The sequence below is a fragment of the Citrobacter sp. W9 genome, from assembly GCF_026719375.1.
Classification (GTDB): domain Bacteria; phylum Pseudomonadota; class Gammaproteobacteria; order Enterobacterales; family Enterobacteriaceae; genus Citrobacter; species Citrobacter werkmanii.
In genome coordinates this window covers 1-115,343 of sequence record NZ_JAPPTE010000015.1, presented here as the reverse complement: position 1 = coordinate 115,343, position 115,343 = coordinate 1, and the positions used below count along the sequence as shown (strand labels likewise).

At 52.3% G+C, this 115,343-nt stretch carries 112 protein-coding genes and 1 other annotated feature (1 of these 113 running past the window's edge); of the genes, 43 read left to right on the top strand and 69 right to left on the bottom strand.

Features of this window, described 5'->3' with window-relative positions:
• Positions 1 to 1,287, bottom strand: the 5' portion of a protein-coding gene (gene misL, locus OOJ59_RS19630) for an intestinal colonization autotransporter adhesin MisL (protein ID WP_087857232.1). The gene continues 1,518 nt to the left of window position 1, outside the view; 1,287 of the gene's 2,805 nt are visible here — the first part of the coding sequence; it begins with the start codon at positions 1,285 to 1,287; its stop codon lies beyond the left edge, outside the window.
• 74 nt (positions 1,288 to 1,361) lie between these two features.
• Complete coding sequence (locus OOJ59_RS19625; protein ID WP_038635555.1) at positions 1,362 to 1,979, bottom strand: helix-turn-helix transcriptional regulator; 618 nt, start codon at positions 1,977 to 1,979, stop codon at positions 1,362 to 1,364.
• A 577-nt stretch (positions 1,980 to 2,556) separates the two neighbouring features.
• Here OOJ59_RS19625 and OOJ59_RS19620 point away from each other — a divergent pair.
• From OOJ59_RS19620 to OOJ59_RS19610, 3 genes are all read left to right on the top strand, one after another.
• On the top strand, positions 2,557 to 3,330 hold the full coding sequence (locus OOJ59_RS19620; RefSeq protein WP_085049165.1) for a winged helix-turn-helix domain-containing protein: 774 nt from the start codon (positions 2,557 to 2,559) through the stop codon (positions 3,328 to 3,330).
• On the top strand, positions 3,327 to 3,791 hold the full coding sequence (locus tag OOJ59_RS19615; protein WP_038635561.1) for a hypothetical protein: 465 nt from the start codon (positions 3,327 to 3,329) through the stop codon (positions 3,789 to 3,791). The genes OOJ59_RS19620 and OOJ59_RS19615 overlap by 4 nt, the downstream gene beginning before the upstream one ends.
• Before the next feature lie 341 nt (positions 3,792 to 4,132).
• Positions 4,133 to 5,629, top strand: coding sequence for a C69 family dipeptidase (locus OOJ59_RS19610; protein ID WP_069323827.1), 1,497 nt, complete (start codon positions 4,133 to 4,135; stop codon positions 5,627 to 5,629).
• Positions 5,630 to 5,665: 36 nt separating this feature from the next.
• Here the strand turns inward: OOJ59_RS19610 and OOJ59_RS19605 are convergent, their stop codons facing one another.
• Complete coding sequence (locus OOJ59_RS19605; protein WP_160955953.1) at positions 5,666 to 6,568, bottom strand: LysR family transcriptional regulator; 903 nt, start codon at positions 6,566 to 6,568, stop codon at positions 5,666 to 5,668.
• A 104-nt stretch (positions 6,569 to 6,672) separates the two neighbouring features.
• Here OOJ59_RS19605 and OOJ59_RS19600 point away from each other — a divergent pair, with 104 nt between their 5' ends.
• The 3 genes from OOJ59_RS19600 to OOJ59_RS19590 all read left to right on the top strand — a co-directional run bounded on the left by OOJ59_RS19600 (position 6,673) and on the right by OOJ59_RS19590 (position 9,168).
• Positions 6,673 to 7,680, top strand: a complete 1,008-nt coding sequence (locus OOJ59_RS19600) for a zinc-binding alcohol dehydrogenase family protein (RefSeq protein ID WP_087857235.1) — start codon at positions 6,673 to 6,675, stop codon at positions 7,678 to 7,680.
• A 1-nt stretch (position 7,681) separates the two neighbouring features.
• Complete coding sequence (locus OOJ59_RS19595; protein WP_042311525.1) at positions 7,682 to 7,987, top strand: putative quinol monooxygenase; 306 nt, start codon at positions 7,682 to 7,684, stop codon at positions 7,985 to 7,987.
• A gap of 500 nt (positions 7,988 to 8,487) precedes the next feature.
• A complete protein-coding gene (locus tag OOJ59_RS19590) occupies positions 8,488 to 9,168 on the top strand; it encodes a hydrolase (protein WP_038635572.1) in 681 nt (226 codons plus the stop codon).
• A gap of 70 nt (positions 9,169 to 9,238) precedes the next feature.
• Here OOJ59_RS19590 and OOJ59_RS19585 read toward each other — a convergent pair whose 3' ends face one another.
• Positions 9,239 to 10,015 (bottom strand): SDR family NAD(P)-dependent oxidoreductase, encoded by a 777-nt coding sequence (locus OOJ59_RS19585; protein WP_085049124.1) that lies wholly within the window; start codon positions 10,013 to 10,015, stop codon positions 9,239 to 9,241.
• Between the two features lie 147 nt (positions 10,016 to 10,162).
• Between OOJ59_RS19585 and OOJ59_RS19580 the strand changes: the two genes are divergently transcribed.
• Together OOJ59_RS19580 and OOJ59_RS19575 are read left to right on the top strand one after the other, a co-directional pair.
• On the top strand, positions 10,163 to 11,107 hold the full coding sequence (locus OOJ59_RS19580; protein ID WP_121530043.1) for a LysR substrate-binding domain-containing protein: 945 nt from the start codon (positions 10,163 to 10,165) through the stop codon (positions 11,105 to 11,107).
• 25 nt (positions 11,108 to 11,132) lie between these two features.
• Complete coding sequence (locus OOJ59_RS19575) at positions 11,133 to 12,035, top strand: carboxylate/amino acid/amine transporter (RefSeq protein ID WP_069323680.1); 903 nt, start codon at positions 11,133 to 11,135, stop codon at positions 12,033 to 12,035.
• Between the two features lie 26 nt (positions 12,036 to 12,061).
• Here OOJ59_RS19575 and nlpA read toward each other — a convergent pair whose 3' ends face one another.
• The 10 genes from nlpA to OOJ59_RS19525 all read right to left on the bottom strand — a co-directional run bounded on the left by nlpA (position 12,062) and on the right by OOJ59_RS19525 (position 21,943).
• Positions 12,062 to 12,880, bottom strand: coding sequence for a lipoprotein NlpA (gene nlpA, locus OOJ59_RS19570; RefSeq protein WP_069323679.1), 819 nt, complete (start codon positions 12,878 to 12,880; stop codon positions 12,062 to 12,064).
• 124 nt (positions 12,881 to 13,004) lie between these two features.
• Positions 13,005 to 13,907 (bottom strand): Rpn family recombination-promoting nuclease/putative transposase, encoded by a 903-nt coding sequence (locus OOJ59_RS19565; RefSeq protein WP_087857238.1) that lies wholly within the window; start codon positions 13,905 to 13,907, stop codon positions 13,005 to 13,007.
• A 211-nt stretch (positions 13,908 to 14,118) separates the two neighbouring features.
• Positions 14,119 to 14,862, bottom strand: a complete 744-nt coding sequence (gene dagF / locus OOJ59_RS19560) for a 2-dehydro-3-deoxy-phosphogluconate aldolase (protein WP_121529734.1) — start codon at positions 14,860 to 14,862, stop codon at positions 14,119 to 14,121.
• Positions 14,849 to 15,958, bottom strand: coding sequence for a D-glucosaminate-6-phosphate ammonia lyase (dgaE, locus tag OOJ59_RS19555; protein WP_160955952.1), 1,110 nt, complete (start codon positions 15,956 to 15,958; stop codon positions 14,849 to 14,851). The genes dagF and dgaE overlap by 14 nt, the downstream gene beginning before the upstream one ends.
• 3 nt (positions 15,959 to 15,961) lie before the next feature.
• A complete protein-coding gene (locus OOJ59_RS19550) occupies positions 15,962 to 16,822 on the bottom strand; it encodes a PTS system mannose/fructose/sorbose family transporter subunit IID (RefSeq protein ID WP_005121522.1) in 861 nt (286 codons plus the stop codon).
• Entirely contained in the window at positions 16,819 to 17,568 is a 750-nt protein-coding gene (locus tag OOJ59_RS19545) for a PTS mannose/fructose/sorbose/N-acetylgalactosamine transporter subunit IIC (protein WP_003023960.1), read from the bottom strand. Before OOJ59_RS19545 ends, OOJ59_RS19550 begins: the two co-directional genes overlap by 4 nt.
• 25 nt (positions 17,569 to 17,593) lie before the next feature.
• A complete protein-coding gene (locus OOJ59_RS19540; RefSeq protein WP_038635597.1) occupies positions 17,594 to 18,079 on the bottom strand; it encodes a PTS system mannose/fructose/N-acetylgalactosamine-transporter subunit IIB in 486 nt (161 codons plus the stop codon).
• 12 nt (positions 18,080 to 18,091) lie between these two features.
• On the bottom strand, positions 18,092 to 18,517 hold the full coding sequence (locus OOJ59_RS19535) for a PTS sugar transporter subunit IIA (protein WP_038635600.1): 426 nt from the start codon (positions 18,515 to 18,517) through the stop codon (positions 18,092 to 18,094).
• A 120-nt stretch (positions 18,518 to 18,637) separates the two neighbouring features.
• Positions 18,638 to 21,436: a transcriptional regulator DagR gene (gene dagR, locus OOJ59_RS19530; RefSeq protein ID WP_121529735.1), complete on the bottom strand. Its 2,799-nt coding sequence runs from the start codon at positions 21,434 to 21,436 to the stop codon at positions 18,638 to 18,640.
• Positions 21,437 to 21,526: 90 nt separating this feature from the next.
• Positions 21,527 to 21,943: a GNAT family N-acetyltransferase gene (locus OOJ59_RS19525; RefSeq protein WP_038635605.1), complete on the bottom strand. Its 417-nt coding sequence runs from the start codon at positions 21,941 to 21,943 to the stop codon at positions 21,527 to 21,529.
• Between the two features lie 129 nt (positions 21,944 to 22,072).
• Here OOJ59_RS19525 and OOJ59_RS19520 point away from each other — a divergent pair, with 129 nt between their 5' ends.
• Positions 22,073 to 22,366 (top strand): YicS family protein, encoded by a 294-nt coding sequence (locus OOJ59_RS19520; RefSeq protein ID WP_038635608.1) that lies wholly within the window; start codon positions 22,073 to 22,075, stop codon positions 22,364 to 22,366.
• Between the two features lie 94 nt (positions 22,367 to 22,460).
• Positions 22,461 to 23,843 carry a glycoside hydrolase family 1 protein gene (locus tag OOJ59_RS19515; protein ID WP_121529737.1) on the top strand — a complete coding sequence of 461 codons (1,383 nt, stop codon included), beginning with the start codon at positions 22,461 to 22,463 and terminating at the stop codon, positions 23,841 to 23,843.
• A 56-nt stretch (positions 23,844 to 23,899) separates the two neighbouring features.
• Here OOJ59_RS19515 and nepI read toward each other — a convergent pair whose 3' ends face one another.
• The gene (nepI, locus tag OOJ59_RS19510) at positions 23,900 to 25,084 is read right to left on the bottom strand and encodes a purine ribonucleoside efflux pump NepI (RefSeq protein WP_159122096.1); all 1,185 of its coding nucleotides are present in this window, start codon (positions 25,082 to 25,084) and stop codon (positions 23,900 to 23,902) included.
• A 211-nt stretch (positions 25,085 to 25,295) separates the two neighbouring features.
• Between nepI and OOJ59_RS19505 the strand changes: the two genes are divergently transcribed.
• Both OOJ59_RS19505 and OOJ59_RS19500 read left to right on the top strand, forming a co-directional pair.
• The gene (locus OOJ59_RS19505) at positions 25,296 to 25,610 is read left to right on the top strand and encodes a type II toxin-antitoxin system RelE/ParE family toxin (protein WP_160955951.1); all 315 of its coding nucleotides are present in this window, start codon (positions 25,296 to 25,298) and stop codon (positions 25,608 to 25,610) included.
• An 18-nt stretch (positions 25,611 to 25,628) separates the two neighbouring features.
• On the top strand, positions 25,629 to 25,952 hold the full coding sequence (locus OOJ59_RS19500; protein WP_087857246.1) for a helix-turn-helix domain-containing protein: 324 nt from the start codon (positions 25,629 to 25,631) through the stop codon (positions 25,950 to 25,952).
• Positions 25,953 to 25,985: 33 nt separating this feature from the next.
• Here OOJ59_RS19500 and OOJ59_RS19495 read toward each other — a convergent pair whose 3' ends face one another.
• Positions 25,986 to 26,438 (bottom strand): DUF1198 family protein, encoded by a 453-nt coding sequence (locus OOJ59_RS19495; protein ID WP_038635635.1) that lies wholly within the window; start codon positions 26,436 to 26,438, stop codon positions 25,986 to 25,988.
• 19 nt (positions 26,439 to 26,457) lie between these two features.
• Positions 26,458 to 27,213, bottom strand: a complete 756-nt coding sequence (locus OOJ59_RS19490) for an IclR family transcriptional regulator (protein WP_038635638.1) — start codon at positions 27,211 to 27,213, stop codon at positions 26,458 to 26,460.
• Between the two features lie 245 nt (positions 27,214 to 27,458).
• Between OOJ59_RS19490 and OOJ59_RS19485 the strand changes: the two genes are divergently transcribed.
• The 5 genes from OOJ59_RS19485 to OOJ59_RS19465 all read left to right on the top strand — a co-directional run bounded on the left by OOJ59_RS19485 (position 27,459) and on the right by OOJ59_RS19465 (position 32,834).
• Positions 27,459 to 28,358: a dihydrodipicolinate synthase family protein gene (locus OOJ59_RS19485; protein WP_038635641.1), complete on the top strand. Its 900-nt coding sequence runs from the start codon at positions 27,459 to 27,461 to the stop codon at positions 28,356 to 28,358.
• A 21-nt stretch (positions 28,359 to 28,379) separates the two neighbouring features.
• Entirely contained in the window at positions 28,380 to 29,897 is a 1,518-nt protein-coding gene (locus OOJ59_RS19480; RefSeq protein WP_193157151.1) for a UxaA family hydrolase, read from the top strand.
• Positions 29,898 to 29,960: 63 nt separating this feature from the next.
• Positions 29,961 to 31,271: an MFS transporter gene (locus OOJ59_RS19475; RefSeq protein ID WP_051594496.1), complete on the top strand. Its 1,311-nt coding sequence runs from the start codon at positions 29,961 to 29,963 to the stop codon at positions 31,269 to 31,271.
• A 53-nt stretch (positions 31,272 to 31,324) separates the two neighbouring features.
• Positions 31,325 to 32,221 carry a 2-dehydro-3-deoxygalactonokinase gene (locus OOJ59_RS19470; RefSeq protein WP_121529740.1) on the top strand — a complete coding sequence of 299 codons (897 nt, stop codon included), beginning with the start codon at positions 31,325 to 31,327 and terminating at the stop codon, positions 32,219 to 32,221.
• Positions 32,214 to 32,834 (top strand): 2-dehydro-3-deoxy-6-phosphogalactonate aldolase, encoded by a 621-nt coding sequence (locus OOJ59_RS19465; RefSeq protein WP_038635651.1) that lies wholly within the window; start codon positions 32,214 to 32,216, stop codon positions 32,832 to 32,834. Before OOJ59_RS19470 ends, OOJ59_RS19465 begins: the two co-directional genes overlap by 8 nt.
• A gap of 47 nt (positions 32,835 to 32,881) precedes the next feature.
• On the opposite strand, the gene uhpT is transcribed toward OOJ59_RS19465, so the two are convergent.
• From uhpT to rbsK (OOJ59_RS19430), 7 genes are all read right to left on the bottom strand, one after another.
• Complete coding sequence (uhpT, locus tag OOJ59_RS19460; protein WP_038635654.1) at positions 32,882 to 34,273, bottom strand: hexose-6-phosphate:phosphate antiporter; 1,392 nt, start codon at positions 34,271 to 34,273, stop codon at positions 32,882 to 32,884.
• A gap of 142 nt (positions 34,274 to 34,415) precedes the next feature.
• Positions 34,416 to 35,744: an MFS transporter gene (locus tag OOJ59_RS19455; protein WP_042311488.1), complete on the bottom strand. Its 1,329-nt coding sequence runs from the start codon at positions 35,742 to 35,744 to the stop codon at positions 34,416 to 34,418.
• Positions 35,745 to 35,753: 9 nt separating this feature from the next.
• Positions 35,754 to 37,256, bottom strand: a complete 1,503-nt coding sequence (gene uhpB / locus OOJ59_RS19450; protein ID WP_160955950.1) for a signal transduction histidine-protein kinase/phosphatase UhpB — start codon at positions 37,254 to 37,256, stop codon at positions 35,754 to 35,756.
• On the bottom strand, positions 37,253 to 37,846 hold the full coding sequence (gene uhpA / locus OOJ59_RS19445) for a transcriptional regulator UhpA (RefSeq protein WP_038635664.1): 594 nt from the start codon (positions 37,844 to 37,846) through the stop codon (positions 37,253 to 37,255). The genes uhpB and uhpA overlap by 4 nt, the downstream gene beginning before the upstream one ends.
• Positions 37,847 to 37,991: 145 nt before the next feature.
• On the bottom strand, positions 37,992 to 39,005 hold the full coding sequence (locus OOJ59_RS19440) for an aldose 1-epimerase family protein (protein WP_268063454.1): 1,014 nt from the start codon (positions 39,003 to 39,005) through the stop codon (positions 37,992 to 37,994).
• An 11-nt stretch (positions 39,006 to 39,016) separates the two neighbouring features.
• Complete coding sequence (gene fucP, locus OOJ59_RS19435) at positions 39,017 to 40,333, bottom strand: L-fucose:H+ symporter permease (RefSeq protein ID WP_038635670.1); 1,317 nt, start codon at positions 40,331 to 40,333, stop codon at positions 39,017 to 39,019.
• 27 nt (positions 40,334 to 40,360) lie between these two features.
• Complete coding sequence (rbsK, locus tag OOJ59_RS19430; RefSeq protein ID WP_160955949.1) at positions 40,361 to 41,281, bottom strand: ribokinase; 921 nt, start codon at positions 41,279 to 41,281, stop codon at positions 40,361 to 40,363.
• A gap of 324 nt (positions 41,282 to 41,605) precedes the next feature.
• Between rbsK (OOJ59_RS19430) and OOJ59_RS19425 the strand changes: the two genes are divergently transcribed.
• On the top strand, positions 41,606 to 42,391 hold the full coding sequence (locus tag OOJ59_RS19425; RefSeq protein ID WP_085049143.1) for a DeoR family transcriptional regulator: 786 nt from the start codon (positions 41,606 to 41,608) through the stop codon (positions 42,389 to 42,391).
• A 1-nt stretch (position 42,392) separates the two neighbouring features.
• Here the strand turns inward: OOJ59_RS19425 and ilvN are convergent, their stop codons facing one another.
• The 3 genes from ilvN to ivbL form a co-directional block, all read right to left on the bottom strand.
• On the bottom strand, positions 42,393 to 42,683 hold the full coding sequence (gene ilvN, locus OOJ59_RS19420; protein WP_038635677.1) for an acetolactate synthase small subunit: 291 nt from the start codon (positions 42,681 to 42,683) through the stop codon (positions 42,393 to 42,395).
• Between the two features lie 3 nt (positions 42,684 to 42,686).
• Positions 42,687 to 44,375: an acetolactate synthase large subunit gene (gene ilvB, locus OOJ59_RS19415; RefSeq protein WP_085049144.1), complete on the bottom strand. Its 1,689-nt coding sequence runs from the start codon at positions 44,373 to 44,375 to the stop codon at positions 42,687 to 42,689.
• A 107-nt stretch (positions 44,376 to 44,482) separates the two neighbouring features.
• Positions 44,483 to 44,581 (bottom strand): ilvB operon leader peptide IvbL, encoded by a 99-nt coding sequence (ivbL, locus tag OOJ59_RS19410; protein WP_003827118.1) that lies wholly within the window; start codon positions 44,579 to 44,581, stop codon positions 44,483 to 44,485.
• A gap of 522 nt (positions 44,582 to 45,103) precedes the next feature.
• On the opposite strand from ivbL, the gene tisB reads away from it, so the two are divergent.
• The 3 genes from tisB to emrD all read left to right on the top strand — a co-directional run bounded on the left by tisB (position 45,104) and on the right by emrD (position 47,528).
• On the top strand, positions 45,104 to 45,193 hold the full coding sequence (tisB, locus tag OOJ59_RS19405; protein WP_003023909.1) for a type I toxin-antitoxin system toxin TisB: 90 nt from the start codon (positions 45,104 to 45,106) through the stop codon (positions 45,191 to 45,193).
• Between the two features lie 123 nt (positions 45,194 to 45,316).
• Positions 45,317 to 46,150 (top strand): DMT family transporter, encoded by an 834-nt coding sequence (locus OOJ59_RS19400; protein WP_110496412.1) that lies wholly within the window; start codon positions 45,317 to 45,319, stop codon positions 46,148 to 46,150.
• 193 nt (positions 46,151 to 46,343) lie between these two features.
• On the top strand, positions 46,344 to 47,528 hold the full coding sequence (gene emrD / locus OOJ59_RS19395; protein WP_038635685.1) for a multidrug efflux MFS transporter EmrD: 1,185 nt from the start codon (positions 46,344 to 46,346) through the stop codon (positions 47,526 to 47,528).
• On the opposite strand, the gene OOJ59_RS19390 is transcribed toward emrD, so the two are convergent.
• Together OOJ59_RS19390 and dsdC are read right to left on the bottom strand one after the other, a co-directional pair.
• Positions 47,455 to 48,537, bottom strand: coding sequence for a cellulase family glycosylhydrolase (locus OOJ59_RS19390; RefSeq protein WP_137346724.1), 1,083 nt, complete (start codon positions 48,535 to 48,537; stop codon positions 47,455 to 47,457). The genes emrD and OOJ59_RS19390 overlap by 74 nt on opposite strands.
• A 78-nt stretch (positions 48,538 to 48,615) precedes the next feature.
• Complete coding sequence (gene dsdC, locus OOJ59_RS19385) at positions 48,616 to 49,542, bottom strand: DNA-binding transcriptional regulator DsdC (RefSeq protein WP_038642948.1); 927 nt, start codon at positions 49,540 to 49,542, stop codon at positions 48,616 to 48,618.
• Positions 49,543 to 49,770: 228 nt separating this feature from the next.
• Here dsdC and dsdX point away from each other — a divergent pair, with 228 nt between their 5' ends.
• Complete coding sequence (gene dsdX / locus OOJ59_RS19380; protein WP_085049147.1) at positions 49,771 to 51,108, top strand: D-serine transporter DsdX; 1,338 nt, start codon at positions 49,771 to 49,773, stop codon at positions 51,106 to 51,108.
• Positions 51,109 to 51,125: 17 nt separating this feature from the next.
• Positions 51,126 to 52,448, top strand: coding sequence for a D-serine ammonia-lyase (gene dsdA / locus OOJ59_RS19375; protein ID WP_160955375.1), 1,323 nt, complete (start codon positions 51,126 to 51,128; stop codon positions 52,446 to 52,448).
• Positions 52,449 to 52,459: 11 nt separating this feature from the next.
• Here dsdA and OOJ59_RS19370 read toward each other — a convergent pair whose 3' ends face one another.
• From OOJ59_RS19370 to ibpA, 6 genes are all read right to left on the bottom strand, one after another.
• Positions 52,460 to 52,972 (bottom strand): radical SAM protein, encoded by a 513-nt coding sequence (locus tag OOJ59_RS19370; protein ID WP_038635697.1) that lies wholly within the window; start codon positions 52,970 to 52,972, stop codon positions 52,460 to 52,462.
• Positions 52,973 to 52,986: 14 nt separating this feature from the next.
• Entirely contained in the window at positions 52,987 to 53,349 is a 363-nt protein-coding gene (locus OOJ59_RS19365; protein WP_085049149.1) for a DUF202 domain-containing protein, read from the bottom strand.
• Entirely contained in the window at positions 53,339 to 53,686 is a 348-nt protein-coding gene (locus OOJ59_RS19360) for a YidH family protein (RefSeq protein WP_038635701.1), read from the bottom strand. Before OOJ59_RS19360 ends, OOJ59_RS19365 begins: the two co-directional genes overlap by 11 nt.
• Positions 53,687 to 53,861: 175 nt before the next feature.
• The gene (locus OOJ59_RS19355; protein WP_160955374.1) at positions 53,862 to 55,523 is read right to left on the bottom strand and encodes a putative transporter; all 1,662 of its coding nucleotides are present in this window, start codon (positions 55,521 to 55,523) and stop codon (positions 53,862 to 53,864) included.
• Positions 55,524 to 55,647: 124 nt separating this feature from the next.
• A complete protein-coding gene (ibpB, locus tag OOJ59_RS19350) occupies positions 55,648 to 56,076 on the bottom strand; it encodes a small heat shock chaperone IbpB (protein ID WP_005121488.1) in 429 nt (142 codons plus the stop codon).
• Positions 56,077 to 56,168: 92 nt separating this feature from the next.
• Positions 56,169 to 56,582 (bottom strand): small heat shock chaperone IbpA, encoded by a 414-nt coding sequence (gene ibpA, locus OOJ59_RS19345; RefSeq protein WP_006687722.1) that lies wholly within the window; start codon positions 56,580 to 56,582, stop codon positions 56,169 to 56,171.
• Positions 56,576 to 56,648: a sequence feature (ROSE (Repression Of Heat Shock gene Expression) occurs in the 5'-region of heat shock genes and acts as an RNA thermometer to modulate expression.), on the bottom strand. Its footprint overlaps the gene before it by 7 nt.
• A 238-nt stretch (positions 56,649 to 56,886) precedes the next feature.
• On the opposite strand from ibpA, the gene OOJ59_RS19340 reads away from it, so the two are divergent.
• The gene (locus tag OOJ59_RS19340; protein WP_085049150.1) at positions 56,887 to 57,219 is read left to right on the top strand and encodes a YceK/YidQ family lipoprotein; all 333 of its coding nucleotides are present in this window, start codon (positions 56,887 to 56,889) and stop codon (positions 57,217 to 57,219) included.
• On the opposite strand, the gene OOJ59_RS19335 is transcribed toward OOJ59_RS19340, so the two are convergent.
• From OOJ59_RS19335 to dnaA, 9 genes are all read right to left on the bottom strand, one after another.
• Positions 57,220 to 58,446 (bottom strand): DUF3748 domain-containing protein, encoded by a 1,227-nt coding sequence (locus OOJ59_RS19335; RefSeq protein WP_085049151.1) that lies wholly within the window; start codon positions 58,444 to 58,446, stop codon positions 57,220 to 57,222. It abuts the gene before it with no gap.
• Positions 58,447 to 58,582: 136 nt separating this feature from the next.
• Complete coding sequence (locus tag OOJ59_RS19330; protein WP_160955379.1) at positions 58,583 to 59,704, bottom strand: DUF4056 domain-containing protein; 1,122 nt, start codon at positions 59,702 to 59,704, stop codon at positions 58,583 to 58,585.
• A 17-nt stretch (positions 59,705 to 59,721) separates the two neighbouring features.
• A complete protein-coding gene (locus tag OOJ59_RS19325; protein ID WP_233638683.1) occupies positions 59,722 to 60,807 on the bottom strand; it encodes a BamA/TamA family outer membrane protein in 1,086 nt (361 codons plus the stop codon).
• A 41-nt stretch (positions 60,808 to 60,848) separates the two neighbouring features.
• The gene (locus tag OOJ59_RS19320; RefSeq protein WP_051594498.1) at positions 60,849 to 61,859 is read right to left on the bottom strand and encodes a hypothetical protein; all 1,011 of its coding nucleotides are present in this window, start codon (positions 61,857 to 61,859) and stop codon (positions 60,849 to 60,851) included.
• Between the two features lie 173 nt (positions 61,860 to 62,032).
• Positions 62,033 to 62,845 (bottom strand): sugar-phosphatase, encoded by an 813-nt coding sequence (gene yidA, locus OOJ59_RS19315; RefSeq protein ID WP_038635719.1) that lies wholly within the window; start codon positions 62,843 to 62,845, stop codon positions 62,033 to 62,035.
• A gap of 209 nt (positions 62,846 to 63,054) precedes the next feature.
• Positions 63,055 to 65,469, bottom strand: coding sequence for a DNA topoisomerase (ATP-hydrolyzing) subunit B (gyrB, locus tag OOJ59_RS19310; RefSeq protein WP_069323652.1), 2,415 nt, complete (start codon positions 65,467 to 65,469; stop codon positions 63,055 to 63,057).
• A gap of 28 nt (positions 65,470 to 65,497) precedes the next feature.
• On the bottom strand, positions 65,498 to 66,571 hold the full coding sequence (gene recF, locus OOJ59_RS19305) for a DNA replication/repair protein RecF (protein ID WP_069323651.1): 1,074 nt from the start codon (positions 66,569 to 66,571) through the stop codon (positions 65,498 to 65,500).
• A 197-nt stretch (positions 66,572 to 66,768) separates the two neighbouring features.
• Positions 66,769 to 67,869 (bottom strand): DNA polymerase III subunit beta, encoded by a 1,101-nt coding sequence (dnaN, locus tag OOJ59_RS19300; protein WP_005121477.1) that lies wholly within the window; start codon positions 67,867 to 67,869, stop codon positions 66,769 to 66,771.
• Positions 67,870 to 67,873: 4 nt separating this feature from the next.
• A complete protein-coding gene (gene dnaA / locus OOJ59_RS19295) occupies positions 67,874 to 69,277 on the bottom strand; it encodes a chromosomal replication initiator protein DnaA (protein ID WP_003827078.1) in 1,404 nt (467 codons plus the stop codon).
• Between the two features lie 221 nt (positions 69,278 to 69,498).
• Between dnaA and OOJ59_RS28260 the strand changes: the two genes are divergently transcribed.
• The 10 genes from OOJ59_RS28260 to OOJ59_RS19250 all read left to right on the top strand — a co-directional run bounded on the left by OOJ59_RS28260 (position 69,499) and on the right by OOJ59_RS19250 (position 77,544).
• Positions 69,499 to 69,654 carry a hypothetical protein gene (locus OOJ59_RS28260; protein ID WP_419866962.1) on the top strand — a complete coding sequence of 52 codons (156 nt, stop codon included), beginning with the start codon at positions 69,499 to 69,501 and terminating at the stop codon, positions 69,652 to 69,654.
• Between the two features lie 228 nt (positions 69,655 to 69,882).
• The gene (rpmH, locus tag OOJ59_RS19290) at positions 69,883 to 70,023 is read left to right on the top strand and encodes a 50S ribosomal protein L34 (RefSeq protein ID WP_003023858.1); all 141 of its coding nucleotides are present in this window, start codon (positions 69,883 to 69,885) and stop codon (positions 70,021 to 70,023) included.
• Positions 70,024 to 70,040: 17 nt separating this feature from the next.
• Positions 70,041 to 70,400, top strand: a complete 360-nt coding sequence (gene rnpA, locus OOJ59_RS19285; protein ID WP_003844432.1) for a ribonuclease P protein component — start codon at positions 70,041 to 70,043, stop codon at positions 70,398 to 70,400.
• Positions 70,364 to 70,621, top strand: a complete 258-nt coding sequence (yidD, locus tag OOJ59_RS19280; protein WP_003023846.1) for a membrane protein insertion efficiency factor YidD — start codon at positions 70,364 to 70,366, stop codon at positions 70,619 to 70,621. The genes rnpA and yidD overlap by 37 nt, the downstream gene beginning before the upstream one ends.
• Before the next feature lie 2 nt (positions 70,622 to 70,623).
• Positions 70,624 to 72,270, top strand: a complete 1,647-nt coding sequence (gene yidC, locus OOJ59_RS19275) for a membrane protein insertase YidC (RefSeq protein ID WP_006687746.1) — start codon at positions 70,624 to 70,626, stop codon at positions 72,268 to 72,270.
• Positions 72,271 to 72,375: 105 nt separating this feature from the next.
• Positions 72,376 to 73,740 (top strand): tRNA uridine-5-carboxymethylaminomethyl(34) synthesis GTPase MnmE, encoded by a 1,365-nt coding sequence (gene mnmE / locus OOJ59_RS19270; RefSeq protein ID WP_032945460.1) that lies wholly within the window; start codon positions 72,376 to 72,378, stop codon positions 73,738 to 73,740.
• A 181-nt stretch (positions 73,741 to 73,921) separates the two neighbouring features.
• Complete coding sequence (locus OOJ59_RS19265; protein ID WP_159122105.1) at positions 73,922 to 75,103, top strand: MFS transporter; 1,182 nt, start codon at positions 73,922 to 73,924, stop codon at positions 75,101 to 75,103.
• Positions 75,072 to 76,031, top strand: a complete 960-nt coding sequence (gene yidZ / locus OOJ59_RS19260) for an HTH-type transcriptional regulator YidZ (RefSeq protein ID WP_038635741.1) — start codon at positions 75,072 to 75,074, stop codon at positions 76,029 to 76,031. Before OOJ59_RS19265 ends, yidZ begins: the two co-directional genes overlap by 32 nt.
• Before the next feature lie 166 nt (positions 76,032 to 76,197).
• Positions 76,198 to 76,947 (top strand): 4'-phosphopantetheinyl transferase family protein, encoded by a 750-nt coding sequence (locus OOJ59_RS19255; protein WP_069323648.1) that lies wholly within the window; start codon positions 76,198 to 76,200, stop codon positions 76,945 to 76,947.
• A 30-nt stretch (positions 76,948 to 76,977) separates the two neighbouring features.
• On the top strand, positions 76,978 to 77,544 hold the full coding sequence (locus OOJ59_RS19250) for an NADPH-dependent FMN reductase (RefSeq protein ID WP_003023832.1): 567 nt from the start codon (positions 76,978 to 76,980) through the stop codon (positions 77,542 to 77,544).
• Positions 77,545 to 77,600: 56 nt separating this feature from the next.
• Here OOJ59_RS19250 and adeP read toward each other — a convergent pair whose 3' ends face one another.
• Positions 77,601 to 78,938, bottom strand: a complete 1,338-nt coding sequence (gene adeP, locus OOJ59_RS19245) for an adenine permease AdeP (protein ID WP_006687753.1) — start codon at positions 78,936 to 78,938, stop codon at positions 77,601 to 77,603.
• 167 nt (positions 78,939 to 79,105) lie between these two features.
• Here adeP and yieH point away from each other — a divergent pair, with 167 nt between their 5' ends.
• On the top strand, positions 79,106 to 79,771 hold the full coding sequence (gene yieH, locus OOJ59_RS19240; RefSeq protein ID WP_038635752.1) for a 6-phosphogluconate phosphatase: 666 nt from the start codon (positions 79,106 to 79,108) through the stop codon (positions 79,769 to 79,771).
• Between the two features lie 52 nt (positions 79,772 to 79,823).
• Here yieH and phoU read toward each other — a convergent pair whose 3' ends face one another.
• The 20 genes from phoU to asnC all read right to left on the bottom strand — a co-directional run bounded on the left by phoU (position 79,824) and on the right by asnC (position 100,441).
• A complete protein-coding gene (phoU, locus tag OOJ59_RS19235; protein ID WP_038635754.1) occupies positions 79,824 to 80,549 on the bottom strand; it encodes a phosphate signaling complex protein PhoU in 726 nt (241 codons plus the stop codon).
• 14 nt (positions 80,550 to 80,563) lie between these two features.
• Positions 80,564 to 81,337 (bottom strand): phosphate ABC transporter ATP-binding protein PstB, encoded by a 774-nt coding sequence (gene pstB, locus OOJ59_RS19230; protein WP_003023821.1) that lies wholly within the window; start codon positions 81,335 to 81,337, stop codon positions 80,564 to 80,566.
• 46 nt (positions 81,338 to 81,383) lie between these two features.
• Positions 81,384 to 82,274, bottom strand: coding sequence for a phosphate ABC transporter permease PstA (pstA, locus tag OOJ59_RS19225; RefSeq protein ID WP_003827037.1), 891 nt, complete (start codon positions 82,272 to 82,274; stop codon positions 81,384 to 81,386).
• The gene (pstC, locus tag OOJ59_RS19220; protein ID WP_038635761.1) at positions 82,274 to 83,233 is read right to left on the bottom strand and encodes a phosphate ABC transporter permease PstC; all 960 of its coding nucleotides are present in this window, start codon (positions 83,231 to 83,233) and stop codon (positions 82,274 to 82,276) included. The genes pstA and pstC overlap by 1 nt, the downstream gene beginning before the upstream one ends.
• A 144-nt stretch (positions 83,234 to 83,377) precedes the next feature.
• Positions 83,378 to 84,418, bottom strand: a complete 1,041-nt coding sequence (gene pstS / locus OOJ59_RS19215) for a phosphate ABC transporter substrate-binding protein PstS (RefSeq protein ID WP_038635764.1) — start codon at positions 84,416 to 84,418, stop codon at positions 83,378 to 83,380.
• Positions 84,419 to 84,752: 334 nt separating this feature from the next.
• A complete protein-coding gene (gene glmS / locus OOJ59_RS19210; protein ID WP_038635767.1) occupies positions 84,753 to 86,582 on the bottom strand; it encodes a glutamine--fructose-6-phosphate transaminase (isomerizing) in 1,830 nt (609 codons plus the stop codon).
• A gap of 349 nt (positions 86,583 to 86,931) precedes the next feature.
• Positions 86,932 to 88,302, bottom strand: coding sequence for a bifunctional UDP-N-acetylglucosamine diphosphorylase/glucosamine-1-phosphate N-acetyltransferase GlmU (gene glmU, locus OOJ59_RS19205; RefSeq protein WP_042311407.1), 1,371 nt, complete (start codon positions 88,300 to 88,302; stop codon positions 86,932 to 86,934).
• Positions 88,303 to 88,957: 655 nt separating this feature from the next.
• The gene (locus tag OOJ59_RS19200; RefSeq protein ID WP_003023809.1) at positions 88,958 to 89,377 is read right to left on the bottom strand and encodes a F0F1 ATP synthase subunit epsilon; all 420 of its coding nucleotides are present in this window, start codon (positions 89,375 to 89,377) and stop codon (positions 88,958 to 88,960) included.
• 20 nt (positions 89,378 to 89,397) lie between these two features.
• On the bottom strand, positions 89,398 to 90,780 hold the full coding sequence (atpD, locus tag OOJ59_RS19195; RefSeq protein ID WP_006687764.1) for a F0F1 ATP synthase subunit beta: 1,383 nt from the start codon (positions 90,778 to 90,780) through the stop codon (positions 89,398 to 89,400).
• A gap of 26 nt (positions 90,781 to 90,806) precedes the next feature.
• Positions 90,807 to 91,670 carry a F0F1 ATP synthase subunit gamma gene (atpG, locus tag OOJ59_RS19190; RefSeq protein WP_006687765.1) on the bottom strand — a complete coding sequence of 288 codons (864 nt, stop codon included), beginning with the start codon at positions 91,668 to 91,670 and terminating at the stop codon, positions 90,807 to 90,809.
• 50 nt (positions 91,671 to 91,720) lie between these two features.
• Positions 91,721 to 93,262, bottom strand: coding sequence for a F0F1 ATP synthase subunit alpha (gene atpA / locus OOJ59_RS19185; protein ID WP_003023802.1), 1,542 nt, complete (start codon positions 93,260 to 93,262; stop codon positions 91,721 to 91,723).
• 12 nt (positions 93,263 to 93,274) lie between these two features.
• Positions 93,275 to 93,808: a F0F1 ATP synthase subunit delta gene (gene atpH / locus OOJ59_RS19180; RefSeq protein ID WP_006687767.1), complete on the bottom strand. Its 534-nt coding sequence runs from the start codon at positions 93,806 to 93,808 to the stop codon at positions 93,275 to 93,277.
• A 14-nt stretch (positions 93,809 to 93,822) separates the two neighbouring features.
• Positions 93,823 to 94,293, bottom strand: coding sequence for a F0F1 ATP synthase subunit B (gene atpF, locus OOJ59_RS19175; RefSeq protein ID WP_003023796.1), 471 nt, complete (start codon positions 94,291 to 94,293; stop codon positions 93,823 to 93,825).
• A gap of 59 nt (positions 94,294 to 94,352) precedes the next feature.
• Complete coding sequence (gene atpE / locus OOJ59_RS19170; RefSeq protein ID WP_003023794.1) at positions 94,353 to 94,592, bottom strand: F0F1 ATP synthase subunit C; 240 nt, start codon at positions 94,590 to 94,592, stop codon at positions 94,353 to 94,355.
• 46 nt (positions 94,593 to 94,638) lie between these two features.
• Positions 94,639 to 95,454, bottom strand: coding sequence for a F0F1 ATP synthase subunit A (gene atpB / locus OOJ59_RS19165; protein ID WP_006687768.1), 816 nt, complete (start codon positions 95,452 to 95,454; stop codon positions 94,639 to 94,641).
• A 7-nt stretch (positions 95,455 to 95,461) separates the two neighbouring features.
• Entirely contained in the window at positions 95,462 to 95,842 is a 381-nt protein-coding gene (gene atpI / locus OOJ59_RS19160) for a F0F1 ATP synthase subunit I (RefSeq protein WP_042311402.1), read from the bottom strand.
• Positions 95,843 to 96,456: 614 nt separating this feature from the next.
• Positions 96,457 to 97,080, bottom strand: a complete 624-nt coding sequence (rsmG, locus tag OOJ59_RS19155; protein WP_069323646.1) for a 16S rRNA (guanine(527)-N(7))-methyltransferase RsmG — start codon at positions 97,078 to 97,080, stop codon at positions 96,457 to 96,459.
• 102 nt (positions 97,081 to 97,182) lie between these two features.
• Positions 97,183 to 99,072 carry a tRNA uridine-5-carboxymethylaminomethyl(34) synthesis enzyme MnmG gene (gene mnmG / locus OOJ59_RS19150; protein WP_038635780.1) on the bottom strand — a complete coding sequence of 630 codons (1,890 nt, stop codon included), beginning with the start codon at positions 99,070 to 99,072 and terminating at the stop codon, positions 97,183 to 97,185.
• Between the two features lie 372 nt (positions 99,073 to 99,444).
• A complete protein-coding gene (gene mioC / locus OOJ59_RS19145; RefSeq protein WP_038635783.1) occupies positions 99,445 to 99,894 on the bottom strand; it encodes an FMN-binding protein MioC in 450 nt (149 codons plus the stop codon).
• Positions 99,895 to 99,982: 88 nt separating this feature from the next.
• On the bottom strand, positions 99,983 to 100,441 hold the full coding sequence (gene asnC / locus OOJ59_RS19140; RefSeq protein WP_003023780.1) for a transcriptional regulator AsnC: 459 nt from the start codon (positions 100,439 to 100,441) through the stop codon (positions 99,983 to 99,985).
• A gap of 151 nt (positions 100,442 to 100,592) precedes the next feature.
• Here asnC and asnA point away from each other — a divergent pair, with 151 nt between their 5' ends.
• Positions 100,593 to 101,585: an aspartate--ammonia ligase gene (gene asnA / locus OOJ59_RS19135; RefSeq protein WP_069323645.1), complete on the top strand. Its 993-nt coding sequence runs from the start codon at positions 100,593 to 100,595 to the stop codon at positions 101,583 to 101,585.
• Positions 101,586 to 101,588: 3 nt separating this feature from the next.
• Here the strand turns inward: asnA and viaA are convergent, their stop codons facing one another.
• Together viaA and ravA are read right to left on the bottom strand one after the other, a co-directional pair.
• Entirely contained in the window at positions 101,589 to 103,040 is a 1,452-nt protein-coding gene (gene viaA / locus OOJ59_RS19130; RefSeq protein ID WP_085049157.1) for an ATPase RavA stimulator ViaA, read from the bottom strand.
• A complete protein-coding gene (gene ravA / locus OOJ59_RS19125) occupies positions 103,034 to 104,530 on the bottom strand; it encodes an ATPase RavA (protein WP_159122107.1) in 1,497 nt (498 codons plus the stop codon). The genes viaA and ravA overlap by 7 nt, the downstream gene beginning before the upstream one ends.
• Before the next feature lie 329 nt (positions 104,531 to 104,859).
• On the opposite strand from ravA, the gene kup reads away from it, so the two are divergent.
• The 7 genes from kup to rbsR all read left to right on the top strand — a co-directional run bounded on the left by kup (position 104,860) and on the right by rbsR (position 112,805).
• Entirely contained in the window at positions 104,860 to 106,728 is a 1,869-nt protein-coding gene (gene kup, locus OOJ59_RS19120) for a low affinity potassium transporter Kup (protein ID WP_085049158.1), read from the top strand.
• A 192-nt stretch (positions 106,729 to 106,920) separates the two neighbouring features.
• Positions 106,921 to 107,340 carry a D-ribose pyranase gene (gene rbsD / locus OOJ59_RS19115; protein ID WP_038635798.1) on the top strand — a complete coding sequence of 140 codons (420 nt, stop codon included), beginning with the start codon at positions 106,921 to 106,923 and terminating at the stop codon, positions 107,338 to 107,340.
• Positions 107,341 to 107,347: 7 nt separating this feature from the next.
• Positions 107,348 to 108,853, top strand: coding sequence for a ribose ABC transporter ATP-binding protein RbsA (rbsA, locus tag OOJ59_RS19110; RefSeq protein WP_193157153.1), 1,506 nt, complete (start codon positions 107,348 to 107,350; stop codon positions 108,851 to 108,853).
• A 5-nt stretch (positions 108,854 to 108,858) separates the two neighbouring features.
• The gene (gene rbsC, locus OOJ59_RS19105; protein WP_003023762.1) at positions 108,859 to 109,824 is read left to right on the top strand and encodes a ribose ABC transporter permease; all 966 of its coding nucleotides are present in this window, start codon (positions 108,859 to 108,861) and stop codon (positions 109,822 to 109,824) included.
• 24 nt (positions 109,825 to 109,848) lie between these two features.
• Positions 109,849 to 110,739: a ribose ABC transporter substrate-binding protein RbsB gene (rbsB, locus tag OOJ59_RS19100; protein WP_006687780.1), complete on the top strand. Its 891-nt coding sequence runs from the start codon at positions 109,849 to 109,851 to the stop codon at positions 110,737 to 110,739.
• Between the two features lie 140 nt (positions 110,740 to 110,879).
• Positions 110,880 to 111,809: a ribokinase gene (gene rbsK / locus OOJ59_RS19095; RefSeq protein WP_038635803.1), complete on the top strand. Its 930-nt coding sequence runs from the start codon at positions 110,880 to 110,882 to the stop codon at positions 111,807 to 111,809.
• Between the two features lie 3 nt (positions 111,810 to 111,812).
• Positions 111,813 to 112,805: a ribose operon transcriptional repressor RbsR gene (gene rbsR / locus OOJ59_RS19090; protein ID WP_087857265.1), complete on the top strand. Its 993-nt coding sequence runs from the start codon at positions 111,813 to 111,815 to the stop codon at positions 112,803 to 112,805.
• Here the strand turns inward: rbsR and mdtD are convergent.
• Together mdtD and OOJ59_RS19080 are read right to left on the bottom strand one after the other, a co-directional pair.
• Entirely contained in the window at positions 112,771 to 114,198 is a 1,428-nt protein-coding gene (mdtD, locus tag OOJ59_RS19085) for a multidrug transporter subunit MdtD (RefSeq protein ID WP_038635809.1), read from the bottom strand. The genes rbsR and mdtD overlap by 35 nt on opposite strands.
• A gap of 1 nt (position 114,199) precedes the next feature.
• Positions 114,200 to 114,904 carry a FadR/GntR family transcriptional regulator gene (locus OOJ59_RS19080; protein WP_038635812.1) on the bottom strand — a complete coding sequence of 235 codons (705 nt, stop codon included), beginning with the start codon at positions 114,902 to 114,904 and terminating at the stop codon, positions 114,200 to 114,202.
• Positions 114,905 to 115,343: the final 439 nt, after the last annotated feature.

Genomic DNA, 115,343 nt, shown 5'->3' with positions numbered 1-115,343 from the left:
ATTCCAGGTCGCATCGCTCATTTGCAGCGAGATGACCCCCGTCCCGGCGGTCGCGCTGGTGATATAAGACGCCCCGCTCCATAGCGAGTTGTCGGTCATGTTGAGCTTAATTGTACTGTTTTGCTGGGGCAGGCTGCTGGTCGCGTTTGTTCCTCCGGCAGCATGAAGATCGCCGTCGATAAGGAAGCGTCCACCGGCGGATCCGTCTACGGTGCCGCCCGTTTCGGTGCTGATGGCATAGCTTTCAGTACTGTGGTCGCCCACCATAGTAATCGCGGCGCCGCCGGCCAGGTTTATCGCCCCGCGTGAAATCGCAAACAGGCCGCGTGGCGCTTTGCTGTATGAAGCCGCTTTTCCAGAACTGTTCACGCTAATGGTCGCGTTGTCGCCCAGGTTCACGGTCGCGTTGGTGGAATAGACCGCATGCGCACTCGCGCCGTTAACCGTAATAGTGGCGTTATTACCCAGTTCCGTTTTAGAAGATGTGGCGGCATAAATGCCCGTTGAGGAGGCGCCAGACGTCTCGATGGTAGCGTCATTGCCAAGCAGGATTGAGGAACCGCTCTGCCCGGAGCGAAGACCTTCAGAGCCGTCGCCGGTCGTCACAATATGCGCACGATCGCCAACGACAATCGTATTTTTGGCAAGCGTCGCATCTCGCATGGCATTGGCGGTGATACCACGCCCCTGGTTACCCGTCGTTTTGATGTACAGATCATCACCGACGTAGATATTAGCCGAGCCTATCCAGCCCTGGCCTATTGCGTTATAACCGGCGTTAATACCGTCACCATCCTGACCGTCTACATAAATACTGGTGCGATCCCCGGTGATGATAAAGACCGGGTTATCCGGCGTATTGGCCCCATGCGTGCGGATACCGTCAACATCTTTACCATTATTGGCGGCATTCTTTGACTGGGTGCGGATCGTCAGGTCGTCACCAAAAATAACGCCCGGACTACCCGTCGCGCTGTTCTGAATAACAGTAACAGAGTGCTCAAAAGCTTCAGCACCGGGTCCATTTAACGTTAATCCATTACCATAAACAGGAATGGTGCCCGCACTCCACTGATAAACATAATTTGGCATGGCGCTGGTTTTAGCGAAATTGGCATTGGCCTGCGCAGGGATTATTGCCTGCAATTCCGGGGGCAGACTGCTAACCAGACCGCTGGAAGGAAGACTATCAACATCAACCCAGGCTGCATGGGCTGAAAATACCATAGACGTTAATGCGGCTGAAACCGCGATGGCAATACGAGAGTAAGATTTGGGATTTGGCATATTAGCCTCCTGCTATCAGGCGTAGAGCGTCCACCACATCGCAAGGATGTGAAATAATAAAAATCAGAAATGCGTTATAAAATATTCGATAGTATTTGATGAATACTATGGCCCAACTTATCTTCAAGCCGGAGCTTATAGACGTATATTTTCTTAATATCAATATTATCTATTTGGGTAATTTGCTGAATACTTTTTCCTGAGACAAATCGCTTCAGTAATATCATTTCTGTATAGTTGAGTGTGCGCCCTCGTTTACTGTTAGCGAGATGACCCGTAAATAATCGTCTCATCTTCTGATGCTGTACGTCATCATCATCATCAGAATATATAATGCCTTGTATTTTATTGCTTTTCGACAGCCAGTAATTGGCTAACGGCGCCAGGTTCCGGTCCGCAATCAAAACAATATGCATACCGCTATACGCCAGACGGTCAACCCATTTCGGGTCAGCGAACAGGCGCAGGTTAGGGAAGGAGAAATCCACAAAAATAAACCCGCGGGATAAATGGTTTTGATTATTAAGCAAAAGTTTTTCAATAACGCCTCGTTGTAAAAAACCGTTTCCCTCAGGCCAGATCGCAAAAGCGGCACGGTGACAGTAGCTGGCGCGTACCGCAGTATCCGGAAATAATTGACAGGATAATTCACAGCTTATGCAACGAATACTCTGTGATGGGGATCTGTTCATAAAAAATGACTCCTGTTATTTTTCCATAAATATTTCATCGGTAAATAAATGTGTCAATCCGACACGTATGACATTCCTTGTCAGTTAATAACAGCAACCCTAAAAAAATGTAATAAACTCTTGATGCGCTAATATGTACGTACGGTAAGCAATGCCATACCGCTAAGTTTTTTTGTGTTTTATCTCAGAATAACAATCTGGGCATTAGGAATTTTATGCATAAATTAAAACCCTAGGATAAATCTTAAAAAAGCACTATTTGCTAAAAAATAACCGCTGTAAAGGTTACTCGTTAATTACACAATTCAGATAACTCAATCACCCTTGTTGCTCTGTGGATAAATATAATGATAACCCAGATAAAACTGTAATGAATTCTCATTATTTAACATTAGCTAATTCCCACCTAAGAAATTAAGTTAATAACATATTGTATTTGAAGGATTTTTACCCCCTAAGTGAAATTCTTATCTTAGATCATGTACAAAGATAGAGGCGTCTTATCGATTTGGATGTAAAATTTAAGGGGTGTGCAAGGACACGCTGTGATACGTTTTGGTTACTGAGGGCTGGGCAATTGTATCTTATCAATCAGTTGGTCGAATTTAATCCTGATAGCAAAAGTCTGGTCAATCGTCAGACCGGGCGCACAATACAACTCCAGCTCCCAGCTTCGCTCTGTTTTCTCTATTTAATTACTCACGCAAGTGACATTGTTTCCCAGAACACGTTGATGATAGTGGGTTGGGGAGAGAGAAATAATGTCACCAGCACCAACACGTTCTACCAGGCAATTCTGACGTTACGTAATGCGCTGGCGGAAGTGGGACTACCGCGTGATACGGTGAAAACTATTTCCCGGCGAGGGCTGAGATTGAATGAAAACACTCAGGTAGAAGTGATAACGGACCCTCAGAGTGACGTTTCCCAGTCACCGGTTATTGAGGAGCGCGCGCCTGCAAAGGTAATTCTTACCGCACCACAACAAACGACGCAGATCTCCTGGTGGAACATTTTATTTAGCGTTAGTGTTGTTATTGCTACTCTGGTTATCTGGCTGGTGTGGTATCAGACTCGCCCGGTTATGCCATTTAGTAAGTTTGTCTCTGTTTCCATGCAGATCCCTTCGCGGCAAAACTGCAAAATTTATTACTCTCCGAATGAGTACGACCAGCATGGCTATTTCAGTCTGATGCAACTTCATCCTTTTCTCTGTGAAAACAACAAACACGTGTTTCTATCCGGCTACCTCAAAGCAGAAAGGATGGTGGCATTTGTATGCGATAAGGATGCGCGGATTGATGCCCACGCATTTTGTACTACCCATTATTACTGGATGCGCGGGCAATGAAAAAAACACGCCACATAATCTTGCTCACTATTGGCCTGGCTACCTTGCTCGGTTCAGGCAGTTGGCTATGGTATTCGCGCTATGCCGAAAAGCCGCTGAATTGCGTTGGGAACGTTGAATGGAATATTGGCAGCAACCGCTTTGCCGGTACGGTTTCATTTCGGATGTACAACCAGGAAGGTTTATCAACAATTACCGGTAAACTGTATGGGCGTAATACTTCAGACATCAGCAGGAACATCTATTTCAGCTACACCCAACAGCGTGATGCGCGGGTGTTACAGGCCATGCAAGTCGTCAAAACCTTCGCCGACACGGCCGATGAAGCGGATATCAACAATACGTTGCCCGGGTTTTATCGTCAGACCGGACGCAGCCTGAGCCTGGTCATGGAGGAGTATAAGGGTGCATGGATTTTCGCCAGTTCCAATGTTCCCTCGCTGTATTGCCGCAAAAGGTAACGTCATATCCGGAAACAAAAAGCACGGTGCTGCCACGGGATTCACTTTTGTCATCATTAACTTACGCGACACAGGTCACTGAATCCACTAATAAGCCATTCTATTCTTCACCGCGAATCAGGAAACATCCTGAATATCAGGATATTCGTTGCGTAATAATTAAGCGAAATGGACGTTTTATTTTGTCCAGAAGACTTCAACCTACGCATGAATATTTGGAGAAGACGTGGGCAGGGGCGTTTATCTCTCTCGCGAGACATGTCTGAGCATTCAGACGTTATCGCATTTCAGGAAACGGTATGTTTCCGGTGTATTTTTGGCGTACATATGAGGGATACGTAATGTTTACTTTTAAAAAGTGCCTGATTGCACTTTCAATAAATTTGGCGGTTGTTTCATCAGGTTTTGCTTGTACGACCCTGCTGGTCGGCAATGAAGCATCCGCGGACGGCTCCATGTTGGTCGCCCGTAGCGCAGACAGCGATGCCCTGAAAGCACAGCATTTTGTCATTCATCCGGCAAAACAGAATCAGACCGGGGTATACAGCACCAAAGCACATAATGGCGCGAATGATTTTACCTGGCCACTGCCGAAAAACTCTCTGCGTTATACCACTGTCCCAAACTGGAAAACTCAACTGCACGGCGCGACCGGATTTAACGAACTGGGCGTCGGTGTGAGTGGAACAGAATCTATTTTTGCTTCACCAAAAGCGCTGGCCGCCGACCCGTACGTTGAGGATAAAGGGATCACTGAAGACGATATCCCGGATATTCTGCTGTCGCAGAGCAAAACCGCACGTGACGCCGTTGCGCTGCTGGGACATATTGTTGAAACCGTCGGTGCGGGCGAAGGCTTTGGCGTTGCCGTCGTCGACGATAACGAGATCTGGTACCTGGAAACCGGCAGCGGCCACCAGTGGATGGCGCAGCGCCTGCCTAATAACCAATATTTCGCCACCGGTAATCAGGGCCGCCTACAGGATTACGATCCTAAAAACCCGGATATGATGGCGTCAAAAAATCTGATTCAGTTCGCAACGGAAAAAGGTCTGTACGAACCGGCGAAAGATGGCAAATTCAACTTCTCTAAAGCCTATACCCGTGATGACGAGCGTGACCGTACGTATAACGATCCTCGCGTATGGACCATCCAGAAAACGTTCAATCCTTCCGCAAATCAGGATATGGCCAAAGGACGTGAATTCCCGGTCTTCATGAAGCCAGAGAAGAAAATGACGCTGGACGATGTAAAAGCCGTGCTGCGTAGCCACTATGAAGGCACCAGTCATGACCCGTACACCAACGGCCTGAACGGTAAAGAGCCGTGGCGTCCGGTCAGCGTCTTCCGCACCTATGAAGCGCACGTTATGCAGGTACGTCCGTGGTTGCCAAAAGAGATCGGTGAAACAACCTACATTGGTCTGGGTATGGCCGATCTCACCGCCTTTGTTCCGTACTACAGCGGCCTGAAAGCATATCCGGCCAACTATACAATGGGTACAGATAAGGCTGACGATCAATCCATCTACTGGAAATATCGTAAATTGCAGACGCTGACGATGACCGATTATCCGAAGCTCGCGCCAATCGTCAAAAAGGCCTACAAAGCGTGGGAAGATAAAGTGGCGAAGGAGCAAAAAGAGGTCGAAGCAGAATATCTGAAGATGGCGAAAACCAATAAACCTGCCGCAGATAAAATGCTGAATGACTTCAACCTGCGCATAATGGCTGATGCAGAGAAGTTAACGGAAGATCTCACTAATCAGTTGTTTACCATCCGCACCAAAGACATTCAGTCTGATATTTTCTTTGCTAACGCAGCGAAAAAAGACTAAGTCACACCACAGTAATGTACTGGCGCAAAGCGTATCTTAGCTCTGCGCCAGCATTTCACATCGCGCCTTCACGGCGTCATGCAGCAAGCGTACCGCCGTTGAAAGCTGCTTACGATGCGGGCAAATCATATTCAGCGGGACTTTCTCTCCCTGATAATCCGTCATCAGCAACTGCAATCGCCCTTCGCGTACATCCTCGCTAACATCCAGCCACGACTTGTAGGCAATCCCCTCACCCGCAATCGCCAGCCGTCGGATCACTTCGGCATCATCGCTCATAATCGTGCCGTTGACCTGCACGCTGCTGACCTCGCCGTCGTGCGTAAAGGTCCAGCGGTCGTGCAGGCGTCCACGTAAGACAAAGGTCATGGCGTTCAGTTGCGCTAAATCTTCCGGGGTTTTCGGCGCTCCGTTTTGTAAAACCCAATCCTGGGACGCCACCAGTACGCGTCGGTTAGCCGGCGCAACGGGCAGCGCAATGTATGACGCATCTTCGGTATTGCCATAACGAAATGCGACGTCGACAGGATCTTTAAAGACATCCGTCACCTGATCGGAGAAAAAGATCCGCAAACGCAGCGCAGGATAGCGGCGTCGAAAAGATTGAAAGACCGGCAGCAGCAAATTCCGCCCAAGATCGGAAGGAACGGCGATTTGCAGCGTGCCAGAAACTTCATCTTCCGGGGTCTGAATTTTTTGCAGCCCGGCATGCATCACGTCCAGCATCTGGCGGGCATAGGGCAACCAAATCTCGCCTTCCGGCGTCAGGCGCAGGCTGCGCGTGGAGCGAGCGAACAGGCGGATAGTCAACGTAGACTCCAGGCGCTTGATAGCAGAACTGACCTGAGCAGGCTGGACGCCGGCTTCGCGTGCCGCATCGCTAAAACTATTCAGCGCCGCGGCGCGGACAAACAACGTGAGATCTTCAAGCCGGAACATTTTCACTCCCCGAGTATAAGTCCTGTCGCCGTAGGGCTATTTTTCCCGTTCTGCCGCCGGTTTACCATCGAATTATTCAACTGATTCCTGTGACCGGAGAGACTATGAAAGCCATCGCCATTACCCGCGCCGCGACCGACGGCAATAACATTGAATTTTTACAAGAGATTGACCTGCCCATGCCAGTTGCCACAGGACATGACCTGCTGGTTGAAGTAAAGGCCATTTCCGTCAACCCCGTTGATACCAAGGTCCGCGAAGGTTTTAACGCTGATGTGCCGCGCGTGCTGGGCTGGGATGCCGTTGGTGTGGTGAAGTCCGTGGGCGAAGCCGTTACTTTGTTCTCGCCTGGCGATGAAGTCTGGTACGCCGGGGCCCTGGGACGTGCGGGCAGTAACAGCGAATTTCAGTTAGTTGATGAACGAATCACCGCGTTGAAACCGCGATCGCTGGATAACGCCTCTGCGGCAGCGCTACCGCTGACCGCAATCACCGCCTGGGAAATGCTTTTCGACCGCCTGGGCATTGAGGAAAACGGCAACGAAGGCGATGTGTTACTGATTGTCGGCGCGGCTGGCGGCGTGGGTTCTATTCTGACGCAACTGGCCAGTAAGCTGACCAAAATGACCGTCATTGGTACCGCATCACGTGCGGAAAGCCAGAAATGGGTACGTGAAGCGGGCGCTCATCATGTGATTGACCACAGCAAGCCGTTGACGGAAGAGCTGGCACGGATAGGTATTAAAGAGGTGACGCACGTTGCCAGCCTGAATAATACCGAACAGCACTACTCGCAAATTATTGCTGCCCTCGCTCCACAGGGGAAACTGGCGCTGATTGACGATCCGCAAACCCTTGATGCGCGTCCGCTGAAAGCCAAAAGCATTTCGCTGCACTGGGAGTTTATGTTTACCCGTTCGATGTTTACCACCCACGACATCATTGCCCAGCATCAGCTATTGACCCGCGTGGCCCAGTTGATCGACGACCACACCATCCATACCACGCTGGGTGAACATTTTGGCGCGATCACGGCGGCGAATCTGCAAAAAGCGCATGCGCAAATTGAAACGGGTCGCTCGGTCGGCAAGATTGTGCTGGAGGGGTTTTAACATGTCTGATGCAGAAGTGATTTCAATTATTGCCGTACTGAAAGCCAAACCAGGGAAAATCGATGCACTGAAACAGGCGCTACAAGCTCTCTTACTGCCCACGCGCCGGGAGGAGGGCAATATTGAGTATGCGTTGTTCCAGTTACGCGACACGCCAGATGTATTTTATGTGCGCGAATCCTGGCGCGGTCAGGCTGGCCTGGACGAACATATCGCCCTGCCGCATTTCCAGTCGTTTGTATTGCAAATGAACGATCTACTGGCCGAGCCGCTACGACTGGATTATCTGACGCCTATAGAGCCGTAATATTAATACCGTGCTTCTCTGCTGTTCGGGGGAGCACAATAAATATCAACTTGAGAATTTACTTAACTCAATAATAACTTAGAAAATAAAATAGACATGATCATTATCCTCTGGAAAACCGTGGCATTAGTCACAAAATTGATATTGAAGATATATCGTTAATATTCATTTTATTTCACAATAATAATAACCATATAAAAATAAATCAGTCAGAAACACCCGCCGAATCTCCATCCTCTTACTTCCAGTACACACCATAAAATAATGTGAATGCAGAAATATAATTTCATAATAACAAGTATTGTTATTTTAATGGGGCAGGAGGAAATTAATTCACTAAGGCAATTCTGATAAAGATAGCTTTAGCCTCCCCCTGAAATTAACCATGAAGATGTCAATAATGGTTAATGAACTGTAGAGCAAAAATGGATATCGCCCAGGCGATTTAGACTTTACTGCAGGTTAGATAGCCTGCAAAAAGCAACAACAAGGAATGGATCATGTCTACACCCGCTAATTTTAATGGCCAACGCCCAGTGATTGATGTCAATGACGCAGTTATGTTGCTTATCGATCATCAAAGCGGCCTGTTCCAGACCGTTGGCGATATGCCAATGACTGAACTGCGTGCAAGAGCTACGGCTCTGGCAAAAATCGCCACCTTATGCAAAATGCCGGTGATTACCACCGCCTCTGTGCCGCAGGGGCCAAACGGTCCGCTTATTCCGGAAATTCATGAGAACGCGCCTCACGCACATTATGTCGCACGCAAAGGTGAAATTAACGCCTGGGATAACAAAGAGTTTGTTGCGGCGGTAAAAGCGACAGGCCGTAAGACACTGATTATTGCTGGTACCATCACCAGTGTATGCATGGCATTCCCGGCCATCAGCGCGGTAGCAGAAGGCTATAAAGTCTTTGCCGTCATCGATGCTTCCGGTACCTACAGCAAAATGGCGCAGGAGATCACCATGGCCCGCGTCGTACAGGCTGGTGTCGTGCCGATGGATACTGCCGCGGTTGCGTCTGAACTGCAGAAAACCTGGAATCGGGAAGACGCAGCGGAATGGGCTGAAGTCTATACCAAAATCTTCCCGGCTTATCAGTTACTAATTGAAAGCTATACCAAAGCCCAGGATGTTGTGAAAAATAACGAGCTGCTGGACTCTCAGCGCGCTTAACTTTTCCGATCTTGCACAAACGCCTGTTTCGTATAAGCAGGCGTTTTGTAATGCGCAGCATCAGCCCCTGTCAGCTATTACGTCCAGCCATAACACCGCCATCGACATCCCAGACAGCGCCAGTCACCCAACCCGCCTTGTCTGACAGCAGGAACGCGACGGTTTCGGCAACGTCAAGCGGCTTACCGACCCGACCGATCGGGTGGAAACTGTCAAAGCTGTTCATCACACCTTGTACATCTTCTTTCGGGATAAACCCTTCATAGATGGGGGTATGCACGACCGCTGGCGAAACGGCGTTCACGCGAATCCCATGCGCACCCAGCTCAATAGCCAGATTTTTGGTTAAAGCATGCAGACCCGCTTTGGCCATCGAATAGGCCGATGAAGGTGTCGCGCCCACCGCTTGTTGCGCCCACATTGAACCAATATTCACGATGGCGCCGTTTATATTGTCTGCCAACATATTGCGTACCACATCGCGGGTGATGAAAAACGTCGCCCGATTGAGGCTCATATATAGCTCATAATCTTCAACTTCATGTTCAGTAAAAGGTTTCGGGAAAAACACGCCAGCCGCATTCACTAACAGGTTGATGTCTTTATGATCAGCATTCACCGTTGCCATCACCTGCCTAACCCCCGCTTCCGACATCAGATCTGCCACAATGACGGAGACGTCACCCAGCTCCGCCAACGCCTGACGGGCCCGTTCCGCTTTCTCGGCGCGGTTGCCTACCAGCACCACGCTACCGCCGCCCTGGAGGATCAGTTTCGCCGTTTCGAACCCCATCCCACTGGTCCCACCCACCACTAATAATTTCTTTCCGGCAAAGAATGCGCTCATCGTTAACCTCGTTTAAAGAATTCGTTGACGCGCTAAAGATGCCACTCGGCTCAGGAGTTGACGACTGAGAAGAAATAGCATCTCAAGAAAGAAAATCTATCTCGATGGCGTATACTGGAAACAGTTAATAAGAATGGAAAAAAGCAGATGCGTTCACTCAATCGGCTAAAATGGTTACACGCTTTTGAAGCCACCGCCCGCCATGGCAGCTTCACCGGCGCGGCGCAGGAACTGGGCGTGACGCCTGCAGCCGTTGGTCAACTGGTGCGTGCGCTGGAAGATTGGGTAGGCCATCCACTGTTACATCGCACCCGCACGGGCAAAGAACGTCTCACGCTGGTCAGCGAAGCACAGGACGCATTGCGCGACATCACTCTGGGACTGGATAACCTGGAATCCGGACTCAACAAACTGCGCGGCCGTCGGGCGCGCTCGGTGGTGATCATTACCGCGTCGCAGGTCCTGGTCATGAACTGGTTGATGAGTCGTCTCAATCGTTTCTCACAAACGCATGAAAACATCGAATTACGTTTGAATGTGACGGAAAAGCTGATGGATGTCGCCCACGGCGAAGCCGATCTGGGCGTACGCTGCGGCAAAGGTGACTGGCCCGGCGTCAATAAAACCTGGTTAATGGATGAAGAAGCCGTTCTGGTCTGCAGCCCACGAATGGTACCGGTAGATAAAATCGCCTGCGGGGAATGGCTGGCCGCGCAAAAGCTGATCCACGACGACACCCCCCACCCCGGCGCTCATTTTCCTGCGTGGGATGATGTCTTGCACGCTACCCATGCCCCGGCCGTCCGCGACAGTGGACTGCACATTAACTCCACCTCTGCGGTGATCCTGGCGGCAATCAGCGGTCAGGGGGTGGCTATCGTTCGTCGGGCACTGGTTCAGCAGTTACTTACCGACGGACAGCTGGTGCAACTTCACCCCGACACCCGTTGGCCGCTGACGTGGTCATACTACATCGTCACGCCGCAGCATGCGGTAATGCGTCCGGAAGTGAAAATCTTTAATGACTGGCTGATTGCGGATGTGCTGGCAGAAATCGCAGCTATCTCTGCTATGATGCCTGCACACAAATAAAACAAAACAACATGCCGAGGGAAAGATGGGTTCCACCAGAAGAGGGATGATGAACGTCCTGATTGCCGCCGTATTATGGGGAAGTTCGGGCGTTTGTGCACAGTACATCATGGAGCAAAGTCAGATGTCATCTCAGTTCCTGACCATGACGCGTCTGATTTTCGCCGGACTTATTCTGCTGATGCTCTCCTTCGTTCACGGCGACAAAGTATTCTCCATTATCAAAAACCGCAAAGACGCGGTTAGCCTGCTGATTTTCTCGGTGGTAGGCGCGCTTACCGTACAGTTGACCTTTCTGTTAACTATTGAAAAATCTAACGCCGCCACCGCGACGGTACTGCAATTTTTGTCACCAACCATCATCGTGGCGTGGTTTTCCGTAGTACGTAAAGCGCGACCAGGCATTTTGGTGCTAACCGCGATCCTGACCTCGCTCATTGGCACGTTCCTGTTGGTCACCCACGGTAACCCGACATCGCTGTCTATCTCACCTGCCGCGCTGTTCTGGGGAATTGCCTCCGCATTTGCCGCCGCGTTTTATACCACCTACCCTTCAACGCTTATCGCGCGCTACGGTACGCTGCCGGTTGTTGGCTGGAGTATGTTAATTGGCGGGATGATCCTGCTGCCGTTTTATGCAGGGCAGGGAACAAACTTTGTCGTTAATGGCAGTTTGATTCTGGCATTTTTCTATCTGGTGGTTATCGGTACGTCACTAACGTTTAGCCTGTACCTGAAAGGTGCGCAGATGATTGGCGGCCCGAAAGCGAGCATTTTGAGCTGCGCGGAACCGCTAAGCAGCGCGTTGTTGTCTCTGCTGCTGTTAGGCATTACGTTCACCCTGCCTGACTGGCTGGGCACGATGCTGATCCTCTCGTCGGTAGTGCTGATCTCAATGGACTCACGTCGCCGCGCCAGAGCGGTTTAACCCCAACCGGCGCGGCAACGGGTTAATTACCAGCCCGGAACCGCGCCGCCGTTGAAGATGGATTCCGCCGCTTTTGCCACTTCCGGTGATTGATAAGATTGCAGAAATTCTTTCACGTTTTCGGCATCTTTGTTGTCTTCTCGCGCCACCAGGATATTCACATACGGCGAGTTCTTGTCTTCGATAAATACGCTGTCATGCACCGGGGAAAGTCCGGTTTGTTGGATATAAGTGGTACTGATAATCGCCACATCCACTTTCCGATCGTCCAGTACGCGTGGTAGCTGCGCGCCTTCCAGCTCCATGATATTCAGATGCCGTGGATTATCAGTAATATCCAGTGCCGTAGGCAGCAGGCCTGTCCCCGCTTTCAGGGTGATTAACTTTTCTTTTTGCAGCAACAATAGCGCCCGCCCAAGGTTGGTCGGATCGTTAGGTATTGCAATCGTTGCGCCGTCTTTCAGTTCCGCTACCGTTTTGATTTTCTTCGAATAACCGGCCATTGGAAAAACAAAGGTATTTCCCACCGCCACCAGCTTATAGTTATGCGCTTTATTATCCTGTTCAAGGAACGGACGATGCTGGAAGACGTTGGCATCCAGTTCACCATGATTAGTGGCATCATTGGGTAATAATGAACCGCTGAAGCCCACCAGCTCGACGTCCAGGCCGTATTTCTCTTTGGCTACTTTCTTCGCGACCTCCGCCACGTCCTGCTCTGCGCCGTTAATCACGCCCACTTTAATATGTTTCGCATCGTTGCTCTGCTGATCGCACCCTGCCAGCAATAATCCCGCCAGTAATACCACCGTCCCGGCTGCAAAATGAGGTATTTTCAGTTTCACGTTTTTATCCTTTTGAAATAACCGCCTGATGAGTAATGAAATGACTATAGCGGGAAGGCCACTGCGGTTTAAAAAACGAAAAAGCATCAGCAAGAAGAAAAAAGCATAATGGAAAAAAGGATAATTAGTCAGAATGTGCCGTGAGCTCATCAATGGAAAGCCCGGTAATCATCAGCACCAGTTCACGATCGATGCCCTTCTCAAGCATGGCATGGGCGATCCGCAAAGCTTCATCCTTTTTGCCTTCCAGCAATCCTGTTCTTCGCCCCGACTCACGTAAGCATTCTGCAATCGTCATTAATCTCTCCTTATGCCTGGGAACACGCCTGGCAACCTCGCGAATAAACGCTTCAAAACGCGGTGCGCTGCCGGACTGTACCAGGTAATTAAATAGCGTTTCTACCTGACTGTCATTAGCGTGTCCCTTAATCAGCAGGGCAACCAGTTTATCGACCAGCACCATCAAATCGCGCTCACGTATATGCTTTTGGACAAGTTCCAGTAGCGCCATGCGCCGATGCTGCATAATCTCGTCATCAGACACCACTGTGATGTCTACCAGTGGGAAAGCCGCGCCATAAAGCTGCCGCGCAGTTTCTGAATCGTCAAACTCATCCAGCCAGCACAGTGAAAAAGGGTACGGGCTAGCAACGCCATGATAAAAAAGTATCGGCACCACTAGCGGCAGCGTTTTGTTTCCGGCATCGAGATGGCTCTGCATCGCGGCAATGGCATAACGCATCATCCGGAACGCCATATGCGCATCCGGCGAACTCTGGTGTTCAATCAACGCATAGATATAGCCTTTTCCAGTCCTTGTTTTTAGTGACCACAGTACATCGGAATAGCTGACACGCAGGTCTTCCTCAATAAAACTCCCGGATTCCAGCTTCAGTGTGTTCAGATCGCAAAGTTCACGCAATGACGCTGGGAGATAGGTATCAAGAAAATCCCTCGCCGTTTCTGGATGGTTTAAGAACTTTTTAAAAACTGCATCATGCGGGGTAGAAGTTGTAGGATTTTTCATGGCGATCCGTCACCAAAAGCACAAGATGACGGAACCTTACTCGCCAGCAGCGCAACCAACATCAGGGAAACTATTCATCTGCGAGGCGCTTTGGCGAATAAATACATACTTTTGCAATGTATTCATTTTCCGGGAATGGTGTTCGCAAAAATGCCCGGTGAAACCTAACGCTTACCAGGCATCTTTTATGCGCCATCCGGCGATAGCAACATCACACCATCTCTTTCACTATCTCCATTAACCTGGCGACATCTTCAGGGCGGGTATTACCCGTTTGTGGATCGATAATCGAGCTGTAAACATGCGGCATCACGCGGGGCACTCCCGCCTCCAGACAGGTTTTCAGGATAATGCCGAAGTTATCGAGATCGATCCCGCCCGTCGGTTCAATCAGCGTCATGCCGTTGCGCGCAGCGGTCGTCGCCAGCGCATACAACTCAGGCAACGACCGCTCTCCCCCCATGGGGAAAAACTTCGCCGCGTGCGCCCCTGAATCCAACATCATCCGTACCGCTGCATCGCAGGAAACGCGGGCTGGCGTGCCCTGGCTACTGCAAACGCCCGTCGAGATCAGCACTTCCCCCGGTGTGCCCGTCGGGCTGACCAGCGCATTGATATGGGTTTGTTCGCCGCCCGTGGCCGCCAGCGCCCCTGCCGCAAACCCGCAGCCGGTAAAGGTCTGATTGACGTGCGCCGGGTGAACCGCTGAGGCTATCATCGCCGCTTTGTAATACTGTGCCGGGTCGCCAGCCCCCAATCCGACGGAGATCGACGGCACCTCCGTCATCCAGCGTTTAACTTCCCGAACGCCCTCATCAACTGACGTAAACTGCGCGGAAAGCACGCCGATCACCGCATGGCCTTCAGCGGCATCATAGATTTCCCGGGCATTGGCGATATCCTTCGCCAGCACGTTAATGGCCACTTTATTCCGATAAAAATTAATGTGCTGCATGGTCTGCAATCTCCTTTAATCGCTCTACGATCAACGCCATTTCCCCTTCTGCGACCGTACGCGGGTCAAGACTAAAAACGCCCTGATGAAGGTTGTAACGACGAGCGTAAATCGCGATATCGCCCCCGCGAAGTTGCGCTTCGACAGCATAAGCATCCTGCCCCAGCGTCTGCGCGTTCACGCGGATCCGAATCCGCCAGATGGCGCGTCCGGCTTCGTCCTGTTCGATATCGGCGTCCAGTCCGGGAATCGCTGATATCGCCTGTGCTACGGGCTGGAGTTCCTCAGCAGTCACCACGACCTGCCCCTGATGATAGTTTTCCAGGGCATACACCAGCCCGACCATATTCTCTTTGCCGATTTTCATCGCCCGGGCAATCCCGTGGTGCTGCGCTTTACACGCGGCAATCCACTGTTTCTTACCGGTGATAAACCCGGAGGTCGGCGCGTTAAAGGCTTTTGCCCCGCTGTAGACCACCATATCCGCCCCGCTCGCCACCCAGGCGTGTAAATCCTCCTCGGCGGCGGCATCAACAATCAGCGGCAGATTGTGAACCTGCGCGACCTGCACAAAATCCGCAATGCTCAACATGCCCTTCTGCACGCAATGGTGCGATTTCACGTACAACAGCGCGGCGGTGTTATCGGTAATCGCGCTCTCCAACTGCCAGCGGGCCGCAAGATTACTTGAGCCGACTTCCACCACGCGACCACCGCCCAGGCGAATGGCGCTGGTGATTGGCGCCCCGTAGTCAACGTTATGCCCGCGCAGCATGACCACTTCATTCGCCATACCAGTGCTATCAGGCATTAGCGAGACTCGCGCCGGGTCGCCGCGGGTAATGGCTGCGGCGACAGAGATAGCAATACCCGCCGACGCACAAGAGGTGATATAGCTGTCCTCCGCGCCGGTATAGCGGGAAACCAGCTCGCCGGTGCGGTCCACCAGCCGATCGATTTCAACAAAGGATGAGGCCGCCCGCGCGGTGGCCTGCATCACCTCCGGCGCTACGCTGGAAACGCCCAGAATCGTCATCTTGCCGCAGGCGTTAATGACCTGTTTTAGCCCCAGTTGTTGATAAATATTCTGTGTCATGGCTTACAGCACTCCCAACAGCGAACAAACCACGCTGAGCGCCACAATTGACAGCAGGATCGTGGTGTAACGTGGCCCTTTCTTCACCAGATAAAAGTAGATGGCGAACACCGCCGCCAGCGGCAACAGGCCGGGGGCAATAGAGTCGAGAATTTGCTGAACCACCACTTCAGAGCCTTTCAGGGCGCTGAGTTTTAGCGGGGTGGTGATCTTGACGTAACTCGCAGAAAGCGCGCCCATCATGATCAGACCCAGCACGTTAGCACCGTAGATAAGCTCCTTAATTCGCCCTCCCTGCAGCAGACCGATAATCGAGTCACGCCCCAGCGTATAACCTTTGTGGACCATGCCGTAGCTGATTGCCAGCGTAATAGCAGGATAGAGAATTAACGGTACAATTCCGCCCATCGCGCTGCCATTGGCGGCGAACGGGATGAAAATAGCAATTAACAGCGGCATAACGGCGGCCCAGATGATGGAGTCCCCCATCCCGGCCAGTGGTCCCATTAAGCCGGTTTTAATCCCGGTGATCGAAGCGTCGCTAATCGGCTCGCCGCGCGTTTTCTGCTCCTCCATCGCAATGGAAATCCCCTGAATCACCGCCCCGAACGTTTGCTCCGAGTTGAAGAAGTTCAGATGGCGTTTCAGCGCTTCCACCTGCTCCTCTTTTTGCGGGTATAGTTTTTTGATGATCGGTGTCATCGAGGCGCAGAAAATCAGGCTTTGCAAACGCTCATAGGAGCTGGAAACTTCCGCACCCAGCCAGTAGATAAACCAGGCTTTGGTGATATCTGCTTTGGTCAGCGTGCCGCTTTCACGTGCACGCTCCACCAGTTCATGCTGCATTACGTCGCTGCTCATCATGCTGCTCCTTCATTTTTCGCCAGACCTTTAATCAGGAAGGCCACGCAGGTACCAAAGATTGCCATCGCCATGATGTCCACCTTCAGGTACAGCACTGCAAAGAATCCGCCGATAAACCACGGCAGCAGGCTCTTTTTACCGATCACCATAATGGTGATGGCAAAGCCCAGCGCCGGCAGAATGCCGCCCATAATTTCAAAGGAGTGTGTGAGCCAGTGCGGCATCAGCTTCAGGAAGCTTTCCACCACGTCCTGACCAAAATAGTTAGCGGCAAAGACCACGGGGAAACGCAGCACCAGCCCGAGTAACGCCGGGTAGAGGAACGCACAGCGCATAATCCCCGCCATGTTGGCCGTTTCCGCGTGCTTGTCGGCCATATGTACCCACGCGGCGTTTAACGTACGACGCAACTGGTCGAGGAACACACCGATAACGCCAAACGGGATCGCCAGTGCGATGGCCAGGTTCGGGTCCATTCCGGCCTTCACGGCGATAGGAATTGAAATACAGGCAGCCAGCGCCGGATCCGACGGGACGTTGCCGCCCGGCGTAGAGGTCACGCCGAGGTAAACCAGTTGCATACCTGCGCCGATGATCATCGCCGTTTCCATGTTGCCTAACAGCAGGCCAACGAATACGGCAATCACCACCGGCTGTAGCAGCATGGCGGAAAAGGTGTAGCCAAGGCGTAATCGGGCAAACCAGTAATACAATCCCATCAGGCTTGCAAAGACTAAAGTATCCATAGTTAAGTACCCTGTTATCAAAGAATTAGAATTTTTTCAGGATATCGTCCAGCGACTGCGGCTTATCTTCCGGGATAGTCTGGAAGAACACCTGAATCCCACGATTTTTCAGGTCGCTCAGAATGCCGACGTCTTTTTCATCCAGCGTGATGTTCTGGAATACCGCTTTGCGGTTTGGCCCACCGCCCAGCCCACCGACCTGAATGGTGGAGACATCAAAACCCAACTGGACCGCCTCCAGGACCGCCGCCAGAGAGGGGAACAGCACCAGGACCTTACCGTCACCAAGCTGATTTTCTTTCCATGCGGCGGCAAAACTCTGGTTACCAAAGCAATCCACTTTGATATTTGGCGGCGCTGCCATCAGGTAGATATTTTTCATAAATGGGTCGGCGTCCAGCTCATCGCTAACCACCGCAATCCGGTTTGCCTGAGATTGTCCAACCCACTTAGTCACAACCTGGCCATGAATCAGACGGCTATCGATACGACATAAAACGATGTTTGCCATGATGTTTAATCCTTATTGTGATTGTTGTAATTGACGTACGTGAGCAACAACGTCCAGGCAGCTGCTCCGCCCGGCCTCGACCAGTTCGGCCACACAGGCGGTCAGTTGACCGTGCTCGCGTTTGTCCAGCGCCTCCAGTAACAAAGAGGCATTCAGCCCGGAAATGACTGCCACCGGGTAGTCGGCGCTCAGCCGCGCCGCAACATTAGAAGTGGTGCCGCCAATAAAATCGGTCAGGATCAGTGAGCCTTCCGGCATGGCTTTCACCACGACTTCGACGCGCTGATAAAACTCACCGAGCGTATCAACCGGCATCAACGCAATTTCGGTCACGCCTTTGATTTCGCCCATCACCATGCGCAGGCTGTTGCAAAGCTGTTGCCCCCAGCCGCCATGGGTCAGCAGCAGGATCTGGGGCAAGGATTCAGTGGTAGTCAAAATGGCCTCCTGGCTCGATTACATAGACATAGGTAAACAGAGCAAAGGCTGTGCCAGAATTTGTGTCACACGGGGGAGTTGTGGATGCTGGCGGGGCGCAAAGCCCCGCCAGACAAGAGATTAGCTATACAGCAGTTCGTAGATATAAAAATATTCCGCGTCCGATAAGCGAATGGCATAGGCCTCTTCGATCGGCAGGAAAGCCGATTTAATGACACTAAACGCGCGGATATCCAGATCCGGCTTGTTCTCTAACGCCATCTGTAACGGTTTGCGGTTAATCACGATACGCTCAACCATACAGCAGCAGTGGATCAGGAAGCGCAGTGTCACCTGGCGGCTCGGTTTTAGCGAAAGCGCGGTGGTCAGATGATTCAGCACACCTTCCATCTCTTTCAGAATGCGCTGCGGGTTAAGCACCGAAATATGGTTGATGATGCTTTCCATGGTCAATGCGCTGATGAAACGCATTGCGCTGCGCTCCATCTCCAGACGACGCTCACTGCTGGAGAGATCCGGCGTCAGCAGGCTGAGCACCAGTTCGGGTCCCTGCTCAGAGAACAGCTCCTCGAGCGAGATAAACGGAATGTCCGGCAGTCCCGGCTGGAAAGTACCGACGATCCCCGCCAGACGCTCGCTGGCGTTAATCGCCTGCTGAACGCGCTCCAGGCTGCGGACTTCGTTGTAGTCGAGGATCACCATCCGCGTGTCCTGCGACATCAGCTCGCCGAAGCTCTCTTCCAGCACCTTTTTGATTTTTTCCGCCGTACCCATACCGGTAATACAGGAGATGACCAACACTTTGCCGCTGTTTTCCTGCTGCGGCGTACAGAGCTGACAGGGAATATTTTTGCTCTGCATTAATGCCGCCAGCTGTGGTAACTCACTGGTTTCGTAGCTTAAATCCAGTCCTACCTCCAACAAACTGGTGAGCGTAATATTTGGCATCAACAGAACGTCTATCTGGAATAGTTTGCTGATCGTGCTGCCAAAATGGACCAATGAGCCAATATCCACCATCAGGATCAGTCGGCGATATTGCCGGGCCTGGATCATCTGCGTCAGGGCTTCCAGCGTATCATGCACCGACTGCTCGAAGGGCATATCGATAGCGCTGAACAGTTCGCGCTCCAGCACGCGATTCACATACTGCGCCTGGCTGGTGGCGGTCGTCGCGCCGTGAGCAATCAAAATCACCCCGCAGTCCGGGCTGGCGTCAATTCGTTGGCGGTAATGCCGACACTCTTTGAGGAACAGACACAGCCAGACCACCTCCGTCGCCGGACACTGAATATGCAGCAGTTCGTTGATTTTTCGGCATAACAGCGTGGCGTTTTCGTATTCATCTTTACAGCGGTCGAGGATCAGACTGGAAGAATAAAGCTGGGGAATAAGCCCGCGCTGCACGTAGCCAATCAGCGCCAGAAAGTGTTTGCGCAGCGGGTTAACCAGATTCTCCGGCAGCGTGAAACCAAGCACTTGCTCAACGCAGCCGATCAGCAGCGTCACGCGTTCTTCAATCTGATCGCCATAGCGCGGGGGATGCGCCACGCTGTCGCGGCTGTAGAGACCGTATTCAAAAATCGAGCTGAGTTTGTTTTTAAGTATCGCCAGGGTTTCAGCTGGCGGGACATTGCTGTTACGCAGGTTGATATATTCCCGGGTCAGGAAGCTGTAAAAGAGATCGCTCTCTTCAATTTCGGCTCCGGTCGCCAGCGAATTTTTCAGTGCGGGCAATGTACGGGCATCGATGCTCAGATGTTCTTTACCTTCGAACAGCGCTCCCACCAGCAGGCGTTGTTCCGGCGTGGCGTTAAACGGCATTTCTGCCAGACGTTTATCCAGCTGTAGCGTATCGCTGTGTTCCGTCATCCCCGAGGCCCAGGCCTGGGCGCAGAGAAACTGAATGTCGCTCTTGAGCTGACCAATATTGCCTTCCAGCGGCTTGTTCAGCAGCCAGAGCAGCAGGGTACGATCGATGCTTATCGTGCGCTCGATTTTGCGGCTCTCACGCTGTAAAAAGCCGACGATCAGCTCAACCTGCTCTTCCACCGAGCGCTGGCGGATGCCGGGTAAATCGATGCACACCTGAATACGTCGCTGGAAGGTGCGCAGCAGCGCCGAGCTGACCGGTTCGGTGGTTGCACAAATCAGACGGACCGAAATTGAGCGCGCCACGGCGCTTGAGCCGAGCGGTCGGTATTCGCCTTTGTCGAGAATTGAGAACAGCTTTTCCTGACCTTCATACGGCAGACGATGCACTTCATCGAGCAGCAGATAGCCGCCGTCAGCCTGCTCGACCAGCCCCGGTTTATTCTCGTTTGCGCCGGTAAAGGCCCCCTGTCGATGGCCAAATAAATGTGAAGAGAGCAGCTCCGGGTTATGGGCGTATTCCGCGCAGTTAAAATAGACCAGCGGTGGCGGTGTTCCCGTCGCGCGTTCGCAGGCAAAACGGTGCATCAGTTCGGCGAAAAAGGTTTTGCCCACGCCGGAAGGACCGGTCAGCAGAACGTGCAGCCCGTGGGGATAAAGCACCGCCGCGCGGCCTTTTTCCACCGCATCGCGTAGGCTGCGATCGTAACCAATCAGGCCAAAAAAGGGATCGTCTGTCGCCTGGGCTTCCTGAACAGGCAACAGATCGGCAACGGTTTGCACTTCGCGCTCGGACTCATCCAGTTTGCGTCCCAGCAGCGTTTCAATCGCCTGACGATGCAGAAAGAATACCGGACGTCCGCGACTTTTAATCGCCAGACCGTCATTCCAGAGTTGATTGAGATCTTTACTGACCGAGTTACGCGCCAGACCAAGATTAAAGCCGATGGCCTCCGCGGTGAACGCCGTTTCCTGCGCCAGTTGGGCAAGATTCAGTCCTCGCGTCAGCCGTTCCAGCTCTCCCAGTATTATCTCAATCCGTCTCATCTCTTTACCGCTTAAGAAATAAATGATTGTTCAGAACATACACTATTCTGCTGCGCAAGAAAGTGAGGCGGCATCCAGACCTTCCGGTCATCAAAACGTTTTCGACAAATAATGGCGCGCGGCACCGGTTTCCGGGAAGTTATCGAGGGTCATTTGCAGCTGATAGCCGTTTTTCTGATAAAACGGCAGCGCCTGGAAACTCATCGTATCCACCAGCGCATGCAGACACCCTCTCTCACGCGCGGTTTGTTCCGCCGCCTGCATCAATTTTGTGCCGTAACCGCCTTTACGCAGCGAATCATGCATCCATAAAAACTCAATGCATAGCCATTCGCCTTTAATTTTGCCGATCAACCCGCCCAGAATTTCATTGTGCTCATCGCGCCAGTACACCGCCAGGTCGCCAAAATTGGTGGTTCTGAGAAACTGGCGATTGTACGCACGCAATCCGGCCAGCAGCGCGTTTTGATCGTCTTCGGTAACCGTATCGGTAATCTGTATTTGCATCCTATCCTCCTGAAAAACTACAACGTCTGGCTGATTTAGTTTTAGGCATTAACACAGGCTGATGAGTGAGTCGTATGCCGTCTACACTTACTCTTGAGATGATGCGCATAGACAACAAGGATTATTATCATGAAACGAGTCATTTTTCCGATTATTGCCGTCCTTTTCACGCTACCCGCACTGGTACAAGCCGACTCGGCGTATGGCGGACTGCAGGCAGTACACGAAAAAAACACCGTTATGAAGGACTTACGTAAGATTTGCACCCCGCAAGGGTCGCCATCGGATGAGGTATGGGAAAAAACGATTATGGCTGATACGCGTAATCAGCAGCACATCCGCGAAGCCATTCTGGCAATACAAAGAAATAACCAGAACAACTACTGGGAAGCGCTTGGCAAAGTGGAATGCCCGGATTTATAGGCGTTTATGTTGTAAAATGAGTACTGTAACCGGTTTCTGTATCGTAAAAACACGTATTGTTGCCTGAATGAATCAATAGCAATGGAGCAACAATATGCGATACCGTTTTCCTGAAAACTTCTGGTGGGGCAGTGCCTGCTCGGCGCTACAAACCGAAGGCGATAGCCTGAACGGCGGTAAAAGCCCGACCACGTGGGATGTGTGGTTCGACCGCCAGCCAGGTCGTTTCCATCAGGGGGTTGGCCCGGCGAACACCTCAGGCTTTTATCAGCACTGGAAACAGGACATCGCACTGCTCAAACAGCTGAAACACAACAGCTTCCGTACATCTCTGAGCTGGTCACGCCTGATCCCGGACGGCACCGGTGAGGTTAATCCTGAGGCCGTCGATTTTTATAATAACGTCATCGACGAGCTGCTGGCGCAAGGCATAACGCCATTTATCACCCTGTTCCACTTCGACATGCCGATGGTGATGCAGGAAAAAGGCGGCTGGGAAAACCGTGAAGTGGTTGAGGCGTTTGGCCGCTACGCACAGACGTGTTTCAAATTGTTCGGCAACCGCGTTAAGCACTGGTTCACCTTCAACGAGCCGATTGTTCCTGTAGAAGGCGGTTATTTGTATGACTTCCATTATCCTAACGTGGTGGATTTCAAGCGTGCCGCCACTGTGGCGTACCATACCGTGCTGGCGCATGCGACGGCGGTGCGGGCGTATCGTGATGCAAACCATGACGGTGAAATTGGCGTAGTGCTGAATTTAACGCCTTCGTATCCGCGCTCGCAGCATCCGGCAGATGTCAAAGCCGCGCACCATGCGGATCTGCTGTTTAATCGCAGCTTCCTCGACCCGGTACTGAAAGGGGAATATCCGGCGGATCTGGTGGCATTGCTGAAAGAGTACGATCAGCTTCCGGCCTGCCAGCCAGGCGATGCGCAGTTGATCGCCGACGGCAAAATCGACCTGCTGGGGATTAACTATTACCAGCCGCGTCGTGTGAAATGTCGCGATACGGCAGTCAATCCGAATGCGCCGTTTATGCCGGAGTGGCTGTTTGATTACTATGAAATGCCGGGACGTAAAATGAACCCTTACCGCGGCTGGGAAATTTATGAGCCGGGTATTTACGATATTATTACCAATCTTCGCGATAATTACGGTAACCCACGCTGCTTTATTTCAGAAAACGGTATGGGTGTAGAAAACGAACAGCGCTTTATTCAGGAAGGACAAGTTAACGATAGCTACCGTATTGAATTTGTTACTGAGCATCTGAAATGGCTACATAAAGGCATTAGCGAAGGCTGTCATTGTCTTGGCTACCATATGTGGACCTTTATTGATAACTGGTCATGGCTCAACGGCTATAAAAACCGCTACGGTTTTGTCCAATTGGATTTAGAAACACAAAAACGTACAGTGAAAAAGAGCGGCGAATGGTTTGCCCATACCGCCGAAAATAATGGTTTTGATTGATTAAGTTGCCGGATGACCGTGTTGACTGAGAACGATGCACCATCCGGCAACAGTTTTCACTGAATCCTGACCTTCATCGTTACCAGAAGCGCTGTCAGCAGCATCAGGCTGCCCGAGAGCATCAGGGGCGACAGCAGTCCGAGGTTATCGAGCGCATAGCCTCCCACCGCAGCCCCGCAGGTATTGGCAAGCTGGATCACGGCGACCTGGACGGATCCGGCTTTTTCTGCCTGATCGGCAAGCGAGCGGGTGATCCACGTCGACCAGCCAACCGGTACCAGCGCAAACGCCAGCCCCCAGATTATCGCAATGCCCGCGGCCACCACTTTATCGCTACCCCACAGAATCAGGACCAGCGCGCTGAGCGCCAGCACCAATGGCGCACCGGCCAGGGCCAGTTTGACCGAGCGCTTCAGAATCACCGAAGAGAACGACGTCCCGACAAAGCTGGCGATACCAAAACTCAACAGCACCAGCGTCAGGCCATCAACATCAAAGCCCGCCAGATTCATATAGACAGGGCGAATATAGGTAAAGAAGGCGAACTGCCCGGCGAAGGACATGAAGATGGCAATCATCCCGGCCATTACTCCGGGGCGCTGCAGCAGGCTGAACATATTTTGCTTGTGATGCGCAGGTTCGCCCGGCAGCGAAGGCAGCGCTCTCACCACCCAGATGGTACACAACACCCCCATTACCGCCGCCGCGTTAAACACGTTGCGCCAGCCGATGATGCCGCCCAAAAAGCTCCCCAACGGCGCGGCAATCACCAGCGCGATGGATACCGCGCCAAATATCACCGACAGCGCTTTCGGTACCGTACGCGCGGGAACCAGACGCATGGTCAGCGACGCTGACATCGCCCAGAACCCGCCGAGCGCCAGCCCCAGACAGGCACGACCGATCAGCAGGAGCGTAAAAGAGTTAGCAAATGAAACCAGCAGGCAGGAAAGCGTCAGCAGAACCGAAAACAGGATCACCACATAGCGACGATCGGTCGCCTGGATAATTTGCGTCACAAACAGGCTGGCGAACATGGCGACAAACGCCGTCACGGTCACTGATTGTCCGGCAACGCCTTCTGAAATGCCCAGCTCCTGCGCCATTGGCGTCAGCAGGCTAACGGGCAGAAACTCAACGGTTATCAGGCAGGCAACACAGAACGCCACGGCGAATACCGCCGACCAGTTTGGCCGGGTATTTACCTCAGCGCGGGATTTTTGTTCAACAGCGTCACTCATTTTGTTACCTGCGTGGGGTTATTGTAGAAAAGTTACGCATTGTAACATTAAAAGTGTGACGTATTTAACGTTTTGACAACCTTGTTATTTGCATTACGGCCTTCGAGTCAGCTCGCATAAGCAAAATTTCCATTCCTCTAACGCTTTAACAGGATATTGAATCTCATAATATAACACCAAGTGCTATACTTACGGTTACAGGATGTCTCCGATGCGTGTTTTCAAGACTAAATGGTTCGCCAGAGAAGCCAAATCCCACACGGTAAAAGATAATGAATTATGCAAAGCCATTGCAGCTGCTTTGCAAGGAAAAGTGGAGGATCTCGGCGGCGGAGTTTATAAGAAACGCCTGAACCAGAATCGCGATCGAGCGATCATTCTGGCGAAAGGAGGTGACCATTGGTTCTACACGTTTCTCTATGCCAAACAGGATATGGCAAATGTTAGTCACAGCGAATTGATAGGATTTCGAGAATTGGCGAAGCATTTCGCCAAACTTACAGATGAAAAATTATTATCTTATTGAAAGTAGAGGTCTGTTGTAATGACCGAAAAAAATGATTTCAAAAGCCCGGCCTTTGAAGCTATCCATAGTGCGGCAACCGGCTTGTTTAGCGTCGAGGCGATCCCGCAGGAAACCATGCGTAATTTCGACAAAGCGTGTTTGAGCCGCGTCATCGATCTTCAGCCTCGGGAAATCAAAGCGCTCCGCGAAAAATTTAACGTGAGCCAACCTGTTTTTGCACATTACCTCAATACCAGCGTGTCGACAGTGCAAAAATGGGAGAGCGGTGCCAAGCGGCCGAGTGGAATGTCTCTTAAGCTGCTCAGCGTCGTTCAAAAGCACGGATTACAAGTTCTGGCGTAGGCCTGATAAGCGTAGCGCCATCAGGCATCACTATCAGTGCAGCCAGTGCACGCCATCTTCAGGTTGGAAAAAGGCGTTATAGCGCATCTGGAACGCGTTAAGCTCCTGCATATCCGGCTCCATTTCACGTAGAAACCCGAGCGCCAGGCGCACCTGCGCGTCGGTGATCGGGGCGGCCAGGCGAGATTTTTGTAGCAGGCGGTGCCACTGCAGCAGGTTCTGCTCGCTGCCGTCGACAATGACGATTTGCCAGATTAACAATACCTGGGCGGCATTTTGCAGATGCGATTCATCAGGGCGGTGCAGGTACTGTAAAAACGCCTCCCCCTGTACTTTTCCCATCTGGTCAATCATCGATTCTACTGGTACTACATCAATACTCAGTCGCTCACTCAGACGGCGAATGGCCCGTCGTGATCCGGACGTCAGCACCCGGAAACCCACTACAAAAACAACCACCAATGTGGCCAGCATTATCCAAATCATTAATGACGATACCGCCCGCTTAAACTAATTTTTCCGAGAGTGACTGACAGGCTTCGCGCACCCATTGCGAATATTGTGGAATACAATTCTTTGGCATTTGTAGTTCAACGCCGCTGATACTTATTGCCGCAATCACGTCTTTATTACGGTTAAAAACCGGTGCGGCAATGCAATAGATGCCAGGGGAGTCTTCGGCGTTATCAAAGACCCAGCCTTGCTCGCGGATTCTGGCAAATTCCTTCATTAATGCTTTTTTGCTGGTAATGGTGGTTTCGGTATACCGTGGCAACACTTCATCAGGCAACAGCTCATCAATTTTATCTTGCGGCAGCCAGGCACAAAGCGCTTTGCCCACACCGGAGCTGTGCATCGGTAATTTTTTACCGACCCAGGTCCGAATGCCAATCGGCTGGGTATTCTCCAGCTTCATAAGATAAATTGGCGCGACTTCATCCAATATACCTAAGTGACAGGTCAGGTCCGTTTGCTGACGCAGTTTTTCCAAAACAGGAAGTGCCGCATTACGAATATCAAATTGTTCCAACGAACGATTTCCCCATTCGTACAGCTTCAAGCCCAAAAAGAAACGTCCCTTTTCCAGGCGCAAAAGATGATGCGCAACCAGTGCATTTAGCAGGGAAGACGTGCTGCTTTTTGGTAATGCCAGATCCTGCTGAATCTGACTGAAGGTCGCTCCTGGGGAGTTAAAAAGATAATTACAGATTTTTACTGTCTTATCCAATGCGGGAACAGAGGTCGTAATGTCTTGGTTCATGCGCTATTAATCTTTTTTATTCATAGACTCTGCACAGTATACCGCAATCACTTTTCTCAGGAATGCGGCTTTTTTGCACATACGCAAACTGGGCTCTATTACCTAAATTTTATACCCACAAACCCGATCCATCTCACAGTTGTTCATTTGTTCTGCAAAAAACGTTGACGAACGATTTGGATATTTGCTGTACTAACTTCAATATACAGAACATGGGTTCCATATGCAGAACTAAAGGAGTGGCAATGTTGAACATTTTTAAGGGCATCTTCCCGCCAGTACCGACTATCGTTGACGAAAGCGGGGAATTGGATCGCGCTGGAATGGCAGTAATGATTGACCATGTGATTAGCAATGGTGCCGACGGAATGCTCATTCTGGGCAGTGGCGGCGAATTTTCCCATTTCTCGTCCGAACAAAGAAAGCAAATTGCAGAGTTTAGCCTGCAGCATGTTGCCGGTAGAGTTCCTGTTCTTATTGGTATCGCCTGCGCCAGCACAGCGGAAACTATCCAACTTGGAAGGCATGCTGAAAACGCGGGCGCAAAAGGAGTACTGGTAGTCAATCCTTATTATGCAAAACTCAGCGATGAGGCCCGCTTTACGCATTACAAACGAATTGCTGAAGCGCTAAGCATTCCCGTCTTCTTATATAATTTTCCAGAACTAACTGGCCAGGATATTGGTATAAATGTCATCACTCGCCTTGCCCGCGAAGTACCAAATATCGTTGGCATTAAAGATACAATTGATAACATTAGCCACACCAGGGAAGTTATCAATCAGGTTCACAGTTTCCGCCCAGATTTTATCATTTTTAGCGGCTATGACGAATATTTACTTGATACATTATTACTCGGTGGACATGGCGGCATTCCGGCAACATTTAACTTTGCGCCTCATATTACACGCGGAATTTATCAGGCGATTCAGCAGAACGATCTCGCTACCGCCAAAGCACTTCAACAACAACTTGCCGGATTATCACCTTTATATGCCTTAGAACAACCTTTCTTTGCCGTTATCAAGACCGCCATTAAATTAAGTGGCGTGGATATATCAACTGCAGTTGTCCCGCCAGCATTACCGTTAAATGAAGAAAAAAGAGAACAGGTTAAAAATATATTATCCCGTATTACGGTATAAACCAGCATGAGAGCAAAGATAATGAACATCAACCCTGTATTAAAATTGAATCCCAAAGATGATGTGGTTATCGCAAGGCAGGCTGTCCCCGCAGGCACCCGGCTTGAAGAAGAGCACATTACTGTACTCAGTGATATTCCCGCAGGGCATAAAATCGCCCTGCATGCACTGAAGGTTGGCGATGCGGTCAGACGTTATGGGCAAATTATTGGCTTCGCAACTCAGCCCATTAAGCCTGGCGAACACATCCACATGCATAATTTGGGAATGGGTGACTTTGAACGCGACTATGCCTGGGGTGAAGATTGCCATTCACCTTCTCCAGCCCCTCAACAGGATACATTTATGGGTATCCGCCGCGCCGATGGCCGTGCAGCTACACGTAATTACATCGGTATTTTAAGCTCCGTAAACTGTAGTGCCACGGTCGTAAGAGCTATTGAGGATCACTTCCGTCTGCAGGGTCTTGCAGATTACCCGAATGTTGATGGCGTGGTGTCATTACCACAAAGTTTTGGCTGTGCTATTGGCTCTAAAAGTGAATCAATGGACGTCATGAGACGTACGATGGCCGGTTATGCCACCCATGCCAACTTTGCCGGCGTAATCATCGTTGGACTGGGATGCGAATCCAGTCAAATTCAAGACATGATGAATGCCCATGGACTAGCCGATGGCCCAATGATGCACAGTTATACCATTCAGGATGTGGGCGGTACACGTCACGCCATTGAGAAAGGAATTTCCCTGGTTAACCAAATGTTGCCCGTTGCTAACCAGGTAACACGTCAACCTATCCCTGCATCAGAAATCATACTCGCGCTCGAATGTGGCGGTTCCGACAGCTATTCCGGGATCTCAGCCAATCCAGCTCTGGGCTATGCGGTAGATAAACTGGTGCAACAAGGCGGAACAGCGATTTTATCTGAAACCTCCGAAATTTATGGAGCCGAACATCTTCTTACCCGCCGTGCCGTTTCCCGCGAGATAGGTGAAAAACTCATTGCCCGCATTCACTGGTGGGAAGAGTATTGTCGCCGCACTGGAAGCGAAATGAACAACAACCCTTCGGCGGGTAACAAAGTCGGCGGGCTGACGACAATTCTGGAAAAATCACTTGGTGGTATTGCTAAAGCGGGTACAACCAATCTGACAGAAGTGTATGAGTATGCTGAACCGGTAACCGCGAAGGGTTTTGTCTTTATGGATACCCCTGGATATGACCCTATTGCCGTCACGGGGCAAATCGCCGGAGGAGCAAATCTTCTGTGTTTCACCACAGGCCGAGGTTCTGCCTTTGGTTCCAAGCCACCCCCAAGCTTGAAGCTGGCTACCAATAATGCGCTTTGGCAACGCCAACAGGAGGATATGGATATTAATTGCGGAACCATTGTCGAGGGGGAAGAATCCATTGCAGAAGTCGGTGAACGTATCTACCAGATGATCCTTGAGATGGCATCAGGTAAAAAAACGAAGAGTGAGGAATTTGGCTATGGCAGTCAAGAATTCGTCCCCTGGACTGTTGGCTCCATAATGTAACACTCCACAAGATAATAATACCTCGTACCGCCATACTCATTATGAGTATGGCAAGGAGCCCTTATGTCTATTGTTAACGTAAATACTGAAGAAGAAAAGTTAAAGGCAACAACAGTAAGGTGGCGCATATTTATTATTATGCTCTTATTAGGTGCTATTAACTATATTGACCGCACCTCTCTTTCTATTGCCATGCCTTATATTACAGATGAATTTGGTATTACCGATACTCGCGTTGTTGGTGTGATTCATAGTGCCTTTTTCTGGGCTTATGCATTAATGCAAATCCCCAGTGGGGTCATTGCTGATAAATTCAAAGCCAGACATATCATTGCGCTGGCCACTATCTTATGGGGAGCATTTCAAGCCGTTGCGGCTCTGTGTCACTCTATTTTCACCCTTTCACTTTCTCGTCTGGGGTTAGGCGTCACTGAATCTCCAATCATGCCCGCCGGCGCGAAGTTAATGGGCACATGGTTAACGCCAACCGAACGCGGACGTGGTTCGATGCTACTTGATGGCGGCGCTCCATTGGGTACGGCGCTGGGTGCGGTGATCATCGCCGGACTTATTGCCTTTTTCGACTCATGGCGTATGGCATTCGTGGTGGCTGGTGTGGGAACAATGATTGTCGGTTTACTGGCCTGGTGGTACATCCGCACTTATCCATCAGAACACCCCAGCATCAATAAAGCTGAACTAGACCATATTGTTGCGGCAAACGGTGCTGAAACCAGTAGCAAGAAATACCGTCTGGCCGATATCAAACCTTACCTGAAACAACGTAATGTGATTGCACTTATCTGTGGCTGGGTCTGCTATAGCTTCGTGTTCTATGGCCTGATGACATGGCTACCGCTCTATTTCCAGGCCACCTACGGTTTTGATATCAAATCGATGGGCGGAGCAATGGCGCTGATCTTCCTGCTGTGTTTTGTCGGCCAACTGACTGGCGGCTACATTATGGATAAATGGCGCAGCAAAGGAGCAAAAACAAGCCGCGTTATGCATACGATGTTGGCGATTTCGGCTACCACCGCTGGTGTTGGTATTTTCCTTTGCGCACAAAGCTCGACGCCAGCCGTCGCAATTACCTTGCTCACTATTGCCCTTTTTCCCCTGCGATGGGCCAGCGTTTACTGGTCAATACCCGGACTACTGGGCGCACAATCAGTTGCAGGCACCATTTGCGGAACCATGAACTTCACCAGTAATTTGTTTGCAGCCATCCTGCCTATTTTTATCGGTTTCCTGGTGCAATCCACGGGGAACTATTACGCAGCGATGATGTTCTTTGCGCTGGCTGCTGTGGGTTATCTCATCTGCTCGCTGCTGATCAACTTTGATAAAAAAATGGTCATTACTGACGAGTAATCCGCCTGAATCTGGCCCGTTTACGGGCCATCTTTCAACATCAGGAACGATGTATGTTCAATTCAGAGAATTTCATTGCCGTAGACTGGGGCTCAAGCAACCTGCGCATTTGGGTCTATCAACAGAATCAATGTGTCTGGCAACACGTCAGTCAGAATGGGGTACTCAAACATCAACCAGGTGTATTCAAAGACACCTGGTTAACACTGCTCAGTTTGTGTCCGCGGCCATTAAACACAGATACAACCGTCATAATGAGCGGAATGGTGGGCAGTAATATCGGGTGGGTAGATAGCCACTATTTACGCTGTCCAACCCCGTTAAGTACATTATCACAGCATCTAACAAAGGTTGAAGATGCGGGCCCTTTTCCCACTTTCATCGTTCCTGGCCTGCAAATTGCCGGGCCGGAAAACTACAACGTCATGCGTGGAGAGGAAACTCAGCTTTTTGGCGCCTTAGCTGATGAGAACTGGTACGTATTCCCGGGAACACACAGCAAATGGGTGCAGGTACAAGAGAGTAACGTCTGCGATTTTCAAACCGTCATGACCGGCGAGTTTTTCCACTTACTTTCACACTACTCCATCGTTGGGAAAAACGCCGAGGAACAAAACAAGAACGAACAGGCTTTTTTAGCAGGAGCCGAACGCGGCTGGCAGGAAACATGTTTATCCCGCAGCCTATTTGATCTGAGAGCCAGAATACTCACCCATGCGTTGTTACCCGATACGCTTTACGAATCTCTGTCAGGGTTATTGATTGGCCATGAAATAGCACAAATGCTACAGCACTATGCCATTAACACTGAAGAAGAAGTCATTCTGGTGGGCAATGACGATTTGCTCAGCCGCTATCAAAGCCTGTTTCATCATTTCGGTTATCGCTGTCGGCTGTGTAACGGTGAAAAAGCATTTATTAATGGCATCAGGAGACTTTTAAATGAATAGTCGTAACCCTTTGGTCGCAATTTTACGTGGGGTGAAGCCCGATGAAGTGCTGGCCCATATTGATGCACTTATCACAGCCGGATTCAGCACAATAGAAATACCGCTGAATTCGCCAGACTGGCAACGTAGTATTGCTCTTGCCGTGGAACATTATGGTCATACAGTAAAAATCGGTGCCGGAACGGTCACTAATGTCAGTGATGTCAGCACACTCTCTTCGCTGGGATGTGCATTTATCCTTACGCCCAACACCGATCCGGAAGTAATTGATACTGCGCGAGCGGCCAAAATGACCACCTGCATCGGCTGCCAAACAGTCAGCGAAGCATTTGTTGCATTCCGGCATGGTGCGGACGGATTGAAAATTTTCCCTGCGGGGGAACTGGGACCGAATTACATCCGGGCATTAAAAGCCGTTTTGCCTCCTCAAGTCCCTTTGTATGCCGTTGGCGGAATTAGGCCAGACAATTTGTCCCATTACCTGAAGGCAGGTTGTTTCGGTGCCGGCTTAGGCAGCGATCTGTATCGTGCCGGACAATCTATCCATCAAACAGCCGCAAATGCGAAGGCATTTATCGAGGCTTATAATACTTTCTGTCAGTCTCAGGCATAAAAAAGCCCGCCATTAAGGCGGGCAAAAGTTACCAATGCACACTTAACTCAAGCAACTTTCAATTGTTGAATCTTTTTCTCACGGCGAATTTTACGTTCTTCAAACACGGCCACGATGGCCATCAGGCAGATACAGCCGATGGCGGCGGTATCCAGCGCGGCAAAGGTGCCCGCCCAGCCGGTGAGACCGAAAATCGGCGTGCCGTCGGCAATCATCCCGAGCCCCAGCTTGGCGAAGCTGTCGCCAATCAGGTAGGCGAAGGTGCCTTTAATCCCGTCGGCCGCGCCGATCGCTTTTTTCGGCACAAATCCGACGGCGGCCACGCCGATTAACAACTGCGGGCCAAACACCAGGAAGCCGAGCGCAAACAGCGAAGCCAGATAGACGTACTGGTTGCTGGCGTGCTGGTAAACACCCAGCGTCGCGATGATGAGTGCCAGCGCCACGCAGGCCACCAGCGCACGACGACCGTTAGCGAGATCGGAGAGCCAGCCCCACAGCAGCGTGCCGACCAGCGCGCCCACTTCGAACAGGGTAAAGCCCTGAATTGCCACCTCTTTGGAGAGTTTTAGCTCCTGGAAGGCGTAGACGGTGGACCACTGGTCAATACCGATACGCACCACGTACAGGAAGATGTTGGAGAAGCACAGCAGCCAGATCACTTTGTTTTTCAGCACGTACTCAACAAAGATCTGCCATTTGGTCATCTCGTTTTCTTCGGTCTCTTTGTCCTCTTCGCTGATCTCCTCGCCGAACAACTCTTCGGCTTTACCGAGGCCATAAGATTCCGGGGAGTCGCTGCCGTAGCGCAGGCCGATAAAACCGACAATCAAGGCAATAATCGACGGGAAGATAAACATACCGATGACGTGGCCATCGAACAGGTAATTCGCGCCGAACAGCGCGACGCCCGCCGCACCCGCACCGCCGAGGTTGTGGGAAATATTCCACATGCCGAGGTAGGAACCGCGCTTACGGCGTGGCGTCCACTTGGTGATGGTGGAATAGCTGCACGAGCCGCCGGTGCTCTGGAAGAAACCGCTCAGCGCGTAGAAGGCGATCATCAGGAACAGGCTGGTTGACCCCGCGCCCATGCTGGCGCTGAAGCCGAGCATACAGATGGCGGAGAGGATCAGCATAAACGGCAGGAACTGCTTGGTATTTTTGCCGTCCGCGTAGTAGGAAACCACGGTTTTACCCACGCCATAGGTGATGGAGAAGCCGAGGCCAATCATCCCCAACTGCGTCATGCTCAGCCCGTAGGTGGAGATCATGTCGTTCTGCGCGATGTTGAAGTTCTTGCGGATCAAGTACATGGTCAGATAGCCGATAAAGACCACCAGATAGGACTGCATGAACGGTTTGAACCACATTTTGCGCCGCACATCGAGCGGCAGATCCAGGGTCGGCTTGCGCACCTGGTTGAGAAAGGCCAGCATTTGACACTCCCGAGCTGATTTTTTTACCTGCGAATGGCAGGCATTGTAAAAATCAGCCGGGAGACACGCCTGAGACAGCGTCCAGGTGAAACCGGGAATATTTCTTAGTTTTGCCCCACTCGGGGCAAAAAGGTGAGGTGCATCACGCTTCGTTAAGATCGCGCGGTGCCTGGGCGTTTAAGAACGGCAGCAACAGCAGTGCTGAGATGCCGGCCGCGATGGCGATCACCACAAAGAATCCGCTCCAATGCCAGACCTCCATCACTTTCGCCAACGGCCAGCCGGAGAGCGATGCCCCCAGATAAGCAAACAGGCCGACAAAGCCGGTCGCTGCGCCCGCCGCCTCCTTGTGCGAGCACTCCGCCGCCGCCATGCCAATCAGCATCTGCGGGCCAAAGACGAAGAAGCCGGTGGTGAAGAAGCACGCCGCCTGCATCACGTAGCTGGCGAATGGCATCAACCACAGCGAGCCGACCGAAAGCAGAATCCCGGCGGCGAAAATCAGGTTCATCGGCCCACGATTGCCGTTGAATAGCTTGTCCGAGCCCCAGCCCGCCACCAGCGCGCCGATAAACCCGCCCAGTTCAAACATGGTGACGGCGGTGTTGGCGGTGACCAAATCGACGCCGAGCGTCTCCGACATATACAGATTGCCCCAGTCGTTGATCGCCGCGCGTACCACGTACACCAGCACATAGCACAGCGACAACAGCCAAATATATGGATTGAGCAACACATATTTGGTGAGGATCTCTTTACGAGTTAACCCCGCGCCCTCCTGCTGCTGGGCAATTTCCAGCTCATCGTGCCGCCAGTCGCCAATCGGCGGCAGACCAATCGCCTGCGGCCTGTCGCGCAGCCGCCAGCAAAGAAAAACGCCCACCACGATCGCCAGCGTACCGGCAATCATCATCCCGGCGCGCCAGCCGTAATGCAGCGCTGCCGCCGCCATGACGATCGGAATCAGCGCGCCGCCGACGTTGTGCGCGGTGTTCCAGATTGCCCACCAGCCGCCGCGCTCGTTGCGCGAATACCACGCGGTGAGCAGACGGGCGCACACTGGCGCGCCCCAGCCCTGGAAGAAGGCGTTCAGCGCCCACAGTACGGCAAAGGCCCAGACCGAGGTTGAGAAGCCGAACAGGATGTTAACCACGCCGGTGGCGATAAGCCCAATGCCCATAAAATAGCGGGCGTTGGAGCGATCGCTAACAATGCCGGAGACAAATTTCGACAGCCCGTAAGTGATGTAAAACAGCGTCGCCAGCAGGCCAATATCGCTGCGGGTCAGCACGCCGCTGGTGATAATTTCCGGCACCGCGGCGTTAAAGCTTTTGCGCGTGAAATAAAACAGCGCGTAGCCGAGCCAGATAGTCAGCAGGATATGCCGCCGCCAGTAACGGTAGCGGGCGTCCACTTCCTGCTTGTCGGTGATAAGCGGCGCGCTGGCCGGAGCTTTTAAAAACTGAAACATGGCCGTTCCTTAGGCGTAGCGCTGGGGCAGCGACACGCTGACGCGCGTACCGTGCATACAGGAAATCGTGAGTGAACCGCCGAGCGCCGTCACCCGCTCGCGCATACCGGTGAGGCCGAAACCCTGCGGGTTCGACCCCGGCGGCAGACCGCTGCCGTCGTCTTCCATCACCAGCATCAGCCGCTCATCCTGCTGCCAGCCCTGGAGCGTCACCGCGCTGGCGTTGGCGTGCTTCACAATGTTGTTCAGCCCTTCCTGACAGACGCGAAACAGCGTCACGCGCTGGCTTTCGCTCAGCAATGACTCATCAATTCGCCAGTCAAGATGGCTGACGATACCGCGACTTTCCAGCTCCATTTCGCGCATCAATGAACGGATGGCCTGTTCCAGCGTGAGATCGTCCAGCTGGCGCGGTCGCAGGCGACCCAGCAGGCGGCGCACCGAATCGTACACGCCCAGAGACAACTGCTCGATATGCGCCCCGCTTTGCTTAACGCCCGCGTTCTCGGGGGCCAGGCGCTGTACGATACCCGCCTGCGTGCGAATGGCGGTGATGGTCTGGCCGATATCGTCGTGCAGCTCGCGCGCCACGTCGCGGCGCACGCTCTCTTCGGTCTCCAGCAGACGTTCCGCCAGCCGATGATTACGCGCCAGCTCGTTTTGCAGCGACTGGTTAAGCTCACGCAGCCGCTGAATACCCGCGCCAAGCAGCAGGCCGGTCAGGCTTTGCACCAACAGCGAGAGCAGTAAATCGACCGGGTGATCGTGCCAGGTCTGGCTGGCAATCAGCGCGATGGCGTTCATCAACGTCGCAATCAGCGCGCCTTGCCAGCCGTAATGCCAGGCGAGCGCAATAATCGGTAAAGCGAGACAAAACGGCGTAAAGCGCGAAAGCTCAGCGGGCAAACCGAGCTGTAGCCACAGGCTGACGGTGAACAGCAGCAGATACCAGACCAGATGTCGCCCGCGCCAGTTCACCGGCTGCGACACCAGCGCCGGGCCGAGCGGCAGCCAGGTGGTGCTGGTGAGGTAGTGCCAGAACACCAGGCAGATCGGCGCCAGCGTTAATCCGCCGGTCAGGGTCAGTAACAGCGCATTCCACGCTTCCTCCCCCTGCCCCAACCACGGCAGCGATTGCAGCAGCGCCGCCGCCGTCAGCGCTGCGCCCTGCAACAGCAACGTGCGCCAGTCGCGTTGATGGCGGTATCGCGAAATCAGCATCACCGGGAGTAGCGTGAGGGCGCTTCCGATCATCAAAAGTGGCAAATGAGCCAGCGCCACCTCCTGCGCCAGCCAGTACATCAACAGCCATTCCGCGCCCAGCAGCACCGGCCAGTAACCGCGCGGACATTGCAGCATTAATCCCAGACGCAGGCCAAACGGAAACAGCAGTACCGCCAGCTCCGGACGTTCGACCAGATGCAGGCTGATGCTCCACAGGCAAAACCACGCGGCGGAAAAAATAAAGAAACAGGCGACAACGGTAATCAACCGAGAGAAAAGTGCGTTCATTGCCAGCCGTCAAACATCCGGCGCGCCAGTTCAACATCGTTGCTGACGTTCAGCTTTTCCATCAGGTTGGCGCGATGAACGTGCACCGTTTTCGGCGACAGCCCCAGCTCGGCGGCAATCTCTTTCACCGCCATCCCTTGCGCCAGCTTCTCCGCCACCTGACGCTCACGTTTGGTCAACGGATCCTGACGCCCGGCCGCCAGCTTGACGGCGATGTCCGGCGTCAAATAGCAACCGCCGGTCGCCACGGTATGCACGGCGGCAATCAGTTCATCCGGGCTACAGCGTTTTGAAAGAAAGCCACGCGCGCCTGCGTTGAGTGCCTGCTCGACCAGTGCCGGGCTGTCGTGGACGGAGAGCATGATGATCGCCATCCCTTTTGGCAGTTGGCTGAGTAGCTCCAGGCCCGAGATATCGGGCATCGAGATATCGCAAATACACACCTGCACGCCGCGCCCCGGTAAACCGGCCAGCGCCTCGCGCCCGGAGCCAAATTCCGCCACAACCTGCAAATCAGCTTCCAGCCCCAGCAGTTGGGCAAAGCCGGAGCGGACGATAGTGTGGTCGTCGATAAGGGCGATGGTGATCATGGGTTTGTCCTGGGGCCGGGAAACGCCTGATGGCGCTGCGCTTATCAGGCCTACGGGCAGGTAGGCCGGATAAGGCATTTATGCCGCCATCCGGCAAAAACGCTTACCTTAACGATAAGCGCTTTGGTGTTCAAGCCTTGAGCGATCAGGCTATGCCTGTCGTGACGGTAAATGTCCGGGTGTGCTGCGGTTCTATTTCAATCAAGGTGCCATTGCGTTGTGCCGCCAGGAATCCTTCGGGTCGACAGGTTGCAGGCAAGGCGAATGCCGCAACCTGTTGATCGCCGTTATACAGGATCCATCGCGTCACATAATTCAGCTCCGCGCTGGAGAAGCGTGTAACGAACGTGGTGCCATCTGGTGCGATCATGCTAAATTCCGGCTTATCTGTGTATCTGTCCAGTTGGTCAGCAAAGAAGACAATTTCCGGATCGTAAAAATGGGGTTCATTGAGCCGCGCCAGAGAAGCCTCGCCCTGCACAATCCGCTGATTAAACGCCAGCCATTGCTCAGTCGGCTTAACATGCGCGGGTATCGACTCACGCAGCTTCATGGCCTCATCCGGAATATTCTGGCTGAAGGAGGCTTCCGGTACGTAGGCATAGTTCATATGGCACATGTACTGCAACGGCATTGCCACTGAGGCGAGGTTGGTAACCGCCATCTGAATATCAAACAGCGCGCTCGCTTTGTGCATTACATCCGCAGGATGCGCCTGATAATGATGACCGAACCCCATCACATACTCATAGCGTCCACCCACGCGCAAATTCTCACCCTCCAGCTCCAGCCAGGCTTCATCCATCGCGGCACAAGCCATTTCACCGTGCAAAGGATGTGAATCTTCTGGCGATGGGCAACCATTAGCCAACAGACCTGAGTGGAAGGCAAAACAGCCGTAGGTCGCCACCACTTCCGCCGCCGGTTTCGGCTGACTGAACATGTTACGCATGGTCAGGTCATGGCCATCAAACTGAGCATCCCAGATCATTTGCCCCATCCAGGGCAGAATAACGAGATGTCCACGACTGTTTTCTACCTTCAGCCCTTCCACTCCGCTGGCGTAACGAAATGCGGTAACCGTGAAGTCGCTATTCTTCAGTAAGATTCGCGGATGCTCTGCAAAGAGTTCTCGCCACAGCGTTATACGTGTTGTCATGATCGCTCTCCTCAGGAAACTGTCGCTTCTGCCAGGTTGTTGCGCACTTTGCTTTCACGCCAGAAGTAGATACCGACGTACACGAAGCAGAGCATGGAAACCAGGAACGAAAGTTGCAATGAATGGAACATATCAGCCACATAGCCCTGAATCGCCGGAACCACCGCCGCGCCGACAATCGCCATAACAATGACGGCACCTGCCATTTCGGTATGTTCGTTATCCACGGTATCAAGCGTACCAGCATAGATTGTCGCCCAGCAGGGTCCAAACAGGACACTTACCAGCACTGCGACATACACAGCGCTGAAACTTGGCGCCAGTGCAACATAGATGAGGAACAGGGCACCAATGATGGAATAGAGAATCAGCACTTTTTCCGGATTGAAGCGTGTCATCAAAATGTTGGCGATAAACTTACCGATAAAGAAGCAGGCGAAGCTATAGACCATGAAGGTTGAGGCGTCGCGCTCGTTGATATCACCTAATTCCAGGGCCAGACGGATGGTGAATGACCACACCGCGACCTGCATCCCCACATAAAGAAATTGCGCCACAATTCCACGACGGAAACGGGCATTGCTGGCCAGATAACGCAGTGTATCCATCGCTGACGGGCGTTTACGACTCGTGGTTTGCGCGACTTTACAGGTCGGGAAGCGGGTCAGCAGGAATAACACCATCACCACAACCAGCACCATAATCATGTACTTGTATGGCTCAAGAGTATTTTCCAGCATCATCACTTTAAAGTTATGGATCTGCTCGGCGTTCATCCCGGCCATCTGTTTTTCCAGGCTTTCGCCTTCAGAGAAGACCAGATATTTACCCAGCAGAATACCAGCCGCTGCGCCAATAGGATAAAAGGTCTGGCTGATGTTCAGGCGTAAGGTCGCATAGGCTTTTGGGCCTATCATTGAGCTGTAGGTGTTGGCTGCCGTTTCCAGGAAACTCAGGCCAATCGCAATCGCGAAAATCGCCGCAAGGAACATGGTGTAGGTGGCCATGTGCGATGCCGGGAAAAAGAGCGTACACCCAACGATATAAAGGGTCAGCCCCATTAAGATGGCGATTTTATAACTGGTTTTTTTAATCACCAGAGATGCCGGGATCGCAATTAAAAAATAGCCGCCATAAAAGGCACTCTGAACTAATGCCGAGGCAAAGTTACTGAGTGAAAATACACTTTTGAATTGCGTAATCAGAATATCATTTAATGCGGCTGCGCATCCCCATAACGGGAATAAACAGGATAACAAAATAAACTGGAACAGAGGGGTCTTATTCAAATAGCCGTCAGGCATCTGAATGATGTTTTTATCGTTCATAGTGCTACCTTTTACAGTGCAGGAGTATTATTCGTTTAAGGTAAGAAACTCATTAAATTGTTCGATGCTTGGATAAGATGATTGAGTTCCTTTCCCGGTAACGCTGAAAGCAGCGAAGAGAGCGGCTTTTTTCATGGCGGTTTCCACATCACCGCTTTGAACGTAATAGTGAGCAAAACAACCGATGAAAGCGTCGCCTGCGCCACTGGTATCGACAGCGTTCACTCTAAACGCCGGAACATGGACTTCCTGGTCACGCGTCATCCACAACGCACCTTTCTCACCCATGGTGACGATAATATTGTTCAGACCTTTATCAACCAGAGAACGTGCTGCTGCGCGAATATGGTCATAGGTATCTACTGACATACCGGTTAATATTTCCAGCTCGGTTTCATTCGGCACGAAAAAATCACATTTACAGGCATAAGACATATCTAATTCCCGTAATGCAGGGGCGGGATTTAGTAACACTTCAATACCGTGCTTTTTGCCGAATTCAATCGCGTGATAAACAGTTTCCAGCTGCACTTCCAGTTGCAGGATAATAAGCTGACATTTTTTTAGATCTTCCGCCGCACGATCGATATCTTCCGGGGAGAGAAATTTGTTCGCTCCTTTAATAATCAGAATGCTGTTGCTGGAGTTGGCATTAACAAAGATCGGTGCGACACCGCTGCTGGTGCAGGGTACCTTTTCGACATAGGTGGTATTAATTCCCCAGGATTCGAGATTACGAATAGTGTTATCCGCAAAAATATCATCACCGACTTTTGTCAGCATCAGCACTTTGGAATTGAGCTTAGCGGCCGCAACGGCCTGATTTGCGCCTTTACCCCCGCAGCCAATTTTGAACGCCGGCGCTTCCAGCGTTTCCCCTTCTTGGGGCATCTGGTTGATGTAGGTGATGAGATCCACCATGTTGGAGCCAATAACCGCGATATCCATTTTACTACCTCTCAGAAACAATCACACAACAATGATATTAAAATAACATTATCATGTTACTTTTGTATCATTTGTGACTAGGATCGCGATTGGAAGATCATTTTATTGTTTATTTATTACGCTAAATGTTGCTATCCGATCACACTAAAAATGATGAAGTTGCTTACAATTGACTGAAAGTTAACTGGATATAATCAATAAAACGTGAAAAAACACGCTTTTATTTCCGAATAGTCAGACGTATAGTAATGCGGCAATGTCATGTTCTCAGAAACACAAAAATGTTACTGAAGGAACATGGAAATATGATTCGTGGAGAAGCACATGGAAACCAAGCAGAAAGAACGTATTCGACGTCTGATGGAATTGTTGAAGAAGACCGACCGAATCCATCTGAAAGAGGCGGCACGAATGCTGGAAGTTTCTGTGATGACTATTCGTCGGGATCTCAGTCAGGATGACGAGCCGTTACCCCTCACGCTGCTCGGTGGTTACATTGTGATGGTGAACAAACCTGCTACCATCGTTAACGCGCCACTCCCCGCGCAAAAGCAGTATCACCGCGACGATTTACCGGTTGCCATTCTGGCAGCGGGACTGGTGAGTGAAAATGATCTGGTCTTTTTTGATAATGGTGCGGAAATGCCGTTGGTGGTCAGCATGATCCCGGACGATATTTCCTTTACCGGGATTTGCTACTCGCATCGGGTGTTTGTAGCGCTAAATGAAAAACCCAACGCCACAGCGATTCTTTGCGGGGGAACCTACCGGGCGAAAAGTGACGCCTTTTACGACACCAGCAATCCCTCCCCGCTGGATGCACTCAACCCACGGAAAGTCTTTATCTCCGCCAGCGGAATCCATGAGCATTTCGGCGTTAGCTGGTTCAATCCGGACGATCTGGCCACAAAACGCAAAGCGATGGAACGCGGATTACGTAAAATTCTGCTGACGCGCCACGCCCTGTTCGATGAGGTCGCCCCCGCCAGCATTGGTCCACTCTCCACCTTTGACGTACTGATAAGCGACCGTCCGTTACCGGCAGATTACGCAACCCACTGCCGGAACGGCTCTGTCAAAGTGATTACCCCGGATTCAGACGGCGACTAACTCACTCGAAGAAGACGGAGATTTTATTAAACATCGACGGGTCTGACTGGTTTCGGGCGACTTTCACCACATCTTCCAGTTTGTCGATCTGGCTTATCATCTGTTCCAGACGCTGATCGTCGTTGACCAGTAGCCAGATACGGCTCTTATCGCTGTCCTGGATCGGTAGGCAAAGAATACCTTCCACGTTGAACGCGCGGCGGGCAAACAGCCCGCAGACGTGGGTCATTACGCCCGGATGGTTGCGTACGGTGAGTTCCAGGATTACGTTGTCATGAGTCTGCTGTTGCATGGCTTATTCCCCCACCATTTCAGTGTTTGCCGCGCCCGGCGGCACCATCGGGTACACTTTTTCTTCCGCGTCGATACGCACGTGGATCAGCGCAGGTCCAGGACGATTAATCATTTCCTGCAACGCTGCCTGTGGATCCGCTTCGTTATTTAAATCACAAGTTTCCAGACCAAATCCGGCTGCGATCTGCATAAAGTTAATCATCCCCGGATAGGTCGCGGCAAAAACACCCTGCTTATAGAACAGGCTCTGCTGCTGATGTACCAGACCCAGCGCTTCGTTATTCATCAGAATGATTTTAATATCCAGCTGATTTTCGCTGGCCGTCGCCATTTCCTGAATATTCATCATCAGGCTACCGTCGCCAGAGAAGCACAGGACTTTTTTATCCGGGTTCGCCAGCGCCGCGCCAATGGCCGCCGGCAGACCAAATCCCATGGTGCCCAGACCACCAGAGGTCAGCCACTGGCGCGGACGGTTCAGCGGATAAGCCTGCGCCGCCCACATCTGATGCTGGCCGACGTCGGTGGTGATAATGGCGCTGTCATCCACGCAAGCCGCCACAGCGTTGATCAGCCCATAGTGACTGAGCGGGTCGCTTTCCTGCGGAATAGCGCAAGGAAACTCACGTTGTAAATCGGCCACCATCTGATGCCATGCCTCTCGCGGCTGGGCTGCAACCAGTGGGATCAGTTGCGCCAGAACCTCATCGACATCCGCCTGAATCGCGACATGCGGCTGTTTGATTTTACCCAGCTCCGCACGATCGATATCCACGTGGATGATTTTGGCGTTCGGGCAGAACTGTTCGGTTTTACCAATCGCCCGGTCATCAAAACGTGCGCCCAGAACAATCAGTAAGTCCGCTTCTTGCAGAATAAAGTTGGTGCTGCGCGCGCCGTGCATACCCAGCATGCCTAACGACAGCGGATGCGCCTTTGGCAGCATGCCCAGCGCCATCAAGGTCATGGTGGTAGGCAGCATGGCTTTTTCGGCCAGTTCACGCACGCGTGCGGGCGCGTTAATCACGCCGCCGCCGAGGTACAGCACCGGACGCTGTGCGGCATTAATCATGGCCGCGGCATCGCGAATGCTGTCCTGACTGAACGCCGGCGCCGCCATTTTCTGCGCGGGTTCCGGCATCTCTTCAATGTCAAATACGGCGGTTTGAATATCCTTAGGAATGTCTATCCACACCGGGCCTGGACGTCCGGACTGCGCAATGCGGAACGCATCGCTCATGACCTGCGGTAATTCATTGATATGGCGGACCAGATAGTTGTGTTTGGTGATGGGGATAGAAATACCGTAGGTGTCGACTTCCTGGAAGGCGTCGGTACCGATCATCGAGGCCGGAACCTGCCCGGTGATACACACCAGCGGGATGGAATCCAGACGAGCATCGGCAATCGCGGTAACCAGGTTGGTGGCGCCCGGCCCGCTACAAGCCATACACACGGCGGGTTTACCATCGGTTCGCGCCATGCCTTGCGCGATAAACCCCGCACCCTGCTCGTGGCGCGCCAGGATATGACGGATTTTCGTGCTTTGGCTTAACGCGTCATAGACGGGAAGGATCGATCCGCCAGGGATACCGGTGACTACCTGGATTCCCTGACGTTCCAGGAAATGAACGATGAATTCTGCGCCCGTAAAACGCGTACGCTTGGATGTTATGCCCGAACTTGCCATGCTCCAGTCCTTTTATTCTGGGCCGTTGCTCCGGGCAGGTCTCTTAAACGAAAAACCCCGCCCGGTTTGCGCCGGCGGGGTTTTGGAATCGTGTGTTGATCCGGACCCTACGGCGCATTGCCGACGACCACCACCACACGCACGACGACCGCTGCGCGAGATGGCGCAGTTTTTAGTAGGGTCGCAGTCAGCATGGAAGGGTTCATTAGGGACCTGTCTGTTTGTTGATTAACTGGATTTATACAAACACAGGTTTTTCAGCGTGACAATGGAAAAATTTTCATCTGCACAAAAATGCGTCAAAGATCACATTTCGCTATGTGATGATGAAAAACAAAAAACCCCGCCGGAGCGAGGTTCTTTTCAGCGTTGTGCGGTTGGTAGCCGCCGAGCACACTGTGTTATGTCAACGAGAAAAGTATACGCGTTCTGCGAAGAACACGCAATTTCGGCACGAATTTTGATGATGTTGAGTATGGCCTAATGTTGACGTCTCGTCCATAAAATACTGTTAATTTATACAGTATTTATCTATAATATTTCGGTACGCAATGTGTTATGCGGGGGCCGCATCGTAAACCGGCGCATCAAAGTCCTGGCTGAAACGGGTGGTGCCGTCAGCGCCTTAACCCCCGTGTGAGCACACTGTGTTATGTCAACAAAGGTGCTGGCAACAGGCAGCGGCGAGGTACGCCAGCACCGTGCTCCTTGTACCAAAAGGAGAGCGTATGAGCCTCGTGGATATCGCTATTCTTATCCTCAAACTCATTGTTGCAGCACTGCAACTACTTGATGCCGTTCTGAAATACGTTAAGTAATTCAGATTCAAGTCGCACCTAAGGGGAGCGGGTAACACTCCGCTCCCCTTTCACCTTTTCCCAGGTGCTTGTCACGCGTCAATATGTTACGTTTTTATGACATTCTCAGGGAAGAATTCCGCCATGACGCTTTCTGTTTTCTGCATTTTGCTGTTCGCCGCGTTGCTGCATGCCAGCTGGAATGCCATTGTTAAGGCTGGAAACGATAAACTGTACTCGGCGATCGGCGTCAGCGGCTCGGCTGCGATTATGGCATTGATCTGCTTACCCTTTGCGCCTCAGCCTTCTGCCGCCAGCCTGCCGTTTTTGGCTGTCTCAACGGCCTTACAAGTGGTGTACACGGTTCTTGTCGCCAAAACCTATCAGGTTTCGGATATGAGTCAGACCTATCCTTTAATGCGCGGCACCGCACCGTTGCTGGTTGCGATTATCAGCGTCCTGTTTCTTGGCGATAGTCTCTCTACGCTTGCCTGGGTGGGGATTGCCACCATCTGCCTGGCTATTCTCGGCATGGCATTTAACGGACGCAGCAGCTCGCAACGCGGGATCGTTCTGGCGCTCATTAACGCCTGTTTTATTGCCGGTTACACGCTGGTCGACGGCACCGGGGTACGCTTATCAGAAACCGCGTTGGGTTATACGCTGTGGACCTTCTTTCTGAACGGTTCTTGCCTGCTCACATGGGCGATGATCGCCAGACGCCGGGAAGCGTCACGCTATCTGGTACAGCAGTGGAAGAAAGGTATTCTTGGCGGGATTGGCACGATGGGTTCCTACGGACTGGCGCTGTGGGCCATGACCCAGGCGCCGTTGGCGGTGGTCGCTGCGCTGCGTGAAACTTCCATCCTGTTTGGCGCGCTGCTCGCCTGGCTGCTGCTGAAAGAGAAGGTCGCAGGGATACGTCTTGTCGCAGCCGCAGGTATTGCCATAGGCGCGGTTTTGCTACGCTTGTCATGATCTGTTGGTCGACCTGATGCAATCCGGCAACATTTGTTGCCGTTTTTTGTTTACATTTCCTGCCGTTCATCGCTTAAACATTCCAGCCTACTATCTGGCCTTCTTTTTCTGTTGTGGTAGATTCCACGCGCATTTACGGGAAAGTGCAGCACCTTATTCTTATTTTTTCACTTTTTTAAAAGTTATCAGCGAAATGAAAAGGCATAGAAGCGTCAATTTGTTGTTGATGTTGGTATTATTGGTGGCGGTTGGACAGATGGCGCAAACCATTTATATCCCCGCTATTGCTGATATGGCGCGTGAACTGAACGTTCGCGAAGGGGCGGTGCAGAGCGTGATGGCCGCCTATCTGCTGACCTACGGCCTGTCACAACTGTTTTACGGCCCACTTTCCGATCGCGTTGGCCGCCGTCCGGTGATCCTCGCCGGGATGTCTATTTTTATGCTGGCCACGCTGGTCGCCATCACCACCCACAGCCTGACGGTACTGATTATCGCCAGTGCAATCCAGGGGATGGGAACAGGCGTCGGCGGTGTGATGGCGCGAACCTTGCCGCGAGACCTGTATGAAGGTACGCAGCTTCGTCACGCCAACAGTTTGCTGAATATGGGGATCCTGGTCAGTCCGCTGCTGGCGCCGCTGATTGGCGGTATGCTGGATACCGTGTGGAACTGGCGCGCTTGTTATATTTTTCTGCTGATTCTGTGCGCGGGCGTCACGTTTAGCATGGCGCGCTGGATGCCGGAAACGCGCCCGGCAGGCGCGCCGCGTCCACGGCTTATCGCCAGTTACAAGACGCTGTTTGGCAACAGCTCTTTCACCTGTTACGTGCTCATGCTGATCGGCGGCCTGGCGGGCGTTGCGGTCTTCGAAGCCTGCTCCGGGGTATTATTGGGCGCAAGGCTGGGTTTAAGCAGCATGGTGGTCAGTATCCTGTTTATTCTGCCTATTCCGGCGGCGTTTTTCGGCGCCTGGTTCGCCGGTCGCCCGAACAAGCGTTTCTCAACGCTGATGTGGCAGTCGGTCATCTGCTGTCTGGTTGCCGGTTTGATGATGTGGATCCCAGGCCTGTTCGACGTGATGAACGTCTGGACGCTGCTGGTTCCCGCCGCGCTGTTTTTCTTCGGCGCCGGGATGTTGTTTCCACTGGCAACCAGCGGCGCAATGGAACCTTTCCCGTTCCTGGCGGGCACTGCCGGCGCGCTGGTCGGGGGATTACAGAACATTGGTTCCGGTGTGCTGGCGTGGTTCTCTGCGATGCTGCCGCAGACCGGACAAGCCAGTCTGGGCCTGTTGATGACCCTTATGGGGCTGCTGATTTTTGTATGCTGGCTTCCACTGGCGTCACGCGTGTCGCATCAGGGGCAGGCGGTTTAAGCGCATGATGGCCCGGTTTATCGCCGGGTTTATCACATTCAGGCGCAACCATCGTCGTCAGCAACGGCTCCAGCGCCGGACGCCAGGCTCCCTCCTCGCCATCATAGAACTGCGTATCCGCATTGACAGCATAGGGAATCTTCGCTTTCTTCAGCTCGCACGCCATAAAACGGGCGAAGGCCATTTGCGCAGCAGAAGGTCCATTTTTAATGGTTTCTCCCGGCGACCAGCCGCCTACCCAACTCACATGACCGGTTTTCTGCTGCCAGCGAATGGCGGTATTGATACGGGCGCGAATAGCCGTCTTTTCCGCTGCAGTCCCTGACGTCCATGGGTATTTGCCGTTATTTTTCAGCGGCCCCCACGGGAAGATATGCCATTCGGCCAGCACGGTATTCTGGCTTTGCGGCGGCAACTTCAGGTTCGGCAGCTCTTCCGGCGCGGCACGCAGTCGCGGCGCAATGAAGATCATCCGTTGCGGGTCAATAGCGTGGATGGTACGAATCGTTTTGTCATACACCCGGTTGAGCGATGCCTGATTATGGTTGAGCTTATCCGCAGGTTCATAAATCAGGTCAAAACCCAGTAGCGGCGAACGTTGACCAAAGTAATGCGCCACCGCCACCCACCAGTTCACCACCTCTTTTTCATTACCGGCGCTGGGGTCTTGTTTATATTCATCCGCCTGGTAAGCAATAATCGGGATTACGCCATACTGCTCGCAGGCTTCGACCAGCTTGCGCAGATGAATCAGTCTGGCTTCTGTCGGTTCTCCCGCCACGCGAATACGCACATGGGAAATGCCTTTCGCCCTGAAATCCCGCACCACCAGCGGATCGAACTCGCGGATGCCACGCTCGGTTCGCGCCCAATCTACGTCCATCCCGACCCCAAGCTGCTGCGCATACGCCGCCGCCGTCAGCGCAGGTTGCGCAGCGCACACGGTGGCGCTGGCGAAGAGTAACAGGGAAACAATCGACTTTAACACGGTCGTCCTTACGCAAATCATCAGGAGTGATATCACGTATTTAGCATGCTTTTTCACTTTCCGTGTAGAGAGAAAGCGTAAAAAATATGCATGCCCCGCTTATTTAACCTGCTCCTGTAGCCAGCCAATAAACGCCTCGATTTTCGGCCACTGCCTGCCGGGCAGCGTGGTGATGTAGTAATGCTGATGGCATTTCAGCGCCATATCGCCAAAAGGCGCGACCAGCTCTCCGCTATCGAGGCGTTTTTGCACCAGCCTCTTACGGCCCATCGCTACGCCGATGTGATTCATTGCCGCAATCACCGCTAAATCAGAACGATCGAAACCAATGCCCGACGATGTCGGCAAATTTACCGCAAAATGCTGCGCCCAACTGTGCCATTCATCGGTCCCGGAATCGTTGCTCCACGCCTGTCTGTCATGCAGCAACGTACAGTGCGGCAAATTCACCAACGAGCCAGTGAGACCATAACGAGAGGCATAGTCCGGGCTGCAGACCGGCAAAATCTCTTCATCCATCAGAAAATGATGCGTGAGCTGCGCGGAGGGCGCATCATCAAAATAGATCGCCAGGTCGATGCCGGCACGCTGCAGATTGACGTTGTCGTTCCCGGTCAGCATGGTCAGCGAAATCGACGGGTAGCGACGGGTGAAGTCGCCGAGCGCCGGAACCAGCCAACACTGGGCGATAGAGGGCCGTGAGTACACGGTGAGCGTCCCCGACAGTTCCTGATTTTTGATATCAAGAATTTCCTGGTTAAGCGTGTCCAGCGACGATTTCAGCGCCCAGAACACCCGTTTACCCTCGTGAGTCAGTTCCACTTTGCGGTGAGAACGGACAAACAGCTGAATACCCAGCTCATCTTCCAGCTGATTAATGCGGTGGCTGACAGCGCTGGGGCTTAATGACAACTCCTCTGCCGCCAGCGCAAACGACTGATGGCGGGCCGCCACTTCAAAGGTATACAGCTTTGACAGCTGCCAGCCGTTAAGTAGTCGGTTTCTGACTTCGCGTAGGGGATCCATATTCATCTCTGTCATCCTGAATCATGCGTCGGAGTGTAAAAAAAACCGCTGTAAAAATCAGCACAAAGATGATTCATAGTGAACCATATCGCATTAATGACGTGTAATTAGACGTAAATCACTCACTTGATGCAATCTGGCTCATGTTAAAGAGGATTTATATCGTTTGTCAGACCCTGCCTTATTTTTGTCCAATAACCTCAGGTTAATCACAGGGCAAGGTGAGTTATGCACTCTCAAATCTGGGTTGTGAGCACGCTGCTGATAAGCATCGTGTTAATCGTTTTGACCATCGTGAAGTTCAAATTCCACCCGTTTCTGGCGCTGCTGTTAGCCAGCTTCTTCGTGGGTACGATGATGGGTATGGGGCCGCTGGATATGGTCAATGCCATTGAGAGCGGCATTGGCGGTACGCTGGGCTTCCTCGCCGCGGTTATCGGCCTCGGGACCATTCTGGGCAAAATGATGGAAGTGTCCGGCGCGGCAGAACGCATTGGCCTGACGTTACAGCGCTGCCGCTGGCTTTCCGCTGATGTCATTATGGTGCTGGTCGGGCTGATTTGCGGGATCACGCTGTTTGTTGAAGTCGGCGTGGTACTGTTGATTCCGCTGGCTTTTTCGATTGCCAAAAAGACCAATACTTCACTGCTGAAGCTGGCGATCCCACTGTGTACGGCGCTGATGGCGGTGCACTGTGTGGTGCCGCCGCATCCGGCCGCTCTGTTCGTCGCGAATAAGCTGGGTGCGGACATTGGCAGCGTAATTGTTTATGGTTTACTGGTGGGCTTAATGGCCTCGCTTGTCGGCGGGCCGCTGTATCTGAAATTTCTCGGTAACCGCCTGCCGTTTAAACCGGTGCCGGCTGAGTTTTCCGACCTGAAAGTGCGCGACGAAAGTACGCTGCCGTCGCTGGGCGCAACGCTGTTTACCGTCCTGTTGCCGATTGGCCTGATGCTGGTCAAAACCGTTGCTGAGTTGAACATGGCAAAAGGCAGCACGCTGTATACGCTGCTGGAGTTTATTGGTAACCCGATCACCGCGATGTTTATTGCCGTCTTCGTGGCCTACTACATTCTCGGCCTGCGTCAGCACATCGGCATGGGCGCGCTGCTGACCCACACTGAAAACGGGTTTGGTTCGATTGCCAACATTCTGCTGATTATCGGCGCAGGCGGCGCATTCAACGCTATCCTCAAGAGTAGCGGGCTGGCGGATACCCTCGCGCTAATCCTTTCAAACATGCATATGCACCCAATTCTGCTGGCGTGGCTGGTGGCGTTAATTCTGCATGCTGCGGTGGGCTCTGCCACGGTGGCGATGATGGGCGCGACGGCAATCGTGGCACCAATGCTGCCGCTCTATCCCAACGTTAGCCCGGAGATCATCGCTATTGCAATTGGTTCCGGCGCCATTGGCTGCACGATCGTCACAGATTCCCTCTTCTGGCTGGTGAAGCAGTACTGCGGCGCCACCCTGAATGAGACGTTCAAATACTATACGACCGCGACATTTATCGCGTCCGTGATTGCACTGGTGTGCACATTCCTGCTTTCCTTTATTATTTAAGCGCGAAGAGACTGACTATGGAAAACATTCAAACACTTATCGGCCAGTATCCTTTAGTGGAAGATCTGGTGGCTCTCAAAGAGACGGCCTGGTTTAACCCTGGCACCACCTCTCTTGCAGAAGGTTTACCCTATGTTGGCCTGACCGAACACGATGTTCAGGATGCCCATGCCCGGCTGACGCGCTTCGCGCCGTACCTGGCACAGGCCTTCCCGGAAACCGCAGCCACCGGCGGCATTATTGAGTCTGAGCTGGCTGCAATCCCATTGATGCAAAAACGACTGGAAAAAGCATTCGGACAGCACATCTGCGGCGAACTGTTGCTGAAAAAAGACAGCCACCTGCCGATTTCCGGCTCAATTAAAGCGCGTGGCGGCATTTATGAGGTCCTGACCCACGCGGAAAAACTGGCGCTGGAAGCCGGTCTGCTGACGACAGAAGATGATTACAGCATTCTGCTTTCACCTGAATTTAAACAGTTTTTCAGCCAGTACAGCATCGCGGTAGGCTCCACCGGCAACCTCGGGATGTCGATTGGCATCATGAGCGCCCGTATCGGCTTTAAGGTGACGGTACATATGTCTGCCGACGCGCGCGCATGGAAAAAAGCCAAACTACGCAGTCACGGCGTGACGGTCGTCGAGTATGAAGAAGATTACGGCGTGGCGGTTGAACAGGGTCGCAAAGCGGCAGAGTCCGATCCGAACTGCTTCTTTATTGATGATGAAAATTCCCGCACGCTGTTTTTAGGTTACGCGGTGGCTGGTCAGCGTCTGAAGGCGCAGTTCGCGCAGCAGGGTCGCGTGGTGGATTCTGACCATCCGCTGTTTGTCTACCTGCCGTGCGGCGTCGGCGGCGGTCCTGGCGGGGTGGCGTTTGGTCTGAAGCTGGCGTTTGGCGATAACGTACACTGCTTCTTCGCCGAGCCGACCCATTCACCCTGCATGCTGCTGGGGATTTATACCGGGCTGCACGATACCATTTCCGTGCAGGACATTGGCATCGACAACCTGACGGCGGCGGATGGGCTGGCGGTGGGCCGCGCTTCGGGGTTTGTCGGCCGGGCGATGGAACGTCTGCTCGACGGTCTGTACACCCTGGACGATCAGACGATGTACGACATGCTGGGCTGGCTGGCGCAGGAAGAAGGGATTCGCCTTGAGCCTTCAGCGCTGGCGGGGATGGCCGGTCCGCAGCACGTTTGCGCCTCTGCTGACTATCAGCTGATGCACGGCTTCAGCGCCGACCAGCTCAATAACGCCACTCATCTGGTGTGGGCGACCGGCGGCGGCATGGTGCCGGAAGCCGAAATGGCGCAGTATCTGGCCAAAGGACGATAACGCCGCTGAGCTTAACGCAGCATCGCCATCAGTTCCATCGGTGAGCGATGCTGCTTAAGCAGGTCACGCATCACGCGCATATGCGGCGCGGTATGGTTGAAGAAAGCCTGATATCCTGTACACAGCACGCCCTTTCCATTCTCCTCGCGATACGCAGGACAATCTCCATGGTAGTACTGAAACAAAGAGCATGCCTGACAGCGTGTATTCTGCAGTGTCATCGTCTGGCATTCAAACAGTGCAGTCCGACCACACCACTGGCGTAGCGTATTATCGAAAAGCTGAATAGATATTTGATTAATATCTTCACGTACCCAGATATCAAATATCGCAATTAAAAATCGCCCCCACCCGTCCGGCGTCACTGAATCTTCAGTCAGGTAACCTGAAGCATCGCGCTTAATCAAAGGAGTAAACTGTACGAGGCGAACTTTTCCTTGTTGCAAACCACGATACAATTCAACCGGTTGTAAACTTTTCTGGTGGTTAATCACCATTTCTAAAACGTCATCACTAACATCCATGTTCTCACATCCTGTCATGCAAAATTCTCGATAAATACGATAAGTTGGCGAACATGCGTTACAGCAAACAGTATTGCGAGGGATAACACCGCGAGGGAGATCATAAATTTGTCACGCACCGCGCGAGATTCAGAAAAATCACTATCACTCACATCCATGAGATTACGGCTGCGGGTATAACGCCAGAGAATAATCGCCACCAACGTCAGTATGACGATAGATATCCAGAACAGTGCCCCAGCCTGATGCCAGTTGTGCTTAATCGCCAGCGCCATTAACGCGCCATAACCCAACAACGTACGAAACCATGCCAACGATGTGCGCTCCGGTTGTAGTCCCGGATCGGCGATACGTCGCGATTTACGGCTATCCGGCATACAGCACCAGCACCATAACAATCACCGCTACAATCGTCAGCATTGCGCTGATAATGAGCAAACTGTGGGTGTAAGGCAAATCCTCTTTCAAGCGCATTGCCTTTTCATTACGTAACCAGCGCAAATAACCATAAATAGCCAGACCGCCAGCAAACAGACACAGCAACAGGGCCAATACTTCGCGAATAACTGGCGTGGCGAAATCCGGAGCCAGTTGATCCAGACCAACGCCTGCGGCCAGAAAACCTAACGAGGTGCGTATCCATGCCAGAAATGTGCGTTCATTTGCCAGCGAGAAGCGGTAATCCGGCGCTTCCCCTAGGCGGGAAATCTTCATGACGACTCCTTCAATATTGTTGTCTGGTCGTTATACCGGAACAGTTCAGCAGTATGAACCTGATTCGCAAACGGAAGAGAACGTAATGTGATGAGACAATGGAAAAAAAAGATGTGGCGAATGGCGACTTGCACCGTATCCGACCTACAGAAGATGCAGGCCGGATACGCTGTTACTAACCTATTCCCCAGAAGAGCACCGCCAGCAGCTGTGGGGTGATAATCCTCAGGAACATCACCAGCGGGTAAACGGTAGCATAGGAGAGCGCCGCCGCCCCGCTGGTGGCATGCAGGTTGTTAGCAAACGCCAGCGCGGGGGGATCGGTCATCGAGCCGGCCAGCATACCGCACAGCGTCAGATAGTTCATTTTGGCGAAGATACGCGCCAGCAGTCCCACGGTAATCAGCGGAATGGCGGTAATAAAAATACCGTACCCGACCCAACTCAGCCCATCGCCCTGAGTCAGCGTATTAACAAAATCACCGCCGGACTTCAGGCCAACCACCGCAAGGAACAGCACAATACCTAACTCTCGCAGCGCCAGGTTAGCGCTGGGAGGCATAAACCAGTACAGCTTACCAATGCTGCCAATACGCCCCAGAATTAAGGCCATGATCAGCGGTCCACCGGCCAAACCCAATTTTAACGCCACCGGGAAACCCGGGATGAACAGCGGGATGGACCCCAGTAGAACACCCAGTCCTATACCGATAAATACCGGCAGCATCTGCACCTGTTGCAGTTTTTGCTGCGCGTTGCCGACAACATTGGCAACGGCATCAATGGACGCGGGACGCCCCACCAGATTGAGGATATCCCCGAATTGCAGGCTGGCATCGCTGCTGGCCACCAGCTCAACGCCCGCACGGTTCAAACGGGAGATAACCACGTCGTAACGTTCTTTAAAATGCAGGTCGCGGATACGTTTACCCAGCACCTGTTCGTTGGTCACCACCACGCGTTCAACGCGTAAATCAGTACCTCGCGTCGACAGCGATGTGTCCACCTCCTGCCCAATCACCACCTGCGCGTTATGCAGGTCACCGGGCTGGCCGACCAGGTGTAGCAGGTCGCCCATCTGGATAATCGTCCCTGGCGACGGCACCATCAATGTCTCTTCACGTTTCAGACGCGAGCAGATGATTTTATCGCTGTTCAGAATTGGGACATCCTGAATCGCCATATTGTTGAGGTTCGGGTTTTCCACGCGGATGTTCATGGTCTGAATCAGCGCGTGTCCGTTGGTCAACGTGGATTCATGCTGCTGAGCTTCAGCATCGACGTTAACGCGGAAAATAAGGCGCATCAGCCACATCGTGAGCAAAATACCGCAGATACCAAAAGGATAAGCCATGGCATAGCTCATCCCCATCTGGTCTACAATATCTGCTGGCGTCCCCAGATCGCGCAGAATTTGCTGCCCCGCCCCCAGCGCCGGCGTATTGGTGACCGCGCCGGAGAATATCCCCAGCACCACCGGAAGGGGAATGGCAAAAATCTTATGCAGGATCGCGGTGACCAGCCCCCCCATGATGACAATCAGTACGGCAAACAGATTCAGCCGCAGCCCGGAAACACGCAGTGACGCAAAAAAGCCCGGCCCCACCTGAATACCGATGGTGTAGACGAAAAGAATCAGGCCAAATTCCTGAATGAAATGCAGCATGTCGCCGCTCAGGGTCATCCCTGCCTGATCGACAAAATGTCCGACGATAATACCGCCGAACAGCACCCCTCCGATGCCAAAACCAACGCCACGTATTTTTATGTTGCCGATCCATAATCCGACAACCGCCACCAACGCCAGAACGCTGACCGTCAATGCTATATCACTCATTATCCTGTTCCCTGTGAATAACATCATTAAGTAAATGGATTCTCGCAGAGTACAGTCGCAATGTATGGGTGGTAAAGCACAAAAAAGCCCCGTCATTTCTGGCGGGGCAAAGGCATGGAGCTATTTAGCTATTTAATGCGGGACGTTCGCTGATGGCGATACGTTGTGGAGCAATGGTTTCAGGTTCATTACGGGTCAAATCGATATGCAGCAAGCCGTTAGTAAAGCTTGCGCCGGAGACCTCCATATTTTCAGCCAGCGTAAAGCTCAGACTGAACGACTGAGTAACCAGCCCCTGGTGCAACCATTTTGTCTCTTTTTCCGGCTGCTGCGGTGTACCTTTCACCGTCAGGCGTGTGCCTTCCAGTTGAATATCCAGATCTTCCTGGCGGAAACCGGCTAACGCAAGGGTAATGCGATAGTGGTTATCATCGCTCTTTTCGATGTTATAGGGTGGGAAGCTCTGGCTTTCACCGGCGTTTTGTAACGCATTGGCCAGTTTGTCAAAACCGATCCATTGACGCAGCAGTGGGGATAAATCGTAGTTACGCATAATAATCTCCTTCTAAGAAGCGAGTAGGTACCTTTCGGCTCCCTGACGGCAAGCCGATTGCTTAGCAGGGCCGCCTGAAGCGGCCCACAGAATTAGTTGATTTCGATGCGGCGCGGTTTGTTCGCTTCGGGAATAACGCGCTCAAGATCGATATACAGCAGACCATTCACCAGGTTTGCGCCGCGAACATGAATGTTCTCCGCTAACTGGAACTTACGTTCGAAGTTGCGCTCGGCAATACCCTGATACAGGTAAGTACGTTCTTTTTGCTCATCCGCATGAGCGCCTTTTACCACCAGCAGATTGTCCTGCGCGGTAATTTCCAGCTCGCTTTCAGCAAAACCGGCAACGGCAATCGCAATGCGGTAATGGTTTTCGTCTACCAGCTCAACGTTGTACGGAGGGTAGCCGCCATTACTCTGGCTCTGGTTGTTTTCCAGCAGGTTAAACAGACGGTCAAAACCAATAGCAGAACGGTACAGCGGGGATAAATCAAAGTTACGCATAATCAATAGCTCCTGAAATCAGCGAGAATGTGAGACCTTCCATCATGGACAGGTCAGGTAGCCAGAACACCCATCAGGCATGCCCTTCTGTTGTCTACATCCTAAAAATGGGTCTTAACACAAACTTTTCAAGTGTATTCATCTGACTTTTTTTGCAGTTTGTTGTCTATTGCATACACTGGGGAGAGCAGTTGTTATCGATAAATCGCGATAGCCGCCACAGTGCGACGAAATGGTGATGTTATTTTCGCAACGGATCGCTTTAACTCACCATGCAAACACGATGAAAACAGATGAATAAACGATGATAAAAAAAATGTTGGTAACACTGACAATGTGCAGCGGGATGGCGTTTTTGAGCGGTTGTTCCAGCATAATGTCGCATACCGGAGGCAAAGAAGGGACGTATCCTGGCACACGCGCCAGCGCCACCATGATCAGCGAAAGTGATACGAATTGGGGAACGAAGTCGCTGGCGATTCTGGATATGCCTTTTACTGCGGTGCTGGATACCGTATTGCTTCCGTGGGATCTCTTTCGTAAAGATAACTCGGTGAGATCCCGCGTAGAAAAGAGCGAGGAGAGAACGCAGGCCACGAACGCCGTTATCCCCCCGGCGAAAATGACTGCACCTTAATTAACGCCCTGTTTCAGTCATCCACAGTTGGCGGAAACCTTCGACCTCTTCCATCCACGCAACCAGTCGCCCATCAGGAGAGAAGACAACCGCATCGGCCGACGGAGGGTTGCCGTGACGCGCCGTTAAAAAATCAATCTCTCCCGTCTGAGCATCACAACAGGCTATTCTGTTTTCCAGCACAAATCCCAGCCATTTCCCTGATGGATGCCAGTTGAATGCCGACTGAATACCCGTGGCGCAACGGGTAAGCTGACGCGGCTCACCACCCTGTGGTGGAATTAACCACAGTTGCACAACGCCATGGTTGTCGCGCATTAAAAACGCAATTTCAGACGTCTGCGGATTACTGCGCACCCAGTGGCGCGGCTGATTCACCAGCCCCGGAAAGGCGCGCTCATGAGTAAACGTCAGGCGACGTTGGCGAATACCGGATGGCGGCGCAGGCATTGTCGCCTCTGTGCCCTCCAGCGGAGCATCACCCGGCTGTTTCCAGCCGCTTTCATTCTGAGGCAAATCAACAATAAACAGCTCCGGCACTTTCTCACCGGTCACTGACAACGTATCGCCGATAAACGCCAGTGTGCTTTCGCCCACCCAACCTTCTTCATAGGCGCGGTTTATCTCATCGCTCCCCGGTTTTGGCGCCGGTGTCGTTTGACTCACCAGCACGCACCAGCGGCTCCCGCTATATTCACGTGGATGCTGCGCGGATACGTTCACCGGACCATACGGCGCAGCCACGCCGACGTTACGTAAATCCAGCGCCGGAGAGCGTTCATGCAGCACATGGTCGTTATAAGTAAAACTGACAAACTCACCGTTCGGGCTAAAGACATGCACATGACTGCCGCCGCGTAACGCGCCAGGCGTGTACGGCGCGGTGATATCCATCGCATCCAGATTCGTCACCTCTGCCTGCGAAACAATCACCCCACGGCGATGATGAAAGTCGTAATCCCATGTTTCATCTGGATTTTCTGGCCCATGAATAAAAACATACTTTTCCGACTTTGGATGAACGGTCACCACGCCCACATGTGCCCCCTGAGTGGCCCGGTAAATCACCTCCAGTTCGCCAGTATGGACATTGACGCGTTCAATCGTTTCCCCCGTAAAAGAGGCACCGGAAGGACGCACGTCGAAGACCAGCCACTGACTGTCCGGGGTCCAGGTGTTGATATTGGTAAGCTGATGATTACGCGGCGTAAAGGTGATTTGCTTCATGGGATGCCCTGATACAAGACGATTTAAGCAATCATACTTCACAAGCACTTCACTTGCAGGATTTAGCGTAGCGATTATCGGATTGGGCCCGGCATATGCAGAAAAACCTCCGCCAGTGAAGTTCTGATGGAGGTTTTTAATAAAGGAATGAATTCTCATCCACTTTCGACAGATTATCCCTGGCACCTGCAAGCGTAGCCAGCGCAGGGAAATTAGCATCGCTATACCAGGATTGTGGTAAAGGTAGCCGCGCCATGTTACTTCCGGGCCGGAGTTGAAGTTGCGCCAGCGAATCAAGGGAATAATTTCGCCAGTGATGCGGTAATGACAGGCGTAGCGGCGCGGCTTTTTCGCCCGGCACTGGCGTTGGCAAACGCGAATCACTTACATCGTAGTTTCTGTGCAGCACCAGATATTTCTCCGGCACCCGACGCTGGCTGTTCCACCACTTGCCATCCAGCATATCAAACTGAAAACGGGTTATTGTTTCTGACTTAGCTCCCAACTGCGTTAACGCCTGACGCAGTGCATTATTCATTGCCGCATCGTACATCCCTGATGTTGCCAGTTGCCCATCAAGGATCAGCGACACCGCAATTCTTGCCCCCAACAGGTTGGAGTAGAGATCTTCCGGTGAAAATGCGGAAACTTCCTCAGAAAACCCAGGAACTGACTCAAAACCGTACCATTGTGCAATTTCATGCCAGGCCGCGAGCTGAAAGGCCAGATGTGCTGCCAGCCAGGCAGCTAATGCGTAACGATCGCCCGCCGTTTCAGGTGGTGTGAAGGCGTTGAAAACGATATGCCGCTCCGCCAGTTCATCTTCGAGTCGCAACGTAAAAGGCTGACCTAACTGTGGAAGTAGATGGCTAAAAAGCCAGACCGTCATATCTGCGGTATCTCGTACATGCGCGATATCGATGAAACCGCCGCGAGAGGTGTACACAATGCCATTGTGTTCATGCCCGATGCCGGCCAGGTTCACTAACCCTAACAGCAAGCTATCGTTATAGCGATGCTCGCCAATACCGTTAGCTGTCACGACGTTATTAAGTTCATAAAACGGTACTGGCATATCCAGCACCTGCGCGTGCAGGTCGTAACCAAAAGCGCAGCACGGACGTAACCCTTGGGGCGCAGGGAGCGGCGAAACAACTGGCCAGGCGGTGCTTTCGGCCTTGTCATCTTCATTTACCAACTGCAAAGGTACAGGTATCGCAGCATGGACCCCGACCGTTGCCAATAACAAGATAGTCATCAGCAGCACTTTATTGATCAAAACGCCTCTCCTACCTGAAAATAAAAACCGCTGCTCCCTTTGCCAATGCCATAATCCAGACGCACATTCACCCGCGGCTTAAATTCAAAGCGATACCCCACCCCCGCCGAGGGTAGCCAGCGTCCGTCATCCAGCGCGCTAAATGATGGCCCCATCGTCCCTGCGCCCAACCAGCCAACCACGCCATGCCGCCAGTCAAGTTTGCGGCGATACTCTACCTGCCCGCTGACGGCGTTTTTATCGCGATAGCGTCCTTCGTAATAGCCGCGCATCCGCTGATTGCTACCGAGCAGCGGCATCATGCTCCACGGCACATCCCCCTGAGTAAAGGCACCGTCCATCTCCCAGGCAAGCACATTCTTCTCGTCCAGAGAGTGGTAGCGGCTGTAGTGCAACTGGTATTCATCAAACCGGGTATCGCTCCCCGCATCGGGCGTATAGCGGGTATAGCGTACGTCGGCATATTGTCCCTGGCGCGGGTTAGGAACAAAGTCGCGGTCATCCCAGCTAAGTTCGACACTGCTGCCGGAACTTAGCACCGACGCGCCCTGCCCGGTATTTTCAATTTTTGGCGGATCGTTACCATCCATTTGCGCAGCATGTTGCGCGTTCAGCGACCAGCCGACGCCCAGATAGATATTAGGCGCTACCCGACGATATAACGTGGGGTGCAGATTCAGATCCTGAGCCGTATATTGCTGTTTCTGGCTGTCTTTATCTCCGGCACTAAATCCCTGCCCCCAGTACCAGGTTGGTGTATCGGTTAATGCGCCATTGAGAAAGAAACGCCAGCGATCGTCGGCAAAAAAAGCATAATTTTGCATAGTGACGCCGAAAGCGCCCGTTGAGCTAAAGTAGCCGCTGAGGGTCAGCGTCGAGTTCTGACTCACCGTGTCGTTTGGGTCTGGGCGATACATTCCCACCACCGCGGTACCTATCCCCAACCCCAGTTCCGGAGTGTAAAACGGCCCCGGCATTACGCCCCAATCGATACCTTTGCTGGCGTTAAAGTTATCGCTGGCGCCCAGTGTATTCAGCCAGCCGTCAACTTCGTCGCGGGTCGGTAATTCTGCCTGCGCAATGCAGGCGAACAGACTCACCAACAACAAGAAAGCGAGGCGGATCAAAAGCGGTACTCTCCAGCCATGAAAAAGCTGTTACGGTCTGCAAAGCCAATTTCGGTCGTCACGTTAAAGTTTCGGGTCAATTCATACTGCGCCCCGACCAGTACGTTCCAGGGGGATTGCAGATGCTGTTTAACGTCGAAACGGCCATTGCCGTCCTTATTCGCGATATCCACCATTTTCTGCAGCGTCTCAGACGGCATATTGAGATCGCTAAGGCTACCCCTGAATTCTTGCTGCACGTCCTGATACATACTGCCAATCCACAGATTCAGCTTGCCGGACGGCAAGTACAGTGCTTCCACACCCGGGGTGGTAAAGCGATAACCGACTCGCGGAGAAACCGTGAAGGCATCAATACTACCGTCAAGAATGTCAAACTGCGTCTGAGTATAATTGGCATCAAAAGCCGTAAACCAGTTACCCACACCGCCCACCAGTGTCGTCCCCACACCGTAGGTTGTGCCTTTAAAGTCGAGCTGAAACGCCAGGTTTTGCAAATTGTCTGGCGTGTGAACTTTGCGTGGCCCTTTAATGCCTACACCAATCTGCGAAACGGAGTGACCGTCGGTATAGCCCACCAGGCCATAGACGTTCATAAACGGCAGCAGCCAGGCATCCAGTTTCAGGGTTTCTGTTTTGCTTCTCTCGCGCGTATTGCCAACGTTAATTTTGAATGCGTTATCCAGCGAATGACCACCCAAAGAAAGGCCATTAAAGTTAATACTGTCTACATTAATATTCTGCCTGATATTCATGTAGTTAATATTCACACCAAACGGCTCAGGCAGGTCGTAACCACGTTTACGCGCCTCGTCGCCTAAAAAGGGCAAAACGGAGTGGCTTGCAGCAGGTTTAGTCGCCGGTTTTACCGGCAAAGAAGCGGCCTGACCATCATCCTGATAATCATACAAAGGTGTTAACGTTGAGCCAGAATCCGTCGCAGCACAGGCTTGAAAAATCAAACAGGAAGACGTCATCAACACCAGGCGAATGCTTGTGTTAGTCATAAGAAAACATAGTTGCAGGCAGGAACCGCCTGAATATAAAAGAAGGTGGGAGAGTATAGAAGTTGCGTACTAAATGGGGGGATTAATGTGCGGTTTCACATCTGATAATACAAACGTGATTTTTATAACATTCTTAATGTTTTATGCCTGGCCGAAGCCAGGCATAACGCACATCAGGAGAGGACGTACTTCTCAATGGCCCAGGCAACACCGTCTTCCAGATTAGATTTCGTCACAAAGTTGGCGATCTCTTTCACCGTTGGAATGGCGTTATCCATCGCAACGCCCACGCCGGCGTATTCAATCATCGCGATGTCGTTTTCCTGATCGCCAATCGCCATAACCTCTTCGGCTTTAATTCCCAACGCATCGGCCAGCGATTTTACGCCAGTCCCTTTGTTGACGCGTTTATCAAGGATTTCGAGGAAGTACGGCGCACTTTTCAGCACGGTGTACTTTTCTTTCACTTCCGCCGGAATGCGCGAGATGGCCTTGTCGAGGATCTCCGGCTCATCAATCATCATCACTTTCAGGAACTGGGTCGCCGGATCCATTTTTTCAGCCTCACAGAACACCAGCGGAATCGTCGCGACAAACGATTCATGCACCGTGTAATAACTGATATCACGGTTAGCGGTATACAACGTGTTGCGATCGAGCGCGTGGAAATGCGAGCCAACTTCCCGGGAGAGTTGCTCCAAATAGCGATAATCATCATAGCTCAGCGCGGTTTGCGCCACAGTACTGCCATCGCCTGCTTTCTGCACCAGCGCACCGTTGTAGGTAATGCAGTAGTCACCGGGTTGTTCCATGTGCAGTTCTTTCAGATAGCTGTGAACGCCGGCATACGGGCGTCCCGTGGTCAGCACTACGTTCACGCCACGCGCGCGTGCCGCGGCAATTGCCGTTTTGACTGCAGGTGAAATGGTGTGATCGGGCAGCAGAAGTGTGCCATCCATGTCGATAGCAATAAGTTTGATAGCCATGAGTTCCCCGGATTAAATGAGTCCGCCCTCATGCTAACGCGATTCCGCTCAAAAAACAGCTACGAAAAGGAGGATAGAAAGGGGAATCAAGATTCCCCTTTTGTAGGTCGGTTGTCGTTTGTAGGCCTGATAAGCAACGCGCCATCAGGCACAATACAACATCTTGCCGGATGGCAGCGTAAACCGCCTTATCCGGCCTACAGATTGGCTTAGATATCGATGTTCGCCGCTTTCAGGGCGTTTTCTTCGATAAATGCGCGGCGTGGTTCGACGGCATCGCCCATCAGGGTGGTGAACAGCTGGTCAGCGGCAATCGCATCCTTCACAGTAACGCGCAACATGCGACGGCTTTCCGGATCCATGGTCGTTTCCCACAGCTGTTCCGGGTTCATCTCGCCCAGACCTTTATAACGCTGGATAGCGAGACCGCGACGAGACTCTTTCTGCAGCCATTCCAGCGCCTGCTCAAAGCTGGCCACCGGCTGGCGACGCTCGCCACGTTCGATAAACGCATCGTCTTCGATCAGCCCGCGCAACTTCTCACCGAGCGTGCAAATACGATGGTACTCGCCACCGGTCACAAACTCGTGATCCAGCACATAGTCGGTATCCACACCGTGAGTACGTACGCGTACAATCGGCTCAAACAGATTCTGCTCTGCGTTATGGTGAACATCAAACTTCCACAGGCTACCGTGCTGTTCTTTTTCGTTCAGCTCGGTAATCAGCGCGTTAACCCAACGGGTAACGTTCTGTTCGTTCGCCAAATCAGCTTCCGGCAGCGTCGGTTGATAAACCAGCTCTTTCAGCAGCGCTTTCGGGAAACGACGTTCCATACGGCCAATCATTTTCTGCGTCGCGTTGTATTCAGAAACCAGTTTCTCTAACGACTCACCTGAAAGGGCAGGCGCGCTGGCGTTGGTGTGCAGCGTTGCGCCATCCAGAGCGATAGAGATCTGGTATTGATCCATCGCTTCATCGTCTTTGATGTACTGTTCCTGCTTGCCTTTCTTCACTTTGTACAGCGGTGGCTGCGCAATGTAAACGTGGCCGCGTTCAACGATTTCCGGCATCTGACGATAGAAGAAGGTCAACAGCAGCGTACGAATGTGCGAGCCGTCGACGTCCGCATCGGTCATGATGATGATGCTGTGATAACGCAGTTTGTCCGGGTTGTACTCGTCGCGACCAATGCCGCAGCCGAGCGCGGTAATCAGCGTCGCCACATCCTGTGAGGAGAGCATTTTGTCGAAACGCGCTTTCTCGACGTTGAGGATTTTACCCTTCAGCGGCAGAATCGCCTGGTTCTTACGGTTACGCCCCTGCTTCGCAGAGCCGCCCGCGGAGTCCCCTTCCACCAGGTACAGTTCAGACAGCGCCGGGTCACGTTCCTGACAGTCCGCCAGCTTGCCCGGCAGACCGGCTAAGTCCAGCGCGCCTTTACGACGGGTCATTTCACGCGCACGACGTGCAGCTTCACGGGCACGCGCAGCATCAATAATTTTGCCGACGACGATTTTTGCGTCAGACGGGTTTTCCAGCAGGTATTCGCTCAGCAGTTCGTTCATCTGCTGTTCAACCGCCGATTTCACCTCAGAGGAGACCAGTTTGTCTTTGGTCTGCGAGGAGAATTTCGGGTCCGGCACTTTCACGGAAACCACCGCAATCAGGCCTTCACGGGCATCGTCACCGGTGGCGCTGACTTTGGCTTTTTTGCTGTAGCCTTCTTTGTCCATGTAGGCGTTCAGGGTACGGGTCATCGCCGCGCGGAAGCCTGCAAGGTGAGTCCCGCCGTCACGCTGCGGAATGTTGTTGGTGAAGCAGTAGATATTTTCCTGGAAGCCGTCGTTCCACTGCAGCGCAACTTCAACGCCGATACCGTCTTTTTCGGTGGAGAAGTAGAAGATATTCGGGTGGATCGGCGTTTTGTTTTTGTTGAGATATTCAACAAACGCCTTGATGCCGCCTTCGTAGTGGAAATGATCTTCTTTGCCGTCGCGCTTATCGCGCAGACGAATAGAGACGCCAGAGTTCAGGAATGACAGCTCGCGCAGACGCTTCGCCAGAATGTCGTATTCGAACTCGGTCACGTTAGTGAAGGTTTCATGGCTTGGCCAGAAACGGACCTGAGTACCCGTTACTTCCGTTTCGCCTGTTACCGCCAGCGGCGCCTGCGGCACACCATGCACGTAAGTTTGCTGATGCACTTTGCCTTCACGACGAATCACCAGCTCCAGTTTCTGCGACAGGGCGTTAACGACGGAGACACCTACGCCGTGCAAACCACCGGAAACTTTATAGGAGTTATCATCGAATTTACCGCCTGCATGCAGAACAGTCATGATAACTTCCGCCGCCGAAACGCCCTCTTCCGGGTGAATACCGGTTGGGATACCACGGCCATCATCGGTAACAGACACGGAGTTGTCCGCGTGAATCGTTACCACGATATCTTTACAGTGACCCGCGAGCGCTTCGTCGATAGCGTTATCTACCACCTCGAATACCATGTGGTGCAGACCGGTGCCGTCATCCGTGTCGCCGATATACATACCCGGGCGCTTACGCACCGCATCCAGCCCTTTCAGGACTTTGATACTGGAGGAGTCATAAGAATTCGACATCAACGTTTCTCGCTCATTTTATCTTGGGTTAATCCGTTATTTTACCCTTTTCCACGGTAAACATCTTCGAATTTTCATCGGACATGTCTATAACGTGTTCAGCGCTGATTGCGCTGACAAAGACCTGAGATTGCGTGGCTTTTAAGCGGCTGGCCAGCAGCCCGCGACGCGCATCATCCAGTTCAGAGGCAAAATCATCTATCAGGTACAGGCAGCGCCGTCCGCTTTCACGGGTCAGGAACTCCCCTTGCGCCAGACGTAAGGCGCACATTAGCAGTTTTAGCTGCCCACGCGACAACGTGTCTTCTACCGGCGCACCGTCGGCACGAATGCGGAAATCCGCCTTATGCGGGCCGTGTGCGGTGTAGGTCAACATGCGATCGCGTTCAAAACTGCGTTCCAGCACCTCGGCATAATCTGTCTCCTTCTCCCAACCACGCTGGAAAGAGAACGAGAGAGAAAACTCGGGAAGAAACTGCTGGCAGGTATCCGCCATATCCTGCGCGATACCCGCGCTGTACTCCGCGCGCCAGGTGCTGATTTGTTCCGCCAGCGGAATAAGTTCTCTATCCCACGGGCGCAGTTGCTCATAACGACTCACCTGGCGCAGTGCCGCATTGCGCTGCTTGAGCAGTCGCTTCAGGTTGCTCCAGGCGGTGAAAAATCCGGCTTCATTGTGAAAGCATCCCCAGTCAAGAAATGCTCTTCTGTATTTGGGGCCGCCGTTGAGTAAAGTAAACCCCTCTGGCGTGATCAGCTGCATCGGCATCAGGTGCGCCAGTTCAGCGACCTTGTGCCCGTCAGTGCCGTCAATGCGCACTTTGCTGTCGCCCAGTTTGTCTTTCGTCAGACCAATCGATGTCTCGCGCTCTTCTCCCTGCAATCGTCCGTGTAAAACAAACGACTCCTGCTCGTGGCGAATCACGCGGCCAATCTGCAAACTGCGAAACGCCCGGCCATGGCCGAGCGTATAGATGGCTTCCAGCACACTGGTTTTGCCGCTGCCGTTCGCGCCAACCAGGAAGTTAAAGCCGGGGGATAAAGCGAGATCCGCATTTTCAATATTGCGGAAATCTTTGATTAGCAGTCGGGATAGCGACATATCAACTCATAACCAGGGCGTTATCGTCGCAGTTAGTCTGGTTACGGCCAGCGCACAGCAACCGTAGCGTACTGAAGTACGTGAGGATTGCTCGCTGCGCTCGCCCTTCGGGCCGTCCATAGGACGTCCAAAATACTTCGTATTTTGTGCGAGCACTGCCCGGAGCCAGAATAACAAGTAAGATAGCCCGATATTCTTTACAAGCGCATAGGCATGACGACATAGGCTGCGGATTGGCTGGCCGCATCTTCAATCTGTACGCTCGATACGGAATCGGTCAGCAAAATACGCACGTTCTCGCACTTCAGCGCGTTCAGAACGTCAAGCACGTAGCTCACGTTAAAACCGATTTCCAGTTCTGTACCAGGATAGGAGACATCCAGAATTTCTTCTGCTTCTTCCTGCTCCGGGTTGTTGGCGGTGATTTTGAGCTGATTTTCGCTGACATACAGACGCACGCCGCGGAATTTCTCGTTAGAAAGAATTGCCGCACGGGCAAACGCCTGTTTAAGGATATCGCAACCGGCTTCCAGATGTTTGTCCGGATTCTTCGGCAATACGCGGCGATAATCCGGGAAACGGCCATCAACCAGCTTGGAGGTGAAGATGAAATCGCCCACGTGCGCACGAATGTTGTTGCTGCCAATCTGCACGCGCAGCGGGTTGTCACCGCCGTCGAGCATACGCATCAGTTCAATCACGCCTTTACGCGGTACGATCACCGAATGGCTGGGCAACGGCTGACCGACAGGCATTGAACAAACCGCCAGACGGTGACCGTCGGTCGCCACGGTACGCAGCTCTTCCCCTTCGGTTTCAAACAGCATGCCGTTTAAGTAGTAACGCACGTCCTGATGCGCCATCGAAAACTGCGTGGCTTCAATCAGGCGCTTCATCGTGGCCTGTGGCAGGGTGAATTCGACTTCGCTCTGCCAGTCATCCAGATTAGGGAAGTCGGCGGCAGGCAGCGTGGACAGCGAGAAACGGCTGCGACCAGAGCGTACCAGCATGCGGTCGCCTTCCAGTTGAACGGCAATTTCCGCGCCTTCCGGCAATCCGCGGCAAATGTCGAAGAATTTACGCGCCGGAACGGTAGTAGCACCAGGTTCATGAGGCTGGATCAACGCCACGCGCGCCACCATCTCCATTTCGAGATCGGTACCAGTCAGAGAAAGCGCACCGTCAGCGACCTGCAGCAGCAGGTTTCCAAGGATCGGCAGTGTAGGACGTCCACCCAGCGGGCCGCTGACCTGCTGAAGCGGTTTTAATAAATGTTCACGTTCAACGGTAAATTTCATAGCGTCACGAAGATAATGTTCTGATTAAATTGGAGAAATCTTCTTTAATATCATGGCTTTCTTCACGCAACTGCTCAATCTTGCGGCAGGCATGAAGCACGGTAGTATGGTCACGCCCACCAAACGCGTCGCCAATTTCCGGCAGACTGTGGTTAGTGAGCTCTTTTGCCAGCGCCATCGCCATCTGGCGCGGACGAGCTACCGAGCGAGATCGACGCTTTGACAGCAGATCCGCAATTTTGATTTTGTAATACTCCGCCACCGTCTTCTGAATATTGTCGATGGTGACCAACTTTTCCTGCAAAGCCAGCAGATCGCGCAGCGCTTCGCGCACGAAATCGATGGTAATCGCCCGGCCGGTAAAATTGGCGTTGGCGATCACGCGGTTCAGTGCGCCTTCCAGTTCACGCACGTTAGAGCGTAGACGCTTGGCAATAAAGAACGCCACTTCACCCGGCAGACGAATGTCGTTTTCGTCAGCTTTTTTCATCAGGATCGCCACGCGGGTTTCCAGCTCAGGCGGTTCGATCGCAACAGTCAGCCCCCAGCCAAAGCGGGATTTCAGTCGATCTTCAACGCCATTGATCTCCTTCGGATAACGATCCGACGTCAGGATGATCTGCTGATTACCTTCCAGCAGGGCGTTGAAGGTGTGGAAGAATTCTTCCTGCGAGCGCTCTTTGTTGGCAAAGAACTGGATGTCATCGATCAGCAGCGCGTCGACGGAGCGGTAGTAGCGTTTAAACTCTTCGATCGCATTGTTTTGCAGAGCTTTAACCATGTCCTGCACGAAACGCTCGGAGTGCATATACACCACTTTCGCGTTCGGTTTACGCGCCATAATGCCGTTACCGACAGCATGCAACAGGTGGGTTTTACCCAGACCCGTACCACCATAAAGGAATAACGGATTGTAGGCGCCGCCAGGGTTGTCCGCCACCTGACGTGCCGCCGCGCGCGCCAGTTGGTTAGATTTACCTTCAACGAAGTTATCAAACGTATGTTTGACGTTGACGTTAGAGCGATAGGTAGGTTCTGCCGGAGCCGGAACGTTGTCCCAGCCTGGACGCGCCGCCGGAGCAGCACGTTGCGGTTGTACTTGTTGCGCCACATGGGCAGGCGCGACAACGTTGTTCACCGGCGTCTTCAGCGTTTGCGTGACGGGTTTAGTTCCGACCTCAAAACGCAGCTGTGGGGCATCCGCTCCGCAGAAGTTATTTAGTAATCCATTAATATTATTAAGGTATTTGTCCCTTACCCAATCGAGCACAAAACGGTTTGGCGCATACAAAGCCAGCGTGTTATCGCTCAGTTCCGCCTGCAACGGGCGTATCCACATACTGAATTCTGTGGCTGGTAACTCATCCTGCAATCGGGCAAGACACTGCTGCCAAAGCGAAAGTGACACGGCGGACTCCACTCGAACAAAAGTCGATAAATGACAAAGGCTGAAACATTCATGATTGTTGACGCACATCGACAAGACCCTATGCAAAGGGTGACGTGCGAATTGCTATCTGCAATTTTACCCGATCAGGATCCATTGAAACGATCGGGACCGCGGATCATAGCGTAAACTGAGAAAGAGATCTTCTGTTTCTCACAGATTCTTCCCGATTTATCCACAGGATGATCCAGAATCGGCTAAGTGTAAACGATCCTGGAGAAGTGCTGCAGGTTTTAGCGCGCATATTGAAAAAATTAATGAGTAAAGATGCTTTACTGCTTAAACGATCTAATAAAGATCCCGGGCGATCCTTGCGCTTTATCCACCAGCCCGTATAATTCTTACCCCCAGCGAGTAACGGTCGCCTTACGGCGTCAACGCTGCCTGTTTTTCACACAAAACCTTGTGGAAAAAAGCGGGAAATAAGGAAAGAGAATTGACTCCGGAGTGTACAATTATTACAATCCGGCCTCTTTAATCACCCACACTGTGGCGTAAGTCGTTCGAAACTCGTTCGGGTATACGCAAAAGTCAGTGAATTTATTCAAGTTTAGGTAGAAATCGCCATGAAACGCACTTTTCAACCGTCTGTACTGAAGCGCAACCGTTCTCACGGCTTCCGTGCTCGTATGGCTAATAAAAATGGTCGTCAGGTTCTGGCACGTCGTCGTGCTAAAGGCCGTTCTCGTCTGACCGTTTCTAAGTAATAAAAGCTAGCCCCTGAGTGGTTAAGCTCGCATTTCCCAGGGAGTTACGTTTGTTAACTCCCACTCATTTCACATTCGTCTTCCAGCAGCCACAACGGGCTGGCACGCCGCAAATCACCATCCTCGGCCGCCTGAATTCGCTGGGGCATCCCCGTATCGGTCTTACCGTCGCCAAGAAAAATGTTAAACGTGCGCATGAACGCAATCGGATTAAACGTCTGACGCGTGAAAGCTTCCGTTTACGTCAGCACGAACTTCCCGCAATGGATTTCGTGGTGGTGGCGAAAAAAGGGGTTGCTGACCTCGATAACCGTGCTCTCTCGGAAGCGTTGGAAAAATTATGGCGTCGCCATTGTCGCCTGGCTCGCGGGTCCTGATAGCCCTCATTCGGGTCTATCAACGCCTGATCAGTCCGCTGCTTGGGCCGCATTGCCGTTTCACTCCAACCTGTTCGAGCTACGGAATTGAGGCATTGCGCAGGTTTGGAGTGATAAAAGGCAGTTGGTTGACGGTGAAACGCGTATTAAAATGCCACCCTTTACACCCTGGTGGTGACGATCCCGTCCCGCCCGGACCATTTGATACCAGAGAACACTAACGATGGATTCGCAACGCAATCTTTTAGTCATCGCTTTGCTGTTCGTGTCTTTCATGATCTGGCAAGCCTGGGAGCAGGATAAAAACCCGCAACCTCAGGCCCAACAGACCACGCAGACAACGACCACCGCAGCGGGTAGCGCCGCAGACCAGGGCGTACCGGCCAGTGGCCAGGGGAAACTGATTACGGTTAAAACTGACGTGCTTGATCTGACCATCAACACCCGTGGTGGTGATGTGGAACAGGCTTCGCTGCCAGCTTACCCGAAAGAACTTGGTTCTACCGAACCGTTCCAGTTACTGGAAACCACGCCACAGTTCATCTACCAGGCACAGAGTGGCCTGACAGGTCGTGACGGCCCGGATAACCCGGCTAACGGCCCACGTCCGCTGTACAACGTCGAAAAAGACGCATTTGTACTGGCAGACGGTCAGAACGAACTGCAGATCCCGATGACCTATACTGACGCAGCGGGTAACACGTTCACTAAAACGTTTGTCCTCAAGCGTGGTGAATATGCTGTCAACGTTAACTACAGCGTGCAGAACGCCGGCGAGAAACCGCTGGAAATCTCCACCTTTGGTCAGTTGAAGCAATCCATCAATCTGCCATCTCATCGCGACACCGGTAGCAGCAACTTTGCGCTGCACACCTTCCGTGGCGCGGCGTACTCCACGCCGGATGAGAAGTATGAGAAATACAAATTCGACACCATTGCTGAAAACGAAAACCTGAACGTCAACGCTAAAGACGGTTGGGTCGCAATGCTGCAACAGTATTTCGCAACGGCATGGGTTCCGCGTAACGACGGCACCAACAACTTCTACACCGCTAACCTGGGTAACGGCATTGCCGCTATCGGCTATAAATCTCAGCCGGTACTGGTACAGCCAGGCCAGACTGGCGCGATGACCAGCACCCTGTGGGTCGGCCCGGAAATTCAGGACAAAATGGCGGCCGTTGCACCGCACCTGGATCTGACTGTGGATTACGGCTGGTTGTGGTTCATCTCTCAGCCGCTGTTTAAACTGCTGAAGTGGATCCATAGCTTCCTGGGTAACTGGGGCTTCTCCATCATCGTTATCACCTTTATCGTTCGTGGCATCATGTACCCGCTGACCAAAGCGCAGTACACCTCCATGGCGAAGATGCGTATGCTGCAGCCGAAGATTCAGGCTATGCGTGAGCGTCTGGGCGATGACAAACAGCGTCAGAGCCAGGAAATGATGGCCCTGTACAAAGCTGAGAAGGTTAACCCGCTGGGCGGCTGCTTCCCGCTGATCATCCAGATGCCAATCTTCCTGGCGTTGTACTACATGCTGATGGGCTCCATTGAACTGCGTCATGCGCCGTTCGCGCTGTGGATCCATGACCTGTCTGCACAGGACCCGTACTACATCCTGCCGATCCTGATGGGCGTGACGATGTTCTTCATTCAGAAGATGTCTCCGACCACCGTGACCGACCCGATGCAGCAGAAGATCATGACCTTTATGCCGGTCATCTTCACCGTGTTCTTCCTGTGGTTCCCGTCAGGTCTGGTGCTGTACTATATCGTCAGCAACCTGGTAACCATTATTCAGCAGCAGCTGATTTACCGTGGTCTGGAGAAGCGTGGGCTGCATAGCCGCGAGAAGAAAAACTCCTGATTCGGTATAGGCCGGATTAGGCGAAGCCGCCATCCGGCAAACGGAACATAATGTAAAGGGCGGTCATTAGACCGCCTTTTTTATTGCATCACAAAGAGACATATCATGAGCCATAACGACACCATCGTCGCTCAGGCCACCCCTCCGGGACGTGGTGGCGTGGGTATCCTGCGTATCTCCGGCCTGAAAGCGCGCGAGGTCGCAGAAACCGTACTGGGCAAACTGCCAAAACCGCGTTATGCCGACTATCTGCCGTTTAAAGACGCGGATGGCAGCGCGCTGGATCAAGGCATTGCCCTGTGGTTTCCCGGCCCAAACTCCTTTACCGGTGAAGACGTTTTAGAGCTGCAAGGTCACGGCGGTCCGGTGATTCTTGATCTGCTGCTCAAACGTATTTTGACCATTCCCGGGCTGCGCATTGCCAGACCCGGTGAATTCTCCGAGCGCGCGTTTCTCAATGATAAGCTCGATTTAGCCCAGGCCGAGGCGATTGCCGACCTGATCGATGCCAGCTCGGAGCAAGCGGCTCGCTCGGCGCTGAACTCGTTGCAGGGCGCCTTTTCCGCACGGGTAAATCATCTTGTGGAAGCGCTCACTCACCTGCGCATCTACGTGGAAGCGGCGATTGATTTCCCGGATGAAGAAATCGACTTCCTGTCTGACGGCAAGATTGAAGCGCAGCTCAATAGCGTTATCAGCGACCTTGATGCCGTACGTGCCGAAGCGCGTCAGGGCAGCCTGCTGCGCGAAGGGATGAAGGTGGTGATTGCTGGTCGCCCGAACGCCGGGAAATCAAGCCTGCTGAACGCGCTGGCAGGCCGCGAAGCCGCCATTGTCACCGACATCGCCGGCACCACCCGCGACGTACTGCGTGAGCATATCCATATCGACGGCATGCCGCTGCACATCATCGACACCGCCGGTCTGCGCGATGCCAGCGATGAAGTGGAACGAATTGGGATCGAACGCGCATGGCAGGAAATCGAACAGGCCGATCGCGTACTGTTTATGGTTGATGGCACCACCACCGACGCCGTGGACCCGGCTGACATCTGGCCCGACTTTATTGCCCGTCTGCCTGCCAAACTACCTATTACCGTGGTGCGTAACAAAGCGGATATTACCGGTGAAACGCTGGGCCTGAGTGAAGTAAATGGTCACTCACTGGTGCGCCTCTCCGCACGTACCGGTGAAGGCGTTGACGTGCTGCGCAACCATCTCAAGCAGAGCATGGGCTTTGAAACCAATATGGAAGGCGGCTTCCTGGCGCGTCGTCGTCACCTGCAGGCGCTGGCAGAAGCGGCGGAACATCTCGAGCAGGGCAAAGCCCAACTGCTCGGAGCATGGGCCGGGGAATTGCTGGCAGAGGAGCTACGTCTGGCTCAGCAAAACCTCAGTGAGATTACCGGTGAATTTACCTCCGACGATCTGCTGGGACGGATTTTCTCCAGCTTCTGTATTGGTAAGTAACGTGTGTTGCCCGGTGGCGCGATGCCTACCGGGCCTACAGGCCCCGTCGTCTGGAGAAGGTGTTTACACTCCCGTCCTGCAACAATAATTTCCCATGAGGAAAACACTGTTGTCCAAATGGCAACTCGTGCAGTTGACTCTCTGCCCGTATCCTTAGCGCCACATTCCTTATGAGGTCGCTATGACACGCTTTCTAATCTGCAGTTTTGCCCTGGTTCTACTTTATCCCGCCGGTATTGATATGTATCTGGTGGGGCTGCCCCGTATTGCGGCCGATCTACAGGCCAGCGAGGCGCAACTGCATATCGCGTTTTCGGTTTATCTGGCGGGAATGGCGACGGCGATGCTTTTCGCCGGAAAAGTCGCCGACCAGTCAGGACGTAAACCGGTCGCCATAGTCGGCGCCCTCATCTTTATTTTCGCCTCTGCGCTGTGTTCATTTGCCGAGAGCGGTACACCGTTCCTGGTCGGCCGCTTTATTCAGGGCGTAGGCGCAGGCTGCTGCTATGTGGTGGCCTTCGCTATTCTGCGCGATACGCTCGACGATCGCCGCCGGGCAAAAGTGCTGTCGCTGTTGAACGGAATCACCTGTATCGTACCGGTACTGGCTCCGGTGATGGGGCATCTGATTATGCTCAAATACCCGTGGCAAAGCCTGTTCTACACGATGATCGGTATGGGTGTGGTCGTATGCTTGCTGTCGGTATTTATCCTGCGAGAATCACGCCCAGCGACCCTCACGGCGTCTATACCAAAGAACCACACCAACGAGTCTTTGGTGAACCGTTTTTTCTTAAGCCGTCTGGCCATTACCACTCTCAGTGTGTCGGTGATCCTGACCTTCGTGAATACCTCTCCGGTGTTGCTAATGGAAGTGATGGGCTTCGACCGCGGCGAGTACGCCACCACAATGGCCATGACCGCAGGTATCAGTATGGCGGTCTCTTTCTCCACACCATTTGCTCTGAGCGTGTTTAAGCCTCGCGTTCTGATGTTGACCTCGCAGGTGCTGTTTCTGGCTGCGGGCGTAGTGTTAACCCTCGCCAGCTCGCATACGGTGACGCTGTTTGGGCTGACCTTAATCTGCGCCGGGTTCTCGGTTGGTTTTGGTGTCGCCATGAGTCAGGCGCTGGGGCCGTTCTCGCTGCGGGCAGGGGTTGCCAGCTCGGCGTTAGGTATTGCGCAGGTTTGTGGCTCATCATTATGGATTTGGCTGGCAGCGGTCCTCGGCCTTGATGCGCTGAATATGCTGATCGGGATTCTGATTGGCTGTAGCATAGTGAGTATCATGCTGATTATCACTGTTGCCCCCAACCGGTCCGCGCCAACTCATGAAGAAATCCCTCAGCAGTCTCGATCTTAATTTGTTGCTGTGCCTGCAGTTATTGATGCAGGAACGCAGCGTTACCAAAACCGCCAAACGGATGAACGTCACGCCGTCGGCGGTCAGTAAGTCGCTGTCGAAACTGCGGACCTGGTTTGACGACCCGTTGTTTGTAAACACCCCGCTGGGACTTACGCCGACGCCGTTAATGGTCAGCATGGAGCAGAATCTGGCAGAGTGGATGCAGATGAGCAATCAATTGCTGGATAAGCCGCACCATGAGGCTCCGCGCGGGTTGAAGTTTGATCTGGTGGCCGAAACGCCGCTGGTAATGATCATGTTCAACGCCCTCTCCCGGCAGATCTATCAGCGTTATCCCCAGGCGACAATCAAAATACGCAACTGGGACTATGATTCGCTGGATGCGATTATTCGCGGCGAGGTGGATATCGGCTTCACCGGTCGCGAAAGCCATCCGCGTTCGCGAGAACTGCTGAGCCTACTGCCGTTGTCGATCGACCATGAAGTGTTGTTTTCCGATCTCCCTTGCGTCTGGCTACGTGAAGATCATCCGGCATTGCAGGAAGAGTGGAGTCTGGACACATTTCTGCGCTATCCCCACATCAGTATTAGCTGGGAGCAAAGCGATACCTGGGCGCTGGACGATGTGCTTCAGGAGATGGGGCGCACACGCAATATCGCGTTATGCCTGCCAGGTTTTGAGCAGTCGCTGTTTATGGCCGCCCAGCCGGATCATGCGCTGATAGCCACCGCGCCGGTCTATTGTCAGCGTTATAACCAACTCCACCAGCTTCCGCTAGTGGCGCGTCCTATGCCATTTGATGCTGCACAGTTAGAGAAAATGCGCGTACCGTTCACTCTCCTTTGGCATAAACGTAACAGCCATAATCCGAAGATCGTCTGGCTGAAAGACACGATCAAGGCGTTGTATCGCGATATGTCCTGACGATCCGCCGCCAGAGTGTTGCTTAAATGACCATTCTGGCAACAGAAATGTAAATGTCGCGTAATGTACTCCATTTCCGTTTATTTTTTAGCCCGTAAAACCTGCCTGAACGCCGTGTAAATGTTACTCTGGTAATAATAACGGACCATTAATCACGGAGCGAAAAATGGCGACACATTTTGCCAGAGGGATTCTTACGGAGGGACACCTGGTTTCAGTTCGTCTCCCTACTCCATGTCACATTGAAGCAAGAAATCTACCCGCTCACCGCCGAACACGTTTCCTGGCCTCCCGAAGCCTTCTCGCAGAACTGATGTTCATGCTTTACGGCACCAGCACGTTGCCTGAGATTGTTACTGAGGCGAAAGGTAAGCCCGTTTTTCGCGATAAAAACCTGCCGGGATTTTCGATTTCTTATGCTGGAAATATCGTTGGCGTTGCGCTGACAACAGAAGGTGTTTGCGGCCTGGATATGGAGCTTCAGCGAGCGACACGGGGTTTTCACAATCCGAATTCAACACAAACCTGGCGCTTCTCCAGTAACGAAAACCTGTGGATCAATAACCAAAACGACCCAAACGAAGCACGTGCGCAGCTTATTACGTTGCGCCAGAGCGTTCTCAAACTCACCGGCGATGTGTGTAATGACGATCCGCGCGAACTGCAGCTCTTACCCGGCGCAGGACGTCTGAAATGTGCCCATGTTGCGCAGGTGGAAGCCATTTGCGATGCGGAAGATGTGCTGGTGTGGTCGGTTGCGGTTACGCCAACCATTGAAAAACTCAAGGTTTGGGAGTTTGATGGTAAACAGGACTGGAAAAGTTTGCCTGATATCCAGACTCGCGCCAATGAGCCAACGGGTCGTCTGATCCGGTTCTCTCAATTATGCGCAGCGAAAAGCCATACGCTTAACTGATTTAACCTTCATGATGAAACAGGAGTCACCATGTCTGAAACATTGAATGTTGTTACGTTACTGGGAAGTCTGCGCAAAGGTTCGTTTAACGGCATGGTTGCCCGCACGCTGCCTAAAATTGCGCCCGCAGGAATGGAAGTGAGCGCGTTACCGTCGATTGGTGATATCCCGCTGTACGATGCCGACCTCCAGCAGGAAGAAGGCTTCCCGGCCAGCGTAGAAGCGCTGGCAGAGCAAATAAGGAAAGCTGATGGTGTTGTTATTGTGACACCGGAATATAACTATTCTGTTCCTGGCGGACTGAAAAACGCCATCGACTGGCTGTCCCGCCTGCCCGATCAGCCATTATCTGGCAAGCCGGTGCTGATTCAGACCAGCTCAATGGGCGCTATTGGCGGCGCGCGCTGTCAGTACCATCTTCGTCAGATCCTGGTGTTCCTCGACGCCATGGTGATGAACAAGCCGGAATTTATGGGCGGGGTAATTCAGAACAAGGTGGATCCGCAGACGGGTGAAGTAATCGACCAAAGCACGCTGGACCATCTGACTGGTCAACTGACCGCATTTGGCGACTACATTCAGCGCGTGAAAGCGTAAACGAAAAAGCCCGGCGATTTGCCGGGCTTGTCTTTCTAAAACCAAATAAACAGCGATCAGTGCGCGTCGATAAACACAATCTTCAGTACAAACAGCAGCGCGACAACGATGACGCACGGGCTGAGATCGCGCAAACGTCCGGTCCCGATTTTCATCACGCAGTAGGAAATAAAGCCCAGCGCGATACCTTCGGTAATCGAGAAGCTAAACGGCATCATCACGGCGGTAATAAACGCAGGAACCGCTTCTGTCAGGTCATCCCACTTCACGCGCGACAGGCTTGATGTCATCAGCACACCGACGTAAATCAGCGCACCGGCCGCGGCATAGCCCGGCACCATTCCCGCCAGCGGCGACAGGAAGATAACCAGCAGGAACAGCAGGCCAACGACCACGGCTGTCAGACCGGTACGTCCGCCGACAGAAACCCCGGAAGAAGATTCAATATACGCGGTAACGGAAGAAGTACCGATAAACGCGCCGGTAACAGATGACACGCTATCTACATACAACGCCTGCTTCATACGCGGGAACTTGCCCTTCGCATCCGCCAGACCGGCTTTATCCGTAACGCCAATCAGCGTACCGGAGGAGTCGAACAGGTTGACCAGCATGAATGAGAAAATCACCCCCGCCAGGCCAATATTAAACGAACCGGCCAGATCGACATGGCCAATAACGGACATCACGCTCGGTGGCGCAGAGACGATACCGTTGTAATGCACATCGCCCAGCATCCAGCCCAGTAACGTGGTCACAATGATGGAGATCAGCACCGCCGCATGAATGTTGCGTGACGCCAGAATCGCGATGATAAAGAAGCCCAGAATACCGAGCAGCACGCTGTGAGACGTCAGGTTGCCGATGGACACCAGCGTGTCTTTGTTCGCCACGATAACACCAGCGTTTTTCAGCCCCATCATGCCGATGAACAGACCAATACCGCTGGTGATCCCCACGCGCAGGCTAACCGGGATATTTGCAATCATCCAGTAACGTACGCGGAAAATTGTCAGCAGCAGCAAACCTACCGCGCCCCAGAAGATAGCGCCCATACCAATCTGCCAGGAGAGGCCCATCGCGCCGACGACCACGAAAGCAAAGAATGCGTTCAGGCCCATAGCAGGCGCAAGGGCGACCGGCAGGTTGGCAAACAGGCCCATCAGGATGCTACCAAAAGCAGCAATAAGACAGGTGGTAACAAAGACGGCGCTGGTATCCATGCCAGCTACGCCAAGAATTTGCGGGTTAACAAAAACGATATACACCATCGTCAGGAAGGTCGTTAAACCGGCGATCACTTCGGTCCGTGCCGTCGTGCCATGTTCGCGCAGTTTGAACACGCGTTCCAGCATCCCCTGGCCAGAAGCCTGGGTTGTGTGTTGTTGACTCATTATCAATTTCCGAACAAGGAGGGAAAATTCGTCGCTATCCTATACCAAAATGCGACAATAGGGTTGGGTTATGAGCAACTTTTTTCATTGATTTTGCTTATACGGCAACGATTGCGTGGCCCAATAATGCATTACGAAAACGTTAAACTTGTTAAAATGGAAATGACATGTCCCAGATAGAAGCCGTATTTTTTGACTGTGACGGTACCCTTGTCGACAGTGAAGTGATTTGTTCTCGCGCGTATGTCAGCATGTTCCAGGCGTTCGGCATTACGCTCGATCTTGAAGAAATTTTTAAACGCTTCAAAGGGGTAAAGCTGTACGAGATCATCGACATTATCAACGAAGAGCACGGTGTCGAACTGGCAAGAGCTGATTTAGAACCGGTTTACCGCGCTGAGGTCGCACGTCTGTTCGATACGGAACTGGAGGTGATCGCTGGCGCTAATGCGCTACTGGACAGTATGACAGTGCCCATGTGCGTAGTCTCTAACGGTCCGGTCAGTAAAATGCAGCATTCGCTGGGTAAGCTGGGCATGTTGCACCATTTTCCTGATTTATTGTTCAGCGGTTACGATATCCAACGCTGGAAGCCCGATCCGGACCTGATGTTTCATGCGGCAACAGCGATGGACGTCAACGTTGAGAACTGCATTCTGGTCGATGATTCCAGTGCTGGCGCGCAGGCGGGGATTGCGGCGGGAATGGAAGTATTCTATTTCTGCGCCGATCCGCACAACAAACCGATCGATCATCCAAAAGTGACGACTTTTACCGATTTGGCCCAGTTGCCGGAATTGTGGAAAGCGCGCGGATGGAATATTACGCGTTAACTGAAATGCCGGATGGCGCTGACGCTCATCCGGCCTATTTTCTACGTTTTTATTACTCTTTCGGATCTTTCCCCGCCAGCAGCTTATCCAGCTCATCACCACCTACATGACGGAAATCTTGTCCCTTCACGAAGTAGAAAATGTATTCGCAGATATTCTGGCAACGGTCACCGATACGCTCGATGGAACGGGCGCAAAACAGCGCGGTAAGCACGCTTGGGATAGTACGCGGGTCTTCCATCATATAGGTCATCAGCTGACGCACGATGCCTTCATATTCCTGGTCAACTTTCTTATCTTCACGATAAATACGTACCGCTTCGTCCAGATCCATACGCGCAAACGCATCCAGCACGTCATGCAGCATCTGCACAGTGTGGCGGCCCAGTGATTCCAGGCTGACCAGCAGCGGCTGATGCTGATGCGAGAATTTCTCCAGCGCGGTGCGACAAATTTTGTCCGCCACGTCGCCAATACGCTCCAGCTCAGCGATGGTTTTGATAATCGCCATCACCAGGCGCAGGTCGCTGGCGGTCGGCTGACGTTTGGCAATAATACGCACGCAGGCTTCGTCGATCGCCACTTCCATCATGTTGACGTTCTTATCGCCTTCAATGACGCGCTTCGCCAGCTCGCTGTCCTGGTTATGCATGGCGGTAATCGCATCAGAAAGCTGCTGCTCCACCATGCCGCCCATGGTCATCACCTGGGTACGGATGCTTTCCAGCTCTGCGTTGAACTGGCCGGAAATATGTTTATTTAGGTTAAGGTTATCCACAACAAGCTCCTGAATCAGCCGTAACGACCGGTGATGTAGTCTTCAGTTTGTTTCTTCGCGGGCTTGGTGAACAGATCGTCCGTGTTGCTGAACTCAATCAACTCGCCCAGGTACATAAATGCCGTGTGATCGGAACAACGTGCCGCCTGCTGCATGTTGTGGGTCACGATAACAACGGTGTAATCCTCTTTCAGCTCGGTGATCAGCTCTTCGATACGCCCGGTAGAGATCGGGTCGAGCGCTGAACATGGCTCATCCAGCAGAAGCACTTCCGGGCGAATGGCGATGCCACGCGCAATGCACAGACGCTGCTGCTGACCACCAGAGAGAGAGTACCCACTCTGGTGTAATTTATCTTTGGTTTCGTTCCACAATGCGGCCTTAGTCAATGCCCACTGCACACGCTCGTCCATATCCGCACGAGAGAGTTTCTCAAACAGACGTACGCCAAACGCGATGTTGTCGTAGATGGACATCGGGAACGGCGTCGGCTTCTGGAATACCATCCCCACTTTGGCACGCAGCAGCGCGATATCCTGGGTATTGGTGAGAATATTGTCGCCATCCAGCAGGATTTCACCTTCCGCACGCTGTTCCGGGTACAGCTCAAACATTTTGTTGAACGTACGAAGCAGCGTCGATTTACCACAGCCTGACGGCCCGATAAACGCCGTAACCTGGTTTTTAGCAATATCCAGGTTGATGTTCTTCAGGGCATGGAATTTGCCATAGTAGAAGTTCAAATCACGAACCTGAATCTTACCCGGGGCAGTATCAACCATACTCATTTCAATCTATTCCTCATCCGGCGCCGCATCAGCCACGCCGTAAAAATTAACCGTGTTTCTTCTTCGCGAAAATAACGCGCGCCAGAATGTTCAGCAGCAGTACGCACAGGGTAATAATCAGTACCCCAGCCCAGGCCAGTTGCTGCCACTCAGCAAACGGGCTCATCGCAAACTTAAAGATAGTGACCGGCAGGTTGGCGATAGGCTGCATCATGTCGGTACTCCAGAACTGATTGGAGAGCGATGTAAACAGCAGCGGAGCCGTTTCACCGGCAATACGCGCAATAGCCAGCAGGACACCTGTAATAATGCCCGAGACAGACGCCTTCAGGGTGATCGCAGAAATCATCTTCCACTTCGGCGTACCCAGCGCATAGGCAGCTTCACGCAGGCTGTCCGGCACCAGTTTGAGCATGTTCTCTGTAGTACGAATAACAATGGGCACCTGCAGCAGCGCCAGCGCGATAACGCCCGCCCAGCCGGAGAAGTGCTCCATTTTTGCTACCACAATGGTGTAAACGAACAGACCGACCACGATTGATGGCGCAGAAAGCAGGATGTCATTGATAAAGCGGATGACCTCAGCCAACCAGGACTTACGTCCGTACTCAGCCAGGTAGATGCCCGCCATAATACCCAGCGGGGTACCAAACACGGTCGCCCACAGGATCAACAGTCCGCTACCGGCCAGAGCGTTCGCCAGACCACCACCAGCTGTATTCGGCGGCGGCGTCATTTCGGTGAACAGCGCCAGCGACATACCGTCGATACCACGGGTAATCGTGGACATCAGGATCCAGATAAGCCAGAACAGACCGAACGCCATGGTCGCCATAGAGAGCGTCAGGGCGATACGGTTCTTCAGGCGGCGACGCGCCTGCATTTTACGGCGGGACTCCGCAAGCGCAGTGGTGTTTTGCATTTCAAGCGTAGCCATTAGCGTGCCCCCTCGTTCTTCGCAAGGCGCATGATCATGAACTTAGACGCAGCCAGTACGATGAAGGTGATCACAAACAGAATCAGGCCCAACTCCATCAACGCGGCAACGTGCAGACCTGATTCCGCTTCGGCAAATTCATTCGCCAACGCAGAGGTAATACTGTTGCCCGGCATATACAGCGATGCACTGTCGAGCTGATAGGTGTTACCGATGATAAAGGTCACCGCCATGGTCTCGCCAAGTGCGCGACCCAGACCCAACATCACGCCGCCGATCACGCCATTTTTGGTGAACGGGAGGACGATGCGCCAGATAACTTCCCAGGTGGTACAACCGATGCCGTAGGCTGACTCTTTCATCAGCACCGGCGTTTGTTCGAACACATCGCGCATAACCGCCGCAATGTAAGGAATAATCATAATGGCGAGGATCACGCCCGCAGCCAGAATCCCAATACCAAACGCCGGACCAGCAAACAACGCGCCAACAAACGGAATGTTGGAAAGGATGTTACCGACCGGTTCCTGGAAATAAGTCGCAAACAACGGAGCAAAGATAAACAGGCCCCACATGCCGTACACGATACTTGGAATTGCCGCCAGCAGCTCAATAGCGATACCCAGCGGGCGACGCAGCCAGCCGGGCGCAAGTTCAGTCAGGAACAAAGCAATGCCGAAACTCACCGGAACGGCAATCAGCAGTGCGATAAGCGAGGTGACCAGCGTACCGTAAATCGGGACTAATGCACCGTAGATATCGTTTGGCGCATCCCATTCTTTAGTCCACAGGAAGGAGAAACCAAATTTCTGAATGCTTGGCCAGGAGGAGATAACCAGAGAGACAATGATGCCACCCAACATCAATAGCACAATCAGCGCAGCCAGTTTTACCAGCGCGCTGAATATCATGTCACCTTTTTTACCCGGTGGGTTAAAAGCAGGCTTTGTTGCAGCCATAAATCACTCTTTAAGTTAAACGCGTTTACTAAGTTGCCCATGCCGGATGGCGCTACGCTTATCCGGCCTACACTCAGGGCCTACGGTAGAAACCGTAGGGCGGATAAGCGTAGCGCCATCCGCCAATTCGTCAAAGATATTCTATTAGTACAGCGCTTTACCGCTGCTGTCTTTCACGTTGGTTTTCCATGCAGCACGAACCTGCTCAACCACGCTGTCCGGCAGGCTGGCATAATCCAGGTCATTAGCCTGTTTGCCGCCATTTTTGTACGCCCAGTCGAAGAACTTCAGCACTTCAGCGCCCTGCTCAGGTTTCTTCTGCTCTTTATGTACCAGAATGAAGGTGGTGGAAGTGATTGGCCACGCATCGTCACCTTTCTGGTTGGTTAGATCCTGAGCGAAGGTTTTGCTCCAGTCAGCGCCTTTCGCGGCGTTAGCAAAGTTCTCTTCGGTCGGGCTTACCGGTTTGCCATCAGCAGAGACCAGCCTGGTGTACGCCAGATTGTTCTGCTTAGCGTAAGCGTACTCAACGTAGCCGATTGAACCCGGCAGACGTTGGACGAATGCGGCGATACCGTCGTTACCTTTACCGCCCAGACCGGTCGGCCAGTTAACGGTAGAACCGGAACCAATTTTAGATTTCCACTCTTCGTTCACTTTTGCCAGGTAGCTGGTGAAGACGAAGGAAGTACCGGAACCGTCAGCACGACGCACAACGGCGATGTTCTGCGAAGGCAGTTTCAGACCTGGGTTCAGTTTGGTGATGGCTTCATCATCCCACTTCTTAATTTTGCCGAGGTAGATGTCGCCCAGCGTTTTACCGTCAAGCACCAGCTCGCCGGATTTCAGGCCAGGGATATTCACCGCCAGCACCACACCGCCGATCACGGTCGGGAACTGGAACAAGCCTTCTTGATTGAGTTTTTCGTCAGACAGCGGCGCATCTGAGGCACCGAAATCAACGGTATTCGCAGTGATTTGTTTTACACCACCGGAGGAGCCGATACCCTGGTAGTTTACTTTGCTACCAGTCTCTTTCTGATAGGTATCTGCCCATTTGGCATACACTGGCGCAGGAAAAGTTGCACCTGCACCTGTCAGGCTCGCTGCGGCAAAGGCAGAGAACGCGCTCATGGATAAGGTCGCGGCGACAACAGTTGCGACAGTGGTACGCATAACTTTCATAATGTCTCCTGCACGGTTTTCGTAAATTGTTGTTTGAGTTGCTACTGTGAGCAAAATAGGACAAACAGGTGACAGTTAAATGTACAAAATATGACATTTTTATGACAATGAAAAATAATGCGCCAGGAACAATTAAAAACAGTATAAAAACAGAAGGTTAATCGATTATGTGACAATCATATTTCGGCAAAATTTTCTTTTTATGACACTGAAAACAGTAGCTGAAGATGACGGTTTGTCACATAAAACAGGCGGGATAATTGATTAAAAACAGAACAAGCTTAAAAAAATGCCCCGCTTTAAGCAGGGCATTTTCAGTTCAGCGAGGTACGGCTTATTCCACGGTAACCGACTTCGCCAGGTTACGCGGCTGGTCCACGTCGGTACCTTTAATCAGCGCCACGTGATACGCCAGCAGTTGCAGCGGAACGGTGTAGAAGATCGGTGCAATCACCTCTTCCACATGCGGCATCTCGATGATGTGCATGTTTTCGCTACTGGTAAAGCCAGCATCCTGATCGGCAAAGACGTACAGCTGACCGCCGCGGGCACGAACTTCTTCAATGTTGGATTTCAGTTTTTCCAGCAGTTCGTTGTTCGGTGCGACCACGATAACCGGCATATCGGCATCGATCAGCGCCAGCGGACCGTGCTTCAGTTCGCCTGCGGCATAAGCTTCAGCGTGAATATAAGAGATCTCTTTCAGCTTCAGCGCGCCTTCCAGCGCAATCGGATACTGATCGCCACGGCCCAGGAATAGCGCATGGTGCTTATCAGAGAAACCTTCCGCCAGAGCGGCAATGCGTTTGTCCTGGGAGAGCATCTGCTCAATACGGCTCGGCAGCGCCTGCAGACCATGAACGATCTCTTGCTCAATAGACGCATCCAGACCTTTCAGACGAGACAGCTTCGCCACCAGCATCAGCAGAACGGTCAACTGAGTGGTAAAGGCTTTCGTGGAGGCCACACCGATTTCGGTACCGGCATTGGTCATCATCGCCAGGTCGGATTCACGCACCAGAGAGGACCCCGGTACGTTACAGATAGCCAGCGAGCCCAGATAGCCCAGCTCTTTAGACAAACGCAGACCCGCCAGGGTATCCGCCGTTTCACCAGACTGGGAAAGGGTGATCATCAGGCTGTTACGACGCACGGCAGATTTGCGATAGCGGAATTCAGAAGCGATTTCGACATCACAAGGAATACCGGCCAGCGACTCAAACCAGTAGCGGGACACCATACCGGAGTTGTATGACGTGCCACAGGCGATAATCTGGATATGCTCAACCTGAGACAGCAGCTCATTAGCACGCGAACCCAGCTCGCTTAAATCCACTTCACCGTGGCTAATGCGCCCGGTCAGCGTATTTTTAATCGCATTCGGTTGTTCGTAGATCTCTTTCTGCATGTAGTGGCGATAAATACCTTTTTCGCCCGCGTCATATTGCAGATTCGATTCGATATCCTGACGTTTCACTTCCGCGCCAGACTTGTCGAAAATAGAGACCGAACGACGGGTCACTTCCGCGATGTCACCCTCTTCCAGGAAGATAAAGCGACGGGTTACCGGCAGCAGCGCCAGCTGATCGGAAGCAATAAAGTTTTCACCCATACCCAGACCAATCACCAGCGGGCTACCAGAACGAGCCGCCAGCAGCGTTTCCGGGCTACGGGTATCCATGATCACCGTCCCGTAGGCACCGCGCAGTTGCGGAATAGTACGCAGTACGGCTTCACGCAGCGTCCCACCCTGTTCCAGCTCCCAGTGCACCAGGTGAGCAATCACTTCGGTATCGGTTTCAGAAACAAAGGTGTAACCACGCGTTTTCAGCAGTTCACGCAGCGGTTCATGGTTTTCAATGATGCCGTTATGCACCACGACAATGTGTTCAGAAACATGGGGATGCGCGTTCGCTTCTGAAGGTTCTCCGTGGGTCGCCCAACGGGTATGAGCGATACCGGTACCGCCATGCAGCGGATGTTCTTCCGCTGCAGCAGTCAGCATCTGCACTTTACCCAGACGACGCAGGCGAGTCATATTGCCTTCAGCATCGACAACGGCCAGACCTGCAGAGTCATAACCACGATATTCCAGACGACGTAAACCTTCGAGAAGGATTTCAGCTACATCACGCTGCGCGATAGCGCCAACAATTCCACACATATTTTTTGATTCCGAATTTAGGCATTGTGCCTGTCGTTGTCGCTGACCTGTTTCCCCTTCGTCTTTCACTCCGTAGCTACGTTGGCTACGCTTGCTCACTACGGTCACTTACTTTAGTAAGCTCCCGTAGATTCCCAAGCTTGCCGCCTTGCTACAGCGCGAAATACTTTGGGTAATACCCGTATTCCGGGCGCCCCGAGCCTTGTAGAGAGTGGGGTTATTTTTATGGTACTGCTTGTTGAGCGGAGGATTATGTTATCCCCTCGTCTCTGGTCTGCCTGATGGCGCTCACGCTTATCAGGCCTACAGAACGTCACCGCACGCAGGCCACCATCCGGCAAAAACTGAATTACTTTTTCTTCACCGGGCGCTGCCAGCCTTGTTTATGGACCTGAGGCACACGGCTTAATACCAGTTCGTTATCGGCAACATCGCGAGTTACGGTCGTCCCCGCCGCGATGGTGGCGCCTTTACCCACGGTGACAGGTGCCACCAGCTGAGTATCGGAACCGACAAACACATCATCGCCAATAATGGTTTTAAATTTATTCGCGCCATCGTAGTTGCAGGTGATCGTACCGGCGCCGATGTTTACGTTATCGCCAATTTCCGCATCGCCCAGATAGGTCAGGTGACCCGCTTTAGAGCCTTTACCCAGACGCGCTTTTTTCATTTCGACAAAGTTACCCACGTGTGCGCCTTCCTGCAGCTCTGCACCCGGGCGCAGACGCGCGAAAGGACCGATGGTGCATGCTGCTTCCAGATGCGCATCTTCCACCACGCTGTACGGACTTAGCTCACAACCATCACCAATCACGCTGTTTTTGATGATGCAGCCAGCGCCAATCTTGACGCGATCCCCAACGGTTACGTTACCTTCAATGATAACGTTAGTATCAATTTCGACATCGCGCCCGTGAATAAGCGTACCGCGAAGATCAAAACGTGCCGGATCGCGCAGCATCACGCCCGCCAGCAGCAGTTTTTCTGCCTGCTCGGACTGATAAACACGCTCCAGACGAGAGAGCTGAAGACGGTTGTTCACCCCTTCCGTTTCACTGATTCGTGCCGGATGTACCGCAGCAATTTCGCGCCCTTCCTGATATGCCATCGCAATGATATCGGTGATGTAGTATTCACCCTGCACGTTGTTGTTGGTCAGTTTGGACAGCCAGCGCTTCAGGTCTGCGCCGTTGGCAATCAGGATGCCGGTGTTGATTTCCTGGATTTGACGCTGCTCGTCAGTGGCATCCTTATGTTCAACAATGCCTGTGACTTTACCGTTATCACGCGTAATTCGCCCATAACCCGATGGGTCGTCCAGTTTAACCGTTAACAAGCCGATTCCACCCTGCGGTTTAGCATCACGCAGGCGACGTAGTGTTTCGGTGGAGATCAGCGGCACATCGCCATAGAGCATTAAAATGTCTTCGTCATCACTAAAGAATGGTGCCGCCTGTTGCATTGCATGACCGGTACCCAACTGCTCGGCCTGCAGTACCCAGTTCAGGTTGCCATCTTTCAGCGTCTGCTTAAGCAAATCACCACCGTGTCCGTAGACCAGATGTACGTGAGTCGCGCCTAATTCGTTAGCGGCATCAATGACATGCTGCACCATCGGTTTTCCTGCGAGGGTATGCAGCACTTTAGGGAGATCGGAATACATACGCGTGCCTTTGCCTGCGGCAAGGATCACGACGCTCATAGCATTATTCAACATACACGTCCTGACTGTAATTTGAGAACGAATTTATACCGTTTCACATTGAAAATACTACATTTTTTTCATCGTGAAATGGACCGAAGATAAAACGTTCAATCGGGGAAATTCCCCATCTGATAACTGTCTATTTTCGTCTATATCTACGTGTTTTGTCTCCCCAAAACCAGCAGTCTGCTCTTATTAAAGCCTTAGGTGGATGTTTTTGCTATTTTTTTGCCGCATAAATAAAGAATGACATTAGCGAAGGTATGATTTTAGGCATGCAATTCAGTGGGAAGCAGAAAAGGCAAACACGACAATACGATGTGAAAGAAAAGAGCAGGAGGGGGGGAATTTAACAAATGGCGCTAGCTGATAAACTGCATTACGCATCGCGCCACAGAGCAGGCAGGGAAGACTAAAAACTCATATTGCTGAACAGGGCGATGATTTTGTTGATCAATTTCATGTTGGTATCTCTTTTTTATCTGAGTTTATTATGTGATATACATCACAAAAAAAAGAGTCTACGCCTCAATTTTAAACCAATCAATATTTTTTTGATCTAAATCACGAAATAATAAAACTGCTTTTTATTTCCATTTTTCCTGAAACAAAGCGAAAAAAAAGCCAGCCTGGAAACCAGACTGGCCTTGTGTTTTTCAAGCCGGTGTTACATCGCTTTTTTGGTCAACTCGATAACGCGTAGTTTCGCGATCGCTTTGGCCAGTTCCGCAGATGCCTGAGCGTAATCCACGTCACCATGAGAGCTCTTGATATGCTCTTCAGCCTTACGCTTCGCTTCCAGGGCTCTCGCTTCATCGAGATCCTGTCCGCGAATCGCGGTGTCAGCCAGTACGGTCACGCTGCCAGGCTGCACTTCGAGAATGCCGCCGGACAGGTAGATAAACTCTTCATGACCGAACTGTTTAACGATGCGGATCATACCAGGCTTAATGGCGGTGAGCAGCGGAGCGTGACCCGGGAAAATACCCAGTTCACCTTCACTACCCGTTACCTGGATTTTTTCGACCAGACCAGAGAACATTTGTTGCTCTGCGCTGACGACGTCCAGGTGGTAAGTCATTGCCATATCACCCTCCGATTAAGGCGTTAAAGTTTTTTGGCTTTTTCCACAGCTTCTTCGATGGAACCAACCATGTAGAACGCCTGCTCTGGCAGGTGGTCGTATTCGCCTTCCATGATGCCTTTAAAGCCACGGATGGTGTCTTTCAGGGAAACGTATTTACCTGGAGAACCGGTGAATACTTCCGCAACGAAGAATGGCTGGGACAGGAAGCGCTGGATCTTACGCGCACGTGCTACCACCAGTTTATCTTCTTCAGACAATTCATCCATACCCAAGATGGCGATGATGTCTTTCAGTTCCTGATAACGCTGCAGCAGGGACTGTACGCCACGCGCGGTGTCGTAGTGTTCCTGACCAACAACCAGCGGATCCAGCTGACGGCTGGTGGAATCCAGCGGGTCAACGGCCGGGTAGATACCCAGGGATGCGATCTGACGGCTCAGTACCACGGTTGCATCCAGGTGAGCAAAGGTGGTTGCTGGGGATGGGTCAGTCAAGTCATCCGCAGGTACGTATACCGCCTGAACGGAGGTGATAGAACCGGTTTTGGTAGAGGTGATACGTTCCTGTAGAACACCCATCTCTTCCGCCAGGGTCGGCTGGTAGCCTACCGCTGATGGCATACGACCCAGCAGTGCAGATACTTCAGTACCGGCCAGGGTGTAACGGTAGATGTTATCAACGAACAGCAGAACGTCACGACCTTCGTCACGGAACTTCTCAGCCATGGTCAGACCGGTCAGAGCAACGCGCAGACGGTTTCCCGGCGGCTCGTTCATCTGGCCATATACCAGGGATACTTTGTCCAGAACGTTGGAGTCGGTCATTTCGTGGTAGAAGTCGTTACCCTCACGAGTACGTTCACCAACGCCCGCAAACACTGAGTAACCGGAGTGTTCGATCGCGATGTTACGGATCAGCTCCATCATGTTTACGGTTTTACCTACACCCGCACCACCGAACAGACCAACTTTACCGCCCTTCGCGAACGGACACATCAGGTCGATAACTTTGATGCCGGTTTCCAGCAGTTCCTGAGAACTGGACAATTCTTCATAGGTAGGCGCTGCACGGTGGATAGCCCAACGCTCTTCTTCACCGATATCGCCTTTCATGTCGATCGGGTGACCCAGGACGTTCATGATACGGCCCAGGGTTGCTTTACCTACCGGGACTTCGATCGGGTGCTCGAGGTCTTTAACTTCCAGACCACGACGCAGACCGTCGGAAGAACCCATGGCGATGGTACGTACGATACCGCCGCCGAGCTGCTGCTGAACTTCCAGCACCAGGCTCTCTTTACCATTCATAACCTCAAGAGCATCGTACACGCGCGGTACGGCATCCTGAGGGAATTCGACGTCAACCACAGCGCCGATTACCTGGACAATTTTTCCAGTAGCCATCTTGAATCCTCTACGAATTAACCTGGTTATACCGCGGATGCACCACCGACGATCTCGGTGAGTTCCTGAGTAATGCTGGCCTGACGAGCTTTGTTGTATACCAACTGCAGCTCTTTAATCAGGCTGCCGCCATTGTCGGTCGCGGCTTTCATCGCCACCATACGTGCGGCCTGCTCGCTGGCCAGGTTTTCCACCACGCCCTGATAAACCTGAGACTCGACATAACGACGCAGCAGGGTATCCAGCAGCGCTTTCGGGTCTGGCTCATACAGGTAATCCCAGGATTTACGCTTCAATTCATCATCATCTGATGCCGGCAAAGGCAACAGTTGGGTGATGGTTGGCGTCTGAGACATGGTGTTAATAAATTTGTTGCTGACAACGTACAGTTTGTCCAGACGACCTTCGTCGTAGGCCTGCAGCATCACTTTAACCGGACCGATCAGTTCGGACAGGGAAGGGTTATCCCCCATGCCGGTTACCTGAGCAATCACATTACCGCCAACGGAGTTAAAGAAAGACACGCCCTTAGAGCCGATCATTGCGATATCGCACTGAACGCCTTTATCGGACCATGTTTTCATATCCGCCAGCAGCTTTTTGAACAGGTTAATGTTCAAGCCACCGCACAGACCACGGTCGGTCGACACCACCAGGTAGCCCACACGTTTAACGTCGCGTTCTTCCAGGTAAGGGTGCTTATATTCCAGATTACCATTCGCAAGGTGACCAATCACTTTGCGCATGGTCTCTGCATAAGGACGGCTGGCCGCCATGCGATCCTGCGATTTACGCATTTTGGAAGCGGCGACCATCTCCATCGCTTTAGTGATCTTCTGCGTGTTCTGGACGCTTGCGATCTTACTACGTATCTCTTTTGCGCCGGCCATGAGCTTCTCCTCAATGCCTTGCGGTCCGTCCTAAGACAGACCGCCAGACGTTACCAGGACTGGGTTGCCTTGAAGGAATCGAGGATAGCTTTCAGCTTGCCTTCGATTTCATCGTTATAGCCACCGGACTGGTTGATCTCTTGCATCAGCGGAGCGTGGTCACGGTCGACGTAAGCCAGCAGAGCGGCTTCGAAGCTACCGATTTTCGCCAGTTCCACATCTTCGAGGTAACCGCGTTCAGCCGCAAACAGCACCACACCCTGCTGTGCAACAGACATTGGCGCATACTGTTTCTGCTTCAGCAGTTCAGTTACTTTCTGACCGTGGCTCAGCTGCTTACGCGTAGCTTCATCCAGGTCGGAAGCGAACTGAGAAAACGCGGCCAGTTCACGATACTGCGCCAGCGCGGTACGAATACCACCGGACAGTTTCTTGATGATCTTGGTCTGCGCTGCGCCACCTACACGAGATACGGAGATACCCGGGTTAACTGCCGGACGAATACCGGAGTTGAACAGGTTGGTTTCCAGGAAGATCTGACCATCGGTAATAGAAATTACGTTGGTCGGAACGAACGCAGAAACGTCACCCGCCTGGGTTTCGATAATCGGCAGAGCGGTCAGGGAGCCGGTTTTACCTTTAACTTCACCATTGGTGAACTTCTCAACATATTCCGCGTTAACGCGGGATGCGCGTTCCAGCAGACGGGAGTGGAGGTAAAATACGTCGCCCGGGAATGCTTCACGTCCTGGCGGACGACGGAGCAGCAGGGAAACCTGACGGTAAGCAACAGCCTGTTTAGACAGGTCATCGTAAACGATCAGTGCATCTTCACCGCGGTCACGGAAGTATTCGCCCATTGCGCAACCGGCATATGGCGCCAGGTATTGCAGTGCAGCAGATTCAGACGCGGTCGCCACCACAACGATGGTGTTGGACAGTGCGCCGTGTTCTTCCAGTTTACGAACCACGTTAGAAATGGTGGACGCTTTCTGGCCGATAGCCACGTACACACATTTGATGCCGGAATCACGCTGGTTGATGATGGCATCGATAGCCATCGCGGTTTTACCGGTCTGACGGTCACCGATGATCAGCTCACGCTGGCCACGTCCGATTGGGATCATGGCATCAACAGATTTATAACCGGTCTGCACTGGCTGGTCGACGGACTGACGTTCGATTACGCCCGGTGCGATAACTTCGATTGGCGAGAAGCCATCGTTATCAACCGGACCTTTACCGTCAATCGGGGAACCCAGAGTGTTCACCACACGACCCAGCAGGCCACGGCCAACCGGAACTTCCAGAATACGACCCGTACACTTAACCTTCATGCCTTCGGCGAGGTCAGCGTATGGACCCATCACAACAGCACCTACGGAGTCGCGCTCCAGGTTCAGTGCGATAGCGTAACGGTTACCCGGCAGGGAAATCATCTCACCCTGCATACAATCGGCCAGGCCGTGAATGCGGATAACACCGTCACTTACAGAAACAATAGTACCTTCGTTGTGAGCTTCGCTCACAACATTGAACTGAGCAATGCGCTGCTTGATCAGTTCGCTGATTTCGGTGGAATTCAGTTGCATGCTCCAGTCCCCTTAAGACTGCAAGACGTCTGCAAGGCGCTCAAGACGGCCGCGTACGCTGCCATCAATGACCATATCACCCGCTCGGATGATTACGCCTGCCATTACAGACTTATCGATTTTGCAATTCAGCTTAACTTTGCGTGACAGACGTTTTTCCATCGCTGCACTAATCTTCGTAAGCTGTTCATCACTCAGTGCATTGGCAGAAGTGACTTCTACCTCAGAGATAGCCTCACTGGCTGCACGCAGATGAATAAACTGCTCAAGAACATCCGGGAGCGCATTCAGACGGTTATTTTCAGCCATTACCCTAATCAGGTTTTGGCCGCTTTCGTCCAGCTGCTCACCGCACACGGCGATAAACGACTCAGCGAGCGTTTCTGGCGCCAATGCGCCAGAGAGAAGCTCTGCCATTTGTTCGTTTTTCGTCACCTCAGCGGCGAAAGTCAGCATATCCTGCCAACGGTCTACGCTTTGGTGCTCAACGGCAAAGTCAAAAGCTGCTTTGGCGTAGGGGCGAGCTACCGTAATAAATTCAGACATCAGCCCCTCCCTCCTTACAGTTCAGCGACAAGTTTGTCCACGATGTCGCTATTAGCAGCTTCATCCACGGAACGTTCGATGATCTTCTCGGCGCCAGCAACAGCCAGGATAGCAACTTGCTTACGCAGCTCTTCGCGAGCACGTTTACGCTCGGCTTCAATTTCCGCCTGCGCCTGTGCCACGATTTTAGTACGTTCCTGCTCTGCTTCAGTTTTAGCTTCGTCCAGGATCTGAGCACGGCGTTTGTTCGCCTGCTCGATGATTACCTGAGCTTCCGCCTTCGCTTTTTTCAGCTGGTCGGTCGCGCTGGCCTTTGCAAGGTCAAGATCCTTATGTGCTCGTTCTGCAGAAGCAAGGCCGTCAGCAATTTCTTTTTGACGTTTTTCGATGGCAGCCATTAACGGCGGCCATACGTACTTCATGCAGAACAGAACGAACAGGACAAACGCGATGGCCTGGCCGAGGATTGTTGCGTTAAGATTCACAGCACAATGCCTCTATCTAGTTAACGTTCTGATATTGCTCTTAATTCAAGCAACGCTTACTACGCGACAGCAAACATCACGTACAGACCCAGACCTACAGCGATCATTGGGATTGCATCCACCAGACCCATAACGATAAAGAACTGAGTACGCAGCAGAGGAATCAGATCCGGTTGACGCGCTGCGCCTTCCAGGAATTTACCCCCGAGGATGCCGATACCGATCGCAGCACCGATTGCCGCCAGACCCATCATCACAGCGGCAGCAATGTACAGCAGATCCATATTCAGGTTTTCCATGACAGTCTCCAGTTTGTTTCAGTTAAAACGTAGTAGTGTTGGTAAATTAATGCTCTTCAGATGCCATCGACAGATAGACAATCGTCAGAACCATAAATATGAAGGCTTGCAGCGTGATAATCAGTATGTGGAAAATGGCCCACGGCACATTCAGAATCCACTGTGACCACCACGGCAACAGACCAGCAATCAGAATGAAAATCAGCTCACCAGCGTACATGTTACCGAACAGTCGCAGACCAAGAGAGATTGGTTTGGACAGCAGGCTTACCCCTTCAAGGATTAAGTTGATAGGGATGAACGCCCAGTGATTGAACGGCTGCAGCGTCAACTCTTTCGCGAAGCCACCGATGCCTTTCATTTTGATGCTGTAGAACAGAATGAGGATAAATACGCCCAGCGCCATCGACAGGGTGATGTTCACGTCAGCGGACGGAACCACACGCAGAGCCGGCAGGCCAAAGATATGCTCACCGATGTACGGCAGCAGGTCGATAGGCAGCAAATCCATAAAGTTCATCAGGAATACCCAGACGAAAATCGTCAGGGCCAGCGGAGCAATCAGCTTGCTTTTGCCATGGTACATGTCTTTCACGCTGCCATGCACAAAGCCGATTACCAGCTCAATCGCGGTCTGAAATTTACCTGGAACGCCGCTGGTCGCCTTTTTGGCAACGCTACGGAACATTAACAGGAACAACAGACCCAGAACCACCGAGAAGAAAATGGAGTCAATATTGAGCGTCCAGAAGGTGGCTGGGGGGTTGTGCGGATCCACCAGCGAGAATGTACGTAGGTCCAACTGAAGGTTATTCAGATGGTGTCCTATGTAATCCTGCGGCGTCATATTTTCTGAAGCCATGATGCCTTTACCCTTTGTTGTTAATTACAGCCGGCGCCAGTATCTGAACCACCAGCACCAAAACCCACGTAACGATCAGCGGCACGAATACCGCTTTCAAAACAGCCAACGCCACAACCAGCAACACCAGCATCGCTAACACCTTGAAGGCTTCGCCGAAAGCGAACGTCCAGGCAACCCGACCTTTCGCTGGTGTATGCACCTGGTGACGCCAGGCGAATATCATAAACAACACATTGGGCAGTAACACTGCCAATCCCCCGCACAGTGCGGAGATGCCCCAGAAGGGGTCTTTGAGGCTAAACAGCAATCCACTTGCTATTACCGCCAGAAGCTGTGTGAGCAAAAGCTTACGAGCAACGTTTCGACTCAAGAGCGACATAGACATCACGTGTTTACTCCTGCTCCCTTCGAGGTATGCCGCGTGTCGTATAAAACGTTCTTTATGGCTTAGAGTCAAGCATCAAAAAGCGGACAAATTATACGGTGCGCCTTCGTGATTTCAAACAATAAGTAGCTAAAAAGTGAATAAATGTTTAAATATTTTTCGTTGTCCCACATTTATTACTTTTTGGCAAACTGTGAACGATCATGCAAAACTGCAAATGCCGCGAAAACACTGGCGTTAAAGCGTGCACCAGATCACATATTGAACATATTCCCCTTCGCATAATTTATTTACGTGGCAAATGGTGCCATTTCATCTTTTTGATATTTAAGCGTAAAAAGCGCCACTATTTCAAAAACAACGCCTAACAACAAAAGAACCATCGATTGACATTTATAATAAAAAATTAACACAAGCGGTGGTTCTTAGGTTCTATTTTTAGCAGACTGATATTTTCACAGTTGACTTGTTTCGCTTTTAACAAAAAACGGTACGTTATAGTTATGATGCAAAACCGTAAGGTAGAGGTGAAATGCAACAGCATTTCACCTCACTACTCTCTATAACTTTTAACACCGGGGTAGCCGTTTTTTCTCTATTTTTTTTGATAAAAATTAAATTTTGTTTGGTTTAATAACCACCAAATGACGTTCACCATCCAGTTGTGGAACGCGTAATTTTTCGACTGACTCGACGCTGAATTCTGCAGGCAACGAGGCGATTTCCTCTTCAGGCAATTGACCTTTGAGCGCATAAAAGCGTCCGTTCTGGCCTGGCAAGTGATGACACCAGCTCACCATATCATTGAGGGACGCGAATGCACGGCTGATCACCCCATCAAATGGCGGCTCTGAAGGAAATTCTTCAACCCGACTTTGCACAGGCGTAATGTTAGTAAGACCAAGCTCATGCTGCACCTGACGTAAGAAACGGATGCGTTTTCCCAGGCTATCCAACAGTGTGAAATGCGCTTCAGGCCGCACTATAGAGAGAGGAATTCCCGGCAGACCCGGTCCCGTGCCAACATCAATAAAGCGCCCGCCCTTCAGATAAGGCGCGACAACAATGCTGTCCAGAATATGGCGCACCAACATTTCGTTGGGATCCCGCACCGACGTCAGGTTGTATGCTTTATTCCATTTGTGCAGCATATCGACATACGCAATCAGCTGATTTTTCTGGTGATCGGTAAGAGAAATACCGGCATCAGCCAGCAGACGAGAGAGTTTGTTGAGCACGGTCGTTACCTGTTAATAATCAAATGCCCGATGCGCTATCGCTTATCGGGCCTACAAATTTGTAGGGCGGACAAGCGAAGCGCTCCCGCCAAATTAGTGTTATCAAGCGCTGCGGCGCAGCATACCTTGTTTTTTCAGCCATACCAGCAGAATGGAGATGGCGGCAGGCGTTACGCCAGAAATGCGCGATGCCTGGCCGATCGATACCGGTTTGTGATCGTTCAGTTTGGCGATGACTTCATTCGACAAGCCCGAGACCTGGCGATAATCCAGCGTTGCAGGCAACAGGGTATTCTCATTACGCTGTTGTCTTTCGATTTCTTCCTGCTGACGAGCGATATACCCTTCGTATTTCACCTGAATCTCAACCTGTTCCGCGGCCTGAGCATCATCTAGCGCCGGCGCGAATGCAGATAAAGAGGTCAACTGAGCATAGGTCATATCCGGGCGACGCAGGAGATCTTCACCGCTGGCCTCACGAGATAAAGGTGTTGCCAGGTGAGCGTTCACTTCGGCTGCAGATTCCGCTAACGGGTTTACCCAGGTTGATTTGAGACGCTGACGTTCTTGTTCAATGCGCTCCAGCTTTTCGTTGAAGCGAGCCCAACGCTCATCGTCCACCAGACCCAGTTCACGCCCAATTTCGGTCAGACGCAGGTCGGCGTTATCTTCACGCAGCATCAAGCGGTATTCAGCACGTGAGGTAAACATGCGGTACGGTTCTTTGGTTCCCAGCGTGCACAGATCGTCGACCAGCACGCCAAGGTAAGCCTGATCGCGACGCGGTGCCCAGCCGTCTTTCTCAGCAGACAAGCGTGCGGCGTTGAGACCTGCCAGCATCCCTTGGGCGGCGGCTTCTTCGTAACCAGTTGTACCGTTAATCTGGCCTGCAAAGAACAGGCCCTGGATGAATTTGCTTTCCAGAGTGGGTTTCAGGTCGCGCGGATCAAAGAAATCGTACTCAATCGCATAGCCAGGGCGAACGATACGGGCGTTTTCCATCCCCTGCATGGATCGAACAATTTGCATCTGTACATCGAACGGCAGGCTGGTGGAGATGCCGTTCGGGTAAATTTCGTTAGAGGTCAGTCCTTCCGGTTCGAGGAAGATCTGATGCTGGTTGCGATCGGCAAAGCGCATCACTTTGTCTTCGATCGACGGGCAGTAGCGCGGGCCGATACCTTCGATTACGCCGGCATACATTGGGCTACGATCGAGGTTATTACGGATCACGTCATGGGTTTTCTCATTGGTATGCGTGATGTAACACGGCATCTGGCGCGGATGCTGAGAAGCGTCGCCCAGGAATGAGAAGACCGGCATCGGATTGTCGCTGTTTTGTTGACCCAGTACGCTGAAATCGATAGTACGTGCATCAATACGCGGTGGCGTACCGGTTTTCAGGCGGCTGACGCGCAGCGGTAGTTCACGCAGACGGCGTGACAGCGGAATAGACGGCGGATCGCCAGCACGGCCGCCGCTGTAGTTATCCAGACCAATATGGATTTTGCCGTCGAGGAAAGTCCCCACGGTTAATACGACCGCTTTGGCACGGAACTTCAGTCCCATTTGGGTTACGGCACCCACGACACGATCGTTTTCAACAATCAGATCTTCAACCGCCTGCTGGAAGATCATCAGGTTGGGTTGATTCTCCAGCGCGGTGCGTACTGCCTGACGATAGAGCACACGATCGGCCTGAGCTCGGGTAGCGCGAACGGCTGGCCCTTTGCTTGCGTTTAGTATCCTAAACTGGATACCTGCGTGGTCGATCGCTTTTGCCATCAATCCACCAAGCGCATCCACTTCTTTTACCAGGTGTCCCTTCCCAATACCGCCAATCGCCGGGTTGCAGCTCATCTGCCCCAGTGTGTCGATATTGTGTGTCAAAAGCAGGGTCTGTTGTCCCATTCGCGCCGCGGCCATTGCGGCCTCGGTGCCTGCATGACCCCCGCCAATGATGATGACGTCAAAAGGATCCTGATAAAACATGGTAATTGCCTCGCATAACGCGGTGTGAAAATGGATTGAAGCCCGGGCCGTGGATTCTACTCAACTTTAGTCGATCGAGAAAGACCTGGGATCCTGGGTATTAAAAAGAAGATCTTTTTATTTAGAGATCTGTTTTATTGTGATCTCTTATTAGGATCGCCACTCTCTGTGGATAAGGACGATCCTTTGAATAAGATCAACAGGTTGCTGAGGATCATTAGCTGTGAATGATCGGTGATCCTGGTCCGTATAAGCTGGGATCAGAATGAAGGGTTATACACAACTCAAAAACTGAACAGCCGTTATTCTTTGGATAACTACCGGTTGATCCAAGCTTTTAACCAGAGTTATCCACATAAAAAAGTATGATCTTTACAAATCTCTGAGCAATGGATGCCAGGATCCCAGCCAAATTTCAGCCGGATCTTCCGGAATTTCATGTTCCAGCACGTTGATCTTAAGCGTTTCGCCGATCTGTTTTGCCCCACAGGCTTTCAGTTCTGCTTCCAGCTTGTCGATTGCGCCGCAAAAGGTGTCATATTCACGACTGCCGATGCCGATTGCGCCGAAGTTTACTTGCGACAGGTCCGGTTTTTGTTCGCGTAACGCATCATATAAAGGCTGCAGGTTGTCAGGAATGTCTCCAGCACCGTGTGTGGAGCTGATAATCAGCCAGATCCCTTCAGCCGGAACCTCATCCAGCATTGGTCCATGCAGTATTTCGCTGGAAAAACCGGCGTCATCCAGCTTTTCAGCCAGATGTTCTGCTACATATTCCGCACTGCCAAGCGTGCTGCCGCTGATAAGAGTGATGTCTGCCATGCTCGCCCACCTTTATAAAGAAGGCGCATTGTACGCTGTGAGCGAGCTGGGATCTACCTGTGGAAAAATGTGGGATTAAAAAAAATGATCATGGCTTGATGGTACGCATGATCGGGTTCTGCAGGACGATCAGGGTTTCAGTGGACTGAATTTCATCAATTGTTTGGATCTTGTTGATAAGTACCTGTTGCAGCGCGTCGATCGACTTGCACATCACCTTAATAAAGATGCTGTAGTGGCCGGTGGTGTAATAGGCTTCGGTCACTTCGTCAAGGCTTTCCAGTCTGGCCAGCGCTGACGGATAGTCCTTCGCGCTTTTCAGAATGATGCCGATAAAGCAACCGACGTCATAACCCAACTGTTTGGGACTGACATCAATACGCGCACCGGTGATGATCCCGGCCTGCTTCATCTTTTCTACGCGAACGTGAATTGTCCCCGGACTAACGCCAAACTGTTTGGCCAATTCTGCGTAGGCGGTGCGAGCATTTTCCATCAGGGCATCAAGAATGCCGCGGTCCAGATTGTCGATCTGATAATTTTCCATAGGTTTTTCTTATGTAGATTAATGATTCTTTTTATTTTAGACGTTAATTTTAACGAATCAAAATCGAAGTCGGCTTTTTGTTTGTTGATTATTGAATATTACCTCCATTCTGTTGCTTAATCATAGGCAACAGGACACAGGAGTACACATAATGAAAACCGCTTACATTGCCAAACAACGTCAAATTAGCTTCGTAAAATCTCATTTTTCTCGTCAGCTGGAAGAGCGTTTAGGTCTGATCGAAGTTCAGGCTCCGATCCTCAGCCGCGTAGGAGATGGCACGCAGGATAACTTGTCGGGCTGTGAAAAAGCGGTGCAGGTGAAGGTTAAAGCATTACCGGACGCTCAATTCGAAGTGGTTCATTCACTGGCGAAGTGGAAGCGTCAAACGTTAGGACAACACGACTTTAGCGCAGGCGAAGGGTTGTACACGCACATGAAGGCCCTGCGTCCCGATGAAGATCGCCTCTCCCCACTGCACTCAGTGTATGTTGACCAGTGGGACTGGGAGCGCGTGATGGGCGACGGCGAGCGTCAATTCTCCACTCTGAAAAGCACGGTAGAGGCTATCTGGGCGGGAATTAAGGCCACCGAGGCTGCGGTTAGTAAAGAGTTTGGTCTGGCACCGTTCCTGCCAGAGCAGATCCACTTTGTTCATAGCCAGGAGCTGTTATCTCGTTATCCGGATCTTGACGCGAAAGGTCGTGAACGTGCGATCGCGAAAGAACTGGGCGCAGTATTCCTGGTAGGGATCGGCGGCAAGCTCAGTGACGGTCATCGTCACGATGTACGCGCGCCGGATTATGATGACTGGAGTTCAGCGTCTGAGCTGGGTCACGCCGGTCTGAACGGTGATATTCTGGTGTGGAACCCGGTTCTGGAAGATGCGTTTGAGCTGTCTTCGATGGGGATCCGTGTGGATGCCGACACCCTTAAACACCAGCTTTCATTGACCGGTGATGAAGATCGTCTGAGTCTGGAATGGCACCAGGCGCTGCTGCGTGGTGAAATGCCGCAGACAATCGGTGGCGGCATTGGACAGTCGCGTTTGACCATGCTGCTGCTGCAATTACCGCACATTGGTCAGGTGCAGTGTGGCGTGTGGCCGGCACAGGTACGTGAAAGCGTTTCTTCCCTGCTGTAATAATTAACGCCGCCAGCGTCTGAGCAGGCGGCTTCGCATCCCGGTATCAAAGCGCCAGATATGATCGAAAATGCGCATGATGCCGGGTTTGCCGTGTGCTGACATCGCCACCGCATGAAAACGATGCTGGTGCACCCGCTGTAATTCACCCACTTTATTGACGACCTCATCGGGCAATCGCTGAGCGATAAAATCAGAGATCACCACCGCATCGGCATCAAACCATTCCCGGCCCTGCATGCGCTCAATAATGGCGCGAAAGCAGCTGGCAATATCGGTACCGCCGCGAAAACGCTGGCTTAAAAAACGGATCGCTTGTTCAATGCCTTCCGGACCAGACAGCTCATAGCGCACCACTTCTGTTGAAAACAGCATAATGAAACAGCGCCGGTTATCGGCCAGGGCGACGCGCATTAGCGCCAGGCAAAAGGCTTTTGCACATTGCTCATTAAAACCGCCCATTGATCCCGACGTATCAACGCAAACAATAAACGGTCCGCGCGGCTGCTCGTCAAAATCCTGATGCACCACCGGACGTTCCGTTACTTTCTCGCGCCATGCCTCGCCGTGCAGACGATAGGTCAACAGCTGCTTTTCCACCAGCCGTCGGTAGAACTCGTATTCCAGTTCAGTAATGCCCAGTGTGGCCAGTTCCGGCGGCAACAGGCGCAGGATGTCGTCGCTTTGCTGGATGCCATCCACCTGTTCCGGGACGGTGGCGGGTTCCCGCACAAGGGTACGGAAGGTCTCCATGGGTGCATCTTTACGCGGCACAGATTTGGCCTCTCTGGAACGGCCTAACTGTTCAGCCAGACGCTGGAGTTCGGGTTGTTGCGCCAGAAATTCGCCGTATTTCACCATCAGTTGATAATCGCCGCGCTTGATTTGACCTGCGCTCATATCCCATAACCGGCCTGCGGCGTTGTCGTTTTCTGCCAGAACGGGTTCCAGTTGCCCGCTGAGGGTCATCCGTTCCTGAACTTCACTAAGTAAATGTTCACGCTCATCTTCCAGCAGTTGCTGATTCAGCGTTGTAGTTTGTACCACCAGACTCAGGCGCCAGCGCTGGAGAAAAAGCGTATGCAGGGCGGGCGTAAAGGTACTGTTGTCATCAACCAGTTGCTGCGCTTGCCCGGCCCACGGCGAATGGAGGCGGTGTAATAGCGCCAATATTTGCGGGAGCTGGACCATAAACTGCGCATGAGAGAGGAGCTGGCTTTGTTGGTAACAAATGACCTCTTCCGTCAACTCCGGCGGTACATGGGTATCTTTGAGGCGGCTGCGCAGTGACTCGCGCCAGCGGGGAATATCGTCAGTAATCGCTTTTTTAAGGCGAGGAAACTTTTTAAAAAACACCACCATCTTTGGAGAAGCCAGCAGGGCGACGATCATCTCTTCGATCATCGCCTCTTCACTGACTGCCAGCATGATATTGAGCGTATCAAGGGTTAGCATTGTTGCGCCTGGCGGATTTGTGCCCCGACATCCTGCAGGCTGGCCTCAATGCGGCCTAACCAGTCGCTATGAATAAACAGACATTTTTGCTGTTCGCTGAATGCACTGTGCTGCTGGTGCCACTCGTTATCAAGTGCTTCAAGCTGCTGTTTTATCTCATTAGGCATACTCTCTTGCGATGCACCGGGCAGCGCCAGACGAGAGCCTTGCAAACTGACGTCGCGCACAACCAGGTGCTGTGCGCTATCGACTTCCATGTTCAGCGTTTGGGCGAAGCCGATCCCGTTTAATTTTCCGCGGATCTCACCGCCTTTGGTTAGCCACTGTTCCAGCGCTCCCCGTTCGAAAGCAATATGGATAACTTCCATATCATGCAGTTTTAAGGGTTTTTGCAGCAGTAATGTCACGACTGAAGAAGGGGCTTCCGGCGGTAAATCATAATGAGGACGACGGCTGAACATGCCGCCCTGACGGATCACCGTGAATGCCGTTTTGTCGCTTTGCTGCTGCTGGAGCTGGATGCGGCGCTGCACAATGCTGGCCAGACGCGTCAGCATGGCTTGCTGCTGCCAGGCGTGTCCGGTCATCAAAATTTCAAGCTGCTGTTGCATCAGATTCAGGCTTTGCGCGTCGTACCACAGGCAATCTTTCAACAGGATCAGGTCGATAGGCACGACCGCATCACGTCCGCTGAAGAAGGCGCTGGCCTGGAGTAAGCGGATAGCTTTTTTCCAGCGGCGATCGGATACATAGGGGGCATTCGGTAATGCGTCTAGCTGTTGGCGCAGCGTGAAAATTAGCTCAAAGACGCGATCGGGAAGCTTTATGGCGCCAATGTCCTTTTGCCACTGGTAATACTCTTCATCCGTCACCTGTAACGACGCCGGGACCGGGTTGTCACTTTCATCCTGCTGGCTTAACAGCATGGAGCGGAAGTTGGCCTTGTCCTGAACTTTATCCAGCCACAGGCGGATCAGCATACGGTCGTACAGGGCTTCCAGGCTGCTGTCTGCTTCAGGCAGTTCATTGGAGGCTGCCACCAGCAGACGCATCGGGATTTTCTCTTCATGCGCGCCGTTACGAAAATGCCGTTCGTTAATAGCGGTCAACAGGGTGTTGAGAATGGCTGGGCCTGCTTTCCAGATTTCATCGAGAAAGACAATTTCAGCTTCGGGTAAATAGCCCGCCGTTAAGCGTTCATAGCGACCTTCGTCTTTCAACGCCTGGATAGACAGCGGCCCAAACACCTCTTCCGGCGTAGAGAAGCGCGTCATCAGGTATTCGAAAGCGCGGGCGTTTTGAAAAGCAAACTTCAGTCGACGGGCAATTAAGCTTTTTGCGATCCCTGGAGGACCTAATAAGAATACGCTCTCGCCGCTTAGAGCAGCCAGCAGGCAAAGGCGAATGGCGTGGCTACGTTCATAAAGTCCCTTTTCCAGCGCATTGCTCAGACGGGAAATTCTTTCCGCTAATAAATGTGGGTGAGCCATAATGAAGTGGCGTCCTTTCGCCAAATGTACTGCGTAAACTGCGAGTATAGATGCTTCACACCAGTGCAGTAATAGACTGAAGGTGCGCTTATTTTTCTTTGAGCCAGATTAATCTGGTCTCATTTAGGGGTACGATTTTGTGAGTAATCGTGCATACTGTGCGCCTTTTTGTGGGCCAAGGGACGACGCACACATTTCTAATATATACACCATATCAATCATACTGCACCAAGGCGGCAATGGAGTTTTCTTCTGGGATGGGGGGAATAACGAATGCAACCCACACGGAGTGGCTTGAATGATGATGTGTATAAACGAAAGACGAGTCTATGAGCACTGATAATAAACAATCATTGTCTGCGATTACCCTTGCGGCCATTGGGGTTGTCTACGGTGATATTGGTACCAGCCCACTTTATACGCTTCGTGAATGTTTGTCTGGCCAGTTTGGTTTTGGCGTTGAACGTGATGCTGTGTTTGGTTTTCTCTCGCTGATTTTCTGGCTGCTGATCTTTGTTGTCTCCATTAAATATCTGACGTTTGTCATGCGTGCGGATAACGCCGGGGAAGGTGGGATCCTGACGTTGATGTCATTGGCCGGGCGCAATACCTCGGCGCGAACAACCTCGATGCTGGTCATCATGGGGTTGATTGGCGGCAGCTTCTTCTATGGTGAAGTGGTGATTACGCCAGCCATTTCAGTGATGTCGGCGATTGAAGGTCTGGAGATTGTTGCACCGCAGCTGGATACCTGGATTGTTCCGCTCTCGATTATCGTGCTGACCCTGCTGTTTATGATTCAAAAACACGGTACCGGCATGGTTGGTAAACTGTTTGCGCCGATTATGCTGCTGTGGTTCCTGACGCTCGCGGTATTAGGCGTGCGCAGTATTATTGGCAACCCGGAGGTACTGCAGGCGCTAAATCCGTACTGGGCGGTGCATTTCTTCCTCGAATTCAAAACGTTGTCCTTTATTGCGCTGGGCGCGGTGGTGCTGTCGATTACCGGTGTTGAAGCGCTGTATGCGGATATGGGGCACTTCGGTAAGTTGCCGATTAGACTGGCATGGTTCTCGGTGGTATTGCCTTCGCTGGTGCTGAACTATTTTGGTCAGGGGGCGCTGCTGTTAAAGCATCCTGAAGCGATCAAAAACCCGTTTTTCCTGCTGGCGCCGGACTGGGCATTGATACCACTCCTGATCCTTGCCGCACTGGCAACGGTTATCGCTTCGCAGGCGGTTATTTCCGGTGTCTTCTCGCTGACGCGTCAGGCCGTGCGTCTGGGGTATTTATCGCCGATGCGGATCATTCATACTTCGGAAATGGAATCGGGTCAGATCTACATTCCTTTCGTTAACTGGATGCTCTATTTTGCGGTGGTTATCGTGATTGTGAGCTTTGAACACTCCAGTAATCTGGCCGCGGCGTACGGGATTGCGGTAACGGGGACAATGGTACTGACATCTATTCTGTCTACCACCGTGGCGCGCAAAAACTGGCACTGGAATAAATACTTCGTCTTCCTGATCCTGGCGGCGTTCTTGTGCGTCGATGTTCCGTTGTTCTCCGCGAACCTCGATAAACTGATTTCCGGTGGTTGGCTGCCTCTGACGCTGGGTCTGGTGATGTTCACCATCATGACTACGTGGAAAAGCGAGCGTTTCCGTCTGCTGCGTCGCATGCATGAGCACGGCAACTCTCTGGAGGCGATGATTGCCTCTCTGGAGAAATCCCCACCGGTACGCGTGCCGGGAACGGCGGTATATATGTCGCGTGCGCTGAACGTCATCCCGTTTGCGCTTCTGCATAACCTCAAGCATAACAAGGTGCTGCATGAACGCGTGATTCTGCTGACGCTGCGTACGGAAGATGCGCCATACGTGCACAACGTGCGTAGGGTGCAGATTGAGCAGTTATCGCCCACCTTCTGGCGCGTAGTGGCCAGCTACGGCTGGCGTGAAACGCCGAACGTTGAGGAAGTGTTCCATCGCTGCGGTCTGGAAGGCTTAAGCTGTCGGATGATGGAAACCTCCTTCTTTATGTCGCACGAGTCGCTGATTGTCGGCAAACGGCCATGGTATTTGCGTCTGCGCGGCAAGCTATATCTGCTGCTACAGCGCAATGCGCTGCGCGCGCCGGACCAGTTTGAAATCCCACCAAACCGGGTTATTGAACTCGGTACTCAGGTAGAGATTTAAGGCAATCGACGCCCTCTTTCATCGCGAAAGGGGGCGTTTTGTTTTGTCCCTCCCAGTTTTCATTTCATCAAATGATAATCCTTGCGAAACGTTTCGATGGCGATCACATTTTCGTAACGTCACGGTGGTTTTCTGTCCATTCTTCGCACTACACTTATCTTCAGCGAAACGTTTCGCTAGTGGGGAAAGAAAATGAAGAAAGGCACGGTACTCAACTCTGAAATTTCAACGGTGATCTCCCGTCTGGGACATACCGATACGCTGGTGGTGTGTGATGCAGGTTTACCCATCCCGAACAGCACAACGCGTATTGATATGGCATTAACCCAGGGCGTACCTTCTTTTATGCAGGTACTGGATGTGGTTACACGTGAAATGCAGGTCGAGGCGGCCATTCTCGCGACGGAAATTAAACAACATAATCCGCAACTCCACGAAACGTTGCTCAGCCACATTGAGCAACTGCAACAACACCAGGGAAACACCATAGAAATTCGTTACACCACGCATGAACAATTCAAAAAACAAACCGCAGACAGTCAGGCGGTAATTCGCAGCGGAGAGTGTTCTCCGTATGCGAATATCATTCTCTGTGCTGGCGTCACGTTCTGAGGCCATCATGAACGCATTACTGCAACTCACAGGGATCGATAAAGCGTTCCCGGGCGTAAAAGCGCTATCCGGCGCTGCGCTGAATGTCTATCCAGGCCGCGTAATGGCGCTGGTGGGCGAAAACGGCGCGGGCAAATCCACCATGATGAAAGTGCTGACCGGGATCTACACCCGTGATGCTGGCTCTTTATTGTGGCTGGGGAAAGAGACCACCTTTAATGGCCCGAAATCCTCTCAGGAAGCCGGAATCGGTATCATCCACCAGGAATTGAACCTGATCCCGCAACTCACTATTGCTGAGAACATTTTTCTTGGCCGTGAGTTTGTGAATCGCTTTGGCAAAATTGACTGGAAGAAGATGTACGCCGAAGCCGATCTGCTGCTCGCCAAACTCAATCTGCGCTTTAAAAGCGACAGGCTGGTCGGTGAGTTGTCGATTGGCGATCAGCAAATGGTCGAAATTGCTAAAGTGCTGAGCTTTGAGTCGAAGGTCATCATTATGGATGAGCCGACGGATGCGCTCACCGATACCGAAACCGAATCCCTGTTCCGCGTTATCCGCGAGCTGAAATCGCAGGGGCGCGGCATTGTCTATATCTCCCACCGTATGAAAGAGATCTTCGAAATCTGTGATGACGTGACCGTCTTCCGTGACGGGCAGTTTATTGCCGAGCGTGAAGTCGCAACGCTGACCGAAGACTCACTGATTGAAATGATGGTGGGACGTAAGCTGGAAGATCAGTACCCGCGTCTGGAAAAAGCGCCGGGCGATATTCGCCTGAAGGTCGATAATCTGTGCGGCCCAGGGGTAAACGATGTTTCGTTCACGCTGCGTAAAGGCGAGATCCTTGGCGTATCGGGGCTGATGGGCGCCGGACGTACCGAGCTGATGAAAGTGTTGTATGGCGCATTGCCGCGCACCAGCGGCTACGTCACGCTTGATGGGCATGAAGTTGTCACCCGTTCGCCACAGGATGGCCTTGCAAACGGCATCGTCTATATTTCTGAAGACCGTAAACGTGATGGCTTAGTGCTGGGCATGTCGGTGAAAGAGAACATGTCACTGACCGCGCTGCGCTATTTCAGCCGCGCCGGTGGAAGCCTGAAGCATAAAGATGAGCAGCAGGCGGTAGGTGATTTTATTCGTCTGTTCAATGTTAAAACGCCATCGATGGAACAGGCTATCGGCCTGCTCTCGGGCGGTAACCAGCAGAAAGTGGCCATTGCGCGCGGTCTGATGACCCGACCAAAAGTCCTGATCCTCGATGAACCAACACGCGGCGTCGACGTTGGGGCTAAGAAAGAAATTTATCAGCTTATCAACCAGTTTAAGGCCGATGGGCTGAGCATCATTCTGGTCTCCTCTGAGATGCCAGAAGTATTGGGCATGAGCGATCGTATTATCGTTATGCATGAAGGGCATCTCGGCGGTGAATTCACTCGCGAGCAGGCCACTCAGGAAGTATTAATGGCTGCCGCTGTGGGCAAGCTTAATCGCGTGAATCAGGAGTAAAAAAGATGACTACCCAGGCTGTTTCTGGTCGCCGTTATTTCACTAAAGCATGGCTTCTGGAGCAAAAGTCGCTCATCGCTCTGTTAGTGCTGATCGCGATTGTTTCCACCATGAGCCCCAACTTTTTTACCGTTAATAATCTGTTCAACATTCTCCAGCAAACGTCGGTAAACGCCATCATGGCCGTCGGCATGACGTTGGTCATCCTGACGTCGGGTATCGATCTGTCCGTCGGTTCCTTGCTGGCGCTTACCGGTGCGGTGGCAGCGTCCATTGTCGGTATTGAAGTCAATGCGCTGGTGGCCGTTGCCGCTGCTTTGGCGCTCGGCGCTGCCATTGGCGCAGTAACCGGGGTCATTGTCGCGAAAGGCCGCGTGCAGGCGTTTATCGCCACGTTGGTGATGATGCTGCTGCTGCGCGGTGTGACCATGGTGTACACCAACGGCAGTCCGGTAAATACCGGGTTTACTGACAATGCCGATCTGTTTGGTTGGTTTGGTATTGGTCGTCCGTTAGGCGTGCCTACGCCTGTGTGGATCATGGGGATTGTCTTCCTGGCGGCGTGGTACATGCTGCACCATACGCGTCTGGGGCGTTATATCTATGCGCTGGGCGGTAACGAAGCGGCAACGCGTCTGTCCGGTATCAGCGTGAGTAAAATCAAAATTATCGTTTACTCCCTGTGCGGTCTGCTGGCATCGCTGGCGGGTATCATTGAAGTGGCTCGTCTCTCCTCTGCGCAGCCGACGGCAGGTACTGGCTATGAGCTGGATGCTATCGCTGCGGTGGTGTTAGGCGGTACCAGCCTGGCGGGCGGTAAAGGACGTATTGTTGGGACGCTGATCGGCGCATTAATTCTTGGTTTCCTCAATAATGGTTTGAATTTGTTAGGTGTATCCTCCTATTACCAGATGATCGTCAAAGCGGTGGTGATTTTGCTGGCGGTACTGGTAGACAACAAAAAGCAGTAACAACGATTACAGGACATCTTAAATATGAACATGAAAAAACTGGCTACCCTGGTTTCTGCTGTTGCGCTGAGCGCCACCGTGAGCGCGAATGCGATGGCGAAAGATACCATTGCGCTGGTGGTCTCCACCCTCAATAACCCGTTCTTTGTGTCTCTGAAGGATGGCGCGCAAAAAGAGGCGGATAAGCTGGGCTATAACCTGGTGATTCTGGATTCACAGAACAACCCGGCGAAAGAGCTGGCTAACGTTCAGGACTTAACGGTTCGTGGAACTAAAATACTGCTGATTAACCCGACTGACTCTGACGCTGTTGGTAACGCTGTGAAGATGGCTAACCAGGCGAAGATCCCGGTTATTACCTTGGATCGTCAGGCTACAAAAGGTGATGTGGTCAGCCACATTGCGTCTGATAACGTGCTGGGCGGTAAAATTGCGGGTGATTACATCGCGAAGAAAGCAGGTGAAGGCGCGAAAGTTATCGAACTGCAGGGGATTGCCGGTACTTCAGCGGCGCGTGAGCGTGGCGAAGGTTTCCAGCAAGCCGTTGCGGCACACAAATTTAACGTACTGGCCAGCCAGCCGGCAGACTTCGACCGCACTAAGGGTCTGAACGTCATGCAGAACCTGCTGACTGCACATCCTGACGTGCAGGCCGTATTTGCCCAGAACGATGAAATGGCGCTGGGTGCGCTGCGCGCACTGCAAACCGCGGGTAAATCTGATGTGATGGTGGTTGGATTTGACGGCACGCCAGATGGCGAAAAAGCAGTAAATGATGGCAAACTGGCTGCGACCATTGCTCAGTTGCCGGATCAGATCGGCGCGAAAGGCGTGGAAACTGCGGATAAGGTTCTGAAAGGCGAGAAGGTTCAGGCTAAATATCCGGTTGATCTGAAGCTGGTCATCAAGCAGTAACACCGATTCAGGTCGCTCGCGGCCTGATGGAGACATAAATACGCCATCCCTGGGCCTGGTTCTAAGGATGAAAGCGTAAAAAGAAAAGCAGGGCACGCGCCACCCTAACCCGGTGGCGCACTTTACTGGACACTCCGAACATGAAAACCGCAGGCAACCTCGTTGTTCTTGGCAGCATCAATGCCGATCACATCCTCAACCTTAAATCTTTCCCAACGCCTGGTGAAACCGTAACCGGTAGCCATTATCAGGTCGCATTTGGCGGAAAAGGCGCTAATCAGGCTGTTGCTGCGGGTCGTAGTGGCGCGAACATCGCGTTTATTGCCTGTACGGGTGACGACGATATTGGCGAAAGTGTGCGTAAACAGTTGGCCAAAGATAATATCGATATTGCGCCGATCAGCGTCATTTCGGGGGAATCGACCGGTGTGGCACTGATTTTTGTGAATGGTGATGGCGAGAACGTTATTGGCATTCACGCCGGAGCGAACGCAGCCCTTTCTCCTGCACTGGTGGAAGCGCAGCGCGACCGCATTGCGCATGCCTCCGCCTTACTGATGCAGTTAGAGTCGCCGATCGAAAGCGTGCTGGCTGCGGCAAAAATTGCGCAGCAAAATAAGACCACGGTCGCCCTTAACCCGGCTCCGGCGCGTGAACTTTCTGACGAACTGCTGGCGCTGGTGGATATTATTACCCCGAATGAAACCGAGGCTGAGAAGCTGACGGGGATCCGGGTTGAAAACGATGAAGATGCGGCCAAAGCGGCGCAGGCATTACACGCGAAAGGGATCCATACTGTATTGATTACTTTAGGTAGTCGCGGAGTGTGGGCCAGCGTGAATGGTGAAGGTCACCGAGTGCCTGGTTTTAAAGTGGACGCCGTTGATACCATCGCTGCCGGGGATACCTTTAACGGCGCGTTAATTACAGCGTTACTGGAAGAGACACCGCTGCCTGAAGCGATCCGTTTTGCCCATGCAGCTGCGGCGATTGCGGTTACCCGTAAAGGTGCGCAGCCTTCCGTTCCATGGCGCGAAGAAATAGAAGCGTTTTTAAGTCAACAGAGGTAACGCTTGGCTACAATGAAGGACGTCGCCCGCCTGGCGGGTGTTTCTACGTCGACGGTTTCTCACGTCATTAATAAAGATCGCTTTGTCAGTGAGTCTGTCACTGACAAAGTTGAAGCGGCAATTAAAGAGCTTAACTATGCGCCCTCCGCACTGGCGCGCAGTCTCAAGTTAAACCAGACCCGCACCATTGGCATGTTAATCACTGCCAGTACCAATCCTTTTTATTCCGAGCTGGTTCGTGGCGTTGAACGTAGCTGTTTTGAACGCGGTTACAGCCTGGTGTTATGCAATACCGAAGGCGATGAACAGCGAATGAACCGCAATCTGGAAACGCTGATGCAAAAACGGGTGGATGGCTTGCTGCTGCTCTGCACCGAAACGCACCAGCCTTCCAGAGAGATAATGCAACGCTATCCTTCTATTCCTACCGTAATGATGGACTGGTCGCCCTTTGATGGCGAAAGCGATTTGATTCAGGATAACTCTCTGTTAGGCGGGGACTTAGCCACTCAGCATCTTATCGATAAAGGTTTTACGCGCATTGCCTGTATTACCGGGCCGCTGGATAAAACACCGGCGCGTTTACGTCTGGAAGGATATCGGGCGGCCATGAAGCGAGCGGGCTTGCCGGTCCCGGAAGGTTACGAGATCACCGGTGACTTTGAGTTCGGCGGTGGTTTTGAAGCTATGCAAACGTTGTTGTCACATAAACAGCGACCGCAGGCCGTTTTCACCGGGAACGACGCAATGGCCGTCGGAGCGTATCAGGCATTGTATCAGTCAGGATTGCGTATTCCGCAGGATATGGCGGTGGTGGGTTATGATGATATCGAACTGGCACGCTATATGACGCCGCCGCTGACGACTATCCATCAACCCAAAGATGAATTAGGCGAGCTGGCCATCGATGTGTTAATCCACCGGATGGCGCAGCCCGCATTGCAGCAACAACGCCTGCAACTTACTCCTGTTTTGATGGCGCGGGGGTCGGTTTAGGCTTGTGCCGATCTTTGATCAGGTTACGTCCGTCTTTGGCTTTTAGCAGCATAAACATCAGCGCAGAGACAATAGTGATCGCGCCCATGGTTATAAAGGTGTAATGGAACTGTTCAACCGTATTAGTACCTTCCATACCTTCATAGATACGCAGGACGGCTGCGCTGATAGCGACCCCTAAACTGATCGACAGTTGCTGCGTAACGGCCAGCACGCTGTTACCGCTGCTGGCGTTCTCATCGGTAAGGTCCGCCAGAGTGATGGTATTCATTGAGGTAAACTGGGTGGACATCGCCATACCTAAAATAAACAACGGTAGGATCAGCATCCAGACCGGCATAGCAGGGGATTGCAAAGCGAATTGCGCAATCATCAGGCCGATAAACACCGTAACACCCACCAGTGTCGTTCTGTAGCCGAGTCGGCGTAGCACCTGCGTCACCATTGATTTTGCCAGTATTGATCCCAGCGCCGTTGGCGCCATCATGCAACCAGCAATTAACGCCGGATATCCAAAGCCTACCTGTAGCATCAGCGGCATTAAGAACGGCACACACCCTGTACCCAGACGCGTGGCAAGGTTTCCAGCGATCCCAACGGAAAAGGTTCTGGTCTTAAATATGGGAAGCGATATCAGCGGCGTTGGGTGACGACGCGCGTGACGAATGTAGGCAAGCAGCAACAGAATACTGGTCACAATAATGCTGAGTGCGACCCAGGTAGCGACAAGCTTCTCACCAAACAGCTCAACACCACTGGAAAACAACACCAGACTCAGGCCAAAGAGGAAGAAACCTGTCATATCAAAGCCGCGGCGCGGCGTGGTGAAGTTCGGCATATATTTGCGTGCATAGAAGATACCCGCCACGCCTATGGGAATATTAATCAGGAAAATCCAGTGCCAACTGGCCCACGTGACCAGAACCCCGCCCAATACCGGACCTAAAATAGGGCCCACAAGCCCAGGCATGGTCACGAAGTTAAGCACAGGGAGTAATTCGCTGCGCGGGTAAGCTCGCAATAAAGCCAGACGGGCAACAGGCATCATCATCGCGCCGCCGATGCCCTGGATGACGCGGAAAACCACCAATTCACTTAAGGAACTGGATAGCGCACAAGCCAGCGAGCCCAGCGTAAACAGGCTTACGGCAATCATAAAGACGCGTCGGGTACCGAACCTGTCTGCCAGCCATCCACTCACCGGGATCAGCATGGCGACCGTCAGGGTGTAACTGATAATAGCCGACTGCATGGCGAGTGGAGAGCGGTTAAGGCTGTGCGCTATTGCGGGTAAAGCGGTATTGAGGATAGTGGCGTCTAATGCCTGCATAAAAAAGGCCATGGCTGCTATCCATGGCAGCCCGGCCATACTGCGAGATTTCTTTTCTGACATATTATTTATCCGGTAGCACGTTCGGTGCTATCAGCAATGCCTGACAGGCGGTGAAGGCGCGATCGCCATCGCTATCTTCTATCGCATCGACAATGGCCTGATGCAAATCCAGCTTCACCACATCGTTATAGGTAATAGAGGTAAAGTAGGTCTGGTAGACGGAATGGAACAGTGATGCAAAGGAGATAAGGAACGGATTCGCACTCATTTCATAGATGTGCTCATGCCAGGCGATATCAACTTCTATCCAACGCTCGCGCCGGAAATTTCTTTTCAACTCGACCATCTCTTCCATCAGTGTATTGAGATGCGCTTTTTGTTCTGCCGTACCGATAGTCGCCGCCAGTAAACAGGCCTGAGGCTCCAGACTGATGCGCATCACCAGAAAATGTTTTATGACCTGAGGGAAATTATCTTCCGTCATCCACCAAGTAAGCAGCTCCTGGTCGAGGAAGTTCCAGTTTGCCTGAGGCATGACGCGAGTGCCAATACGCGGGCGCGGTAATACCATACCTTTTGCCGTTAACGTTTTTACCGCTTCTCTTACTGCGGTACGACTCACGCCAAACTGATCGCCCAGCTCTATTTCACCGGGCAGGATAGCTCCCGGCGCGTATTCACCTTTTAAGATTCGCTGAGCCAACTTTTCGGCCAGAACGTAGGACAGATTCTTCTGTGCGGCTAGCTGTTGGGCATTTAAAGGCATGAATGTTATTCCTTACTCTTTCTCTTATTCATTAGTATGCCACCAGGTAGTGTGATTGCGGCTGCAAAAACGGCAAATTGCTTATTTTATGGCATGTTAATGGTTGTTTTGGTGAAAAAGTGTGCATTCGGAAAGTTATTTTAAATTTCCCCTTGTCAGCCTGAAATAACTCCCTATAATGCGCCTCCACTGACACGGAACAACGGATTACACGCCGCCGGGTCAGCGGAGAAAAGCGTAAATAAACGCTTGACTCTGAAGCGGGATAGCGTAATATGCACACCCCGCGCCGCTGAGAAAAAGCGAAGCGGCACTGCTCTTTAACAATTTATCAGACAATCTGTGTGGGCACTCGAGGATACGGATTCTTAACGTCGCAAGACGAAAAATGAATACCAAGTCTCTGAGTGAACACGTAATTCATTACGAAGTTTAATTC

Coding starts and splice junctions, on each gene's coding strand:
- OOJ59_RS19625 (WP_038635555.1), bottom strand. CDS start 1,979: ATGAACAGATCCCCATCACAGAGTATTCGTTGCATAAGCTGTGAATTA.
- OOJ59_RS19615 (WP_038635561.1), top strand. CDS start 3,327: ATGAAAAAAACACGCCACATAATCTTGCTCACTATTGGCCTGGCTACC.
- OOJ59_RS19610 (WP_069323827.1), top strand. CDS start 4,133: ATGTTTACTTTTAAAAAGTGCCTGATTGCACTTTCAATAAATTTGGCG.
- OOJ59_RS19605 (WP_160955953.1), bottom strand. CDS start 6,568: ATGTTCCGGCTTGAAGATCTCACGTTGTTTGTCCGCGCCGCGGCGCTG.
- OOJ59_RS19600 (WP_087857235.1), top strand. CDS start 6,673: ATGAAAGCCATCGCCATTACCCGCGCCGCGACCGACGGCAATAACATT.
- OOJ59_RS19595 (WP_042311525.1), top strand. CDS start 7,682: ATGTCTGATGCAGAAGTGATTTCAATTATTGCCGTACTGAAAGCCAAA.
- OOJ59_RS19590 (WP_038635572.1), top strand. CDS start 8,488: ATGTCTACACCCGCTAATTTTAATGGCCAACGCCCAGTGATTGATGTC.
- OOJ59_RS19585 (WP_085049124.1), bottom strand. CDS start 10,015: ATGAGCGCATTCTTTGCCGGAAAGAAATTATTAGTGGTGGGTGGGACC.
- OOJ59_RS19580 (WP_121530043.1), top strand. CDS start 10,163: ATGCGTTCACTCAATCGGCTAAAATGGTTACACGCTTTTGAAGCCACC.
- OOJ59_RS19575 (WP_069323680.1), top strand. CDS start 11,133: ATGGGTTCCACCAGAAGAGGGATGATGAACGTCCTGATTGCCGCCGTA.
- OOJ59_RS19565 (WP_087857238.1), bottom strand. CDS start 13,907: ATGAAAAATCCTACAACTTCTACCCCGCATGATGCAGTTTTTAAAAAG.
- dagF (WP_121529734.1), bottom strand. CDS start 14,862: ATGCAGCACATTAATTTTTATCGGAATAAAGTGGCCATTAACGTGCTG.
- dgaE (WP_160955952.1), bottom strand. CDS start 15,958: ATGACACAGAATATTTATCAACAACTGGGGCTAAAACAGGTCATTAAC.
- OOJ59_RS19550 (WP_005121522.1), bottom strand. CDS start 16,822: ATGATGAGCAGCGACGTAATGCAGCATGAACTGGTGGAGCGTGCACGT.
- OOJ59_RS19545 (WP_003023960.1), bottom strand. CDS start 17,568: ATGGATACTTTAGTCTTTGCAAGCCTGATGGGATTGTATTACTGGTTT.
- OOJ59_RS19540 (WP_038635597.1), bottom strand. CDS start 18,079: ATGGCAAACATCGTTTTATGTCGTATCGATAGCCGTCTGATTCATGGC.
- dagR (WP_121529735.1), bottom strand. CDS start 21,436: ATGAGACGGATTGAGATAATACTGGGAGAGCTGGAACGGCTGACGCGA.
- OOJ59_RS19525 (WP_038635605.1), bottom strand. CDS start 21,943: ATGCAAATACAGATTACCGATACGGTTACCGAAGACGATCAAAACGCG.
- OOJ59_RS19520 (WP_038635608.1), top strand. CDS start 22,073: ATGAAACGAGTCATTTTTCCGATTATTGCCGTCCTTTTCACGCTACCC.
- OOJ59_RS19515 (WP_121529737.1), top strand. CDS start 22,461: ATGCGATACCGTTTTCCTGAAAACTTCTGGTGGGGCAGTGCCTGCTCG.
- nepI (WP_159122096.1), bottom strand. CDS start 25,084: ATGAGTGACGCTGTTGAACAAAAATCCCGCGCTGAGGTAAATACCCGG.
- OOJ59_RS19505 (WP_160955951.1), top strand. CDS start 25,296: ATGCGTGTTTTCAAGACTAAATGGTTCGCCAGAGAAGCCAAATCCCAC.
- OOJ59_RS19500 (WP_087857246.1), top strand. CDS start 25,629: ATGACCGAAAAAAATGATTTCAAAAGCCCGGCCTTTGAAGCTATCCAT.
- OOJ59_RS19495 (WP_038635635.1), bottom strand. CDS start 26,438: ATGATTTGGATAATGCTGGCCACATTGGTGGTTGTTTTTGTAGTGGGT.
- OOJ59_RS19490 (WP_038635638.1), bottom strand. CDS start 27,213: ATGAACCAAGACATTACGACCTCTGTTCCCGCATTGGATAAGACAGTA.
- OOJ59_RS19485 (WP_038635641.1), top strand. CDS start 27,459: ATGTTGAACATTTTTAAGGGCATCTTCCCGCCAGTACCGACTATCGTT.
- OOJ59_RS19480 (WP_193157151.1), top strand. CDS start 28,380: ATGAACATCAACCCTGTATTAAAATTGAATCCCAAAGATGATGTGGTT.
- OOJ59_RS19475 (WP_051594496.1), top strand. CDS start 29,961: ATGTCTATTGTTAACGTAAATACTGAAGAAGAAAAGTTAAAGGCAACA.
- OOJ59_RS19470 (WP_121529740.1), top strand. CDS start 31,325: ATGTTCAATTCAGAGAATTTCATTGCCGTAGACTGGGGCTCAAGCAAC.
- OOJ59_RS19465 (WP_038635651.1), top strand. CDS start 32,214: ATGAATAGTCGTAACCCTTTGGTCGCAATTTTACGTGGGGTGAAGCCC.
- uhpT (WP_038635654.1), bottom strand. CDS start 34,273: ATGCTGGCCTTTCTCAACCAGGTGCGCAAGCCGACCCTGGATCTGCCG.
- OOJ59_RS19455 (WP_042311488.1), bottom strand. CDS start 35,744: ATGTTTCAGTTTTTAAAAGCTCCGGCCAGCGCGCCGCTTATCACCGAC.
- uhpB (WP_160955950.1), bottom strand. CDS start 37,256: ATGAACGCACTTTTCTCTCGGTTGATTACCGTTGTCGCCTGTTTCTTT.
- uhpA (WP_038635664.1), bottom strand. CDS start 37,846: ATGATCACCATCGCCCTTATCGACGACCACACTATCGTCCGCTCCGGC.
- OOJ59_RS19440 (WP_268063454.1), bottom strand. CDS start 39,005: ATGACAACACGTATAACGCTGTGGCGAGAACTCTTTGCAGAGCATCCG.
- fucP (WP_038635670.1), bottom strand. CDS start 40,333: ATGAACGATAAAAACATCATTCAGATGCCTGACGGCTATTTGAATAAG.
- rbsK (WP_160955949.1), bottom strand. CDS start 41,281: ATGGATATCGCGGTTATTGGCTCCAACATGGTGGATCTCATCACCTAC.
- OOJ59_RS19425 (WP_085049143.1), top strand. CDS start 41,606: ATGGAAACCAAGCAGAAAGAACGTATTCGACGTCTGATGGAATTGTTG.
- ilvN (WP_038635677.1), bottom strand. CDS start 42,683: ATGCAACAGCAGACTCATGACAACGTAATCCTGGAACTCACCGTACGC.
- ilvB (WP_085049144.1), bottom strand. CDS start 44,375: ATGGCAAGTTCGGGCATAACATCCAAGCGTACGCGTTTTACGGGCGCA.
- ivbL (WP_003827118.1), bottom strand. CDS start 44,581: ATGAACCCTTCCATGCTGACTGCGACCCTACTAAAAACTGCGCCATCT.
- tisB (WP_003023909.1), top strand. CDS start 45,104: ATGAGCCTCGTGGATATCGCTATTCTTATCCTCAAACTCATTGTTGCA.
- OOJ59_RS19400 (WP_110496412.1), top strand. CDS start 45,317: ATGACGCTTTCTGTTTTCTGCATTTTGCTGTTCGCCGCGTTGCTGCAT.
- emrD (WP_038635685.1), top strand. CDS start 46,344: ATGAAAAGGCATAGAAGCGTCAATTTGTTGTTGATGTTGGTATTATTG.
- OOJ59_RS19390 (WP_137346724.1), bottom strand. CDS start 48,537: ATGATTTGCGTAAGGACGACCGTGTTAAAGTCGATTGTTTCCCTGTTA.
- dsdC (WP_038642948.1), bottom strand. CDS start 49,542: ATGGATCCCCTACGCGAAGTCAGAAACCGACTACTTAACGGCTGGCAG.
- dsdX (WP_085049147.1), top strand. CDS start 49,771: ATGCACTCTCAAATCTGGGTTGTGAGCACGCTGCTGATAAGCATCGTG.
- dsdA (WP_160955375.1), top strand. CDS start 51,126: ATGGAAAACATTCAAACACTTATCGGCCAGTATCCTTTAGTGGAAGAT.
- OOJ59_RS19370 (WP_038635697.1), bottom strand. CDS start 52,972: ATGGATGTTAGTGATGACGTTTTAGAAATGGTGATTAACCACCAGAAA.
- OOJ59_RS19365 (WP_085049149.1), bottom strand. CDS start 53,349: ATGCCGGATAGCCGTAAATCGCGACGTATCGCCGATCCGGGACTACAA.
- OOJ59_RS19360 (WP_038635701.1), bottom strand. CDS start 53,686: ATGAAGATTTCCCGCCTAGGGGAAGCGCCGGATTACCGCTTCTCGCTG.
- OOJ59_RS19355 (WP_160955374.1), bottom strand. CDS start 55,523: ATGAGTGATATAGCATTGACGGTCAGCGTTCTGGCGTTGGTGGCGGTT.
- ibpB (WP_005121488.1), bottom strand. CDS start 56,076: ATGCGTAACTACGATTTATCCCCACTGCTGCGTCAATGGATCGGTTTT.
- ibpA (WP_006687722.1), bottom strand. CDS start 56,582: ATGCGTAACTTTGATTTATCCCCGCTGTACCGTTCTGCTATTGGTTTT.
- OOJ59_RS19340 (WP_085049150.1), top strand. CDS start 56,887: ATGATAAAAAAAATGTTGGTAACACTGACAATGTGCAGCGGGATGGCG.
- OOJ59_RS19335 (WP_085049151.1), bottom strand. CDS start 58,446: ATGAAGCAAATCACCTTTACGCCGCGTAATCATCAGCTTACCAATATC.
- OOJ59_RS19330 (WP_160955379.1), bottom strand. CDS start 59,704: ATGACTATCTTGTTATTGGCAACGGTCGGGGTCCATGCTGCGATACCT.
- OOJ59_RS19320 (WP_051594498.1), bottom strand. CDS start 61,859: ATGACTAACACAAGCATTCGCCTGGTGTTGATGACGTCTTCCTGTTTG.
- yidA (WP_038635719.1), bottom strand. CDS start 62,845: ATGGCTATCAAACTTATTGCTATCGACATGGATGGCACACTTCTGCTG.
- gyrB (WP_069323652.1), bottom strand. CDS start 65,469: ATGTCGAATTCTTATGACTCCTCCAGTATCAAAGTCCTGAAAGGGCTG.
- recF (WP_069323651.1), bottom strand. CDS start 66,571: ATGTCGCTATCCCGACTGCTAATCAAAGATTTCCGCAATATTGAAAAT.
- dnaN (WP_005121477.1), bottom strand. CDS start 67,869: ATGAAATTTACCGTTGAACGTGAACATTTATTAAAACCGCTTCAGCAG.
- OOJ59_RS28260 (WP_419866962.1), top strand. CDS start 69,499: ATGATCCAGAATCGGCTAAGTGTAAACGATCCTGGAGAAGTGCTGCAG.
- rpmH (WP_003023858.1), top strand. CDS start 69,883: ATGAAACGCACTTTTCAACCGTCTGTACTGAAGCGCAACCGTTCTCAC.
- yidD (WP_003023846.1), top strand. CDS start 70,364: ATGGCGTCGCCATTGTCGCCTGGCTCGCGGGTCCTGATAGCCCTCATT.
- yidC (WP_006687746.1), top strand. CDS start 70,624: ATGGATTCGCAACGCAATCTTTTAGTCATCGCTTTGCTGTTCGTGTCT.
- mnmE (WP_032945460.1), top strand. CDS start 72,376: ATGAGCCATAACGACACCATCGTCGCTCAGGCCACCCCTCCGGGACGT.
- OOJ59_RS19265 (WP_159122105.1), top strand. CDS start 73,922: ATGACACGCTTTCTAATCTGCAGTTTTGCCCTGGTTCTACTTTATCCC.
- yidZ (WP_038635741.1), top strand. CDS start 75,072: ATGAAGAAATCCCTCAGCAGTCTCGATCTTAATTTGTTGCTGTGCCTG.
- OOJ59_RS19255 (WP_069323648.1), top strand. CDS start 76,198: ATGGCGACACATTTTGCCAGAGGGATTCTTACGGAGGGACACCTGGTT.
- OOJ59_RS19250 (WP_003023832.1), top strand. CDS start 76,978: ATGTCTGAAACATTGAATGTTGTTACGTTACTGGGAAGTCTGCGCAAA.
- adeP (WP_006687753.1), bottom strand. CDS start 78,938: ATGAGTCAACAACACACAACCCAGGCTTCTGGCCAGGGGATGCTGGAA.
- yieH (WP_038635752.1), top strand. CDS start 79,106: ATGTCCCAGATAGAAGCCGTATTTTTTGACTGTGACGGTACCCTTGTC.
- pstB (WP_003023821.1), bottom strand. CDS start 81,337: ATGAGTATGGTTGATACTGCCCCGGGTAAGATTCAGGTTCGTGATTTG.
- pstA (WP_003827037.1), bottom strand. CDS start 82,274: ATGGCTACGCTTGAAATGCAAAACACCACTGCGCTTGCGGAGTCCCGC.
- pstC (WP_038635761.1), bottom strand. CDS start 83,233: ATGGCTGCAACAAAGCCTGCTTTTAACCCACCGGGTAAAAAAGGTGAC.
- pstS (WP_038635764.1), bottom strand. CDS start 84,418: ATGAAAGTTATGCGTACCACTGTCGCAACTGTTGTCGCCGCGACCTTA.
- glmS (WP_038635767.1), bottom strand. CDS start 86,582: ATGTGTGGAATTGTTGGCGCTATCGCGCAGCGTGATGTAGCTGAAATC.
- glmU (WP_042311407.1), bottom strand. CDS start 88,302: ATGTTGAATAATGCTATGAGCGTCGTGATCCTTGCCGCAGGCAAAGGC.
- OOJ59_RS19200 (WP_003023809.1), bottom strand. CDS start 89,377: ATGGCAATGACTTACCACCTGGACGTCGTCAGCGCAGAGCAACAAATG.
- atpD (WP_006687764.1), bottom strand. CDS start 90,780: ATGGCTACTGGAAAAATTGTCCAGGTAATCGGCGCTGTGGTTGACGTC.
- atpG (WP_006687765.1), bottom strand. CDS start 91,670: ATGGCCGGCGCAAAAGAGATACGTAGTAAGATCGCAAGCGTCCAGAAC.
- atpA (WP_003023802.1), bottom strand. CDS start 93,262: ATGCAACTGAATTCCACCGAAATCAGCGAACTGATCAAGCAGCGCATT.
- atpH (WP_006687767.1), bottom strand. CDS start 93,808: ATGTCTGAATTTATTACGGTAGCTCGCCCCTACGCCAAAGCAGCTTTT.
- atpE (WP_003023794.1), bottom strand. CDS start 94,592: ATGGAAAACCTGAATATGGATCTGCTGTACATTGCTGCCGCTGTGATG.
- atpB (WP_006687768.1), bottom strand. CDS start 95,454: ATGGCTTCAGAAAATATGACGCCGCAGGATTACATAGGACACCATCTG.
- atpI (WP_042311402.1), bottom strand. CDS start 95,842: ATGTCTATGTCGCTCTTGAGTCGAAACGTTGCTCGTAAGCTTTTGCTC.
- mnmG (WP_038635780.1), bottom strand. CDS start 99,072: ATGTTTTATCAGGATCCTTTTGACGTCATCATCATTGGCGGGGGTCAT.
- mioC (WP_038635783.1), bottom strand. CDS start 99,894: ATGGCAGACATCACTCTTATCAGCGGCAGCACGCTTGGCAGTGCGGAA.
- asnC (WP_003023780.1), bottom strand. CDS start 100,441: ATGGAAAATTATCAGATCGACAATCTGGACCGCGGCATTCTTGATGCC.
- asnA (WP_069323645.1), top strand. CDS start 100,593: ATGAAAACCGCTTACATTGCCAAACAACGTCAAATTAGCTTCGTAAAA.
- viaA (WP_085049157.1), bottom strand. CDS start 103,040: ATGCTAACCCTTGATACGCTCAATATCATGCTGGCAGTCAGTGAAGAG.
- ravA (WP_159122107.1), bottom strand. CDS start 104,530: ATGGCTCACCCACATTTATTAGCGGAAAGAATTTCCCGTCTGAGCAAT.
- kup (WP_085049158.1), top strand. CDS start 104,860: ATGAGCACTGATAATAAACAATCATTGTCTGCGATTACCCTTGCGGCC.
- rbsD (WP_038635798.1), top strand. CDS start 106,921: ATGAAGAAAGGCACGGTACTCAACTCTGAAATTTCAACGGTGATCTCC.
- rbsA (WP_193157153.1), top strand. CDS start 107,348: ATGAACGCATTACTGCAACTCACAGGGATCGATAAAGCGTTCCCGGGC.
- rbsC (WP_003023762.1), top strand. CDS start 108,859: ATGACTACCCAGGCTGTTTCTGGTCGCCGTTATTTCACTAAAGCATGG.
- rbsB (WP_006687780.1), top strand. CDS start 109,849: ATGAACATGAAAAAACTGGCTACCCTGGTTTCTGCTGTTGCGCTGAGC.
- rbsK (WP_038635803.1), top strand. CDS start 110,880: ATGAAAACCGCAGGCAACCTCGTTGTTCTTGGCAGCATCAATGCCGAT.
- mdtD (WP_038635809.1), bottom strand. CDS start 114,198: ATGTCAGAAAAGAAATCTCGCAGTATGGCCGGGCTGCCATGGATAGCA.
- OOJ59_RS19080 (WP_038635812.1), bottom strand. CDS start 114,904: ATGCCTTTAAATGCCCAACAGCTAGCCGCACAGAAGAATCTGTCCTAC.